Genomic DNA, 112,481 nt, shown 5'->3' on the forward strand with positions numbered 1-112,481 from the left:
AATGCTTCGCCCTTTTGGCTTGAGTAAAAGGGCAGTGGACGTGGCACGCAGCGATGGACACAGGCGCCCGCACGGTGGCGCGATCGACAGCTTCTAAAAAGGGACGGTCATGGTTCGAGTTCAGAAACTGGTGCGGGCAATTGCAGCGGCGAGCGCCTTGATGTCTGGCGCGGCCCAGGCGCTCAGCCTGGGGGAGATCCATCTCAACTCCGCCCTCAATCAGCCCTTCGATGCCACCATCGATCTGTCGGACCTGCGTGACCTCGGCACCGCCGACTTGCGCCCCAATCTGGCGTCCGTCGAAGAGTTCGGCAAGGCCGGCGTCGACCGTGCCTTCTTTCTCAACGACCTCAAGTTCACCCCGGAGGTGCGCAACGGGCGCACCGTCATCCGCGTGACCTCGGCGCGCCCGGTGCGCGAGCCCTATCTCAACTTCCTGCTGGAAGTGAACTGGCCCAGCGGCCGCATCCTGCGCGAGTACACCGTGCTGCTGGATCCGCCGCTCTATACCCCACAGGCCGCCGCCGCGCCTTTCGCACCCCAGGTCCCGGCCACGCCGCGTGCGCGCACCAACCCGCCGAGCGCAGCGCGTCCGGCCACGCCGCCGGCCGCGCCAGCACCGAGCGCGACCCAGACGCCCGGCACCTACACCACCGAGCCGCGCGACACCCTCTGGGAAGTGGCGGCGCGCAATCGCCCGGCCTCCAGCGTCAGCGTCGACCAGACCATGCTGGCGATCCAGGATCTGAATCCCGACGCCTTCATCGATCGCAACATCAATCTGATGAAGAGCGGACAGGTGCTGCGCCTGCCCGATCAGGCCCAGGCCGGTACGCGACCCCAGCGCGAGGCGGTCGCCGAGATCGCTCGCCAGACCCGTGCCTGGAAGCAGGGCGGTACCGGCGCGCCAGCCGGCACGCCGCGCCGTCAGGTGGATGCCTCTGCCCAGCCGAGCGGCAACGAGGCGCCGGCCGCTGCCGCCCCCAGGGACAATCTCAAGCTGCTCTCCGGTCAGCCGGCCGGGCGCGCGGGCGAGTCCGCCGGTGGCAAGGGCGGTGACCAGTCCCTCGCCGATCGCCTGGCGGTGACCCAGGAAAGCCTGGACACCACCCGCCGAGAGAACGAAGAGCTCAAGAGCCGCCTGGGCGATCTGCAGTCGCAACTCGACAAGCTGCAGAAGATCATGCAGCTCAAGGATGCCCAGCTGGCGCGGATGCAGGCCAACATGGCCAATCCGCAGGCTGCGGGCCAGCCGGCCCAGCCGCCGGCGACCCCGGAAGCCGCGGCGCCGGTCGCGCCCGCGCCGACCGAGAACACCGCCACGTCGGCACCCCAGGAACCGGCGGCAGCGACCCCGGCCACGCCGGTCGAGGCCACCCCTGCGCCCGCCACCACGCCGCCCGCCAGCGAGGCGGGTACCGGCTCGGCGCCGCCCGCGGCCAGCGAGCCCAAGGTCATTCCGGTCACGCCGAGCACCCCGGCCACCGAGCCGACCGAGGCCACCAACAGTTTCCTCGACGAGATCCTCAGCAATCCGCTGTGGCTGGGCATCATCGGCGGCAGCGCGTTACTGGCGCTGCTGGTGCTGCTGATGATCAACTCGCGCCGCAATGCCGTGAAGGAGGCCGAGCGTGAGCGCGACGCCGAAGCCGCGCGCAGCGATACGGTGTTCGACGCCGATCCCGAACTCGGTGATCACCACGCGCTCGCCGGCCTGGAATTGAACCAGGGTACCCAGGACGCCGCACGAGACGCCGATGCCCAGGACGATGCCCTCGGTCAGGCCGACATCTACATGGCCTATGGTCGCTTCAGCCAGGCGGCCGAGGTGCTCAAGAAGGCCAGCGACCAGGAGCCCCATCGCGCCGATCTGCGCCTCAAGCTCATGGAAGTCTATGCCGAGATGGGCGACAAGGACGGCTTCCAGCGCGAAGAGCGTGAACTCAAGGAGATCGGCGGCGCCCAGCCGGCGGTCGAGCACCTGAAATCGCGCTATCCGGCCATGGCCACCGTCGCGGTAGCCTCCGCTGCGGTCGGCGCGGCTGCCCTGGCCGCCGCCCACGAACTGAGCGAGGAGCAATCCCGCAACCAGGGCTTCTCGGCCACCGAGGACAGCCAGGACTTCGATCTGTCCCTGGATGACTTCGGCAGCGAGGATACCCAGGGTCATCAGCCTGCCGGTCCGGCCGAGGAGCCGCTGTTCGGCGAGGCCTTCGCCGATGCCCAGGCCAAGGCGGCCGACCCGCGCGACGATTTCGACTTCGATCTCAATTTCGATGCCGAACCCGCGGCCACCCCGGCGGCGACTCCCGCCGCCAAGGACGACGACTTCGCTCTGGACTTCAGCGAATTCGAACGGCAGGGCGACCTGGCGCACGAAGAACCCCTGGCGGATTCCAGTGCCGGCTCGGCCTTCGACGAGCCGCTGGCGCCGCCGGCGACCTCGACAGCCGACGCCGAATTGCCCGCGAGTTTCGATCTGTCCGACTTCGACGACGAGCAGCCGGCGCCCAAGCGCGAAAGCGACGAGGAATTCGCCGCCCGCCTGCAGGAGGCCTCCCGCCAGTTCGATGCGGAGACCACCAGCGGCACCACCGGGGGCGACGGTCTGGACGACTTCGACTTCCTGTCCGGCGAAGACGAGACCGCCACCAAGCTGGACTTGGCGCGTGCCTACATCGACATGGGCGATCCGGAAGGTGCCCGGGACATCCTCGACGAGGTGCTGGCCGAGGGCAACGCCGGGCAACAGCAGGAAGCGCGCGAGATCATCGCCCAGCTCAGCTAGGGCTGGCCGGACTTGGCAGAGAAGGGGAGGCGCTATAAGCTGCCTCCCCTTTTTTTCGCCTGGCCGTCGCCTTGGATTTTCTAGACCCCACCATCATCGTCCCGCCGCAGCGCATCGCGCTCGGCGTCGAGTACAAGGGCGCCCGCTATCGCGGCTGGCAGCGCCAGCAGCCGGGCGTGCGCTCCGTTCAGGAGACCCTGGAAGACGCCCTGTCCGAGGTCGCCGCGGCGCCCATCGCGCTGCATTGCGCCGGGCGTACCGACTGTGGCGTGCACGCCACCGGCCAGGTGGTGCATTTCGAATCCCCGGTCGCGCGGCCACTCAAGGCCTGGGTGATGGGCACCAACGCCAATCTGCCGTCCGACATCAGCGTCACCTGGGTCAAGCCGGTCAGCAACGAATTCCATGCCCGTTTCAGCGCCATGGCGCGGCGTTACCGCTATGTGATCTACAACGATCCGATCCGGCCTGCGCACCTGGCGGAAGAGGTCACCTGGAATCACCGACCACTGCGCATCGAGCCCATGCGCGAGGCAGCCCAGGTGCTGCTCGGTACCCATGATTTCACCTCCTTCCGGGCCAAGGCCTGCCAGGCCAAGTCGGCGATCAAGACCATCCATCACCTGCGCCTCTGGCAGAGCGGGCGGCTGATCGTCCTGGACATCCGCGCCAATGCCTTCCTGCATCACATGGTGCGCAACATCGCCGGGGTGCTGATGGCGGTGGGCTGTGGCGAGCGACCGGTGGAGTGGGTCGCCGAGGTCCTGGCGGCGCGGGAGCGGCGCCTGGGTGGCGTCACCGCCCATCCCTACGGCCTCTACCTGGTAGACGCCGAGTATCCCGAGAGCACGCCCGTGCCCAAGCGGCCGCTGGGTCCGCTGTTCCTGGGGCATATCCCCGAGCTGGATGACCCCCAAGGCTGACGCTGCGCGGGTGGTCTGCTAACATCCATCGATTTGGAACGAGGTCATTCCAGTTTGGCTAACGTTCGAGTGAAGATCTGCGGGGTCACCCGGGTGGAGGATGCGCTGGCCGCCGCGGCCGCTGGCGCCGATGCCATCGGCCTGGTGTTCTATGAGCGCAGCCCGCGGGCGGTGAGCGCTGCCCAGGCGCGCCAGATCGTCGCGGCGCTGCCGCCCTTCGTCACCAGTGTCGGGCTCTTTGTCGATGCCTCGCCCTGCGAGATCGAGGAGACGCTGGACGCCGTGCCCCTGGACCTCCTGCAATTCCACGGCGACGAGACCCCGGCGCAGTGCGCCCGTTATCGCCGTCCCTATATCAAGGCCCTGCGCATGCGCGAGGACATCGACCTCGCCGCCACTGCCCGGGACTATGCCGGCGCCCGCGGGCTGCTGCTCGATACCTACGTCGCCGGCGTACCCGGAGGGACCGGTCAGGCCTTCGACTGGACGCGGGTACCCCGGGATCTGCCGCTGCCGCTGATCGTGGCCGGTGGACTGGATGCTGGTAACGTCGCCACCGCTATCGCTGCGTCCCGCGCCTATGGCGTGGACGTGAGCGGCGGCGTAGAGCAGGCCAAGGGCATCAAGGATGCCGCCGAGATCGCGCGTTTCGTGGCGGCCGTGCGGGGTGCGCCGGTCGCCTGATGTGACCCTCGTCGGGTGGTTGCCGTCCACACCTGCGACATATTCAAGCAGATCCGCCCTGGCGGGCCTGCCGTCCGACTCCCAGGGAGTCGGCATGAGACAACAGCGTAGCGGCCCGGGCAACAGCGGGCGCTGCCGAACCTATTACAGATGCTCAAGGAAGGCGCGGCCGCGGTCGCGCTGGGAGCCCATGCAAGTGGAGAGAGATGCATGAGCAATTGGCTGGTCGACAAACTGATTCCTTCCATCATGCGGTCCGAGGTGAAGCGCAGTTCGGTGCCGGAAGGTCTTTGGCACAAGTGTCCGGCCTGCGAAGCGGTCCTCTACCGTCCGGAGCTGGAAAAGAATCTGGACGTGTGCCTGAAGTGCGGTCACCACATGCGCATCAACGCGCGGCGCCGCCTGGACATCTTCCTCGACGCCGAGGGTCGTGAAGAGCTGGGCACCGAGCTGGAGCCGGTGGACCGCCTGAAATTCCGCGACAGCAAGAAATACAAGGACCGTTTCACCGCGGCGCAAAAGGAAACCGGCGAAAAAGACGCCCTGATCTCCATGCGCGGCACCCTCAAGGGCATGCCGGTAGCGGTCTGCGCCTTCGAATTCTCCTTCATGGGCGGCTCCATGGGCGCCGTGGTCGGCGAGCGCTTCGTGCGCGCGGCCAACGTGGCCCTGGAAGAGCGTTGCCCGCTGATCTGCTTTTCCGCCTCGGGCGGTGCGCGGATGCAGGAAGCCCTGATCTCGCTGATGCAGATGGCCAAGACCTCCGCGGTGCTGGCCCGTCTGCGCGAAGAGGGCATCCCCTTCATCTCGGTGCTGACCGACCCGGTCTATGGTGGCGTCTCCGCCAGTCTGGCGATGCTGGGCGACGTCATCGTCGCCGAGCCCAAGGCGCTGATCGGCTTTGCCGGTCCGCGCGTGATCGAGCAGACCGTGCGCGAAAAGCTGCCGGAAGGCTTCCAGCGCAGCGAATTCCTGCTGGAGCACGGCGCCGTCGACATCATCGTCTCGCGCAAGGAATTGCGTGATCGCCTGGCGCGTCTGCTGGCGACCTTCCAGCACCAGCCGGTACCGGCGGCCTGATGGCTTCGCGCAGCCTCGCGCAGTGGCTGGCCTATCTCGAGCAGCTGCATCCGTCGGCGATCGACATGGGCCTGGACCGGGTGCGCGAGGTCGCGCAGCGGCTGGGGTTGACCCGGCCGGCCCCGCGGGTGGTGACCGTGACCGGCACCAACGGCAAGGGCTCCACCTGCGCCTTTCTCGCCAGCCTGCTGCGCGCCAGCGGACAGCGGGTCGGCGTCTATGCCTCGCCGCATCTGGTGCGCTACAACGAGCGCGTCGATGTGGACGGCACCCTGGCCAGCGATGGCGATCTGTGCACCGCCTTCGCCGCGGTGGAAGCCGCCCGGGGCGAGATCAGCCTGACCTATTTCGAAGTGGGTACCCTGGCGGCCTTCTGGCTGTTCGAGCGTGCCCGGCTGGACGTCGCCGTCCTTGAGGTCGGTCTGGGCGGGCGTCTGGACGCGGTCAATCTGATCGGCGCCGATCTGGCGCTGGTCACCAGCATCGGCCTGGATCATGCCGAATGGCTGGGTGACACCCGCGAAAGCGTGGCCGTGGAAAAGGCCGGTATCTTCCGCGCCGGCAAGCCGGCGCTCTGTGGTGATCTGGAGCCGCCCGCGCCGCTGATCCAAACCGCCGAGCGCCTGGGTGCTCCCTTGCTGCTGCGCGGCGAAGCCTTCGATCTGCAGATCGAGAGCGCCGGCTGGTTCTGGCGTGGGCGCGATGCCCAGGGCAACGCCCTGGCGCTGCCCGGTCTGCCATTGCTCGACCTGCCCATGGAAAATGCCGCCCTGGCCTTGCAGGCCTACGCCTTGCTCGACCAGCCCTGGCTGCCGGAGCAGATCGCCGCGGCCCTGCAGGCGACGCGCATGACCGGACGACTCGATCGCCGCCAGGTCGAGTGGGCAGGGGAGACCCGTAGCGTCCTGCTGGACGTGGCCCATAATCCCCATGCCGCCGAGTACCTGGCCCGGCGCCTGGCCATGAAGCCGATCGCCGGCGTGCGTCGCGCGGTGTTCGGCGTCCTGGCCGACAAGGACCTGGACGGCATCCTGGCGCCCCTGGAGGGCCTGTTCGCCAGCTGGGCTGTCGCGACCCTGCCGACCCCGCGCAGTCGCGACGGTGCCGAGGTGGCCGCACTGCTGGCCGCACGCGGTGTCCAGGCCGAGGCCCATGCCTCCCTGCTGGCCGCCTTCGAGGCGCAACTGGTCGCCAGTGCGGCCGACGACCAGGTGGTCGTGTTCGGCTCCTTCTACAGCGTCGCCGAGGTGCTCGCGCAGCTCTCTTCCCCATCCGAATCCGCGGAGGCATAACCCATGCTCAAGCAAAGAGTCATCGGAGCGCTGGTGCTGCTGGCGCTGATCATCATCTTCGTGCCCATGCTCTTCAATCGCCAGGACGACGCCCGCAAGGTGGCGGTCGAGGCGCCGCCCCAGCCGGCCGCACCCACGGTGCCCGCGACCGAGGTGCAGCCGGTACAGACGCCCGAGGCGCCGCCCGTGGTGGTGGTGCCGGACGAGCCGGCCAAGCCGCTCGGCAAGCCGCAGACCCCCATTGCCGGTACCGCCGGCCAGGCGCCGACGCAGAATGCGCCGGTAAGTCCCGCGCCTGCCCAATCCCAGCCTGCCGCGCCGGTCGCCAAGGCGCCCGCCACCCCTGCACCCGTCGCAAGCGCGCCGGCAGCACCCTCAGCTACACCGGCGCCGGCGGCCAAGCCGGACTCGCGGCTGGGCGCGGCCAATCTGCCCAACAGCTGGTCGGTCCAGCTCGCCAGCCTGTCGTCCCGGCCCAGCGCCGACGCCCTGCAGGCCAAGCTGCGCAGCCAGGGCTACAACGCCTATGTGCGCACCGCCGACGGCATGAATCGCGTCTTCGTCGGGCCGGTGATAGAGCGCAGCGAGGCGGATCGGCTGCGCGACCAGCTCAACAAGCAGAATGGCGTCAAGGGTTTCGTCGTGCGCTTTCAGCCGGAGCGCGGTTAACCCGGTCACAAGGCTCTGCTAGAATGCAGGGCCTTTTTGTAAGTGGACCTTGCCGTGGGCTTCACCTGGGTGGACTGGGCGATCGTCGCCGTTGTCATCGTTTCCAGCCTGATCAGTCTCAGGCGCGGCTTCGTCAAGGAAGCGTTGTCACTGGCCACCTGGATCGTTGCCGGGGGCGTGGCCTGGGTCTTCGGTGGGGCACTGTCCACCTATCTGGTCGACTATATTCAGGTGCCGTCCGGGCGAGTGATCGCCGCCTGTGTCATTCTTTTCGTGCTGACGCTGCTGGTGGGTGCCCTGGTTAGCTTCTTGCTTGGCGAACTGATCCGCGTCACCGGATTGTCGGGCACCGATCGCTTTCTCGGCATGGCCTTTGGCGCCGCCCGCGGTGCCTTGCTGATCACCGTGGCCGTGGGGCTGTTGAGCCTGGGGCCGGTCCAGCAGGATGGCTGGTGGCAGCAGTCGGTGCTGGTTCCACATTTTCTGCTGGTGGCCGATTGGTCGAAGAATCTGCTGTTGGGCTTTGCCGGCCAGTGGCTGGGCGCGACGCCCATGCCCAGTCTGCAACTGCTGCCGCAGCTGGGGCCCAAGGCTCCTTGAACGCTTTTCCAGGCCTCGCCTTGCGGGGTCATCCTGCGATGGTCCGCCGTCGCATCACTTGAAACAGTGGGGTCGCGTCACATGTGTGGCATCGTAGGTATCGTGGGCAAGACGAACGTCAACCAGTCTTTGTACGACGCGCTCACCGTCCTTCAACATCGCGGTCAGGATGCCGCCGGTATCGTCACCAGCCTGGACGGTAAACTCTTCCTGCGCAAAGACAACGGCCTGGTCCGCGACGTCTTCCAGCAGCGGCACATGCAGCACCTGGTCGGCCATATGGGCATCGCCCACGTGCGCTATCCCACCGCCGGCAGCTCCAGCTCCGCCGAGGCGCAGCCGTTCTACGTCAACTCGCCCTATGGCATCACCCTGGCGCACAACGGCAACCTGACCAACGTCGAGCAGCTGTCCCGCGAGATCTACGAATCCGATCTGCGCCACGTCAACACCACCTCCGATTCCGAGGTGCTGCTCAATGTCTTCGCCCACGAGCTGGCGGTGCGCAACAAGCTGCAGCCGACCGAGGACGACGTCTTCGCCGCGGTCTCCGAGGTCCATGAGCGCTGCCGTGGCGGCTATGCCGTGGTGGCCATGGTCACCGGCTACGGCATCGTCGGCTTCCGCGATCCCAACGCCATCCGTCCCATCGTCTTCGGCCAGCGTCACACCGAATACGGCGTGGAATACATGATCGCCTCCGAGAGCGTCGCCCTCGACGTGCTCGGCTTCACCCTGATCCGCGATCTGGAGCCGGGCGAGGCGGTGTACATCACCGAAGACGGTCGTCTCTACACCCGCCAGTGCGCGCAGAATCCGCAATACGCGCCCTGCATCTTCGAGCACGTCTACCTGGCGCGTCCGGATTCCATCATCGATGGCATCTCGGTGTACAAGGCACGCCTGCGCATGGGCGAGAAGCTCGCCGAGAAGATCCAGCGCGAGCGCCCCGAGCACGACATCGACGTGGTCATCCCGATTCCGGACACCAGCCGCACCGCGGCGCTGGAGCTGGCCAACCACCTGGGCGTCAAGTTCCGCGAGGGCTTCGTCAAGAACCGTTACATCGGCCGGACCTTCATCATGCCCGGCCAGGCCGCGCGCAAGAAGTCGGTGCGCCAGAAGCTCAACGCCATCGAACTTGAGTTCCGCGGCAAGAACGTGATGCTGGTGGACGATTCCATCGTCCGCGGCACCACCTGCAAGCAGATCATCCAGATGGCCCGCGAAGCCGGCGCCAAGAAGGTCTATTTCTGCTCGGCGGCCCCGGCGGTGCGCTTCCCCAACGTCTACGGCATCGACATGCCCAGCGTGCACGAGCTGATCGCCCACGGCCGCACCACCGAGGAAGTCGGCGAGCTGATCGGCGCCGACTGGCTGATCTATCAGGATCTGCAGGACCTGCAGGAAGCCGTGCGCACCCGCAAGGCACCCAAGGTCGAGCAGTTCGACTGCGCGGTGTTCGATGGCGAGTACATCACCGGCGACGTCGATGCCGCCTATCTGAATCGGATCGAGCAGGCGCGCAACGACGCGGCCAAGGTCAAGCACAAGGCGGTCAGCGCCATCATCGATCTCTACAACGACTAAGGAGCTGCACATGAGCCAAGACTGGGATGCCGGACGCCTGGACAGTGATCTCGAGGGCGCGGCCTTCGAGACCTTGGCGGTGCGGGCAGGGCAGCAGCGCTCGCCGGAAGGCGAGCATGGCGAAGCCCTGTTCCTGACCAGCAGCTACGTGTTCCGCACCGCCGCGGATGCCGCGGCGCGCTTCGCCGGCGAGGTGCCGGGCAACGTCTATTCGCGCTACACCAACCCCACCGTCCGTACCTTCGAGACCCGCATCGCGGCCCTGGAAGGCGCGGAGCAGGCGGTGGCCACCGCCTCGGGCATGTCGGCCATCCTGGCCATGGTCATGAGCCTGTGCAGCGCCGGCGACCACGTGCTGGTCTCGCGCAGCGTGTTCGGCTCGACCATCAGCCTGTTCGAGAAGTACTTCAAGCGCTTCGGCATCGAGGTGGACTATCCGCCGCTGGCCGAGCTGGACGCCTGGCAGGCCGCCTGCAAGCCCAACACCCGGCTGTTCTTCGTCGAGTCGCCGTCCAACCCCCTGGCCGAGCTGGTGGACATCGCCGCCCTGGCCGAGATCGCCCATGCCCAGGGCGCGCTGCTGGCGGTCGACAACTGCTTCTGCACCCCGGCGCTGCAGAAACCGCTGGCGCTGGGTGCCGACATCGTCATCCATTCGGCGACCAAGTACATCGACGGTCAGGGTCGTGGCATGGGCGGCGTGGTCGCCGGTCATGCCGAGCAGATGAAGGAGGTGGTGGGTTTCCTGCGTACCGCCGGTCCGACCCTGAGTCCCTTCAACGCCTGGCTGTTCCTCAAGGGTCTGGAGACGCTGAAGATCCGCATGCAGGCGCACAGCCAGACCGCGCTGGAGCTGGCGCGCTGGCTGGAAGGCCAGCCCGGCGTCGAGCGGGTCCATTACGCCGGCCTGGAAAGCCATCCGCAGCATGAACTGGCGTGCCGCCAGCAGTCGGCCTTTGGCGCCGTGGTGAGCTTCGAGGTGGCCGGTGGGCGCGACGCCGCCTGGCGCTTCATCGACGCCACCCGGATGATCTCCATCACCACCAACCTGGGCGATACCAAGACCACCATCGCCCACCCGGCGACGACCTCGCACGGGCGGCTGTCGCCGGCCGAGCGCGCCAATGCCGGGATCAGCGACAGCCTGATCCGCATCGCCGTGGGTCTCGAAGACCTGGGCGATCTGCGCCAGGACCTGGCCCGCGGACTGGCGGCGCTATGAGTCTGACGTTCGCACCGGTAGAGCTGCGCGTCGCCCTGGTCACCGGCGCGGCGCGTGGGATCGGGCTGGGTATCGCCGCCTGGCTGGTAGCCGAAGGCTGGCGGGTGGTGGTGGCCGACATCGAGCAGGAGCGCGGCGCCAAGGTGGCCGCCGCTCTGGGTGAGCGCGCCTGGTTCGTGGCCCTGGACGTGGCCGACGAGGCGCAGGTGGAAGCCGCCGTGGCCCAGGTGATCGGCCAGTTCGGTCGGCTGGACGCCCTGGTCAACAACGCCGGTCTCGCCACCGCTCAGGGTCAGCCGCTGGAAAGCCTGGCGCTGGCCGAATGGCGCAAGGTGCTCGGGGTGAATCTGGACGGCCCCATGCTGCTGGCCAAGCATTGCGCGCCCTATCTGCGCGAGCAGCAGGGCGCCATCGTCAACATCGCCTCGACCCGGGCACAGCAGTCCGAGCCCCACAGCGAGGCCTATGCCGCGAGCAAGGGCGGATTGCTGGCCCTGACCCATGCCCTGGCCATCAGCCTGGGCCCGGAAGTGCGGGTGAATGCCCTCTGCCCGGGCTGGATCGACGCGCGCGATGCCCATGTCCGTGAGGCCGAACCGCTGTCCGCCGCCGACCACGAGCAGCATCCGGTCGGACGGGTAGGGACAGTGGAAGACGTGGCGGCCTGCGTGGCCTGGCTGCTCGGCGGCAACGCCGGTTTCATCACCGGCGAGGCCATCACCCTGGACGGCGGCATGACCCGCAAGATGATCTACCTGGAATAGCGCCCGTAGAAAATAAAATTGGAAAAATCCTTGACGGATCAAGGGGCTACGAGGAGAATGCGCGTCACCCGAAGGGGATGGCTGATTAGCTCAGCTGGGAGAGCACCTGCATCACACGCAGGGGGTCGGCGGTTCGATCCCGTCATCAGCCACCAAACTCTTCGGGAAGTGTTCCGCAAGGTGCACGCAATGCGCGGCGGTAGTTCAGTCGGTTAGAATACCGGCCTGTCACGCCGGGGGTCGCGGGTTCGAGTCCCGTCCGCCGCGCCATACGAGTCGTTCCGGGTCCTCTGAACTGCCCGAACGACGCAAGAGAAGCTGCCCCAGGGCAGCTTTTTTTGTGCCTGGAGAAAAGGCTGGCCGATCCTTCGCGGACTGGCGCCGCTCTGGGGGCCAGCGCCGGCCCCGTTCAGATCACGAATTCCGCCACCACCTGGCGGAGACCGGCCGCCAGGCGCGATACTTCGTTGCTGGCGCTGGAGGTCTGGCTGGCGCCCGCGGCGGTCTGGTCGGAGAGGTCCTTGATGCTGATCAGCCCCCGGTCGATGTCCTTGGCCACCAGGGCCTGCTCTTCGGCGGCCGTGGCGATCAGCGCCGTGCGCTCGTCGATGCCGTTCATGGCCCCGGCGATGGCCAGCAGGGCACCATTGGCTTCCCGGGCAACCGCCAGGGATTGCTCGGCGGTCTGGCTGCTCTGCTGCATGGCCTTCACCGCGTCCGTCGAATCGTGCTGGATGGTGCCGATCATGGCTTCGATCTCCCGCGTCGACTGCTGGGTGCGGTGGGCGAGGGCGCGGACCTCATCCGCGACCACGGCGAAGCCGCGACCCTGATCGCCGGCGCGCGCCGCTTCGATGGCGGCATTGAGCGCCAGCAGATTGGTCTGCTCGGCGATGGCGCGAATGACGTCGACCACGTTGCTGATGGCCTGGGCGCGCCCCGACAGCGTCTGGATCTGGCCGCTGCTCTGATCGACCTGGCTGGCAAGTCGTTCGATGGCGGTCAGGGTCGCGGCCACGTGCTGCAGACCGGCCCGGGTGAGGGCGCTGCCTCGTTGCGAGGCGCCGGCGCTTTCCTCCGCATGGCGGGCCACCTCGTCCACCGCGGCGCTCATTTCCGTCACCGCGGTGGCCACCTGGCCGATCTCGTCGTTTTGCCTGAGCAGGCCGCGATTGCCAGCGTCGATCACCGCGGTCATCTCCTCGGCGGCGGCGGCCAGCTGACTGGAGCTGTCCGCCAGATGGGCCACGGTGTCCCGCAGATTGGCCTGCATGCCGGCCAGGGCGGTCAGCAGGCCGGCGGCCTCGTCGCGACCCGTGACCTGAATGTCTTCGGCAAGATCCTTGTTGGCGATCCGCTGGGCGATGCGCAGGGCTTCGCCGATGGGCAGGGTGATGCTGCGCGTCAGCAGGAAGGCCAGGGCGATGGTGGCCAGCAGGGTGGCGAGGATCAGTCCCACGACCCAGGCCAGGCCGTGGTCGTAGATCCGTCCCGCTTCGATGCCCGAGGCGACGGCGCCCCGGTCATTCAGCGCGGCCAGGTTTTCGATCTGCGTCTGCAACTGGTCGGCGGCCGCGCGCATGCCACCGTTGGCCAGGGCCTCGGCACCGGGCAGATCCCCCATCCGGTAAAGGGTCTCGAAGCTGTCCAGCAGGCCCAGATAAGCCGTGGCCCCGTCCTGTACCGCCTGGTACAGCCGCTGCTCCGCATCGCTGGACACCAGGGGTGCATAGTCCTTTACCCCGGTGGCGAAGCGGCTGCGCAGATCGACCAGGGCCGTGGCCATTTCCGGCTGGCGCGCGGGGTCCCGGGTGCCCAGGGCTCTCAGGCTTTCGAGGCGCAACCTGAGCAGCGCCGCGGTCATCTGGCCGGCCTGGCGAACGCTGGGCATCCAGTCCGTTTCCACCTCGATTTCCGACTGCCTAAGTTGCCGCATCTGGATCAGGGCGATAGCCCCGAGCGCGATGACGATTGCTACGATAACCGAGAAGGCCAAGGCCGACCGGCGACCCACCTTGAGTGTGCGCATCATCATGACAGTCACCGTGAGGGTAGCCCCGGCGGGACACCGGGTTGGAGTTGTGATGTGCATCACACGCTATAGGGGGTGGCTTAGCGGCGGCTTAAGGCCGAGCCGGCCATAGGACCATTGGTCTGACTATGGCTGGACGCCCGAATCAGTGCCCTCGTGGGAGCGACGATCCCGGCTGGCGCTAGCCGGCCGGGGCACCCATCTGCGCCGAGATGCGCGCCGTGGTGGCGAGCATCTGCTCGACGTACTCGGCCTTGAGGTCTTCGCGAAAGCGGAAGCAGGGAAAGGACACGCTCAGGCCGGCGATGACCTGGCCGAAGCGATCGCGGATCGGCGCCGCCAGGCATCTCATGTTGGCCTCGAATTCCTCGTGGTCTTCGGCGAAGCCCAGCTCACGAACCCGCGCCAGTTCCGCGAGGTAGGCGGCCAGGCTGTCGAGGGTGTTGGGCGTGCGACGGACAAAGGTTTCCTGGGCGAGGATCTGCCGCACCTCGGCTTCAGGGCGCCAGGCCATCAACACCTTGCCGATCCCGGTGCAATACAGCGGGGCCCGCCGACCGATACGCGAATACATGCGCAGGGTGTAGCGTGAATCGAGCTTGTGCACATAGACGATGGCGCCCTCGTCGAAGATGCCGAGGTGGACGGTCTCGCCGGTGAGGTCGTTGAGCAGGCGCATGCCCGGTTCGGCTTCGCGGACCAGCTCCAGCTGGGGCAGGGCGCGGGCGCCCAGTTCGAACAGCTTGACGCTGAGGCGGTAGCGGTCCTCGGCGTCCTGGACCACATAGCCCAGCGCCTTGAGCGTCTGCAGGAAGCGGTGGACGGTGCTCTTCGACAGGTCCAGTTGCTGCGCCAGCTCCGAGACGCCGCAGTCGTCCTCGCGCTCGCCGAGGGCTTCGAGCACCGCCAGGGTGCGCCCGACGGCGCTGACCATGTCATTGCCGAGTTGCTGATTCTTTTCCATGGGACCGCCGGTCGCCTGGTTGCCGGAACACTGTTCCATTCTGATTGACGGATGCGGGAAAGGCCAGCAACACTGTTAGCCAGCGAATGGAACAACGTTCCAAAGCATTTCGCGCGTAAGGGTCTTCTCTCACCGCTGGCGGTCGCCGGCGGTGCGAACAAAAACAACAACGGAACCCGCGACGATGAAATCCATGACCAAGGCCCCGGGCGCAGTGGCGCCTGCCGCTCATACTCCCCGCTGGCTGCCCCGCGCCCATCCGGTGTCCTGGCAGATGCTGGGCATCACCACCCTGGCGATGCTGATGATTTCGGTGGATCGCCAGCTGTTGCCGACCGTGCTGCCGGCGATCATGCAGGAATTCGGACTGGACGCCGCCCAGGGTGGCTGGCTCAGTTCGCTGAGTTTCGTCGGCACTCTGGTCGGCGCCCTGGTGGTGGGGGTGCTGGCCGACAGCGTCGGTACCGGCCACCGCCGTGCCTGGAGCTGGGTGGGAGCCTGCGCCCTGACCATAGGCTCGGCCTTCGCCACCGTGTACGCGCGCTCGCTGGGCGCCCTGCAGGTGCTGAGATTCACCATGGGCCTGGGCACCGGCGCCATGGAGCCGGTCAACATCGCCGTGGCCAGCGAATTCTGGCAAAAGGAAAATCGCGGCTTCGCCCTGGGCGTCCACCATACCGGCATGCCCCTGGGGCAATTCGTCGGCCCGGTCCTGATGGGGCTGATCCTGGCCAATGGCGACTGGCGCGCCACCTTTCTCTGGATTCCCCTGATCGGTCTGCCGATCATCCTGCTGCAGCTCTACCTCGGCCGCCGCCGCAACGAGGAACAGGTCTATGCCTGGATCCGCGAGCAACGGCTGACCGTGCCGGTCGACACCGCCGCGCCGGTCTCGCGCAATCCGCTGAGCAACCTGCGCCAGGCCTTCGCCGAGCGCAACGTGCGCCTCTGCCTGGTGATGAACTTCCTGTTTCTCTGGACCGAGATGGGCGTGGCCACCTTTCTGACCTACCAGCTCACCAGCCAGCTGGGGCTGAGCCTGGCCGAGGCCGCGGTGATCTCCGGCGCCTCGGGGCTGGTGGGCTGGGCGGGGCAGATCTTCTGGGGGACGCTGAGCGATCACCGCGGCCGCAAGTTCGCCCTGGGCATCCTGACCGTCGGCTTCTCGATCTGCGTGGCCCTGTGCATGTTCATCGACAGCCGCGCCATGGCCTGGACCCTGCTGCTGGCCTGGGGCCTGTTCCGCAACTCGCCCTATGTGGTGCTCTATTCGCTGGCGGTGGATTCCTCGCCCCGCGCGGCCGGCAGCGGCCTGGGTCTGCTGATTGGCGTGGGCCTGGGCCTGGCGGGCTTTCTGGTGGGGCCGGTGGCCGGCTACGTGATCGAGCATTTCGGCTGGCACTGGAGCTACGCCATGCTCGCCCTGAGCTGCCTGCTGGTGCTGATACCGCTGCGCTTCGTGGAGGAGACCCAGCATGGCGCCACCTGAATGCCTGTTCGATCATGGCGATGAACTGGGCGAAGGCCCGGTCTGGGATACCCGACAGCAGCGCCTGCTGTGGGTGGATATCCTGGCCGGTCGCCTGTTGCGCGCGGCGCCGCAGCCGGCGGCTCCGGTCGAGGTGCTGGAGTTCGGCCGACCGCTGGGCTGCGCCGTGCCCCATGTCGACGGCTCCACCTGGCTGGCCCTGAGCGACGGCGTCTGGCGCCTGGCCGCCGGCGCCGCCCAGCCGACGCCCATTGCGCAGCCGCCCCGGGCGGTCCATGGGCCTCAGCACCGTTTCAATGACGGCAAGTGCGATGCGCTCGGCCGCTTCTGGCTGGGCACCACGCTGCTCGACGAGGCGCCCGGCGGTGGCCGGCTGTATTGCCTGGACCTGGACGGCCAACTGCATCAGGTGCTCGACGGCATCACCGTGTCCAACGGCCTGGGCTGGAGCCCGGACAACCGGACCTTCTACTACATAGATTCGCCCACCCGCCGGGTGCAGGCCTTCGACTTCGATCTCGCCAGTGGCCAGCTCGGTCGCGGACGCACCCTCATCGACTTCGGCGAGCAGCCCGGCGTGCCCGATGGCCTGGCCGTGGACAGCGAGGGCGCGCTGTGGATCGCCCACTGGGACGGCTATCGCCTGAGTCGCTGGAGCGCCGAGGGCGTATTGCTCGCCTGGGTGGAGCTGCCGGTGGCGCGGGTCACCTCCTGCGCCTTCTATGGCGCGCGCCTGGAGCAGTTGCTGATCACCACCGCCCGGGTGGGTCTCGATGATTCCGCCCGCCAGGCGCAACCCCTGGCCGGGCGCAGCTTTCGCCTCGATCCCGGCGTGACCGGCCTGGCAGTGTCCGCCTGCCGCGTCCGGGTTCCGGACCATCCTCAGGAGTCTGCATGACGCTACCCCTCGTTTCGTCCCCCCTGACCCGCATCGGCCTCATCGGCGAATGCATGGTCGAGTTGCGCAGTCAGGAAGATGGCCAGCTGGGCCAGGCCTTTGGCGGCGATACCCTGAATGCGGCGGTCTATCTGCGGCGGCTGCTCGGCGACGACCCGGTGCAGGTGGATTACCTTACCGCGGTGGGCGACGACAGCCTGAGCCAGGCCATGCGCGCACGCTGGCGGGAGGAGGGGGTGAGTGACGCGCGGGTGCGGGTATTGCCCGGGCGTCTGCCGGGACTCTATCTGATCCAGACCGATGCCGACGGCGAGCGGCGCTTTCTCTACTGGCGCGGCGAGGCGGCGGCGCGGGAGTGTTTCGACGGCGCCGAGGCCCAGCCGCTGCTGGCGGCCCTGGCCGAGTATCAGTTGCTCTATCTCAGCGGCATCAGCCTGGCGGTGCTGACCGATACCGGTCGCGAGCGGCTGCTGGAAGCCCTGCGCCAGGCGCGCGCTGCCGGCACCCGCATCGTCTTCGACAACAACTACCGGCCGCGGCTATGGCCGAATCTGCAGGCGGCGCGCACGGCCTATCACCGGTTGCTGCAGCTCGCCGACCTGGCGCTGGTGACCTGGGAGGACGACGCCGCGCTGTTCGGCTTCGCCGACGAGGCGGCGCTGCTTGCCCAGTACGCCGAGTGGGGCGTGGCCGAGGTGGCGCTCAAGCGCGGCGCGCGCAGCTGCCTGCTGCAGCATCGCCAGGGGCGCCAGGAGGTGGCCGGCGAAGCCGTGGCCCGAGTGGTGGACACCACCGCCGCCGGGGATTCCTTCAGCGCCGCCTACCTGGCCTGCCGCCTCCAGGGCGGGGCGCCCGAGGTGGCCGCCGCCTGGGGGCATCGCCTCGCCGCCACGGTCATCCAGCATCCCGGTGCACTCATCCCGCGCGCCGCCATGCCGGCGCTGCCGCCCCTGATTCCCGCGCTCACTGCCCAGGCCTGAAGCCATGAAGATCACCGAAGCCCGCGTCATCGTCACCTGTCCCGGTCGCAACCTGGTCACCCTCAAGATCGTCACCGACGAAGGCCTCTATGGCCTCGGCGACGCCACCCTCAACGGCCGCGAACTGGCGGTGGTGGCCTACCTGGAAGAGCACGTGCTGCCGGCGCTGATCGGTCGCGACGCCCATCGCATCGAAGACATCTGGCAGTACCTCTATCGCGGCGCCTACTGGCGGCGCGGACCGGTCACCATGACCGCCATCGCCGCGGTGGACGTGGCGCTCTGGGATCTCAAGGCCAAAGCCGCCGGTATGCCGCTGTACCAGCTGCTCGGCGGCAAGAGTCGCGAGCGGGTGATGGTCTATGGCCACGCCACCGGCAAGGACATCGAGAGCTGCCTGGACGAGGTGGCCCGCCATGTGGAGCAGGGCTATCGCGCGGTGCGGGTGCAGTGCGGGGTGCCGGGCATTCCCACCACCTATGGCGTGGCCAAGCGCGAAGGTGAGCGCTACGAGCCGGCCGACAGCGACTTGCCGGCCGAGCACGTCTGGGACACCGCCAAGTACCTCAATCACGTGCCCAAGCTGTTCGCCGCGGTGCGCGAGCGTTTCGGCGACGACCTGCACCTGCTGCACGACGTGCACCACCGGCTGACGCCCATCGAGGCGGGACGGCTGGGCAAGCGGGTCGAGGAATACAACCTGTTCTGGCTGGAGGACTGCACCCCGGCGGAAAACCAGGAGGCCTTCCGCCTGATCCGCCAGCACACCACCACGCCGCTGGCGGTGGGCGAGGTGTTCAATTCCATCCACGACTGCCGCGAGCTGATCCAGGAGCAGCTGATCGACTATATCCGCGCCACCCTGGTGCATGCCGGCGGCATCACCCACATGAGGCGCATCGCCGATCTGGCGGCGCTCTACCAGGTGCGTACCGGCTTCCACGGCGCCACCGACCTGTCGCCGGTGTGCATGGGCGCGGCGCTGCACTTCGACACCTGGGTGCCCAACTTCGGCATCCAGGAGCACATGCCCCACGAGGCGCGCATCGAGGAGGTCTTTCCCCATGCCTATCGCTTCGCGGACGGCCATTTCACCCCGGGCGAGGCGCCCGGCCACGGCGTGGACATCGATGAAGACCTCGCCGCCCGTTATCCCTACCAACGCGCCAGCCTGCCGGTGAACCGGCTGGTGGACGGCACCCTGTGGCACTGGTGAAGGAGGAGTCCAGGATGAAAGCCTTTCAGGTCAGAGCGCCCCACGAATTCAGCATCGAAGAGGTCGCGGTGCCCACGCTGGCGCCCGGCGAGGTCCGCGTCGGGGTGGCCTATGCCGGCATCTGCGGCTCGGACATGCACATCATCCACGGGCAGAACGCCTTCGTGCGCTTTCCCCGCGTCACCGGCCACGAATTCGCCGGCGTGGTGCGCGAGGTGGGCGAGGGCGTGAGCGGCCTGGCGGTGGGCGATCCGGTCTGCGTCGATCCGGTGATCGCCTGCAGCAGCTGCTATCCCTGCCGCATCGGTCGGCCCAATGTCTGCAGTCGCCTGCAGGTGCTGGGAGTGCACCGCGATGGCGGCTTCAGCGAAGAGGTCTGCGTGCCCGCGGCCAATGCCCATCGCCTGCCGCCCGGTCTGCCACTGGCCCAGGCCGCGCTGGTCGAGCCCTACAGCATCGCCCTCAATGTGCTGGAGCGGATGCAGTTCCTGCCCGGCGATGCCCTGCTGATCTACGGCGCCGGCGTGATCGGCCTGACCCTGGTGCAGATGGCCAGGGCGCTGGGCATCGCCGACATCACGGTGACCGATGTGCTGGACGATCGCCTGGCCACCGCCCGGACCCTGGGCGCGACCCGCACCCTCAATGGCCGCGAGACCAGCGTCGAGGCGGCCATGCGCGAAGCCACCGGCGGCGAGGGCGTGCCGCTGATCGTCGACGCCGCCTGCCATCCGGCCTTGCTGCCGGAGATCGTCCGGCTGGCGTCGCCGGCCGGGCGCATCGGCCTGCTGGGCTTCAGCGCCACGCCCAGCGAGCTGGTGCAGCTGGAGATCATCAAGAAGGAATTGACGCTGGTGGGTTCGCGGCTCAACAACGGCCGCTTTCCGCGGGTCATCGAGCTGCTGGCGGCGGGCCGGCTGGATGCCGCGGCTTTGATCAGCCACCAGGTGGCCAGCCAGGAGATGCCGGGCGCCATCGAGCTGATCGAAAGGCACCCCGAGCAGACCCGCAAGGTGCTGGTGCAATGGGGTGGCAGTGCCTGACAACACGGGCTCCCCAAGGGGCGCCGCTGCGATGCCTTACCGAATAACGACAATGAGCGGGAGGTAACAAATGGCTGGACAAGGTCGTGGACTGGTACTCGTCATGCTGTTCCTGGCGGGGGTCGTCAACTATCTGGATCGCTCGGCGCTGTCGGTGGCGGCGCCGCTGATCCAGAAGGACTTCGCGCTCAGCGCCGGCGAGATGGGGCTGCTGTTCAGCGCCTTCTTCGTCGGCTACGCGGCGTTCAACTTCATCGGTGGCTGGGCCGCCGACCGCTATGGCGCCAAGACCACGCTGCTGCTGGCCATGGTGCTCTGGTCGGCGTTCAGCGGCCTGACGGTGCTGGCCTCGGGCTTTGCCGCGCTGATCGTGATCCGGGTGCTGTTCGGCATGGCCGAGGGGCCCCTGAGCGTCTCCACCAGCAAGATGGTCAACAACTGGTACGCGCCGCACAACCGCGGCCGCACCCTGGGCCTGTCGATGTCGGGCACCCCCCTGGGCGGCGCCATCTCCGGCCCCATCGTCGGGGTGATTGCGGTGACCTACGGCTGGAAGGTGTCCTTTGTCGTCATCATGCTGATCGGCTTCGTCTGGGCGGTGGTCTGGTACCTCTGGATCAAGGACAAGCCCAGTGGCCAGCTGGCCGCCGACATCGCCGCCGAGGAGCGCGCCGTGGCCGTGGTGGACACCGAGGTCAGGCCGCTCAAGTACTACCTGCGCCAGCCCACGGTGCTGTTCACCGCCCTGGCGTTCTTCGCCTACAACTACACCCTGTTCTTTTTCCTCACCTGGTTCCCCAGCTACCTGATCCAGGCCTATGGCCTCAACGTGAAGGACATGAGCATCGCCACGGTGATCCCCTGGGTGCTGGGCTTCATCGGTCTGGCGGTGGGTGGCTATCTGTCTGACTGGGTGTTCCGCAAGACCGGCCGGCTGATGTTCTCGCGCAAGGTGGTGCTGGTGACCTGCCTGCTGGCCTGCGCCCTGTGCATCGCCGTGGCCGGCCTGGTCAGCACCCTCTATGCCGCGGTGGCCCTGGTGGCGCTCTCGGTGTTCTTCCTCTATCTGACCGGCGCCATCTACTGGGCCATCATCCAGGACACGGTACCGGCGGCGCGGGTGGGCGGGGTGAGCGGTTTCATGCACTTCCTGGCCAACACCTCGGGCATCATCGGCCCGGCGGTGACCGGCTACCTGGTGCAATTCACCGGGGCCTTCACCAGCGCCTTCCTGCTGGCTGGCGCCCTGACCGTGATCGGTTCGCTGTGCGTGGCGCGCTTCGTCAAGCCGCTGGCCGAGCGGCCGGCCGATGCGCCCGCGGTGCTGGCCACCGGAGGCGCCCGATGAGCGATTTTGAACGCATACCCTCGCGCTATCCGGCGCCGGCCATCGGCATCGTCCACCTGGGCCTGGGCGCCTTCCATCGCGCCCACCAGGCGGTCTACCTGGAGCGCAATCTGGCCCGCCATGGCGGCGGCGCCTGGGGCCTCTGCAGCGCTAACCTCAGATCGGGGCGGGCGCTGGTGGAGACCCTCAGCGCCCAGGAGGGTCGCTATCACGTGGCCGAATACCGCAACCGGCGCGAAGGGGTGCTGCGCGAGATCGGCGTCCTGCGCGAGGTGCTCTACGCTGGCGACGGCGGGGCCGGGCGCGAGGCCCTGCTGGCCCGGCTGGCCGATCCCGGGGTGCGCATCGTCACTCTGACGGTGACGGAAAAGGGCTATTGCCTGAGTCCGGCCAGCGGCGCGCTGCGCCGCGACGATCCCGGCATCGTCCACGACCTGGCCGAGCCGCGGGCGCCGCGTACCGCGCCGGGGCTGCTGGTGGAAGGCCTGCGCCGGCGTCGCGCGGCCGGCATCGCGCCCTTTACCGTGCTCTGCTGCGACAACATGCCGGACAACGGCCAGCGGACCCGCCAGGCGGTGGTGTCCCTGGCCGAGGCCCAGGACGCCGGGCTGGCGGCCTGGATCGCCACCACCGTGGCCTTTCCCTGCAGCATGGTGGATCGCATTGTCCCGGCCATGGACGAAGCCGCCTTCGCGCGGTTGCGCGATCTGGGTTGCGATGACCCGGCCGCCGTGGTCGGCGAGGCCTTCAGCCAGTGGGTGGTCGAGGATCGCTTTCCGCAAGGGCGCCCGGACTGGGAACGGGAAGGGGTGCAGATGGTGGCGGACGTCCGCCCCTTCGAGACCATGAAGCTGCGCCTGCTCAATGGCAGCCATTCGCTGCTGGCCTATGTCGGCAGCCTGGCCGGTCACGGCACCGTGGCCGAGGCCATGGCCGATGAACGCCTGGCGGCCCTGGTGCACCGCTATATGAGTCGCGAGGCGGCGCCGACCCTGGACATGCCGGAAGGCGTGGATCTGCCGGGCTATGCCCAGGCGCTGGTCGCTCGCTTCCGCAACGATGCCCTGCAGCACCGCCTGCGGCAGATCGCCATGGACGGCTCGCAGAAGCTGCCGCAACGCTGGCTGCTGGGCGCCCGGCAGCTGCTGGAGCAGGGCGGTGATCCGGCCTGCACCGCCCTCGGCGTGGCGGCCTGGATCCACTATGGTGAAGGCGAGGGCGCGGCGCTGGACGATCCCCTGCGCGCCACCCTGGCCGCCTTGCCTACGGGCGCGGCGCGGGTGGACGCCGTGCTGGCGCTGGCCGAGGTCTTTCCCCCCGACCTGGCCGCGCACCCCGTCTTTCGCGCCGCGGTGCAACGGGCCCACGCGCGCATCGCCGCGGCGGGTATCGAAGCGGCCATCGCCGATCTGACCGAGCAAGGAGTCTGACATGGAACACACCTGGCGCTGGTTCGGCCCGCGCGATCCCATCTCTCTCGCCGACATCCGCCAGACCGGGGCCACCGGCATCGTCACGGCGCTGCACGAGATCGCCAATGGCGAGGTCTGGCCGGTGGCCGCCATCGCCGAGCGCAAGGCGCTGATCGAAGCGGCGGGGCTGTCCTGGTCGGTGGTGGAGAGCATCCCGGTCCACGAAGACATCAAGCGCGGCCTGCCGGGTCGCGAGCGCTACCTGGAGAACTACTGCCAGAGTCTGCGCAACCTCGCCCAGTGCGGCATCGACGTGGTCTGCTACAACTTCATGCCGGTGCTCGACTGGACCCGCACCCAGCTGGCCCATCGGTTGCCCGACGGCGGCTGGGCGCTGAGATTCGATCAGGACGCCTTCGCTGCCTTCGATCTCTGCATCCTGCAGCGTGACGGCGCCGAGGCCGAGTACACCGCCGCGGAGATCGAACGGGCGCGCCGCCATCACGCCGGGCTCGACGACGCCGGTCGCGACGAACTGGTGCGCACCCTCATCGCCGGTCTGCCGGGCGCCGAGGAGGGCTATACGGTGGCCGACCTGCGCGCCCTGCTGGCCACCTATGCCGGTATCGACGCCGCGCGACTGCGCGAGCACCTGGCGGTCTTTCTCCAGGCCGTGGTGCCGGTGGCGGAAGAAGTGGGCATCCGCCTGGGGGTGCATCCGGACGATCCGCCGCGACCGCTGCTGGGTCTGCCCCGGGTGGTCTCCACCGCCGCCGATGCCCAGTGGCTGCTGGATGCTGTGCCGAGCCCGGCCAACGGCCTCACCTTCTGCACCGGCTCCTATGGCGTGCGCGCCGACAACGACCTGGTGGCCATGGCCCGCCAGTTCGCGCCGCGCATCCATTTCGTCCACCTGCGGGCGACCCGGCGCGAGGCGGATCCGCGCAGCTTCCACGAGGCCCATCATCTGGATGGCGACGTCGACATGGTCGGGGTGATCCGCGAACTGGTGCGCGAGGAGCATCGCCGCGCACGCGACGGCGGAGCGCGCCTGCCCATGAGGCCGGACCATGGTCATCAGCTGCTGGATGACCAGGGGCGGCGGACCAATCCGGGCTATTCGCTGATCGGCCGGCTCAAGGGCCTGGCGGAATTGCGCGGTGTGGAACAGGCCGTGCGGCAACTGGAAGAGGAGCGGGGCTGATGTGGATCGGCAGCTATCAGGCACCCCTCAGGCGTGGTCCAGACCAAATTCGAAGGCTGACATGGAGACCCCTATGGAATTGATCACCCGCAGCGGCGCCGCGGCCGCTGCCCGCGCCACCCTGCGTCTGCACCCGCTAGACGATGTGCTCATCGCCCGCCAGGCGCTGGTGCCCGGCCTGGAATTGCCGGAGGAGGGCGTGCAGGTCCGCGAACCGGTGCCCGCTGGGCACAAGGTCGCCGTGCGCGCCATCGCCGCAGGTGCGCCGGTACGCCGCTATGGCCAGATCATCGGCTTCGCCCGCGCGGCCATCGCCGCCGGCAGCCATGTGCACGTGCACAACCTGGCCATGGGCGACTTCACCCGCGAACACGCCTTCGGCATCGAGGCGCGTGGCGCCCCGGCGCCCATCGAGCGCAGCTTTCTCGGCATCGTCCGCCCGGATGGCAGGGTGGCGACCCGCAACTACATCGGCATCCTCACCTCGGTGAATTGCTCGGCCACGGTGGCCCGGGCGGTGGCCGACCATTTCCGCCGCGACGTCCGTCCCGCGGCGCTGGAGCCCTATCCCAACGTCGACGGCGTGGTCGCCCTGACCCATGGCGTCGGCTGCGGCATCGACACCCAGGGCGAGGGCATGGCGGTGCTGCGCCGCACCCTGGGCGGCTATGCGGCCCACCCCAACTTCGCCGCCGTGCTGTTCATCGGCCTCGGCTGCGAAGCCAACCAGATCCCCTCACTGCTGGCCGACCAGGGCCTCGCCGAGCATGCGGGACTGCAGACCCTCAATATCCAGGACAGCGGCGGCACCACCGCCACCGTGGCCCGTGGCATCGCCGCGGTCGAGGCGTTGCTGCCCGCGGCCAATGCGGTGCAGCGCGAACCGGTCAGTGCGCGGCATCTGATCCTCGGCCTGCAATGCGGCGGCTCGGACGGCTACTCCGGCATCAGCGCCAATCCGGCCCTGGGCCGGGCGGTGGACCTGCTGGTGGCCGCCGGGGGCACTGCCATCCTCTCGGAGACGCCGGAGATCTATGGCGCCGAACACCTGCTCACCCGGCGCGCTGCCAGCCCGGCGGTGGGCGAGCGCCTGGTGGAACGCATCCGCTGGTGGGAGGACTACTGCGCCCGCTTCGGCGCCAGCCTGGACAACAACCCCTCGGCGGGCAACAAGGCCGGCGGCCTGACCACCATCCTGGAAAAATCCCTGGGCGCGGTGATCAAGGCCGGCTCCACCGATCTGATGGCGGTCTATGGCTACGCCGAGCCGGTGCGCACCCCGGGCCTGGTGTTCATGGACACCCCCGGCTACGACCCGGTCTCGGCCACCGGCCAGGTGGCGGGCGGTGCCAACCTGATCGCCTTCACCACCGGCCGGGGTTCGGCCTATGGCTGCGCACCGACGCCGTCGCTGAAGATCGCCACCAACACCCGGCTGTGGGAGAGCCAGCGCGACGACATGGACGTGGACTGCGGGGGCCTGGTGGACGGCAGCACCACCCTGGAAGAGCGGGGCGCCTTCATCTTCGAGCGCCTGCTGGCGCTGGCTTCGGGGGAGCGCAGCCGCAGCGAGTTGCACGGCTACGGGCAGAACGAATTCGTCCCCTGGCAACTGGGCGCCACCACCTGAGTCGTCACCTCTGACGGCTATGCAGCAACCCATAGAGCACCGGGATCAGTCCCAGGGTCACCAGGGTGCCCAAGGCCAGGCCGCCGATCATGCTGATGGCCATGCCCGTCCACAGGGGGCCGGCAAAGAGCATCAGCGGGATGAGACCGAGGATGCAGGTCAGCTTGGTCATGATGATCGGCCGCAGGCGCTCGCCGGCGGCGTCGAGCAGCGCCGGGACCAGGGGCTTGCCGGCCTGGCGTTCGGCTTCGATGCGTTCGAGCAGCAAGACCGCGTTGTTGACGATGATGCCGGCCAGGGACAGCAGGCCGAAGGTGGCCATGAAGCCGAAGGGGTGGCCGCTCAGCCAGAGCGCCAGGGCCACGCCGATAAGGATGAAGGGAATGCTGGCGACGATGATCAGCACCTTGCGCCAGGAATCGAATTGCCAGAGGAACAGCAGCAGCATGGCCACGGCGGCCAGCGGCAGATAGCGCAGCAGGGCGTCGTTGGCGGCGGCGGAATCCTCGCTCTCGCCGCCCAGTTCCAGGCGATAGCCGGGCGGCACCTGCAGGGTGGGCAACTGGGGCGCGAGGGTGGCGACCAGGGTGGCGGCGGTCATGCCGGGATTGCGCGCGCTGACCGTGAGGGTGCGCTGCAGATTGCGCCTGACCTTGACCCCGGCCTCGCTGGCCAGCTCGATCCGGGCTACCGCCGCCAGCGGCAGCGGCGCGCCGCCGCCCTGGGGATAGACCAGCAGGCTGCCGGGATCGCCGTCTGGGGCAAGGCTGCGTGCGGCGATCTCGACCGGATACTGGCCATCGCGCAACTGGGCGCCACTCAGGCCATCGCCGGCCAGTTGCAGCGCCTGGGCCAGGTCGCGCCGGTCGAGTCCGGCGGCGCGGGCCCGGGCCGGGTCGACCTCGACCTGGTAGCGCAGCAGGCGCGGACCCCAGTCGTCCTGGATGTCGCGGGTCCCGGGGACGGCGGCGAGCAGGTCGGCGAGGTCGGCGCCCAGCTGACGCAGGACCGCCTCGTCCGGACCGCTCAGGCGATAGACCGCCACGCCGCTCTCGGTGGTACCCAGGGAAAAGCGCTTGGGCTGGGCGCGCACCTCGGGATAGGCGCGCGTCAGCTGCTCGCCGACCCGCGCCATGACCTGGGCGAGATCGGCCTCCGGGCGGGTGGTCACGGTAAAATAGGCGACATTGGGACCGGGCAGCGGCGGATTGAGCCCCAGCACGATGCGCGGTCCGCCCTCGGCGACGTAGCCGATGCTCTCGACGACATCGGCATCCGCGCCCAGCCAGCGGCTGAAGCCCTGCATGAGTTCCAAAGTGCGCTGAGCGGAGGTCCCTGGTTCCAGCTGGACGGGGATCTGGAACTGGTTGCGATCCGAGGGCGGCAGGAAGTCGTAGGGTAGGCTGAGCACCTTGAGGGTGGCCAGAGCCAGCAGCCCGAGCATGGCCAGCAGATAGGCCAGCCGGTGCCGCAGCAGGGCTTCCAGCAGGCGGCGATAGCCCCGGTGCAGGGCGCTGTCGGTGCTGGCGCCGGTATGGGTGGGATCCGGCACCAGGCGCAGGCAGAGCAGGGGCGTCACGGTCAGGCTGAGCGCCCAGGAGCCCAGCAGGGTCAGCGCCAGCACCACGGCCAGGGACCTCAGGTATTCATTGGTGCTGGTCTGGCCGAGAAAGAACGGCGAGAAGGCCAGGATGATCACCAGCGAAGAGGTCAGCAGCGGGATGGCCAGGGTCCGGCCGGCGGCCTCGCAGGCGGCGCGGCGGTCCTCGCCGGCGCGCAGGCGCCGTTCGATGTCCTCGGCGATGACGATGCCGTTGTCCACCAGCAGCCCCAGCGCCAGGATCAGCGCGGCGATGGATACCGTCTGCAATTCGATGCCCAGGGCGCGCATGACCAGCAGGGTCGCCAGCACCGTGAGCGGCACGATGGCGCCGACGATCAGCCCCAGGCGCCAACCCAGGAACAGCATGACCACGGCCATGACGATCACCATGGTCTCCATCAGCACGTGCTGCATGCGCGCCATGGCGTGATGGACCACCTCGGCCTGGAAGGTCACCCGGTGCAGCGCGAAGCCGGCGGGCAGGCTGGCCTCCAGGGCCTTGAGTCGATCGTGCAGCGCGGCGCCGAAGGCTTCCACGTTGCGTCCCGGGGTCATGGCGATGCCCAGCACCAGGGCGCGTTCGCCGCGATAGAAGGCGGCGCTGCGCAGCGGCTGTTCGGGTTCGACCCGCACCCGGGCCAGCTCGGCCAGGGGCACGGCGCGGCCGTCGGCCAGCCGGATCGGCACGGCGCGCAGCGCGGCGGGATCGGCCAGTTCGCCGCCGATGGCCAGGCTCAGCGCTCGGTCGCCCTGACGGAGGCTGCCGCCGCTGACCAGTTCGTTGCGCGTCCGCAGCTGCGCCAGCAGGGCCTGGGGCGAAAGACCGGTCCGCGCCAGGGCGTTGGCGTCCAGGTCGAGGGTGACGCGGTCTTCCTGCAGGCCATAGAGGGCGATGCGATCCACCCCGGGCAGGTCATAGAGCGCCCGGCGCAGCCGTTCGGCTTCACTGCGCAGTTCGCTCGGGCTGAAGCCGGGCGCGGTCACGGCGATGGAGGCCACCGCCACCCGCCCGAAGTCGTCGTCCACCACCGGCCCCTGGGTGCCTTCGGGCAGCGCTTGCGCCACCTCGGCGACCTTGTTGCGCACCCGTTGCCAGAGCGCCGGCAGGTCCTTGATCTCGTCCCGCGCGGTGAGCTGGACGATGGCCTGGCCGGGTCTCAGGGTGGTCACCAGGGTCTTGAGTTCGGGCAATTCGCGCAGTCGGTCTTCCAGCGGCTTGGCCAGCAGCTCTTCCACCCGGTCGCTGGGCAGGCCGGGCAGGGCGACGCTGACCAGGGCGTCGCGCACCGTGACGCTGGGTTCCTCCTGGGAGGGAAAGCCGAGAAAGGCATAGAGTCCACCCAGTAACAGGGCCATGGCGACAAAGAGCACCAGGCGACCCCGGCGCAGGGCGAAAGCGGTCAGCGACATGGCCTACTCCCCCGTGAGCACGGTGCTGGGCCTATAGGGCAGCACATGCTCGCCCGCGCGCAGGAAGGCGGCGCCGGCCACCACGATCTGCTCGCCCTCGGCAAGCCCGCTGGCGATCAGCGCCTGGCCCTGCTGCAGGGCCGCCACCGTGACCGGGCGCGGCTTCACCTGCTGGGTCTCCGGCTGGTAGACAAAGACCTGACCCGCGCTGCCGCTCTGACCGGGCAGCAGCGCGCCCAGGGGCACCGCCAGCTGCGCCTGGACTGGCAGCGGCAGGCGCACCTCCAGCAGGCTGCCGCTGGGCAGGGCCGGCGCCTGCTGGTCGAGGGCGAAGACCGCTTCCTGCAGCAGACCCTGCTCGGCACGTGGCGAAAGACCGACCAGCCGGAGTGCCAGGGGCGCGCCGTCGCGGGTTGCATAGGCCTGGGCCTGGGCGCCCGCCACCAGCCCCTGGGCCAGGGCGGCCGGCACCTGCACCACCACCTGGCGCTCGCCGTCGGCCTGCAGCCCGAACAAGGTCTCGCCCGCACCCACCAGCCGCAGCGGCTCCGGCGCGCGCAGGACGATCTGGCCGGCGAAGGGCGCCACCAGTCGGGTCTGGGCCAGGTCGCGGCGTGCCAGGGCCAGTTCCGCCTCGGCGCCTCCTTGCTGGGCCTGGGCCGCACCCAGGGCGGCGTCGGCGGCTTCCCGCTCGGCCTTGGCCAGGTTGCCCTCGGCGAACAGCTGCCGGGCACGCCGCTGCCCGGCGCGGCGCTGGTCCAGCTCCACCCGGGCAGCCTGCACCCGGGCGCTGGCCTGGGCCAGGCGCAGACGCGCCGGTTCGGCATCCTGCTCGGCGAGCAGTTGCCCGGCCGCCACCCGGTCGCCCACGTCCACCGCCACCCGCAGCACCCGCCCGCCATTCTCGAAGGCCAGCGCCGCGCTGCGCGGCTGGCGCACCAGGCCGGGCAGCAGCGGCGCCTGGGCCGCAAGCCGGGCGACCGGCGCGAGCTTGACGGTGCGCAGGGGCACCGGACCGGGACGTTCATCCGGTGAACAGCCGCCCAGCAGGGGCAGCAGCAGGAAGAGGGCGAAGGCGGAGGTCAGGCGCGGGCCGGGCATGGCGGGCTCCAGGATCAGAAGCTGTAGGTCAGGGCGACTTGGGCAGTGGTGGCGGTGGCGCGCTGCCGCAGCGGGCTGTCGCGTGCCTGGTCGCCGTAGTAGGTGGTGGTCAGGGTCGCCACCGAACTCCAGTGCGGATCGAAGGCGTGCAACCAGTTCAGCGCGGCGGAATAGGCATAGATCCCCCGGTCCAGCCGCGCCGGGGCGAAGCCGCTGGCGGCGCTCTGGGCGGCGGTGACGCCGAAATAGGTCTGGTTGAAGCGGCGGTCGCCGGCGTGGGCGTCGAGATCCAGCGCCAGGGTGTCCTGATCGGTGTGTAGACCGATGGCTTCCACCCCCAGGCGATAGCGATTGCCGCGCTGGGCCCCGGCCAGTCGCCATTCGCCCTCGGCGTTGAGGCTGAGCCAGGGCGCCAGGGCCTGGCTCAGATTGAGGTCCAGCACCGTGGCGCCGTCGACCTCGCCCATACCCTTCAAGCGGTCGGCGCCTGGCCGCGAGGCGTTGTCGCGGTCATCGCGGCCGAAGTCGTAGTTGAGGGCGCCGCTGAGGGTCAGTCCCTGGGCCGACTGCCATTGCAGCCCGAGGCCGCGACTGGTGTCGGCAAAGAAGGGCCCACGCTGCACCACTACCAGCGGCAGCAACTGCGGCCGGTAGGCAGCCGAACCCCTGTAGCGACTGACCGCGCCGGCCACCAGGCCGAGGCTGACGTCGGTGTGGTCGCCCCAGGGCGAGGCGTCGGCCGCCTGGCCGGCCAGGGGCGTCAGGCAGAGCAGCAGCGGCAGCAGGGTGGTGCGGGTCATGGCGAGTCCTCTCAGGGGGCGGAAGGGTGGTCGAGGCCGTGCAGGGCGCGGTACAGGCGCAGGCGATTGAGGCGCAGGGCCTGCTCGGTCTGGCGCAGCGCCTCGCTGGCGCGCAACCCGTCGAGACCGGCCTGCAGACTGGCGCCGGGATCGCCGGCCCCGGCCTGCCACTGGCGCGCCAGACGCTGGCGGCGCGCCTGGCTCAACTGCAGCTGGGCGTCCAGGGTCTGCCGCTGCACGAGCAGCAGGCGGCGCTCTTCCAGGCCGTCGGCCAGTTCGCGAAAGGCGTCCTGCAGGGTGCGTTCGTAGGCGGCCAGGGCCAGGTCGCGAGCGGTCCTGGCGGCGTCCAGGTTGGCCTGGTTGCGCCCGCCGTCGAACAGCGGCAGGGACAGCGACGGTGTCAGCAGGCGCAGCCCCTGGCCGGCGCTGAACAGGTCCTGCAATTGCGGACTGGCCAGGCCCACCGCGGTGCTCAGGCGGATGCTCGGGAAAAAGGCGGCGCGGGCCGCGCCGATACTGGCGTTGGCCGCCTGCAGGCGCTCCTCGGCGGCGCGCACGTCGAGCCGCTCCAGCAGGCGGCTGGAGGGCAGGTCGGCCAGCTCGCCCGGCAGCTCCGGCGGTGGACCGGCCGGGGCAGGCGCAGCGCTGGGCGAGGGCGCCAGCCGGTAGCCGGTGACCCAGGCCAGCGCCCCATAGGCCTGGCTGCGCTGGCTCAGGCGCTGCTGCTTCTGCTGGCGCGCCTCGAGAGCGGCCTGGGTCAGGGGCTCCAGCGCGGCCGGGGCCAGGTCGCCGGCGGCGATGCGCGCCTGGGTGCGCTGCACCAGCTCGTCGCTGAGCGCCGCCATGGCCTGGGCGCCGGCGACCTGGGCATCGCTCTCGCGGGCCACGAGGAAGAGGCGCGCCACCTCGGCCACCAGGGCGCCGCGCGCGGCCTGCTGGCCGAGGTCGCTGGCCAGCAGCTGGTGGCGAGCCTCTTCGTCCAGGCTGGCCACCCGCCCGAAGAAGTCCAGTTCGAAGGCGTCCACGCCGAGGCTGGCGGTGGCCAGGTCCTGCTGGTAGCGCTCGTCCAGCGCCTGGTCGGCGAAGCGCTGGCGTGGCCGCTGCACCGCCAGGCCCAGGGTGGGCCAGCGTTCGGCCTGGCGCGCGCCCAGTTGCGCCCGTGCCTGCTCGACCCTGAGCTGGGTTATCCGGTAGTCTCGATTGCCCGCCAGCGCCTGGCCCACCAGCGCTGGCAGCAGGGCTTCAGCGCTGACCGCGGCCAGCAGCTGGCGCTCGTCAGGGCTGAGATCGACGGCCGCCGCGGGCGTGGCGTCCTGCCGCTGCCACAGCCCCTGGTGCGCTGGCACCGGCAGCGCGGGTCGCGGGTAGTCGGGAATCAGCGAGCAACCGCTGAGGCCCAGCAGGCTGATCAGCAGCAACTGGCAGGTGGCGGAAGCGGCGAGTGAAGGCATGGCAGGCAGACCCGGTGCAAGGCATGGGTCGCAGCCTAGGGACGCCGAATCAAGATTCCTTCGGCGAATTGTCGAGATTCGATCAAGAGAGCGGACGTGGGCGACAAACTCATACTCATCGTCGAAGACGACGCCGACAGCGCCAGCGTGCTGGAGGCCTATCTGCTGCGCGACGGCTTCGCGGTCATCCTTGCCGAAGACGGCCGCCATGGGCTGGACCTGTTCCAGCGCGAGCGACCCGATCTGGTGCTGCTCGACATGATGCTGCCGCGCCTCGGTGGCACCGAGGTGCTGGCGCAGATCCGCCGCGCCGGGGACACCCCGGTGATCATGGTGACCGCCATCGGCGACGAGCCGGAAAAGCTCGGCGCCCTGCGCTATGGCGCCGACGACTATGTGGTCAAGCCCTACAACCCCAAGGAGGTGGTGGCGCGGGTGCACGCGGTGCTGCGTCGCTGCCACCAGGCGCCGCGCGATGATCGCTGGCTGCGCCATGGCGCCCTGACGGTGGATCTGGAGCGTTTCAGCGCCACCGTCGAGGCGCGCGCCCTGGAGCTGACGCCCACCGAATTCGGCTTGCTCGCCACCCTGATGCGCACCCCGCACAAGGCCTTTACCCGCGAGGAATTGCTGGAGCGCTGCCTGCCGGAGAGCGAAGCCCTGGCGCGGGTGGTGGACACCCACCTGCACAACCTCAGGCGCAAGCTGGAGGCGGCGGGTCTTCCCGGCGTGCCGGTGACGGTGCGCGCCATCGGCTATCGCTTTTCATGAAGCGCCAGGCCCCGCTGGGGCGCTGGGTCGGTTGGCGCATGAGCCTGCTGGCCCTGGGCGCGGTGCTGCTGATCGCCGCCGGCATGTACCTCTGGTTTCTCTTTGGCGACTGGTGGGTGCTGCGCCAGGTGCCCCAGGCGGCCCGCGCGGAGATCCTCCAGCTGCGCGCCGATCCGCAGGAAAACGAGGCGCGGCTCTGGGCGCTGTTCAGTCACTACTATCCGGTGCGCTATTTCCTGCCCGGCATCGCCAGCCGCGACTGGTGGGTGCTGGCGGGGCTACTGCTGGCGGCCGTGCCGCTGATCCTGCTGGCCGGCTTTCGGCTATCACGCCCGCTGTCGAGCCAGTTCTCCGCCATCGCCGCGGCGGCGCGGCGGGTGGCCTCCGGTGATCTGGAGACCCGCCTGGAGGTGGCCGAGACGGCGCCGGCGGAATTGCGCCGCCTGGCGCTGGACTTCAACAGCCTCACCGCGCGGCTGCAGCAATATGAGCGCGACGTGCGGGATTCCAGCGCCATCCTCGCCCATGAGCTGCGCACCCCGCTCAACGCCGCCTCGGTGCGGGTGCAGGGCATCCTCGACGAGGTCTTTCCCGCCGATGCCCGCCAGTTGCAGATGGTCAAGCGCCAGCTCGATCTGCTCAACACCCTGGTGGGCGATCTGCACACCCTGTCGCTGGCCGAGGCCGGCCAACTGGCGCTGGATCAGCGGCCCTTCGCCCTGGCGGCATTGGTGGAAGAGCGACTGGCCTGGTTCGCGCCCCAGCTGCAGGCCGAGGCCATCCAGCTGCGCCTGGAACTGGATCCCCGCCAACGGCTGTACGCCGACCGCGATCGCATCGGCCAGCTGCTCAACATCCTGCTGGAAAATTTCCTGCGCTATGGCGCGAGCGGCGGCGAACTGGAGATCGTCCAGCTGGCCCTGGCCGAAAGCCTGGTGCTGGAATTCCGGGATCGCGGCCTGGGCATCGCCGAAGCCGATCGCGAGCGAGTGTTTCACCGCTTCTGGCGTGCCGACAGCTCCCGCGCGCGACACCTGGGCGGCAGCGGCCTGGGGCTGTCCATCGCCCGCGCCATCTGCGCGGCGCATCAGGGCCGCATCGTCGCCCTGGGGCGCGAGGGTGGGGGCACGGTCATGCGCATCGAGTTGCCGGGACGGCTGTCCTAGCGGGGCGGGCGTCTGGAATGACTGCCCCTGTCAGGACGACAGGGGCACTATGGCTCAGGGCGTGCTGGCACGTCCGTGGTCGGCCTGCAGGGTCTTGAGCATGGCCGCGGCCGCCAGGGCATGCGCCTTGCGGGTGGGATGCCATTCGTCCCAGTAGTAGTAGGCGTCCGGGTTCGCGCAGGCGGGCTTGGCTTCCGGGTAGGTCGGTTGACAGGGCGTATCCAATTGTTCCAGGCCGGCGTGGTCCGCGGCCACACGGATCCCGTCGCTGAAGCCCTGGTGATCAAAGTAGTGGATGTCGACCTGGAAGCGCTTGGCCAGGTCGTCGAGCATGCCAGGCATCGCCCGCGCCAGCGCCTGCTGGAATTCGGCCGCATGGGCCTCCTGCCGGGCCTGAACCACGGCGGGTACATGGACCAGATCCACGGAGCCGACCACCATGAAGTGTTTCGCCCCGGCGGCCGCGAGACGTTCCACAGCCTGACGAATGTTCGTCAGGCTGGTTTGACTCAGCTGATCGAGGGCTTCCGTATGGGCGAAGTCGGCCCATTCGAAAAAGTCATTGGCCGAGATGAAGATGAAGTAGAGGGCGTTCGGATCGGCCTTGTGCGCCTTGGCGGCTGCCAGATGGTCGGTGACCTGCCCCAGCGCACTGGTATCCCGCGCCGCGCTCATCCAGCCGTAGTAGTTGCCGTTGCCACTCTTGGCACCGCCTACTGCGTAATCGGTCAGTGGGGTCTTCAAGGCCTCGGCAAGCGATTCGACGGCCGTGGGACCGTTGCTCCAACGGCCTTGCCAATACAGCGGACCTGGCAGTTCCTGGGCGTCCTTGATCTTTCGTGCGACCAACGAGCGGGTCAGGGCCTCACTGGCGCCATTGTCCGAGTAGCTGTCACCAAAGGCATAAAGGTGATCGTAGCGGGGTGCTCCCAGAGCGCTTGCCATGCTCCCCACCAGCAGCAGTGCAGCGAAACCAGTACGCCAAATCATGGGGCGACTCCACGTCGAAGGTTGGAGAAGGTAGCCCTTGCACCCTATCAGCCGGCGCCCGGTCAGCCATGACCGCTACGACGCGCCTGTGCCTCTGAGCGTCGAGTCTGTTCCCTTTGCGACACGCGGCGGGCCGCGAAGGGCCGTATCCGCATCCCCGACTTTGATGGAGCGGTCAGGCGTGTGCATCCGGAAACCGGGAAGCAGGCGTCGCAGGTGTCAGCGGCCAACAAACTGAGGATGGCTGGTCGCCGATGGATTGCTTGGTGGCGCTAAGCCGAGTGACTGCCGGTTGGCCAGGCAGCAGGCAGTACGCGGCCTGGACTGGACATCCAGTGCTACCCACTGCTGAAAAGAGCGACCGGGATGGCCTGCCCGGCGCAGCCGGCAGGTCAGACCATCCCAGCCGTGCTGGAGCTTAGGAAGGCTGGGCGGCTTCGCCATCCACGGCGGCCGCACCTTCAACCGGCGCGGCGGATTCCGCCTTGGCCTTGGCCTGCTCACGACGGGCCTGGGCGCGCTGGCGGCGTGCCTGCTGCTTGGCATAGACCGCCTGGGAGGCGGTCACGGTGCCAGCCGGCTGGCCATCCAGATCCAGGCGCGGAGCGTTTTCGGTCATGGCCGCCCAGTAGCGGGTGCCACGGCACCAGGTGGCGATCGACTGCTTGAGCTGATCACCGGTGATGCCCAGGCGCTCCAGGTGCTGCTCGGCGTCCTTCAGGATGCCTTCCTTGAGCGGCACCTTGGGTGCCGGATTGACCGGGAAGGCCAGCGGGAAGTGCTTTTGCAGACGGCGGATGCCTTCGACCACCGGATCCTGCTCGCGGGGCTTCTGCTCGCGGGGCTTGGCTTTCGGTGAAGGTCTCCGCGCCGGCCGCTCGTTGCTCTCGGTCTTTACCTGCGCTTTTTCGGCCCGCAGGCGGTCGCGTAGTTCAGCTAGTTGCTCAAAGCCCATCGTTCAGCTCACCGCTCCAAATAGAATTCACGTGCAAGGGTAACCCATGCCGGGCTTGGACCGCGCCGATTGCAGATCGGCACGCCCAAGGCTGGCGGCCCGTCATTCTAAAGGCTGGTTTGCCGCTCGTGCATCCTTGGCGGCGTCATTCCCGGCGGATGGTGTGCCCTGCTGGGCGTTTTCCAGGTCCGGTACGAAAGTCGCCGAGCGAAGGTGAGGCGAGTTGGAACGACCAGGGGAGTAACAGCCCAAGCCCGTTCGAAGGGTGAACGCTCACTAATCAAAAAGCAGAGGAAGCGCAGTGTACGTGCGGTAAAGGAGCATTTCGACCGGGCTGGCGATCCAGGGGGTTTTCAACGAAGCATCGCCGATGCGCAGGCACTTCTCGTACTGGACCTAGCCGCCGCCGGTCAGGCGCGACACCCACTGCGCCAGCCGCAGCTTGAACGGCGAATAGGGCGGCAGCAGCAGACGAACGGCCAGCAGCGGACCGGCGGCGAGCACGCTGCGCTCGTGGGAAAAGGTGCGAAAGCCGGCCTGGCCATGGGCGCTGCCGCTGCCGGAGTGATTGATGCCGCCAAAGGGCAGGTGCAACTGGGTGTACTGCTGCATGCACAGATTGAGGCCGACGCTGCCAGAGCTGGTGCGGGCGATGACTCGCTGCTGGATGTCGCGATCGCGACTCCAGAGATAGAGCGCCAGGGGCTTGGGCCCGGCGTCGATGCGCTGCAGTACCTCCTCCAGGTCGTCGTAGGCGATCACCGGCAGGAGCGGGCCGAACAGCTCCTGGCTGTCCAGGGGGCTGTCGATGGCCGAGCAATCCAGCAGGGTCGGTGCGAGATAGCGCCCGGCCGCGTCGTGCGCGCCGCCGTGGATCAGCTGGGCACCGGCGGCCCGGGCCTGTTCCAGCAGACCGATCAGCTGGCTGGCGTGGCGTTGGTGAATCAGCCGGGTGTAGTCCGGACTGGCGGCGGCATCGCTGCCGTAGCGCTGCACCAGCAGGGCGCGACAGCGCTCCTTGAAGGCCGGCAGCAGGCGGCGGGCGACGAAGACATGATCGGGCGCCACGCAGGACTGGCCGGCATTGAGGAATTTGCCCCAGAGCAGCAACTCGGCGGCGGCGTCCAGGTCGGCGCTGGCGTCGATGATCGCCGGCGACTTGCCGCCCAGTTCCAGGGTCACCGAGGCCAGGTGCCGGGCGGCGGCCTGCATCACCAGGCGGCCCACGGCCGTGGAGCCGGTAAAGAAGAAGTGGTCGAAGGGCAGCGCCAGCAGCGCCTGGGCGGTGGAGACGTCGCCTTCGCAAAAGGCCACGGTGTCCGCGGTGAAGGCCTCGGCCAGCAGCTCGCGCAGCACCGCGTTGACCGCCGGGGTGAATTCCGAGGGCTTGAGCATCACGCTGTTGCCGGCCGCCAGCGCCGACACCAGCGGCCCGAGCAGGGTGGAGACTGGATAGTTCCAGGGGCCGATGATCAGGCAGCGGCCGCGCGGCTGGCTGTGGATGTGCGCCGGGCAGCCGAGGGAGGTGAGGGTCGGGCGCACCCGCCGTGGCTTCATCCAGCGGCGCAGGTGGCGGCGCGCGTGCTGGATCTCTTCCAGCACCGGCATGATCTCCGACAGTTCCACCTCCACCTCGGGTTTACCGAAGTCCTGGCGAAAGGCCGCATAGAGCGGCCCACGCCGGGCCACCAGGGCGCCATGCAGGCGCTGCAGCAGGCCCAGGCGCTCGGCGGCGCTGGAACCGCGCAGGGCCAGGGCGCGCGGGCCCTGGGCGGCGAACAGCCGCTGCAAGGTCTCGGGGTCGACCAGGACGGGAGCGGGATCGGGCAGGGAGGCATTCATGGCAGCAGTCCGCAAGGGGGCAGGAAGGATCGATTCGGCGACGACGGCAGTATTCAGCCTGGGCGCTGCCAGCGCCAGCGCGGTACCGGCCGGGGGCCGGGGGCACAGAGGGCGAGCAGGGCCGCCAGCCCCAGGGCCAGCAGGGCGAGCAGGGCGCTGGTGAGGGCGGCGGGTCGGACCGCGGCGCCCTGCAACCAGAGCGAGACCAGCGCCGGGCCGGCGGCGCAGCCGAGCAGTTGCAACGAGGGCACCAGGGTGGCGACGCGGCCACTGGCGTCCAGTCGCAGGGCCAGGCTGATCTGGAAGGGGGTGAGGGTCTGCCAGAGAAAGGTGAAGGTCAGGCACAGCAGCACGAAGGTCAGGTGCGCCCCCGCCGCCAGGCCATAGATCAGCGCGGCCAGGCTGCCCAGCAGCAGGGTCGCCAGGGTCAGGGTGGTGGCGGCCGGCAGCCAGGCCACCAGGACCGCGCCAGCCAGGCCGCCGAGCAGCTGGGCGGCGAAGCTGGCGGCGATCAGGGTCTGGGCCTGGCTGGCGTCCAGTCCGAGGGCTTCGCCATAGGGTTCCAGATAGGCCCAGAGCGCGCCGATGGCGGCCAGCTGGCAACCGACGAAGGCCAGCAGCAGCGCCTGTGGCAGTCGCCAGCTATGGCGGACCGGCGCGCTGCCAGCGACGTCCACTGCTGCCAGGCGGCGTGGCAGGGCGACGGTCAGCGGCAGGGCCAGGGCGGTGACGCCGGCCAGCAGCCGGAAGCCGCCGGCGCTGCCCAGCCGGGGCAGGATCCACAGCGCCAGCAGGGCTGCCAGCAGGCCCTGGCAAAAGGTCTGCAGTGCCATGAACAGGCCGGACAGCCGCTCGGCGGTGGGTTGACGGACGATCAGCGCCACCGCCGCCCAGAGCAGCAGGCCTTCCCCAAGGCCGGCGAGGGCGCGCAGGCCGAGCAGCGGCAGGTCACCGCTGGCCTGAGCGCTGGCCAGGTCGGCGGCGACCGCCAACAGCGTCGCCGGCCAGAGTACCGCCGGCAGCCCCAGGCGCGGGCCCAGGGCCTCACCGGCGATCACGCCCAGGCCTAGAGCGACGATCTCGCCCATGGCCACCAGGCCGAGGCCGTCGAGGCTGGCCCGGCCACTGGTGAACAGCTCGCCGAGCAGCAGCGGCTGCAGGCCGAGGATGAGCAGCACCAGGGAGCCCAGCAGCAGCGCGGCTTGGACCTGGCGGGGCGAAGAAGGCGAGGTGACGTTCATGGGCGCTACCTTCGAAGAGTGGCTAGTAACCGCGGCTTTCCGCCGGCAGCCGGCCCTGGCGGAAGGCCTCGGCGGCGGCGCGCTGGTCGCGCTGGAGTCGGCGGGTGGCGATCAGCACCACCCACCAGGGCAGGCGGGTGAGCACCGCGCCGGTGGCCTGCGCCAGGGTGTAGGCCTTGGCGCATTTCTCGAACAACTCGGCATTGAGCGCGGCGCGGCTGGCGGTGGTCCCCAGGCACAGCGGCTGGCCGCCGAGCAGCTGAACGTTGCCGCGCGCGGCCAGGGCCTCCGCCAGGGCATCGCCCCGGGCCACCGCGGGCGCCATCCGCCCCAGGTGGCGGGCCTGCTCGTCGAACAGCTGCGGCAACTGGCCGCCGAAGTCCGCCACATGCTGCCCGTAGCGCCCCGCGCCCTGGAGGATGGCGCCGACATCCGGTCGCGCCCGGTAGACGAGCGCGTGATCCAGAGCGCCGCCGCTGCGGTGGGTCAGCTCGATCTCGCAGGGGGCGGCATCGCCCAGGGTGCCGTACCAGAGACTCGCCGCCCCCGGTATGCGCACCGACAGGGCCACGGCCGAGCGCTCGCCCTGGCGGGCCAGGCGTTGCTGCAGATCCAGCCATTGCTGGCGCGATTCGGCTTTCATGGGCGGCCTCATACCAGTTGGAAGACCCGGTCGAAACGCTCCAGGGCGTCGTCGATCACGGCGTCGGTGTCGGCCAGGCTGGTGTAGATGCGGCTGCCGGCCAGGGTGATGAGGCCATGGGCGGTATAGGCCGCGCCCATCTCTTCCATCATGTGCTTGCGCGCCTTGGCCTCGTTGCGCACCCGCAGCAGCTTGAGCGGATTGCCGGTGTCGAGCAGCAGCACGCCGGAGGTCTGCAGGTGGACGATGGAGCCCAGGTTGTAGGCGACATAGGGCAGGTTGCGGCGCTGGATGATTTCCTCCAGGCCCTGGCGCAGTCGATCGCCGGCGCGGCCGGCCTGGCCGGCGGCGTCGAGGCGCTGGATCTCCTTGAGGGCGTAGTAGCCGGCCACGCAGCACAGCGGATTGGCCGACAGGGTGCCGCCGACGAAGGCGCGTTTCGACGAGGTGCCGATGCCGCCCACCAGCAACTGCATGACCTCGGCCTTGCCGCCCAGGGCCCCGGCCATGGGATAGCCGCCGGTCAGGCATTTGCCGAGCACGGTGAGGTCCGGCAGCACCTTGAAGTAGCCCTGGGCGCCGCCCATGCCGGCGCGGAACCCGGTCACCACCTCGTCGAAGATCAGCAGGGCGCCGAATTCGTCGCAGAGGGTGCGCACCTCTCGGTTGAAGTGCGGATGCACCGGGCGGGTGCCGCTCTCCGGGCCGAAGGGTTCCACCAGCACCGCCGCGGTGCCGCCGCGCAGGCGATTGAATTGCAACCGCCGGCGCAGGGCCTCGAGGTCGTTGGGCGGGCTTTCCTGGGTGTGGGCGGTGGCGCCGCGGGGAATGCCGAGGGCCTCCATGCGCCCGGTGCCGGGCAGGCGCATGCCGTACACCAGCTGATCGCTCCAGCCGTGATAGGCCCCGCCGATCTTGATGATCCAGCGGCGCCCGGTATAGGCCCGTGCCAGGCGTACCGCGGCCATGGCCGCCTCGGTGCCCGAGCCCAGCAGCCGCACCTGGTCGATGCCGGGTACGCTCTGGCAGACCAGTTCGGCCAGCTTGACCTCGTATTCGTGCAGCAGGCCGGTGACCGGGCCGCACTCGGCGAGGATGCGCTGCACCTGGTCGCGCACGCCGGGATGATTGGAGCCGAGCAGGGTGGGACCGCCGGCCTGGAGAAAGTCGATGTACCTGTTGCCGTCCACGTCGGTGAGGTGGGCGCCCTCCGCCCGGGCGATGGCCAGGGGGAAGGGGTGGTTGAACGCCAGGTTGTGCTGGATGCCCCCGGGAATGAACCGCTTGGCTTCTTCGGCGAGCCGCCGCGAACCCTGGCAGCGCTCGTCGAAATAGCCCATGACCTTGGCCAGCGCCTCGCGGCGCAGCGGGCGCATGGGTTGTTTGACCAGGGCGTCGAAACGGCGATAGAGCGTCTCGGTATCCGGCCAGGCAGAAATCGCCGGCGGCGTGGGTACCAGGAGCGGCGGGGTGGTCAGGGGCTGATTCATGGCGGACCTCAGGACGGGAGGGAGGCGGTGAGGGTGGTCAGCAGGCGCTGGCGCGCCAGGCTGTCGGCGGCGGAGACCCCGGGGCGGCTGGCGATACGGCCGACCAGGTAGTGCTCGCAGAAGGCTTCCAGCTGCTCCAGCACCGCCAGGGTCTGGCGCGCGCTGGCGCCGTAGCAGAGCACCCCGTGGTTGCGCAGCAGATAGGCGGGACTTTCGGCGCTGAGGGCGCGATCCAGGCGCCTGGCCAGCCAGCCGGTGCCGGAGGGGGCATAGCCCACCAGCGGTAGGCGGCGGCCCAGTTCGGGCCAGCGCTCGGGATCGTCGACGGTCAGGGCCTCGCCCAGCAGGGTGCAGGCGCTGGCCAGCGGCTGGTGGGTGTGCAGGCTGCAGCCCGCCGCCGGAAAGCGCCGCAGCACCCGGGCGTGCAATCCGGTTTCCACCGAGGGCGCGCGATCGCCTTCGAGCTGGTGCAGATCGGCCAGGCGCAGGATGCAGACGTCCTCGGGACCCATCTGGTAGTAGTCGAGGGCGGAGGGGGTCACCGCGATGCGCTCCGCGTCCAGGCGCAGGGCCAGGTTGCCGCCGGTGGCGGCGAAGAAGCCGCGGCGTACCAGGTGCAGGCAGAGATCGACCACCTGTTCGCGCGCTTCGAGGGTATCGCTCATGGTCGGGCTCCCTGGTTGGGGTTGAGGCGGCGATAGAGCGGCGCCAGGCGCCGGCGGACTTCGAGAAAGGTGGCGTAGCTGTCGTCGTAGCGCGCCCGCGCCTGGGGGCAGGGCTGGTAGAGCCGCGGCGGTCGCTGCAGCGCCGGCACGTCGCTGAAGGTCAGGGCGCCGATACCGGCGGCGGCGATATAGGCCGAGCCCCGGGCATTGGCCTGGATCGGCGCAACGGGCTGGGCGATCACGTGGCCGGTGACGTCGGCCATGATCTGGCACCAGAGATTGGACTGGGCGCCGCCGCCCACCGCCGTGATCCGCTCCGGTCGGCGGCCGAGGAAGCGGCCGAAGGGTTCCAGCATCCAGCGGGTGTTGAGTGCCACCCCTTCGAGAAAGGCGCGGATGATGTCTTCCCGCGTGTGCTCCAGCGACAGGTTGATCAGGGCCGCGCGCAGGCTGGGATCGTCCACCGGGCTGCGCTCGCCATACAGCCAGGGGGTGTAGAGCAGCCCGCGGGCGCCGGCCGGCACCCGGGCCGCGATGCGGTCGAGCAGGGCATAGAGATCCGGGTGCTGTTCGTCGCTGAGGAGTTCGTCCGGGTGGTAGAGCACCTTGTCGCGCAGGAACGACAGGTTGGCGCCCGCCGCGGTCTGCAGCGCCATGGCCAGGTAGCGGCCCTTGACCGCGCTGGGCACGGCGGCCATGTGGCGCAAGACATCGGACTTCTTGAAGGGCACATGGGCGCCCAGCCAGGAAGAGGTGCCCAGGTAGAGGTGCGGCGCGAAGTCTGCCACCGCCGAGCCCACCGCCACCGCCGAGGTGTCCACCGAGCCGGCCACCACCGGGGTGCTGCGCGGCAGGCCGAGCCGGTCGGCCACCGCGCCGGTCAGGGTGCCGATCACCTCCGCCGAATCCACCAGGTCGGGCAGCTTGTCGCGATCGAAGCCCAGGGTGCGGATCAGCCCGGCGTCGTACTTCACCTGGCGCGAATCGCGGTTGTCGGTGATCCAGGTGGTACAGATGGAATCGGCGGTGGCGCAGCAGCGACCGGTAAGGCGCAGATTCATGAAGTCGAGGACATTGAGAAACTTCACCGTGCGCGCATAGCGCTCCGGCTGGTGGTCCTGCAGATAGGCGATATGGCCGGCGGAATCCTTGCCCGACAGCGAGGGCGCGCCGCCGGTGAGACGAATCCAGCGCCACAGCTTGAACGGCGAATAGCCGGCCACCTTCAGCCGGCCGCCGCCGACCCGCCGCGCCACCGATTCGGCGCCGCGCATGTCCAGCCAGAGCAGCGCCCGGCCCAGGGCCTGGCCATTGGCGTCCACGCACACCGTGCCCTCGGTCTGGGTCGAGCAGCACACCGCCACCACCCGCCGCCGCCGCGCCGGATCCGCCGCCAGCAATTCGCCGGCGCCGCGCAGGAAGGCCTGCCACCAGTCTTCCGGCTCCTGTTCGGCGCTGTGGCCTTCGACGTGCAGGGTGACGCCGTGGAAGGTCCAGGCGACCACCTCGCCGCCAAGGGTGACCAGCGCGCTCTTGCAGCCGGAGGTGCCGAGGTCCACCACCAGCACCAGGCCGTCGAGGGCGGTGGCCTGGACCGGTGCGGGCGGCGTGGCGAAGACGTGAGGTTTCATGGCGCCGGCTCAGAAGGGACGGGCCACGGACAGCACCCAGCGGGCCTCGTCCGTCGCGCGCTGATGGTCGCCGTCTTCGGCGATATAGAGTTCGCGCGCCCGGGTGTGGGGGCTCAGGTAGTCCAGGCCGAAGTCGAAGCCCCAGTGGCGATGCACCAGGCCGACGCCGTAGTCGCTGAAGTTGGCCTCGGAGAAATTGCGGATCTGCTGGTAGCCGGCGTGCAGCTTGAGGCTGGTGCGCGGGGTCAGCTCGTAGCGATAGTCCAGGTCGTAGAGCAGGCTGCCGCGGGAGTTGTGCTCGCCCTTGGCATAGCACTCCAGGCCCTTGGTGGGATCGGGGTTGAATTGCAGTTGGGCGCCGCAGACGCCGGCGGTGTTGGCGCCGCGATAGTTTTCCGAGAGCACGTTGAGGATGCGCCCCTGCAGTGCGCCGTAGCCGATCTCCAGCACGGCGAACTGGCTGTTGTAGTTGGTGCTCCGAAAGCCATCGGGGGCGCCGGTCTCCGGATCGATGCGGCTGGGCGCCTTGAAGTGGGCACCGGGAAAGAATTCCCCGGCCAGACCGACGCCGAAGTGCCAGGCCTCCGGATCGCCGAAGCGGTAGCCGCCGGCCAGCAGGACGTTGGCGCCATCGCCGTCGAGGAACTGCTTCTTGCTCACGCTGCCGATTTCCGCCAGGCCGATCAGGCCGCTTTCATGGGCGAATTCCACGGTGACCTTGGCCCCCGGCCGATTGAGCGAATCCGAGATGCTGCGGTTGCGCACGTCCGAGAGTAGGCGCGGGGTGATGGTCAGGGCATAGCTGGCCAGGTCGTCGTCGGCCTGGACCGCGCTGCCGAGAACGCTCAGGCACAGCAGGGCCGCCGCCTGGGTGCGGTGAAGAATCCGGTTCATGGGGTCGCTCCTTGCGGTGGCTTAGCTGCAGTGCGGGGTGGCGGGGAGGGTGCTCAGGGGGGTGAGCTGTTCGGTCTTGCCGAGCACCTCGGTGCCGACATAGGCGCGGATGTTGAGGTCGTCGCCCTTGCGGCGGACGTAGCCCTTGTACTTCTTGCCATCGCGCGGATCGAACACCCAGCCGTCGCGCCAGGTGCCGCCGTCGTCGCGACTCATCTGGAAGATGCGGGTGCCGCAGGTGTCATGGGCATTGCCGGCGTCCTTGTCCCAGACGATGGTGCCGCACAGGGCACCGGCGTTGTCGGCGCAGGGCATGACCCTGACCGCGGCGCCCTGGTCGGCGGTCAGCCAGAGGCCCTGGACCGGCGCCGCGTCGGCGGCCAGCGCGGGGGCGAGGGGGAGCGCCAACAGGGCGGCGGCGAGCGCGAGGGGTGTTTTCATGGAGGAGACTCCTGCTGATTGTTGTGGTTGTGGCTGGAGGCAGTAAGGCAACGCTGTTGCTGATATGATAGTTATCGCTACACGATAGTTATAACTATCATTTTACTGCCCATCAAGGGTTTTTTCGTCTAGCCGAGAGCTTTTTCATGGTCGCCAAAGAGTCCGCTCCATCCTCCCGCGCCACGCCCAAGGCCCGCCCCAGCCAGCAGCGGGCGGCGGAAACCTATGAACGCATCCTGGCGGCGGCGGCGGAGGTGCTCTGTCAGGTCGGCATCGAGCGGCTGTCGACCAATCTGGTCTGCGACTGCGCCGGGCTGACCCCGCCGGCGCTCTACCGCTACTTTCCCAACAAGTACGCCCTGCTGGAGGAACTGGGTCGGCGTCTGCTGGAAAAGCAGAATGCGCAGATAGACGGGCGGATCAATGCCGAGCTGCTGGCCGGTCCTTTGGAGCGGGTGGAAGACGTCTTGACCGGGCTTTTGCTGGATACCTACCGGGTCACGGCCGAGACCGCCGGTGGCATGTGGATCCTCAAGGCGCTGCGCGCGGTGCCCTCGCTGGAGCACGTGCGCCTCGATTCGCACCGCCGGGTGGCGGCGCAGCAGACCGAGCTGCTGGTGCTGCTGCTACCCGGCGTGCCACCGGCCGCCGTCTCCCACGTCGCGCGGATCGTGGTCGAGCTGATCCACTCCACCGTGGAGCTGCTGTTCGATGAAGAGCTGCCGACGGAAAGCACCTGCCGCACCGTCGCAGCCATGCTCAGCGGTCATCTGGGGCGCCTGCGCGACGGCTGAAGGGGGAAGCGCTCCGGCGCACGGTTGCCGGAGCGTTCAGCGGCTAATGCCCTGGCGGCTGCCCGCGGCCGCCAGGGCTGGTGCGTCAGCCGGCGAGATAGGCGTCGGTGGCTTCCAGGCTCGCATAGGCGAAGGCCAGCGCCGCCATCAGCGCGGCGTGCACCTGGGCCGCCGGCACCCGGACCCCGTTGAATTCCAGATCCAGGGTGGCGCAGGCGTCATGGATCACGGTCACGGCATAGCCCAGATCGGCCGCGGCGCGAACGCCGGCATCGATGCACATATGGCTCATGGCCCCCACCACCACCAGTGACTCGATACCGCGCTGGTCCAGCAGTTGTTTCAGGTTGGTTTCGCGAAAGGCGTTGGGATAGTGCTTCACCACCACCGGCTCGCCGGCTTGGGGCACAACGGCGGCCTGGATCGCGACGCCGTCGCTGCCGGGCACGAAGATCGGCGCCTCGGTGCTCAGCGATTGATGCTGCACATGGATCACCGGGACGCCCTGGTCACGGGCGTGGGCGATGATCCGCGCGGCATTGGCGACGGCGGCTTCGATGCCCGTCAGCGGCAGTTTGCCGGTGGGCAGGTATTCGTTCTGCAGATCGATGACGACGACGGCGTGCTTGCTCATATCCAGCCTCTCGGAAGATGCTTCGGGTTTTGGGTCCGGCCATGATTGGCCAACCGCGCCTGCCGGCGAAGGGGCGTGACCGACAACTTCAGGGGCGCCAGCGACACATGCACGATCAACCACCGATCGAACTCGGCCTGCTGCTCTATCCCGGCGTGCAACAGGCGACGGTGCACGGCCTCACCGATCTGTTCGAGATCGCCGGGCGCCTTACCGGGACCGCGGAGGATGGCGAGCGCCCGCGGCTGCGGGTCAGCCACTGGCGACTGGAGGAGGGCGAGGCGCTGCCCAGGCGGGTCTACGATTCCCTGCCTGGAGCAGATGGCGCGCCCCAGGTGCTGATCCTGCCGCCCAGTCTGGCCGAGCCGATTTCACCCGCCGCCGCCGCGCCCTATCGTGACTGGTTGCGCCAGCAGCATGGCGAGGGCGTGCGCCTGGCCTCGATCTGCGCCGGTGCCTTCCTGCTGGCGGAAACCGGTCTGCTCGACGGCCGCACCGCCACCACCCACTGGCTGCATGTTGAGCGCTTCGCCACCCGTTTCCCCCGCGTGAGTCTGGACGCCGACCAGTTGCTCATCGATGGCGAGGACGTGGTCACCGCCGGTGGTCTCATGGCTTGGACCGATCTCGGTTTGCGCCTGGTCGATCGCTACCTGGGCGCCAAGCGCATGCTCGACACTGCGCGGACCTTGGTCATCGACCCGCCTGGCCGACAGCAGCGCTACTACAGCGCCTTCTCGCCGCGTCTGAACCACGGCGACAGCGCCATCCTCGCCGTGCAGGAATGGCTGCAGGCGACCGGCGCCCAGGACCTCGCTCTGGACACCCTGGCCCAACGCGCCGGACTGGAACCGCGCACCTTTCTGCGCCGCTTTCGCCAGGCCACCGGCATGACCACCACCGCCTACGGCCAGCAACTGCGCGTCGGCCGTGCCCGGGAGTTGCTGCAGGCCAGCCGCCTGCCCCTGGAACGGGTCGCCTGGGAGGTCGGCTACAGCGATCCGGGCGCCTTCCGCAAGGTCTTTACCCGCTTGGTGGGGCTGAGTCCGGGGGATTACCGGCGGCGGTTCGGGGGGGGATCGCCAGGTCGCTGAAGCCCAACTCGGCGCGTCAGTGCCCGGCGGAAAGCCCCCGTCGATCCGCTACACCAGCGGCTCGGCGATCCGCTCCAGCAATTCGGGTCCATCGTTCTTCACGCTGCCCACGGCCTTGCCCACCGGGTACCAGTCGAAGGCGTCCACGGGCGTGCCCTCGACCGCGCCGATCTCGCTGGCGCGTTCCAGGGACAGTTCGGGGTCCAGCCATTCGCGGGCTGCGGCTGGGGGCAGGACCAGCGGGCGGCGGTCGTGGATGTCGACCATGCCGGCGTCGGAGGCAGCCGTGATGATGACGAAGCCGTCATCGTCCTGGGGTGCCTGGTCGGCCGGGCGGAAGTGGCCGATGGCGGCGAAGAACAGCGGCTCGCCGGATTTCAGCCTGATGAAGTAGGGCTGCTTGAGCTTGGGATCGGCGGGATCCTTCTGCCATTCGTACCAGCCATCGGCGATCACCAGAGCACGGCCTCTCTGCCAGAGGCCGCGAAACATCCGGCTGGTAGCCGCCGTCTCGACACGCGCGTTGATCACCGGCGGCCGCTTGGCCTGGCGGGCCCAGGCGGGCTGGTAGCCCCAGCGCACCGGATCCAGGTGCAGGCCATCGGCCTGCTGGTGGAGCAGGTGAACCCGGGTGCCGGGCGCCACGTTGTAGCGACCCAGGGCGCGGGGTTCCAGGCCGGTGCGAACGTCCGAGACGCCGGCGCCCAGGGCGTCCAGGTAGTCGAGGGCATAGCGGTACTGGGCGAAACGGCCACACATGGGATGCTCCTGGGCGAGGGAGACGCAGGTTGAAATGCCCCCGCATCTCTATCTTGGACCACGCCCCACGCCCGAAGTACCTGGCGCTCAGGCCTTGGGCGCCGCCGTCTCGCGTCGGGCCAGCCCTCGGTCATGTAGCACCATACCCACGACCATGGCCGTGACGAAGCCATAGACCTTGGCGATACCTAGCCCCAGGCCTGCTAGTGCGGGCCCGGGGCATAGCCCGGCCAGCCCCCAGCCGAGGCCGAAGAGCGCGGCGCCCAGTATCAGGCGGTGATCAACGGGCGTGGTCGCTGGCAGGTGGAACTGGCGGTCGAGCAGGGGGCGCGCCAGTCGACGCTGCAACTGGACCGCCGGCATGGCCACCAGCAGGGCGCCGCCCAGGACGAACAGCAGGCTGGCGTCCCAGTGGCCGCTGGCGAGATCGAGAAAGCCCAGGACCCGGGCGGGATCGAGCATGCCGGACAGGGCCAGGCCGCTGCCGAAGAGCAGCCCGGCCAGCAGGGTGATGACCAGCCGCCAGGAGCTCATCGCAGCAGCCCCAGCAGGGTGGCCGTGGCCAGGCCACAGGCCAGGAAGACGGCGGTGGCGGCCAGTGAACGGCGTGAGCCTCTGGCCACGCCGAGGATGCCGTGGCCAGAGGTACAGCCCGAGCCGAGGCGTGTGCCGAAACCTACCAACAGCCCGGCCAGCAGCACTGTCGGCCAGGTCGCGTTCACGGTCGGCTGGGGGAGGTCGTGCAGACCGCGCACCAGCAGCGGACCCAGGGCCAGGCCCAGCACGAAGACCAAGGCAGTAGGCACCTGCTGCGCGCCCAGTAGCCGACCGAAGATTCCGCTGATGCCGGCGATCCGGCCATTGACCAGCAACAGCAGGCTGACCGCCACACCCAGCAGCAGGCCGCCCGCCAGGGCAGGGAGATAGACGGTGAAGGTCATGCTGGTGCGTCCTCCGCTTGGCAGAAGATCTGGTAGAGCGCCTGCAGCAGCTGAGCGGCCTTGTCTTCGGTGAGGCGGTAGAAGATCTGCTTGGCCTCGCGCCGCGTGGTGACCAGGCCGGCTTCGCGCAACACGCCGAGTTGCTGGGATAGGGTGGGCTGGTGGATGTCCAGGCGGGCTTCCAGTTCGCCGACCGCGTACTCGCCTTCAGCGAGGGCGCAGGCCAGCAGCAGGCGAACCGGATGGGCCAGGGTCTTGAGCAGGGCGGCCACCTCTCGGGCGCGGACCTGCATGTCCTGGGGAGATAAGGTTGGCGAAGTGGAGATGGTGGTCATGGCTGCACCAGAGGTTTTAATATGTAATTAAATATAATGTATATTGATGGAGGCGCAAGACTTTTCGATGGACAGCGGAGGCGGATACCACACGCATGGCCAATCCCCATGCCCGGGAGCCGGGCGCCTCGTCGTGAACACTGCTGCAGACCACCTAGCGACTACGAATCAGACACAGGACGACAGCCTGCGTATCACCCATGGCCCTTTGTCCGGATAATGGCGGCCACTCTGTCTCCAAACCGGAATGCTGTGCATGGAAATCAAGGTCAATTTTCTCGACAACCTGAGGCTCGAGGCCAAGTTCGACGACTTCTCGGTGATCGCCGATCAGCCCATCCGCTACAAGGGTGACGGCTCGGCCCCCGGGCCCTTCGACTATTTCCTGGCGTCCTCGGCGCTCTGCGCGGCCTATTTCGTCAAGCTCTATTGCCAGACCCGCGACATCCCCACCGACAACATCCGCCTGGCCCAAAGCAACATCGTCGACCCGGAGAATCGCTACAAGCAGACCTTCAAGATCCAGGTGGAGCTGCCCGCCGACCTGTCCGACAAGGACCGCCAGGGCATCCTCAGATCCATCGATCGCTGCACGGTGAAGAAGGCGGTGCAGGCCGGTCCAGACTTCATCATCGAGGCGGTGGAAAGCCTCGACGCCGATGCCCAGGCCCTGCTGCTGCCCAGCGATACCACCCGCCAGACCTACATTCCCGGCAAGGACCGGCCGCTGGAAGAGACCATCGCCAAGCTCTCCGGCATCCTCGCCGAGCTGGGCATGAAGGTGGAGATCGCCTCCTGGCGCAACATCGTGCCCAACGTCTGGTCGCTGCACCTGCGCGATGTCCAGTCGGCGCTGTGCTTCACCAATGGCAAGGGCGCGACCAAGGAAGCGGCCCTGGCCTCGGCGCTGGGCGAATTCATCGAACGCCTCAACTGCAACTTCTTCTACAACGACCAGTACTGGGGCGAGGCCATCGGCAACGCCGCCTTCGTCCATCATCCCGCCGAGCGCTGGTTCCAGCCGGGGCCCAAGGACGCGCTGCCCCGGGAGATCCTCGACCGCTACTGCCGCAAGCTCTACGACCCGGAAGGCGAATTGCGCGCCTCGCACCTGCACGACACCAACTCCGGCAACGTGGCGCGCGGCATCTGCGCGCTGCCCTTCGTGCGCCAGTCCGACGGCGAGGTGGTGTATTTCCCCTCCAATCTGATCGAGAACCTCTACCTCAGCAACGGCATGAGCGCGGGCAACACCCTGGCCGAAGCCCAGGTGCAGTGCCTGTCGGAAATCTTCGAGCGGGCGGTGAAGCGCGAGATCCTCGAAGGAGAGCTGGCGCTGCCGGATGTGCCTGACGAGGTATTGGCCCGCTATCCCGCCATCGTCGAGGGCATCCGCGGCCTGGAAGCCCAGGGCTTTCCGGTGCTGGTCAAGGACGCCTCCCTGGGTGGCGAATTCCCGGTGATGTGCGTGACCCTGATGAATCCGCGCACCGGCGGGGTGTTCGCCTCCTTCGGCGCCCACCCGCGCCTGGAGATCGCCCTGGAGCGCAGCCTCACCGAGTTGCTGCAGGGTCGCAGCTTCGAAGGCCTCAACGACCTGCCGCAGCCGACCTTCGAAAGCCAGGCGCTAATGGAGCCGAACAACTTCGTCGAGCACTTCATCGACTCCAGCGGCCTGGTCTCCTGGCGCTTCTTCAGCGCCAAGGCCGACCACGAGTTCGTCGACTGGGACTTCTCCAGCGAGGGCGAAGACGCCACCGCCCAGGAGGCCGCCACCCTGTTCGGCATCCTCGCCGAGCGGGACCTGGAAGCCTACATGGCGGTGTACGAGGAACTGGGCGCGCCGGCCTGTCGCATCCTGGTGCCGGGCTATTCGGAGATCTATCCGGTCGAGGACCTGATCTGGGACAACACCAACAAGGCCCTGCCGGTGCGCGCGGACATCCTCAATCTGCACCGCCTGGACGATGCGGCCCTGGAATCCCTGCTCGAACGCCTGGACGACACCCAGGTGGACGACTACACCCGCATCGCCACCCTGATCGGCGTCGAATTCGACGAGAACACCGTCTGGGGCCAGTTGACCCTGCTGGAACTCAAGCTGCTCATCCACCTGGCCCTGCAGCAATTCGAAGAGGCCAAGGAAGAGGTCGAGACCTTCCTGCAGTTCAACGACAACACCCTGGAGCGCGGTCTGTTCTACCAGGCGCTCAATGCGGTGCTGGAAGTCGAGCTGGACGACGAACTGGAGCTGGCCGACTTCGAGGTCAACTTCCGGCGCATGTTCGGCAACGAACGGCTGGACGCCGCCCTCGGTTCAGTCTCGGGTGAGGTGCGCTTCCACGGCCTGACGCCCACCAGCCTCAAGCTGGAAGGCATCGACAAGCACCTGCGGCTGATCGACAGCTATCGCAAGCTGCACGCGGCGCGGGCCCGGGCGGCCAGCATCGCGCTCTGAGGTAGCGCCCCGCCCCTAGCGGGGCGGGGCCTTCCCGGCGGTCAGCAGACCGCGATATGGGAATCCGCGCGCGGCTCGGTGCCGCCGCAGAGCACGCCGGTCTGCGGATCGCGGACGATGATCTGGCCGCGACCGAAGTCGGTGGAGTCGTGGGCGATCTCGATCTGGTGACCGCGCCGCGCCAGGCCACTGGCCAGGGCGCGGGAAGCCGCCTGCTCGATGCCGACCTTCATCTCCCCCAGCCATTGCCAGCGCGGCGCATCCAGCGCCGCCTGGGGATTCAGGCCGAAGTCCACCAGATTCATCACCATCTGCACATGGCCCTGGGGCTGCATGTAGCCGCCCATGACGCCGAAGGGCCCGATGGGTACGTCGCCCCGGGTCAGGAAGCCCGGGATGATGGTGTGGAAGGTCTGCTTGCCCGGCGCTAGGGCGTTGGAATGCGCGGCATCCAGGCTGAATTCCGAACCGCGATTCTGCAGGCCGATGCCGCTGTCGGGCAGCACCACGCCGGAGCCGAAGCCGTGGTAGGCGCTCTGGATGAAGGACACCATGTTGCCCTCGCCATCGGCGGTGGCGATGTAGACGGTGCCGCTGGCCTGGGGATCGCCGTGCAGCGGCGGCTGGGCCTGGTCGGTGATCTCGGCGCGACGGCGCTCGGCATAGGCGTCGTCCAGCAGGACGCTGGCGGCGACCCTCATGTGCTCGGGATCGGTGATGTAGTGCAGGCCGTCGGCATAGGCCTTCTTCATGGCCTCCAGCTGGCGGTGCCAGGTGAGCTGGCTGTCGCGCTGGTCGAAGTCATAGCCCTTGAGGATGTTCAGGGTCATGAGGGCGATCAGGCCCTGGCCGCTCGGCGGGATCTCCCACACCTGGTAACCCCGGTAGTCGACCTTGATCGGCTCGACCCAGCGCGGTTGGTAGCCGGCCAGGTCCGCTGCGGTCAGGTGGCCGCCACTGGCGGCGGCATGCGCGGCCAGCCGCTGGGCGAGGGCGCCGCGGTAGAAACTTTCGCACTGGGTCTGGGCCAGTTCCTCCAGGGTGCGCGCCTGGGCCGGATTGCGAAACAGCTGGCCGGCGACGGGGGCTTTACCGTCGATGAGAAAGGTGTCGAACCAGGCGGCAAGCTCAGGCGCCTGGTCCCGGCTGGCCTGGTACTCGGCCTGGGCGATGCGCCACTGGTGGGCGACCACCGGCGAGACCGGAAAGCCATCGCGGGCCAGGGCGATGGCGGGTTCGAACAGGGTGGCGAAGGGCAGCTTGCCGAAGCGCCGCGACAACTCGGCCCAGGCCGCCGGACAGCCCGGCACCGTGACCGGCAGCCAGCCGTGCACCGGCATGCGTTGGTGGCCGGCGGCCTTGACCGTGGCGATGTCGAGGCTGGCCGGGGCATGACCACTGGCATCCAGGCCGTGCAGCCGGTCCTTGACCCAGACCAGGGCGAAGGCGTCGCCGCCGATGGCATTGCCGGTGGGTTCCACCACGGTCAGGGCCGCGGCGGTGGCGATGGCCGCGTCGATGGCGTTGCCGCCCTGGCGCAGCATGGCGATGCCGGCCTCGGCGGCCAGCGGCTGGGAGGTGGCGACCATGCCATTGCGCGCGAAGACGCTCTGGCGTTGCGAGGCATAGGGGTAGTCGTGGGCGGAGAAATTCAGCATGGCAGGCTCTTCGGGGTCATTGTCCGGTCTTGATGCGGGTCCACTCGCGCGTCATCAGCCGCTGAATCTGCGGGGGCAGATCGGCGGAGACGTAGAGGCGCTCGGCGATGGCCTCGCTCGGGTAGATGCCCGGGTTGTCGCGCACCTTGGCATCGAGCAGGGCGGTGGCGTCGCGGTTGGGATTGGCGTAGCCGACATAGTCGCTGACCGGGGCGATCACTTCGGGGCGCAGCAGGTAGTCGATCAGCGCCAGGGCGCCTTGGGGATTCTTGGCGTCCTTGGGAATGGCCAGCATGTCGAACCAGAGGTTGGCGCCTTCCCTGGGGATCACGTAGCGCACGTCGCTGGCCTTGCCCGCTTCCCTTGCGCGGCTCTGGGCCTGCATGACATCGCCCGAATAGCCCATGGCCACGCAGACGTCGCCGTTGGCCAGGTCGGTGATGTACTTGCTGGAGCTGAAATAGGTCACCGATGGCTTGAGCTGCTGCAGCAGCGCGGAGGTCTTGTGGTAGTCCTCGGGATTCTGGCTATTGGGGTCCAGGCCCAGGTAGTGCAAGGTTTGGGCGAAGACCTTTTGCGGCGCATCGAGCAGCGCCACGCCGCAGCCCTTGAGCTTGGCCAAATTCTCCGGCTTGAACAGCAGATCCCAGGAATCCACCGGGGCGGCATCGCCCAGGGCGGCGCGAACCTTGGCCGCGTTGTAGCCGATACCCACGGTGCCCCAGAGGTAGGGCACAGCGTAGCGATTGCCGGGATCGGCCGCTTCCAGGCGCTGCATGAGCCGTGGATTCAAATGCTGCCAGTTGGGCAGCCGGCTGCGATCCAGCGGCTGGTAGGCGCCCGCCTTGATCTGCTTGGTGAGGAACTGGTTGGACGGCACCACCAGGTCATAGCCGGAGTGGCCGGACAGCAGCTTGGCTTCGAGCATCTCGTTGGTGTCGAAAACGTCGTAGCGCACCTGGACGCCGCTGGTCTGGGTGAACTGCTTGAGGGTGTCCGGACCGATGTAGTCCGACCAGTTGTAGAAGCGCACCTCGGACTCGGCGGCCTGGGCCAGGGGCGCCAGGCAGAGGGCGAGGGCGGCCAGCAGGGGGCGAACGGCCATTGGGGTCTCCAATCTAGAGCACGCGACTGAGGAATTCGCGGGTGCGCGGATGGGTGGGATTGCCGAACACCTGGGCGGGCGGGCCTTCCTCGATCAGTTCGCCCTGGTGCAGCACCACCACGCGATCGGCCACCTCGCGGGCGAAGCCCATCTCGTGGGTCACCACCACCATGGTCATGCCGTCCTCGGCCAGTTCCTTCATCACCTGCAGCACCTCGCCGACGGTTTCCGGGTCGAGGGCGCTGGTGGGCTCGTCGAACAGCATGGCCTGGGGCTTCATGGCCAGGGCGCGGGCGATGGCCACGCGCTGCTGCTGGCCGCCGGAGAGTTGCGCCGGATAGTGGTCGGCCTTGTCGGACAGTCGCACCCGGGCGAGCAGGGCGCGGGCCTGCTCCACGGCGGCGGCGCGCGCCACGCCGAGCACCTGGATGGGCGCCTCGATGATGTTTTCCAGCACTGTCATGTGCGGGAACAGATTGAACCTCTGGAACACCATGCCGATGTCGCGGCGGCGACGGGCGATGTTGCGCTCGGAGTCCCTGACCCTCGATCCATCGGGACGCTCGCGAAAGCCCATCAGCTCGCCGTTGACGCGGATGGTGCCGCCCTGGATGTCTTCCAGGTGGTTGAGGCAGCGGATGAAGGTGGTCTTGCCGGAGCCGGAGGCGCCGATCAGCACCACCACCTCGCCACGGCGGACCTCCAGGGACACGCCCTTGAGGATGTCCAGCTCGCCGAAGGCCTTGTGCACCTCCAGCGCCTGGATCACGGGTTCTTGCGTGGTCGTCATGGCTAGCGTCCCCGTAGCTTGAAGCCCTGCAGGCTGAACAGCCGGCCGGTGGCGGTGGGTCGGTGACCGTCGGCCTTGCCGAAGCGCCGCTCCAGCCAGGCCTGGAAGAAGCCCCAGAGGGTGGTCAGGACCAGGAAATAGATGGCCACCACCAGGTACAGCTCGAAGACGCGAAAGGTCGCCGAGGTGATCATCTGGGTACTGAGCAGCAGCTCCTGCACCCCGATGACGCTGACCAGGGTGGTGTTCTTGAGCATCACGTTGAACTCGTTGCCGAGCGGCGGAATGATCACCCGCAGCGCCTGGGGCAGCACGATGCGCCGCATCAGCTTGGCCGGCGTCATGCCCAGGGAGCGCGCCGCCTCGTACTGGCCGCGATCCACCGCACCGATGCCGGCGCGGATGATCTCGGCCATGTAGGCGCCTTCGTTGAGACCCAGGGCGATGATGGCCGCCTGGATGTTGCCCGGGATCACCAGGAAGCCCAGGTCCAGGTCCTCGAAGCGGAAGATGCCGCCGGCCGCCAGGGCGGTGTAGAGGAAGACGATCTGCACCAGCAGCGGCGTGCCGCGCATCAGCCAGACATAGCAGCGCACCGGGTATTGCAGCGCCCGGTAGCGCGACAGTCGTGCCAGCGCCGCCAGGAGGCCGAGCGCGCAGCCCAGCAGCATGGCGCCGACGGCGATGACGCAGGTCAGCCCGAGGCCGTAGAGGTAGACGTCGCTCGGGTGCAGCAGGTACTGCCAGAACACATCCCAGCTGAAGTTCATCGTGACCGTCCCTTAATCGAGCTTGTCGCCTTCCAGGTGCCACTTGGCCATGAGGGTGGCGTAGCTGCCATCGGCCTTCATGTCGGCGAGGATCTGGGTGAGGGCGGTGCTGAGCTGGCTGTCGTCCTTGCGCACGCCGATCCCGGTGAGGATGCGGGCGAAGGCCGGCACGCCGGTCTCGAACTGGCCGGGCGCCACGCCCTGGTAGTAGGCGGCGGTTTCCACCGTGGTGCCGTAGGCGTCGGTCTGGCCCAGGCGCAGGGCCTGGAAGGCGTCGGTGTCGCTGTTGTAGGCCACCAGCTTCATGGGCGCCTTGCCGGCCTTCTTCAATTCCTCGTTGTGGGCGTCGAGCAGGGTGCGGATGGTGGAGCCATTGAGCACCGCCACCTTCTTGCCGGCGAGGTCGTCCAGGGTATGGATGCCGGCCTTGTTGCCGGCCGGCACCACCACCGCCTGGCTGGAGTACATGTAGTTGACGATGTCGATCACCTGGCGGCGCTCGGGCTTGTCGAACAGCTGGTCGATCAGCAGGTCGCACTGGCCGGCCAGCAGCGCCGGGATCAGGCCCGAGAAGGGCACCACGCGCCAGTCGACCTTCTTGTCGCCGAGGCGCTTGGCGATCTCGGCGCCGAGGTCGACGGTGAGGCCCTTGGGCTTCTGGGCTTCGTCGAAGAAGCCGATCGGCGGGGTATCGAGGGCGCCGCAATAGGTGATCTTGGAGGCCTTGGCCAGGCGCTCGGGGATCTGGGGAGCGGCCTGGGTGAAGCCGGCAGCGAGGGTCAGGGCGAGCAGACTGCAGGAAAGCCGGTGGCGGGTCATGGTCTTCTCCGGAAGGACGGGGGTGGGCAGGGCGGATGGCTCAGCGCGGGGGCGCAGGTCGGGTCTGGTCGCCCGATCGTTCGATGAAGGTCAGCAGGTCGGGCACCGTGCCCTCGATGTGCTCGCGCAGCACCCGCTCGGCCTCGGCGGCATCGCCGGCGCGCAGGGCGGCGAGGATGGGCGCGTGCTCGTCGCGGGCCGACTGGGGCCGGTCGGCGTGCAGCCAGAGCTGCATGTGCGGCTCGATCAGGGCATAGAGGCCGTTGATCTGGCGCAGCAGCCGCGGCCGGCCGGCCAGGCTGCACAGGTATTCGTGGAAGGCGCGGTGCTGGGCGACCCAGGCGCCGGGCTCCTGCTCGTCGTCCAGGTCTTCCAGCAGGCGTTCCAGGCGCGTCATCTCGCGGGGACCGACATGGGGCGTGGCCAGGCGGATGGCCAGGCCTTCGAGGGCGCTGCGCATCTCGAACACCTCGCGCATGTCGTCCAGGTCCAGGCCGCTGACCACCGCGCCGCGGTGCGGCCGGAGGATCACCAGGCCTTCGGCGGCGAGGCGTTGGAAGGCGCTGCGCACCGGCATGCGACTCATGCCCAGGGTGGTGGCGATGTCCTCGGCGATCAGCCGCTCGCCATTGCGATAGTGCCCGGCGCAGATGGCCTGCAGCAGATGGCGATAGGCCTCTTCTTCGGCGCTCAGGGCGGTGGGGCGGGACAGGGCGGAGAGCGGCATGGACTGGCTTCCTGGATTTTTGTATCCAATCTGCCAAGGCAAAGCCCATGCCAGGGAGTCCAATGCCCGCCAGCGCTGGGCTGCGGCGCAGAGCGGCCCGGCGCCGGCGTTACCTTTTGCACCAGCCTGGGTCGCAGCAGTGGCCGCTCTGCTACCTCAGGACCCGAAACGGGGCGGTGTCAGTCCAGCAACTGGCCATCGGCGGCGAAGAAGGGGTAGGGCCCCGGATAGTTGCCCAGCGGCAGATGGTGGGTCACCAGGGCCTCGTCCGCCCAGCGATGCAGCAGCAGGCCCGGCGGCTCTAGGCGGAAGCGCGATGGCGCCGCCGCGCGCAGGTCCAGGTCGACCTGGTGCGACACGCCGGGACAGACGCAGGCCAGGGTGCCGCCGAAACGGCGCTGGATCAGCCGGTGCAGATGACCGCAAAGCAGCCGCTCCACCTGGGGATGGCGGCGGATCACGGCTTCCAGCTCGGCGCCGCCGTCCAGGCCGATGCGATCCATATGGCCGATGCCGACCGGGAACGGCGGATGATGCAGGAGCACCAGAGTCGGCTGGTCGGGTGCCCGGCCGAGCTGGTCGTCGAGCCAGGCCAGTTGCGCCGCGTCGAGCCGGCCACCGTGCTCGCCGGGGATATGGGTATCCAGGCCGATCAGCCGCAGCGGGCCGCAGTCCTGCTGCCAGTCCAGGGTGCCCTGGGCCGGCAGATAGGGGTGATCGGCGAAGGCGGCGCGCAGGGCGGCGCGGTCGTCGTGATTGCCGGGGATGACGAAGAAGGGCATGGCAAGTTCAGCCAGGACCTCGCGCAGGGTGGCGTATTCCTCCGGGGTGCCGAAGTCCACCAGGTCGCCGGTGATGACCAGGGCATCCGGGCGCGGTTGCAGGGCGTTGAGGCGGTCCACCGCCAGGCGCAGGGCGCCGAGGGTATCGACCACCCCGTAGGACAGCCGGCCGCCGGCCTTGATGTGCAGGTCGCTGAGCTGGGCCAGCAGGAAGGGCGCGTGCATGGGGTCTCCTAGGAAGCCAGGGTGAAGAGGGCGTCGGGTCGCACGTTCAGGTGCAGCAGGTCGCCCGGTTGCGCCTGCAGGGGCTGGGCGGTGTCGACCAGCAGCGGCTGGCCGGTGCCCACCTCCACCAGCAGCCGCGAATGGGCGCCCTGGAAGAATTGCCCGACCAGGATGCCGGTGAGGTGCGCGGGCGTCGTGCTCGGCTCCAGGTGCTCCGGGCGACAGAACAGGGTGCTGGCTGCGCCGGTCCAGGGCAGCCGCCCGCCAGCCACCGCCACCTCGGCGCCGCTCTGGCCGCGCACCTCGAAGCGGTTGAGCTGGCCGACGAAACCGGCGACGAAGCGACTGGCCGGGCGCTGGTAGATCTGCGTCGGGGTGCCGATCTGGGCGATGCGGCCTTCGCCCATCACCACGATGCGATCGCCTAGGGCCAGGGCTTCCTGCTGGTCGTGGGTGACGTAGACGGCGGTAGTGCCGAGTTCGCGCAGCAGCGCGCCGATGTCGGCCCGCAACTGCTCGCGCAGCTGGGCGTCCAGCGCCGCCAGGGGTTCGTCGAACAGCAGCACCCGGGGGCGCGGCGCCAGGGCCCGGGCCAGGGCCACGCGCTGGCGCTGGCCGCCGGACAGCTGCTGGATGCGCCGCTCGGCCAGGGGCTCCAGGTGCATCATGGCCAGCAGCTCGGCGACCCGGGCATCGCGCTCGGCGCGCGGCAGGCCACGGATCTTCAGGCCGTAGGCGATGTTGCCGGCCACGTCCAGGTTGGGAAACAGGGCGTAGTTCTGGAACACCATGCCGACGTCGCGCCGCTCGATGGGCAGGCCGGTGACGTCGCGGTCGTCGAACAGCACCTGGCCACCGGCATCGGGCTGCTCCAGGCCGGCGATCAGCCGCAGGGTGGTGGTCTTGCCACAGCCGGACGGTCCGAGAAACACCAGGGTCTCGCCCGGGTGGATGTCGAGGTCCAGGGGCTGCAGTACCTGGCGGCCTCCGGCAAAGGTCTTGGCGCAGTGGCGCAGGCGGACGGCGGTACCTTGGGTCATCGCAGGGCTCCACGGGAGAGGCGGGCGCTGAGGGCCTGGAGGGCGACCAGCAGCGGCACGATTAGCAAGAGGAAGATCAGGGTGTAGGCGGAACCCACCTCCAGCCGCGCCGAGGCGTAGCTGTCGGCCAGGCCCACCGGCAGGGTCTTGGTCAGGGGCGTGTGCAGCATCCAGGTGAGGTTGAATTCACCCAGCGACAGGGTGATCACCATGAGGCTGCCGGCGAGGATGCCGGCGCGGGCATTGGGCACCACCACGCCGAAGAAGCGTCGCCAGGGACCGGCGCCGAGACTGGCGGCGGCTTCCTCCAGCAGCGGCAGTTGGCTGCGTCTGAGCACCGCCATCACCGGGCGGATCAGGAAGGGCAGGGTGAACAGCAGGTGACCCACTAGGATGATCGCCGGGCTGCGGCGAAAGCCGCCGAGATGGCCGTAGGTCAGCAGCAGCGCCAGCGCCGAGGCGAAGCCGGGCATGGCCACCGGCAACACCAGCAATTCCTCGAAGGCGCGGGCGAAGCGGTTGTCCAGCCGGACCAGGGCATAGGCCGCCGGGACGCCGAGTACGACTGCGAGCACCGCCGTGCCCAGCGCCAGTTGCAGCGACAGCCAGACGGTGGGCGCATAGGCCTGCCAGACCTGCAGCACCCAGTCGAGGGTGAGGCCGCTGGCGAGGCCCTGGAAGTAGTTGCGGGTGAGGCCGGCCAGTACCGAGAGCAGCACCGGCACCAGCAGGAAGGCCGCCACCAGCAGAGTGAACAGCAGTTGCAGCCAGAAGCGCAGGGGTCGATTCATCGCAGGTCTCCCTGGACGCCGCCGAGGCGCCGCGCCAGCAGCAGGACCAGCCAGGTGACGAGGCCGAGCACCACCGAGAGCGCCGCGGCCACGCCGAAGTTGGCGAAGTTGGTGAAGGTGTCGTAGATGGCGATGGGCGTCACCGCCAGCCGCGTGCCGAGGGTGAAGGCGGTGCCGAAGGCGCCCATGGCGGTGGCGAAGCACAGGGCGCCGCTGGACAGCAGCGCCGGGGTCAGGCCCGGGATCAGCACGTCGCGTACCACGGCGAAGAGGCCGGCGCCCAGGGAGCGGGCGGCTTCTTCCAGGCTGGTGTCTAGGGTCTCGCAGGCCGCCATCACCGTGAGGATCACCCGCGGGATGGAGAAATAGAGATAGCCGAGAAACAGCCCGAACAGCGAATAGGCGAACACCCAGGGCTCGCCGAACAGGCTGCGGCCGAGACCGGCGAACAGGCCCTGACGGCCACCCAGCAGGATGATCAGAAAGCCCACCACCACGCCCGGAAAGGCCAGCGGAAAGGTCAGCAGGGCCACCAGCAGGCTGCGTCCGACAAAGGCATGCCGCGCCAGGAAGCAGCCGGCGATGCCGGCCACCAGCAGGGTGGCCAGGGTGGTGACGGCGGCCAGGGCCACCGTCTGGGCGAGTCCGGACAGATAGCCGGCGCTGGTCAGCACCTGCCAGTAACCGGAGCTGCCGGCGGCGTCCGGGCGGGCGCCGAGCACCAGCAGCTGCGCCAGTGGCAGCAGCCAGAAGGCCAGCAGGAAGGCGCTCGCCGGTGCCAGGGCGACGAGCACCGGCCAGGGCAGCCGACGCGGCACCCGGCAGCGCCCAAGGGAAACGGCGAGGCCCTGCATCTCAGCGCACCTCGGCCTGATAACGCTTGGCGAAGGCTTCCTGGACCGCCGCCATGTGACCGTAGTCGACGGTGCCGGCGCGGGCATAGTCGGCGTCGGGCAGGAAGCGCGCCTTCACCTCGGCCGGCAGCGGCACGTCCCGCACCGGGCGCAGATAGGCCTGGGCCCAGAGCGCCTGGCCCTTGTCCGACAGCACGTAGTCCAGCACCTTCTCGCCATTGGCGCGGTGCGGTGCGCCCTTCACCAGGCTCATGGTGTAGGGCACCGTCAGGCTGCCTTCCTGGGGAATGACGAAGGCCACCGGGGCGTTGTCCTTGTAGCGGGCGCGGTAGGCGTTGAAGTCGTAGTCGACCAGGATCGGGATCTCGCCGGAGAGCAGGCGCGCATAGGCGGTCTGCTTGGGCACGATGGGATCGTTGGCGGCCAGCTTCTTGAAGAAGGCCATGGCCGGGCCGAAGTCGTCGAGGTTGCCGCCCAGGGCCTGGTTGAGCGCCACCGCGGTGACGTAGCCGACAAAGGCGCTGGACGGATCCAGGTAGCCCACCAGGCCGCGGTACTCGGGCTTGAGCAGATCGGCCCAGCGCTGCGGCACCGGCTTGCCGCCCAGGGCCTGGGTGTTGACCATGAAGCCGAGGGTGCCGGAATGGATGGCGGTCCATTCACCCTTGGGGTCCTTGAGGCCGGCCGGGACCTGGTCCCAGTGCTTGGGCTGGTAGGGCTGCAGCACCCCGGCCTTGTCGGCCTGGATGCCAAAGGTCACCCCGTAGTAGACGACGTCGGCTACCGGGGCTTCGCGTTCGGCCACCAGCTGGGCCAGCGACTGGCCGGAATTCTTGTTGTCCTGAGGCACCTGGATACCGGTGTCGGCGGCGATGGCCTTGAGCTGGTCACCCCAGTCCGCCCATTCCAGCGGGCAGTTGTAGCAGATGGCGGTTTCGGCGGCCTGGGCGCTGGCCAGGCCACAGGCCAGGACCACGCCGGCCAGGAGGCGACGCACGGGGAAGAGTGATTTCATCGGTAGGGCTCCTTCAAGGGGCCGGCACTGGTGCCGGGACGGACGAGGCAGGGCAGACACTGCTGGTGGGTGGCACTGCCGGCGATCAGCGCCAGCAATTCGGTGACGAGCACGGCGCCCAGGCTCTGCAAGGGCTGCATGACGCTGCACAGGCTGGGTTCCAGGCGGGCGCCCATGGCGATGCCGTCGAAGCCCACCACCGAAAGGTCGGCGGGCACGGGCACCCCGTGGCGCTGCAGTTCGGCGATGACGCTGATGGCCAGCAGATCGTTGGTGCAGAGCAGGGCGGTCGGGGCGTGGCGCTCCAGCAGCGGCGCCAGCTCCGCCCAGTCGGCGTCGGTGTGGCTGGCCAGTTCCAGGCGCGGCAGCGTCGGCAGGGCGGCGGCGGCCATGGCCTGGCAATAGCCGGCGAACCGGCGCTCGCTGCGATCCGATTGCTGGGCCGGCCCCGAGACCAGGGCGATGCGGCGGTGTCCCAGGCCGAGCAGGTGCTCCGTGGCCATGGCCATGCCCTGGCGGTTGTCCACCGCCACCGCCGCATAGGGGCGCTGGGGTTCGTGATAGGCCAGGATGAAAGGCGTCTGCTCCTGGCTCAGCTCGGCCAGCACCTCGCTGCGGTCGGCATCGGCCACCGTCAGCACCAGGCCGGCGACGCGCTGGCGCAGCAGTTCCTCCACCACCGCCGCCTCGCGCTCGGGCTGGTAGTCGGTGGTGGCGATCACCAGCGAATAGCCCTGGCTGCGCGCGGTGCGCTCCATGGCGTGCAACTGTTCGGCGAACACCGGGTTGAGCAGGCTGGGCACCACCACGCCGATCAGCCGGGTGCTCTGCTGGCGCAGCTGGCGGCCCAGCAGGTTGGGGCGGAAATTGAGACTGCGCGCGGCGTCCAGCACCCGCTGCCGGGTGCTCTCGCGCACCTGTTCGGGGGTGGCGAAGGCGCGGGCCGCGGTGGCCCGGGAGACTCCCGCCTGTTGCGCTACCTGTTTCAGATCGGTCATGCCGGCCTCGTTTGAGATCGATCTCATTGGGGGCAGACAATGCCGACGGCAGATGTCGGGACGATGACAGCGAGATGAAGCTTCTGCTCTGGCGCCGGGGCGCCGGTAGGTCCTCCGGCGCGCAGGGCAGCAGGCGAGGGCGGGGCCGGGGCGGGATATACCTTGGTATAGCCAAACGTCCATCGTTTCGATGGCTGGGACGGGGTGGCGCGCCTAGATTAGCCCGGTGTCCGAATCCTGCGCGGCAGGGCTGGCCACTCTCCCAAGGTCCCCATTCAAAGAGGTACGCCATGAAGACCCTTCCTGGCCTCTACACCCCCGCCGTGGCGCCGCGCTCGCTGCGGCAACGTCCCACCTCCCTGTGGGCCGATGCCCTTTGCCTCGCCCTCGGGCTGATCGCCCTGGCATTGATCTGGCATGGCGTCGCCGAGATGCGCGCGCCCCTGGCCGTGCTCGACGCCGATCCCATGACCCTGGACCTGGCGCGGCTGCCCGAGTACGCCCTGCGTACCACCCTGCGCATGTTCATCGCCCTGGGCGCCTCGCTGCTGTTCACCTTTGTCTTCGCCACCCTGGCGGCCAAGAGTCGCAAGGCGGAGCTGCTGATCCTGCCGGCCATCGACATCCTGCAGTCGGTGCCCATTCTCGGCTTCCTGACCTTTACCGTCAGTTTCTTCCTGGGGCTCTTTCCCGGTCGCCAGCTGGGCGCCGAGTGCGCGGCCATCTTCGCCATCTTCACCAGCCAGGCCTGGAACATGGCGTTCGGCTTCTACCAGTCGCTGCGCACCGTGCCCGAGGACCTGCAGCAGGTGAGTCGCCAGTTCGGCCTGTCGCCCTGGCGGCGGTTCTTTCGTCTCGAGCTGCCGTTCGCCATTCCCGGCCTGGTGTGGAACACCATGATGTCCATGTCCGGCGGCTGGTTCTTCGTGGTGGCCTCGGAAGCCATCACCGTGGGCGACAACACCATCAACCTGCCCGGCATCGGCTCCTGGCTGGCGCTGGCCATAGCCCGGCAGGACATCGCCGCCATCGGCTGGGCGGTGCTGGCCATGGGGCTGGTGATCCTGGTCTACGACCAGCTGTTCTTCCGCCCGGTGGTGGCCTGGGCCGATCGCTTCCGCGTCGAGCAGACCGCCAGCCAGCAGGTGCCGCGCTCCTGGGTCTACGACCTGGTCCGGCGCGCGCGCCTGGGGCGCATGCTGGGCGGCTTCGGCAGCTTCTGCACCCAGCTCGCCACCCCGCGGATCCGCCGCGCCTGGCCGCACTGGCACCTGGCGCCGCAAAGCCGCGCCTGGCTGCAGCGCGGGCTGGACGTGCTCTGGTACGGCGCGCTGCTGGTGGTGCTGCCCTATGGCGTCTATGCGCTGTACCGCTTCATCGCCGCCGACGTCTACTGGGTGGAAGCGGTCGCGGTGCTCGGGCTGGGGCTGTTGACCATGGCCCGGGTGCTGCTGCTGATCGCCGTCGCCAGCCTGATCTGGGTGCCCATCGGCGTCTGGATCGGCCTGCGCCCGGGCTGGTCGCAGCGCCTGCAGGCGGTGGCCCAGTTCCTCGCCGCCTTTCCGGCCAACGTGCTGTTCCCGGTGGCGGTGGTGGGCATCGTCAGCTTCCACCTCGATCCGGACATCTGGCTGTCGCCGCTGATGGTGCTGGGCACCCAGTGGTACATCCTGTTCAACGTCATCGCCGGCGCCAGCGTGCTGCCCAACGATCTGCGCGAAGCGGCCCGGCTGTTCGGTCTCAAGCGCTGGCAGTGGTGGCGGCAGCTGGCCCTGCCGGCGATCTTTCCCTACTACGTCACCGGCGCCCTGACCGCCGCGGGCGGCTCCTGGAACGCCAGCATCGTCGCCGAGGTGGTGAGCTGGGGCAACGAACGCCTGCAGGCCCATGGCCTGGGTGCCTACATCGCGCAGATGACCACCGCCGGCGACTTCCCCCGGGTCGCTCTGGGCATCGTGGTGATGTCGATCTTCGTACTTGGTTTCAACCGGCTGCTCTGGCGGCCCCTGTATGCCTATGCCGAACGGCGCCTACGGCTCGACTAAGAGCCTGTTCAAAGGCTGCTGCGCGTCGGCCGAACTGCGTTGGAAATGGCTTCGGAATGCTCATTTACCGCTCGTAAACTCCGCTTCCTCAGCCATTTCCGCCTTGTCTGTCTCTAGCTCGCTAGCCTTTAAACAGGCTCCAGAGGAGAACCGCCATGAACCTGACCACCCTGAACCAGCGTCCCCTCATCGACGTCCAGAACGTCCGCCAGCTGTACGGCAACGCCGGTGGCCCGGCCCGGGTCGTGCTGGACGAAGTCTCCCTGACCCTGCACGAAAACGAGATCGTCGGCCTGCTGGGGCGCTCCGGCTCCGGCAAGTCGACCCTGCTCAGGTCCATCGCCGGCCTGCTCACCCCCAGTGGCGGCAGCGTCGATTTTCCGCCCAAGGACGACGGCCAGCGCGCCCGGGTCAGCATGGTGTTCCAGAGCTTCGCGCTGTTTCCCTGGCTGACCGTGCTGCAGAACGTCGAGATCGGCCTGGAGGCCCTGCACGTACCGCTGGACGAGCGCCGTCGCCGCGCCCTGGCCGCCATCGACCTGATCGGCCTGGACGGCTTCGAGAGCGCCTATCCCAAGGAACTCTCCGGCGGCATGCGCCAGCGCGTCGGCCTGGCCCGTGCCCTTGTGGTGCACCCGGACGTGCTGCTGATGGACGAACCCTTCTCGGCGCTGGACGTGCTCACCGCCGAGACCCTGCGCACCGACCTGCTCGACCTCTGGGTCGAGGGGCGCATGCCGATCCGCTCGATCCTCATGGTCACCCACAACATCGCTGAGGCGGTGCTGCTCTGCGACCGGGTGCTGATCTTTTCCAGCAATCCCGGGCGCGTCGCCAGCGAGATCCGCATCGACCTGCCGCAGCCGCGCAATCGCCACGATCCGGCCTTTCGCGAATTGGTGGAGGAGATCTATGTGCGCATGACCGGCGAGACCACCCCGGCGCCCCACGACGCAGGGGTGCCTGGCAATGGCCTGGGCATGCGGCTGCCGACGGTATCGACCAACGCCCTGGCCGGCCTGCTGGAGGCGGTCCAGGCCGCACCCTACGACGGTCGCGCCGACCTGCCGGAACTGGCCGGCGGGCTGGGCTATGCGCTGGACGAGCTGTTTCCCCTGGCCGAGGTGCTGCAGCTGCTGCGCCTGGCGGTTCTCGAAGGCGGCGATCTGCGCCTGCTGCCGGCCGGGCGCGCCTACGTCGAGGCGGGGGTGGACGTGCGCAAGCAGTTGTTCGCCCGCCAGTTGCTCAACTTCGTGCCGCTGGTGGCCCATATCCGCCGGGTGCTGGACGATCGCCAGGGCCACACGGCGCCGGCGCGGCGCTTCCGCGACGAGCTGGAGGACTTCATGGACGAAGCCGACGCCGCCCGTACCCTCGGCAGCGCCATCCAGTGGGGGCGCTATGGTGAGCTCTTCGCCTATGATCAAGCCGCCGATATGTTCAGCCTGGAAAATCCAGGTTAAACACTTCCCGCTCTAGGACGTCTACGCGACTACGAAAGAGAAACTGGCCATGGATCGACGACCCTTCGCCACCACCACCCACTGGCTGCGGCTAGGGGGCCTCTGCGCCCTGGCGCTGGGCATCGCCCTGCTGGACACCTTCACCGACCGGGAGATCGCCATCGGCGTCTTCCAGGTGGTGGTGGTGCTCCTGGCGGCCGGCTTCCTGTCGGCGCGCGGGGTCACGATCACCGCGCTGGGCTGCACGCTGCTGGTGCTCTGCAGCTATGTCGCCACCCGCAGCGGCGACCAGGAGGCCGGGCTGGTCAACTGCATCATCAGCCTGCTGGCCATCGTCGCGGTGGCCGCCCTGTCGCTGCGCCTGGAGGCCGCCAAGCGCGCCGCCGATGCGGCCCGGACGCGCCTGGTCCAGGCCGGGCGCCTGAGCCAGCTGGGTGAACTGGCCGCGTCCATCGCCCATGAAGTGAACCAGCCGCTCACCGCCATCGCCGCCAGTGGCAACGCCTGCCAGCGCTGGTTGAGCAATGAGCCGCCGCAGGTGGAGCGTGCCGTGCAGGCGGCGCAACGGGTCATCGACGACGCCCACCGCGCCAGCGCGGTGATCGCCCGGGTGCGCAGCCTGGTGCGCCAGGCGCAGGTGGCCAAGGATTGGCTCAATGTCGCCGATACCGTGGAGAAGGTGCTGGATTTCGTCCGCGCCGAATTGAACCAGCGCCAGGTCGCCGTGGAGGTGCGCCTGCAGGAGGGCCTGCCGCCGCTGCTGGCCGACGAAAGCCAGCTGCAGCAGGTCATCCTCAATCTGCTGCTCAACGCCCTGGATGCCCTCGAAGGGATACCGCCCGAGCACCGGCGGGTGGTCATCCAGGTGGGGCAGGACACCGCCGGCGCCATCCGCCTCGGCGTGGAAGACAGTGGTCGCGGCTTGACGCCCATGGCGCGCGAGCAGATGTTCGAGGCCTTCTACACCACCAAGGAGCAGGGCATGGGCCTGGGCCTCGCGCTGAGTCGCTCCATCGTCGAAGCCCATGGCGGGCGGATCTGGGCCACCTCGCTGCCGGACGGCGGCACCGGGGTCTACTGCAGCCTGCCCAAGGATCCACAACCATGACCTCAGCGAGCATGACCGACCAAACTCAGCCCACTCTGGTCCACCTGGTGGACGACGACGCCTCGGTGCGCGCCGCCGTGGAAGACCTGCTGGCGTCCGTGGGGCTCGATACCCGCAGCTATGTCTCGGCCGCCGACTTTCTCGAGCGGGCCCGGCTGGACGCACCGGGCTGCCTGGTGCTGGACGTGCGCATGCCCGGCATGAACGGCCTGGATCTACAACAGGAGTTGCAGCGGCGTGGCCTGGCGCTGCCGATCATTTTCATCACCGGTCATGGCGACATCCCCATGTCGGTCCGGGCGATGAAGCAGGGTGCCCTGGAATTCCTCACCAAGCCGTTTCGTGACCAGGACCTGCTCGATGCCATCGACCAGGCCCTGCGCAATGCGCAGGAGGCCCATGCCCAGCGCCGCCAGCTGCACGAGTTGCAGACCCGACTCGATACCCTCAACGACGGCGAACGAGCGGTGCTGGCGCGGGTGGTGACCGGGCTGCTCAACAAGCAGATCGCCGTCCAGCTGGGGGTCAGCGAGATCACCGTCAAGGTGCGTCGCGCCGCTCTGATGCGCAAGCTGCAGGCCGGTTCCCTGGCGGAACTGGTCAAGATGGTCGAGCGGCTGGAAGCGTCGCGCGGCTAGGCCTTTCCTGTCGGGCGTACAGCCGCTTGACAGACTCCGTAGCCTGGTTGTCGCGCCAATCACTTGCGCGCTAAAGAAAGGTAATAGTCAGTCGATATGCGCTCTAGAGGATCGCCTTTCGCCGATCCAAGGAGCCCGTCTTGAACCTTCGTCAGCTACGCATCGCCCCCCGCGCCACCCTCTGCTTCGGTGCGGTCACCCTGTTCGTGATGCTGCTGGGGGCCTTCGCCCTGGTCCAGCTCAAGGCCCTGCGCGCCACCGAGCAGGCGATGGAAGCCGAGTGGCTGGCGAGCGTCCAGACCACCGATGACATCCAGATCGCCCTGCTGCACACCCGCCTGGAAAGCATCCGCCTGCTGGCCAGCGAAGACAGCGCCGCCATGGCCCTCGCCACCCGGCAGATCCAGGTGAATCGCGATCTGATGAATGCCCGCACCGCCTATTACCGCGACCACCTGATCTCCACCGCGGAAGAGCGCGCCAATTTCGACCAGGCCGCGCTGCAAATGAAGGGCTACCTGGACGAGCTGGATCGCGTCGTCACCCTGGCCGCCAGCGACCGCGCCGAGGCGCTCAAGCTGGCCAATGGCGAGCAGCGCCAGCGCGCCGAAGGCTACCAGGAGCAACTGACGCGCCTGCGCGAATTCAACAGCGAAGGCGCCCGCCACGCCGGGGAGGCGGCCACTGGCATCTATGACCGCAGCGTCAGCATCGTGGTCGGCATCATGCTGCTGGCGGTGCTGGTGACCCTGCTGCTGGCCTGGCGCCTGACCCGCAGCCTGGCCCAGCCGATCGGCGACTCCCTGGCCGTGGCCAACGCCATCGCCGAGGGCGAGCTGACCGGCAGGATAGATCCCACCGGCAAGGACGAGGCCGCCGGCCTGATGCGCGCCCTGGCGCAGATGCAGGACAACCTCAAGGACACCCTGCATGGCATCTCCCGTTCCTCCGGCCGCCTGAGCGAGACCGCGCGCACCATGCACGCCGTCACCGACCAGGCCAGTCGCGCCCTGGCCAGCCAGAATGCCGAGATCGACCAGGCCGCCACCGCGGTCACCGAGATGAGCGCCGCCGTGGAAGAGGTGGCCCGCAATGCCTCGTCCACCTCCCAGGCCGCGCGGGACTCCAGCGTCGCCGCGGAAAGCGGCAATGCCAAGGTCGGCCAGGCCCTGGACGCCATGCAGCGCCTTACCGAGCAGGTGCAGTCGACCTCGGTGCAGGTGGGCGGTCTGGCCGGGCAGGCGCAGGACATCAGCCAGGTGCTGAACGTGATCGGCGCCATCGCCGAGCAGACCAACCTGCTGGCGCTCAACGCCGCCATCGAGGCCGCCCGCGCCGGCGAGCAGGGCCGCGGGTTCGCCGTGGTCGCCGACGAGGTCCGCGCCCTGGCGCATCGCACCCAGACCTCGACCCGCGAGATCGAGCAGATGATCCAGGCGATCCAGAAGGGCTCCACCGAGGCCCTGGATTCCATGCAGCTCAGCACCACCCAGGCCCAGGCTACCTATGTGATCGCCCAGGAAGCCGGCGCGGCGCTGAGCGACATCCTCCAGGCGGTACGGCTGATCGACGAGCGCAATCTGCAGATCGCCACCGCCTCCGAAGAGCAGGCCCACGTCTCCCGCGAGGTGGACCGCAACCTCATCAGCATCCGCGATCTGTCGGTGCAGACCAGCGATGGCAACCGTGAAACCGTGGGCGCCAGCGAGCAACTGTCGGAACTGGCCGGTGAACTGCAAACGCTGGTGCGCCGCTTCAAACTGGCCTGAAGGGCAGGGCGCGCTGACGGCGGTCGCGCGCCCGCTCTTTTTACATTCGGTTACCTTTGGCCGCCCTTTTTTGCCGGCTCATCGGCGTGAGCCCGCCGGGCGCTTCCCCGAGTAGTGGCTTTTTGGTATCAATAGTTATTGCAATACCTATTTAATTCCGTCCATCGACGCGCTCGCAGAGAAACCATGGCGCTGCCCCAATACAGCCTCAAAGTACCTGTCTCCCAATTGCAGCTGGGGATGTACGTCTGTGAACTGGATCGACCCTGGGAGGGCACACCCTTTCTGTTCCAGGGCTTTCCTATCCAGAACGCGCACGACCTGCGCACCCTGCAGGAGACCTGCGAATTCGTCTGGGTGGATCGCCGCCAGAGCCATACGGTGACACCGCTGTCCGCCAGCCTGTCGGCAGGCGCTCAGGCCAAGACCTATGCCGTCGACTACCGGGATGAGGTCAAGACCACCGAACCGGTGTGGCGCGAAGCCCGCGCCGTGTCGATGCGCATGCTCGACGCCGTCAAGTTCGGCAAGGAACTCGACGTCGGTGAAGTGCGCCGCGCGGTCGGCGAGTGCGTCGAGAGCGTGCTCAAGCACCCTGCGGCCACCCTCTGGCTGGCGCGCATCAAGCAGCGCGACCACTACACCGCCGAGCACTGCCTGCGCGTATCCCTCTATGCCATCGCCCTGGGCAAGGCGCTGGGCCTGCTGCCTCTCGAACTGGAAGAGCTCGGGGTGTGCGGCATGCTGCACGACGTCGGCAAGATCAAGGTGCCCGACGAGATCCTCAACAAGCCAGGCCGCCTGACCGACGAAGAATTTCGCCTCATGCAGGCCCATACCACCTACGGCTATCAGTTGCTGATGGCCAACAGCGAGGTGCCGCCGGCCGCCGTCGACGTCGCCCATACCCACCACGAGCGCATGGATGGCAAGGGCTACCCTCGCCAGCTGCCGGCGCACCGCATCCCCTTCAAAGCCAGGATCATCGCCGTGGTGGATGCCTACGACGCCATCACCAGCGATCGGCCCTACAGCGAAGGCCGTTCCAGCCTGGAAGCCCTGCGCGTGCTGTTCGAAGCCCGGGGCACGCAATTCGACGAAGTCGTCGTCCTGGCCTTCATCCAACTAATCGGCGTCTATCCGCCGGGCGAGATCGTCGAGCTGAGCACCGGCGAGGTGGGCATCATTATCGGCTTCGACGCCGGCAGCAAACTGAAGCCGCGCGTGCTGATCGTGCTGGACGCCAGCAAACAGCCGCGACCGGAGCGGGTGCTCGACCTGGCGCGCAATCCGCTCGATGAGCAGGGCCGCCTGGTCAGCGTCCGCGAGGTGAAACCCTCGGGCGCCTATGGCATCGACATCGACGCCTACCGCGCCAAGGGACTGGTGGTACCGGGCTGAGAGCGAGTCTGGCGCACCGAAGTAGTGCTCGACTCGCTGTCCAGCCTCGGACGGGGCTGGCCGATGCCGGGCGGCTTCCGTCAGGGGGTAGTCGGAGTAGCTACAGCATCCACGAGCACGCCTTTGATCCGGTCGCGGTGCGCGACCCGACCCAGCACTCCAGTCAGCAGCGTGGCCAGGCACAGCATGCAGCCCATGCCCAGCAAGCCGGCGGTAAAGGAGCCGGTTGCGTCCTTTAGCCAGCCTACCGCGTAGGGGCCGACCAAACCACCGAGGCTGCCGGTCGCGTTGATGAAAGCGATGCCACCCGCTGCGGCCTGCTTGCTGAGAAAGGTGGCAGGAATGCTGTAGAAGCAGGTACGTACCGAGCACAGGCCGATCAGCGCAACGGTGAGCCCGATCAGGGCCGGCAGCAGCTCGTTGAACATCACCGAAAACAGGAAGCCTGCCGCGCCGGTACCACAGGTGAGGGCGAGGTGCAGAATGTAGCGGCGTTTGCGCGCCAGGACCTTCGCCCAGATCAGCATGGCGCCGCTGGCGATGATGTAGGGCACAGCGGAAATCCAGCCGATCTGCAGGGTGCTGAGGTGGTGACTCTTGAGGATTTGCGGCAACCAGACACCAATGCCCAGGATGCCGATGATGTAGCTGAAGAGAATGGCGGCCAGCAACCAGACGCGGCCATCCTTGAGTGACTGCCGAAAGCTGTGGGTGCCTTTGGTGGCTTGCTCGGTATCCAGTGCCCGTTGCAGGGTCTGGCGTTCTTCCAGGCTCAGCCAAGAGGCCTCGGACGGCTGATCCGCCAGCAGCTTGAGGCAGAGTAGGCCGAGGAAGCAGGCAGGTAGTCCTTGCAGTACCAGTAGCCACTGCCAACCGGCATAGTCCCAGAGACCATCGAGCTGAAGCATCGCGGCAGACAACGGGCCGCCGAGCACCGACGACAGCGGAATGGCGAAGAGAAACCAGGCCATTACCCGAGTGCGGTACTGCACCGGAAACCACAGTGACAAAAAGAAGATCACGCCGGGGAAAAAACCTGCCTCGGCGATGCCGGCCAGAAGGCGAATTACGGCGTAGCTGGTCGGCCCCTGTGCCAAGGCGGTAGCTGCCGCGCACAGCCCCCAGGTGATCATGATCCGCGCCAGCCAGCGTCGCGCGCCGAACCGGTAGAGTGCCAGGTTGCTGGGGACTTCGAACAGGCAGTAGCCGAGGTAGAAGATCCCGGCGGCGAATCCGAACTGAGCACCGGTGAGCCCCAGATCGTCGTTCATGGTTAGGGAGGCGAAACCGACATTGGTCCGGTCGAGGTAATTGAAAAAGTAGGCGAGGGCCAGCAGCGGTACCAGGCGCAAGGCCGCTTTTCGGCACGCTCGCTGTACGACCGGATCGAGACAGGGTTCTGTGTGAAGGGATGGGGTTGGCATGGGGGCGGCCCTTGTTCTTGTAGGAGTCGCGCCAGCTTAGGACGGCCCTTCGAGCACCCGCCAAAACCTTTTCAACATGGCTCTTCATAGCGTTTCGGCATATGCATGCTCATGCCGAAACGCTATGGAAATCCATCCGGATAAAGCATTTGTTCCACCTGAGGCTTTGCACCACCGTCGGGGATCACGCCCAAGGGCGTGACGTCGAATAACAACAAGGAACAGGTGCAATGATCAAACAGCGTTTTACGACCGGCTGCCTCGCCCTCAGCGCCCTCACTTTGACCCTCGCCACCCTGGCTGCAGAACCCGTGCGTACGTTTCAGAGTGTGAAGGGTGAAGTCAGTATCCAGGTGCTCGACCAAGGCAAGGGCAAGGTCATCGTCATCTTGCCGTCGTTGGGCCGCGGCGCCCACGACTACGATGCGGTTGCCGCACGGCTCGCCGACGATGGTTATCGGGTCCTGCGGCCTGAACCACGAGGCGTCAATGGCAGCAAGGCGCCGATGGCCAATCTGACACTCCATGACTTCGCCGGTGACGTAGCTCAGGTGCTCGACGAGGTGAAGAGTGGGCCGGCAGTGGTGGTGGGGCATGCCTGGGGTAGCCAGCCAGCGCGCGTGCTGGCAGTAGATCGCCCGGATCTGGTCAAGGGCATCGTCTTGGCGGCTGCCTCGATCGGCAAGCTGCCGCCGGATTCCAAGGAAAAACCCTATGGGCGCCTCAAGGAAGCCATCAATGGCTCCGGCAACTATGCCCTGCCTGAGGCGCAGCGGCTGACCTACCTCAAGCAGGCGTTTTTCGCGCCGGGTAATGATCCTCGCTCGTGGCTGACCGGCTGGTATGAGGCTACCCACGACGCCGAAGGTTATGCCCGCGACCACACGCCAGTAGAGAGTTACTGGTCGGCTGGCTCCCAGGTTCCGATCTTGGACCTGCAAGGTGAGCATGACGCCGTGGTCATCCCGAACATCCTAAAAGGCATGTTGGGCGCGCGGGTGGAACACCAGGTTATCGCCGATGCGGGGCATGCCATGGCGCCTGAACAACCTAAGGCCATGGCCGATGCCATCGCGGGTTTTGCTAAGCGGGTGTATGGGCTGTAAGCCAAAGCTGAGCGACTTGGCAGGATGGCCCTGCCAAGTCGTAAGAGAAGAAGCTAGCAGCGGATAAGGCTGCGCCTAGCCTTATTCGCTACAGCACCTCAGGTGCGCGACGGCTCCTTGTAGCAGTCCCTGGCAAAGGCACCAATGGCGTCGGCCATGGCCTTGGGCTGTTCCGGGGCCATGGCGTGGCCAGCGTTCTTCAACACCACCACCTGTACCCGATCGCCCAGCATGCTCTTGAGCACGCCCGAGAAGCGTAACCGTCCGGGCAACACACCTTCCTGATGTCATCGCTTAAGGCGATGGTGTCCACCTAAATTTAAGTGGACACCATTTTTAGCCTTTTTAAGCGGACGCCCATGCCACAAGAACGCCGTTCCTATTCCAAGTCATTTAAGGCCCAGATCATCGCCGAGTGTGCGCAGGCTGACACCTCAATTGCCAATGTCGCCTTGACCCACAACCTCAATGCCAACCTCGTTCATAAATGGATTCGGGTGCATGGGCAGAAAAACCTGGCACTGCAAACTGCCTTTATTCCGGTCAAGGCAGGGCCGTCGATAGCGACGCATCAGGTTCTTCCTGCGGCGATTCGAATCGAAGTGCCTCATTCAAAAGGCGTAGTCGTGGTGAGCTGGCCAGCAGAAAATGCGGCGGCATGCTCTGCTTTTTTACGAGACCTACTGCGATGATTCGCATCGACGCCATCTGGCTCGCCACCGACCACATGGACATGCGCGCCGGAACTGAAACCGCGCTGGCGCGGGTCGTGGCCGTATTCGGTGCGGCGAAGCCGCACTGTGCTTATTTGTTCGCCAACCGCCGCGCCAATCGCATGAAGGTTTTGGTGCATGACGGTGTAGGGATTTGGCTGGCCGCTCGGCGCTTGAATCAAGGGCGGTTCTTTTGGCCGGGCGTGCGGCACGGCTCTGAAGTCGAGTTAGATGCAGAGCAACTTCAAGCCTTAGTGCTCGGTTTACCTTGGCAACGCGTTGGTTCCGGCGGAGCCATCACGTTGCTCTAACTCTTCTGCAATGGCGCGCTTGCAAGCGCAATTAGCCCATCAGTCTATCGCCGCCACTAGCCCTCTCTGGCAAAATCGGCGGCATGACTACACATCCGAATCTCGATCAATTGAACCATGAAGAACTGCGTGCCTTGGCGGCGCAGTTGATCCAGCGCGTCGAGACGATGGACAAGCAAATCACTCATCACAAGTCGGTCAACGAGAAACTGGCCCACGAGATCGCGCTGCTCAAGCGCTTCAAGTTTGCCAAGCGCAGCGAGCAGTTGAGCCCGGATCAAGCCAGCCTGCTCGACGACTTGATCGATACGGATATCGCCGCTATCGAAGCCGAACTTGAGGCGCTGCAACCGGCACCTGTCGAAGCCAAAGTGCGCCTGCAACCCAAGCGCACGTAGCTGCCGCCGCAGTTTCCTCGCACGCTGATCCATCACGAACCGGACAACAGCCACTGCCAGTGCGGCTGCGCCCTCAAGCGCATCGGCGAAGATGTCAGCGAAAAGCTCGACTACACGCCCGGCGTGTTCACCGTCGAGCGCCACATCCGTGGGAAGTGGGCCTGCGAACAGTGCGAAACGTTGATACAGGCACCGGTACCGGCGCACGTCATCGACAAAGGCATCCCGATAGCGGGCCTGCTGGCCCACGTCATGGTGGCTAAGTTCGCCGACCATCTGCCGCTGTATCGCCAAGAGAAAATCTTTGGCCGCGCCGGGCTGCCCATCGCCCGTTCGACCTTGGCACAGTGGGTGGGCAACTGCGGCGTGCAATTACAGCCGCTGGTTGATGCGCTTCGCGAAGCCGTACTGACGCACAGCGTCGTCCACGCCGACGAGACCCCGGTACCAATGCTGACGCCTGGCGCGAAGAAAACTCATCGCGCTTATGTCTGGGCCTATGCCACCAGCCAGTTCTCCGATCTGGCGGCGGTCGTTTATGACTTCAGTCCGAGCCGTGCTGGCGAACATGCCCGAGCCTTCCTTGGCCACTGGAACGGCAAGCTGGTCTGCGACGACTTCGCTGGCTACAAGGCAGGCTTTGAACTGGGCGTCACGGAGATCGGCTGCATGGCCCATGCACGCCGCAAGTTCTTCGACTTGCACGCGACCAACAAAAGCCAGATCGCCGAAAAAGCGCTGCACTACATTGCCGCTTTGTACGAAGTGGAGCGAGAAGTTCGCGAACTGGAACCAGGTGACCGGCAGCGAATACGGCGAGAAAAAGCATCCCCAATCATTGACGTACTTCATGCTTGGATGATCGCCCAGAGGCACCTTGTGCCTGAGGGGTCGGCCATCGCCAAGGCCCTTGATTACAGCCTCAAACGCTGGATAGCGCTAACGCGCTATCTCGATGACAGTGCTGTGCCCATCGATAACAATTGGTGCGAGAATCAGATTCGGCCGTGGGCTCTTGGCCGCTCGAATTGGTTGTTCGCAGGCTCGCTACGCAGTGGTAAACGTGCCGCAGCGATCATGAGTTTGATCCAGTCTGCGCGGCTCAATGGGCATGATCCGTACGCTTACTTGAAGGATGTTCTCACATGCCTGCCGACGCAGCGGGCGAGTGGCATCGGGGAGCTGCTACCGCACAAATGGACGTCCGTTTAGCTATCCAGCCCCTGTTTGGCGGACAGTCACGGAATTAGGCCAGCTCGTTGCGTAATAGCGGTATTGCTGCTTGAGTGGCGACCGTCAAGAGCGCTGGCAACGTCTCCTTACAGAACCAGCCCATAGCTAAATGTTTGTCTGGCTCGACCAGATAGGGATCTCCGTCGTACCTCGACACCTTATAGACAGGCGCTACCCAATGGACTTTTTCATCTGAATCAATTTGATCAACTACACAAAGGAGGGTCAGCCCATGAAGCTGGATCCCCAACTCTTCAGAGATTTCTCTAATGACAGCTTGTTCAACCTCCTCAAGGAAATCCACTTTCCCACCAGGTAAGCCCCAATATCCTGCTTCAGGTTCTTTCGCACGCTGGATTAGAAGAATGCGGCCATTGTGCACGATCGCGGCACCGCATCCCAGCCGAGGCATCTCAGACACTATGTGTTCTCCCGATTTATCCATTTAGCCACTTTAGGCGGATGGTAACTGAGCACTGCGCTTAGCAATTTATCTACATCGCGCGCGACAATGAGCATTTCCCGGTGCTCAATTTTAAGAAAGGCTTCGTTTACGATGTGGTCAAGGAAGGAGGTAAGACCATCGTAGAAGCCATTAATACTAAGCAAGGCACAAGGCTTTGCATGCTGGCCTAGCTGCGCCCACGTCCACACTTCAAAAAGCTCTTCTAATGTGCCTATGCCCCCTGGCAAGGCGATGAAGCCATCAGATAACTCAGCCATCAGGGCTTTGCGATCATGCATTGAGTTGACAATTCTGAGATCGCTCAAGCCAGTGTGCGCCAGCTCCTTCTCGGCTAAAAAACCAGGCAAAACGCCAATCACTTCTCCACCATTTGCTAGCGACGCGTCAGCGACCGCTCCCATCAAACCTACGGAGGCGCCGCCATAAACCAGGCCAATACCTGATTTCGCGAGCATTTGCCCCAAGCGGTTAGCCGCCTCCGAGTACAACGGCGATCGCCCAGGGCTTGAGCCCGAGAAAACACAAAGTCGCATTTGCTCTCCAAATTTCTGATCAGCTAATACTCAAGGTGCTCAGCATATTAAGTCAGCCGGTTATTAGCAAAGAGTAGGCTCATAGAATGACCTTTTCAGCATCCAAGCTGGTACCCAAAAATTGCTGCTAAGTGCATCCATGATGCAGGTCAAGGTGACTTGGCAGAGCGCTTACCGAGAAGCGGCGAGGAGCGACTGCATCGGCTTCGCCCTGCAGATCGAGAATCGGTACCTTGCCAGCGGCGAAATAGTCGTCCACGGGAGTGGTGTTGCGAGCATGGGATTCGGCTTCGTGGGTGGCCTCATGCCAGCCGTTCAGCCAGACACGCGGATCGTTGCCCGGTGCGAAGAAGGCCTTGCGCAGATAAACCAGGCGCTGCTCCTCGGACAGCGAGGGATCGCCGGCGCCGTCGATGGCCTGCCGCATTTCGGCATTGATCGGTTTTTCCGTCGAACCGGGCGGGACCTTGCCAGCTGAAGCCGCTGCCAGGACCACGCCGCGCACCAGATCCGGACGATCCACGGCGAGTTGTCGTGCCGGAAAGTTGCCCCAGGCATGACCAACGACTACCACCGGACCCTGGTGTTCGTGCTCCACCACCGCGGCGACATCGCGCGCGAAGTCATGAATTGACAGATTGTCCATAGGTCCCTGGCTATGGCCTATGCCACGCGGCTCGGGCCGTACGACACGAAAACCCTGCTCGACCAGATAGGCGGCCACCTGATCGTAGTCGCGACCCGAACGGCCGAGAGAGGGCAGCATCACGATCACGGGGCCTTTACCCTGGGCATTGACTTCGATCTGAACGTTGTCGTGCTTTACCAGCGTCTGGGGTCAGAGGCGGCGTTACCGGTGCCGCATAGGCCAGGGCACTGGCCAGTGTCAGCGAGCCTGCCAGCAGCAGGATGGCGGGGATCTTCATGGGTGCGCTCCAGCGATAGGTTCGAGGCCGCTCTCTACCAGCAAGTGCCGAGCGGCGGGACTGCCCAGGAAGGTCACGAATTCGCTGGCGACCTGAGTGTGGGGAGTGTTGCTGGCCACTGCAGCGCAGAAGCGGCTGATCTTCTGCACCTCTTCCGGCAATGGGCCGAGGTAGTCGACACCGGGGGTAACCTTGAGCTCGCTGACCTGCTGCATGCCGATGTCGGCGTCACCGCGGGCCAGCGCGGTACCCACCAGCTCCTTACCCTGGATCTCGATCGTCTTGCCCTTGACCTGCTCGCTGATGCCCAGGCGCTGGAACAGCTCGTTTCGTACGAAGACGCCGCTGGCGCCCTGGGAATAGGCGATTCGCGGCGCCTGCAAGAGCGCCGTACGCAATGCCGCCACCGTGCTCACATCAGGGTGAGCATGGCCTTTGGGCACGCCTACGCCAATACGGGATTCGGCGATCTCGCGACGACTCGCCATGTCGAAAACGCCCGTGGAGCCGAGCAGGGCGAGGGTCTCGTCGGCCATGATGGCCAGGTCCATCGGCTCCTGGTGCTTGATGCGTTCAGGAATGGATTCCGGTGAGGTACCCATCGAAGGGCCCCAGGAGATGATGAGGGTGTTGCCCGTGGCCTTCTCATAGGCCGGCTGCAACTGCGCCATGGCGCCTTTGAGCGCGCCGCTGGCGATGATCTTGAGTTCGGCCGCGTCGACAGCGGGGGCAAGGCTGACCAAGCCGGCCAGGCCGGTGGTTACGAGGAGCGAAGCGGATCTTGTTTTTTTCATGGTGGCTTCCAGGCAGACGCGGCCGCTACAGGCCGCGGGTATTGACGAACAGGGCATACAGCGAGGTGGTAGACGCCATCAGCAGCCGGTTGCGACGGGGGCCACCAAAGCAGAGGTTGGCGCAGCGTTCGGGTAGGTCGATGTGGCCAATGGCGGTGCCGTCCGGAGCAAAGACACGGACACCATCCAGTCCTGGCTCGGCAGCGCCCCAGCCACACCAGAGATTGCCGTCCACGTCCACGCGTAGGCCGTCGGGTAGCCCACTGCCGGCATCGATGAGTTCGCGCCGACCGGTCAGATGGTTCTGGTCATCGACGTCATAGGCCACGATCCGACGCGGACGTGCGCGAGACTCCACCAGGTAGAGGGTGCGGTCATCCGGCGAGAAGGCCAGGCCATTGGGGCCTTCGAGGTCTTCGGCGACGCAGTGCAGCTGGCCGTCCGGATCCAGGCGATACAGATTGGCGGGTAACTCCGCCGTGCCCTGGCGACCCATGTAGTCGCTGACCAGACCGAACGGTGGATCGGTGAACCAGATGCTGTCGTCGCTCTTGACCACGATGTCATTGGGCGAGTTGAGCGGCTTTCCAGCGAAGCTGTCAGCCAGCACCGTCAGGCTGCCGTCGTATTCGGTCCGGGTGATGCGGCGGCCACCATGCTCGCAGGCCAGAAGCCGACCCTGACGATCACGGGTCAGGCCGTTGGCCTGGTGGGCGGGCTGGCGATAGACGCCGAGGGTCTCGGTGGCTTCGTCCCAGCGCAGGATCCGGTCATTGGGCAGATCGGTGAACAGCAGGTAACGGCCATCGCCGAACCAGACCGGACCTTCTGCCCAGCGCAGTCCGGTCGCCAAGCGCTCCACCTTGGCATGGGCGAGGCGGTAATGGGCAAAGCGTGGATCCAGTTCGCGTACGGCCGGATCGGGCACTCGACGACTCGGTTGCCATTCGAAAGCGTCCATAGGCTCTCCTTGGGTGAGCAGGGCGTCTAGCCGTAAAGCCGGCTGGGATTGTCGACCAGTACGGCCTGTTGCAAGGCGCGGCTGTCGCAGACCTGCAGGACAAAATCCAACAGCTGGCGATCATCAGGGACGGGTCCCTTGATGTTTGGGTGCGGCCAATCGCTACCCCAGAGGGCCCGTTCCGGTGCGCATTCGAGGAGTTGCCGAACGCGATCTAAGGCGTGGGGCCAGGGACCGGGTTGGCCTTGCATGGCGCGATCGATGCCGGACAGCTTGATCCAGCGATCAGGGCGCTGCAGCTCCTTGCGCAGCGCGGCGAAAGCTGGCTCATCCAGCGGCTGGGTGAGGTCGGGCCGTGCCATGTGATCGATCACCAGCGGCACCTGCAGGGTGCGCCACTGTTCCAGGAAGGGCAGCAGGGTTGGTAGTTCGCCATGGATGAGCACGTGCCAGCCCAACGGGGCGACGCGTTCGGCCAGACGGCGAAGTTGCTGCGGGTCGCGGGCGCCGGGCAGGTGCCCCATCAGATTGAAGCGGATGCCTCGCAGACCGCCGTCATGCAGTGCCTGCAGCTCCGTATCGCTTGTGTCCTGGTTGATCAGGCCAACGCCGCGATAGTGGCCACCGCTTTGCGCAATGGCGGCGAGGATGGCGCTGTGATCGGTCCCATAGGGCGCTGCCTGGACCAGTACGCCGTGGCTGATGCCCAGGCGTTGATGCAGGGCAAGCAGCTCGCTGAAGGGGGCCGGTGCCGGGGTGTAAGCGGCGTTTGCCGGTAGGGGAAAGCGCGCCCAGGGACCATAGATGTGGGTGTGGCAGTCCCAGGAACCGGTCAGGGCAGGCGAAGAATACATGGTGGCTCCATGGGTCTTGAGGAGAGGGCCGGCGCCCAGCCCCAAGGTGGCTGCGGCGAGGGTTGCCTGCTTCAGGAAGCGACGGCGCGTAGGGGTGACGTAGGCGTCGTCCATCGGGCGCTCCGGGGCAGAAAAGGAGAAATCAGGGCGAGCAGCGCCGCCCTGGATGCGTTAGTCGCAGCGCGCGGTCATGCCGCCATCGACGACGATCTCGGTCCCGGTGACGAAGCGCGCCTCGTCGCTGGCCAGGTACAGCGCAGCGAAGGCGGTATCGCGGCCGTCGCCCATGAAGCCCAGGGGAATGCGCGCCAGGCGCGTGTCGAGCAGCTTGCTGACGTCACCACCAGTACGCTGGCCAGCCAGGCGTGCTTCGACCATGGGCGTGTGCAACTGGCCGGGGACCACGGTGTTCACCCGGATACCCTTGGGTGCGTACTCCACGGCTGTTACCCGCGACAGCTGGATCACCCCGGCCTTGCTGGCGGCATAGGCGACCTGGGCCGAGCCCGTCCAGCGGATACCCGACGTGGAGGCGGTGTTGACGATGGCGCCGCTGCCCTGGGCTTCCATCAGTGGCAGGGCGTGCTTGCAGGTCAGGTAGACGCTCTTGAGATTAAGGGCGATCTGGGCATCGAAGCGCTCCTCGGCCAGGGCGACGGCGCCGCCGGCGGCCGAACCGCCGACGTTGTTGACCAGGATGTCGACCTGGCCATAGGTGGCTTGACAGGCCTGCACCATGGCCGCCACGGCATCGCTGTCAGTCACGTCGCAGGCATGAGGGGTCACCTCGCCACCGGCCTCGCGAATGCGCGCCAGGGTTTCTTCGAGCGCGCCGAGGTCGCGGTCCACGGCAAACACCTTGGCGCCGGCCAGGGCGAACAGGGTAGCCACCGCGCGGCCGTTGCCCCAGCCGGCGGCGACGCAACCGGCACCGGTGACGATGGCGACCTTGCCCTGGAGGCGGTCACTACGGGGAAGTTGGTCGGTCATAAAAGGTTCCTCAGGCAAGGGTGGCGGGCAATTCGGGGGCGACACCGGCGGGTGGCGGAACCTCGAACACCTTGATGGTCATGGAAATCAGCGTGTAGTAGCCGGCGATGCCGACCAGGTCGACCGCCGCGTCGTTGCCCAGCTCGGCAACAAAGGCTTGGTAGAGGGCATCGCTGACCTGACGCTGCTCGTGCAACTCCCGGATGAAGCGGTAAACGAGCTGCTCGTCTTGACGCTGAAAATCGGGTTCTCGGCCAAGCCGGATGGCCTCGATGAGTGCGGGATCCAGCCCGGCCTCAAGGGCGAAGGGTTTGTGTGCGGCCCACTCGTATTCAGCGAGCCAATGGCGGCCCAGCAACAGGATGGCGAGTTCAGAAAGCCGCGGCTCAAGGCAGCTGTCGTAGCGGCAGTAGCGCCCAAGCGCCTGGGCACAGGCTGCCAGTTCGGGGCGGTGCAGCCAGATGGCGAGAGGGCCGCGGACACCCTTACGGGGACCACTGGCGATCCGGTCGTAGATCTCTTGTTGCGCCGCGCTGAGGTGCTGCGGGTCGACGGGGTCGAGACGATGCATGGTGATGTCCTGTCAAGAACGCAGGGTGGAAGAGGAAGAGGTATCGACGGCTTCGGCCTTGGCTTCCGTCCGGGCCTCTCGGATGGCCGCGGCGGAGGGGCGCAGCAGGCTGCGCCCGGGCTGTTTGCCGGTGGCCTGGACGAAGGCATTGCTGTCGAAGCTGCCCTCCCAGCGTGCAATGGCAAACACGGCGACGGTGTTGCCGACGATATTGGTCAAGGCGGTGGCGGTGGCCATGATGCGGTCGATACCGAACAGCAGACCCAGGCCGCTCAGCGGCAGAACATGTACCGACTGCAGGGTAGCGGCCAGCTTGATGAAGGCGCCGCCCGCCACGGTGGTGCCGCCCTTGGAGGTGATGCTCAGGACCGCGAGCAAACCCAGCTGCTGCCAGAGCGAGAAGGGGGTATCAGTGGCCTGGGCGATGAAGCCGACGGCGATAGCCATGTAGATGGCGGTGCCATCCAGGTTGAAGCTGTAACCGGCCGGCAGCACGAAGCCCACCACCACCTCGTTACAGCCACTGCGCTTGAGCTTCTCGATCAGGCGCGGGAAGGCCACCTCGCCGGACGCCGTGCCGAACACCAGCAGGATTTCGTCACGGATCAGACGCAGCACGGCCATGAACGGCAGACCGATCGACCAGCTGATGCTGCCCAGCACACCGAAGACGAAGAACAGGGAGGCCGCGTAGTAGACGGCGATCAGCTTGAGCAGATAAAGCAACGTGTCGCCACCGTAGCTGCCGATGGCGGCGGCCATGGCGCCGAAGGCCCCCAACGGCGCAAGCTTCATGATGAAGCCAAGCATTTTGAACAGGATGGTCTGGGCTTCATCCAGGGCGCGTACCGCGATGGACTCAGGGCCGCAGGTGCGATTGATGGCTATGCCTGCCAGCAGCGAGATGAGCAGCACCTGGATGATGTCACCCTTGGCGAAGGCATCGACGAGGGTATGGGGAATGAGGCTGAGTAGATAGCTCGTTACCGAGATCTCGCCCGCGCTCGATGTTGCCTTGATGGCGGCACTGGATTCAGTGAGGTTGGTGGCGTGCAGGCCGTCGCCGGGCTGCACGAGATTGACCAGCACGAAACCGACCAACATGGCGACGGTGCTGACCACTTCGAAATAGGCCAGCGACTTCACTCCCAGCCGACCTAGCTTGCGCATGTCCTGCACATGGGTGAGGCCGTGGACCAGGGTCACGAAGACAATGGGCGCGAGCATCATCTTGAGGAGTGCGATGAAGGCTTGGCCAAGAGGTTTCATCGCCACGGCCCAGCCTGGGGCGGCGAAGCCAATGATGATGGCAGCGACCAGGGCGATCAGCACCTGCACGTGCAATTTCTTCAACAGAGTCATGGCGTGTCCTAGCCCTGGGGGCGTCGTTGTTCTTGTGATTGGCTTGTAGGGATAGCCAATTCCCCCTACAAGCTATTTGATGCGAGCATAGATAAGTCGCTATGAGCCGACAAAAACCTTATTTTCATCATAAGCTATGCTTTTAAAGCATGGGGTTGCCATGGATATCCGCGAGCTTAGGTCCTTCGTCAAGGTTGCCCAGTGCGGTGGTTTCAGCCGCGCGGCGCGAGAACTTTATGTCGCTCAGCCGGCGCTCAGCCGACAGATCGCCAAGCTTGAAGAACAACTGGGGGTGGAGCTGTTCATCCGCCATGGCAAGGGCGTGGAGCTGACTGCCGCTGGGGCGCGATTGGTGGAGCGGGCCGAAGTGATGCTGCGGTATCTGGAGGAAACCGCCGACCATGTGCGCAGCAGTGCCGAGGAGGAGCGGGGCCACCTGGCAGTAGGCCTGCCGCCCGCGATCGGCTCGCTGGTCGGTCCCCAGCTGATTCAGAAATTTCGCCAGCGCTGGCCCAAGGCATCACTGCATGCCCTGGAGGGTCTGAGTACCTCGCTTCAAGAGTGGCTGCTGCAGGGCCGTATCGAGGTAGCGGTGGTCTACAACCAGCCGCTACTGGAGGCCTTCGAGGTACGGCCACTGTTCAGCGAACGCATGGTGCTGGTAGGGCCGCCAGGCGAAGCCAGTCGCTCGCAGCGGCTGTCCGCGCTAGGCGAGGTGCCACTGATTCTGCCCGGGCTGCCACACAGCAATAGACGTCTGGTTGAGCAGGTGGCGGCGCAAAACACGGTCCGCCTGAACGTAATCCTGGAAGTGGACAGCGTCGGCCTGACCAAGAAGCTGGTCGCCGCGGGGCAGGGCTATTCGATCCTCGCCCACGCCGCCGTGCAGCAGGACATCGACCGCGGCGAGCTGGTCGGTCACGAGATCGAGCGGCCTGGCATTCGCTCGACAGTGGCGCTGGCACGGCTCAAGGAGCGTCGTAGCAGTCGCCTGGCCCTGAGCTGGGAGAAGATCGTGCTTGAGACGCTGGAAGAGCTGGTAACTGTTGGCGCTTGGAAAGAAGCCACTCATTGGCTAGGCCATTGAGAAGATCAGGCCTGTAAGGCTCTGTGCGCTTCTTTGATCGCAGCTGCCAACTCCATCAATACACCTGAGTAGCACTCCTCGATCTCCGCCAGCGATAGCGGCGTGGCCAGGCTGATATTGAGGGCATGACTGCGATAGCCGGGTAGACCCAGGGGCGTCGCAATGGCTACCACTTCAGGTTGCCAGGCGGCCAGGCAGTAACCCTTGCCGTGCACGCTGGCGAGGGCGGTGCGTATCTCCTGTTCCAGTTGTACGCGACGAGCATCGCAGCGGCGCGCGCAAAGGGTGGCGATCAGGGTTTCGCGCTGGGCTTCGCCCAGGCCGGCAAGCGAGGCGCGGCCAAGGGAGGTGATGTCCATCGGCAGGCGCTGGCCGACCAGGACGTTGCGCGGCGTCTTGCGCTGACTCAGGCGGATCGATTCCAGGTAGATCATCTCGTCGCGGTCTGCCGCCGCCAGGCTGACGTTGACCTGGTGTTCCCGCGCCACCTTGATCATCAATGGTGAAGCGGCCTGCAGAAGGCTGCTGCCCTGGTACATGGCATGGGCCAGGCCGAGAAAGGTCGGGGCCAGGCGGTAGGCGCTGCGGCCGCCGTCGTAGTCAAGGAAGCCGGTGCGTACCAGGGTCTGGGTCAGGCGGCTGAGGGTGGACTTGGGCAAGCCGAGGAGATCGCTGAGTTCGCCATTGGTGAGGTATTCGGTTCCCGGGCGAAAGGCACGCAGCACGTCCAGGCCGCGCTCCAGCGAACGATTGGCGGGCGCCTTGCCTTGACCAGGGAGGTCGGCGGCGTTCGGCTCGGCGACAGCGTGTTCCACCTGGTGGAATGCATCCGTTGTCATGACAGGTCTCCTCGCGCAGATTGATTTCAAGCCTGGCGCAGATCCGGGCAGCCAATCAACCCAAGAATAAGAGAGAGAGGCCCCCATGACGACAACCCCCGAATCCTCGACCCACATCGAGCTGTCGGTGACGCAGGGCATCGCCACCCTGACGCTCAACCGTCCCGAGGCGCGCAACGCCATCAGCGACGATATGCGCACCCTGCTGATCGAGCACCTGGAGCGTATCGCCGCCGACAACGAGATCAAGGCGCTGATCCTGACCGGTACCGGCAAGGGCTTTTGCGCCGGTGGCGACATCAAAGGCATGCAGGCGCGCATGAGTGCGCCGGCCGGCGCGGTGGCCTTCAACGGCTGGAAGCGCCAGCAACGGGTTCACCACGCCGTGTCGCTGTTGCACAACCTGCCCAAGCCGACCCTCGCCGCGGTCAACGGTGCGGCGACCGGCCTGGGCTGCGACATGGCGTTGAGCTGCGACTTCATCATCGCCTCGGAGCAGGCATCCTTCGCCATGAGCTACATCGCCCGCGGCCTCATCCCCGATGGTGGCGGACTCTACTTCCTGCCACGGCGGGTCGGCCTGAGCCGGGCGAAGGAGCTGATCTTCAGCGGTCGCACCGTCTCGCCGAGCGAAGCCGAGCGCATCAGCATGATCGACCGGGTAGTACCCCATGACGATCTGCTCCCGGCGGCCCAGGACTGGGCGCTGCAATTGTCGGCCGGTTCGGCCACGGCGCTAGGCCTGAGCAAGTCGATCCTCAACAACACCTTCGAGCTGACCCAGGGCCAGATTTCGGCTATGGGCAGCCAGGCTCAGGGCATCTGCTACACCTCCAGCGAACACCAGGAGTCGGTCGCCGCCTTCCTGGCGCGCAAGAGCAAGGGTGGCCAACGATGAGCGCTCTCGACCGTCTGCTCAGTCCGGCCAGCGTCGCCGTCATCGGCGCCTCGGGCGATGCCCGCAAGACCTCTGGCCGGCCCATTGCTTTCCTACGCAAGCATGGTTTCCAGGGCCGGCTCTATCCGGTCAATCCGCGCTACGAGGACATCGATGGCCTGCGCTGCTATCCCTCCATCGCCGAACTGCCCGAGGTGCCGGACGTGGCGGTCATCCTGCTCGGCGCCGAACGTGCCAACCAGGCGGTGGCCGAACTGGCGGCCTTGGGCTGCGCCGCGGCCATCGTGCTGGCGGGCGGCTATGGCGAAACGGGGGAGAGCGGCATCCGCCGCCAGGCCGAGTTGCAGGCGGCGCGCGGCAGCATGCGGATCCTCGGTCCCAATACCATCGGCCTGGTCAATGTCAGCGAGCGCATCACCCTGTCCGCCAGCGGCGCCCTGGACATGGACGCCCTGCTGCCGGGCAAGGTAGCCCTGGTGTCCCAGAGCGGTGGCATCCTCGGCGCCTTGCTCTCCCGCGGCGTGGCGGCCGGCATCGGCTTTTCCAAACTGATCTCCACCAGCAACGAGGTGGATCTGGACGTCGCCGATTTCGTCGACCATCTGGCCGACGATCCGGCCACTGCAGTGATCGCCCTCTACCTTGAAGGCCTGCGCGACACTGCCAAATTCACCCGCGCCGTGGGTCGCGCCCGTGCTGCCGGTAAACCGGTGGTGGTGTTCAAGGTCGGTCGTTCGGAAGCCGGCGCCAGCGCCGCCGCCTCCCATACCGGCGCCCTGGCCGGCTCGGATGATCTCTATTCGGCCTATTTCCGCCAGCTCGGGGTGATCCGCGCCGAGACCTTCGCCGACCTGCTGGATATTCCCTTCGCGCTGGCCAGCGGCCGAGTCATGCAGGGCACCCGGGTGGCCATCCTCACCTCCACCGGAGGGGCTGGCACCCTGATCGCCGATAACCTCGGCGTCAACGGCTTCCAGACTCCACCGCCAGGCGCGGAGACGGCTGCCCGGTTGCGTGCCCTGGACGTCGGTGACCAGGCGGTGCTCGACCGCAACCCCATCGACCTGACCCTGGCAGGGCTGCAGCCCGAGGTCATGCGCGGCGCCATCAGCATCCTGCTGGACAGTCCCGATTACGATGCGGTGATCAGCGTAGTGGGCTCCTCCGGCGTGGCCCAGCCGCACCTGATGGCCGATGCCATCCGCGACAGCCTGGCCAGTTCGCAGAAGCCGGTGCTGGCCTATATCAGTCCCCATGCGCCGGCAGCGGCGCAGCGCATCAACGGCTCGGGTGGAGTGGCCTTCAGTGCGCCCGAGAGTTGCGCCGGCGCGCTCAAGGCGCTGGCCTTGCAAGGCAGCTTTGCAAGGCAGCAGCAGGGGCAGATTGGTGCAGCCCCGTCGGCCGAGCCGGTGGCTCTGGCGGACCTGCAACCCGGTCCGCTGGACGAGGCGCGCAGCAAGCAATTGTACGAGACCTTCGGCATTCCAGTGACCCGTGAGCGGGTAGTGGCGAACGCGCGCGACGCCGAGGTGGCCGCCCGCGAACTGGGCGGGGAGGTGGTGCTCAAGGTGCTTTCCGCCCGCATCCCGCACAAGAGCGAGGTGGGTGGCGTGGCCCTGCGTCAGCGACCCGCGGACATCGGCGGACGCCTGGAACGGATGCGCGACGAGGTGACCGCCCGGGTCGGCTTCAATCCTGAAGCTTTCTTGGTGCAGGAAATGGTCAGCGGCGGAGAGGAGCTGATCCTTGGCTTCATCCGCGATCCGCAACTGGGTCCGGCCGTGCTGCTGGGTATGGGCGGGGTGACCGCCGAGCTGTTCCAGGACACCACCCTGCGCCTGCTGCCGGTGACCCTGGATGACGCCCGGGCGATGCTGGCCGAGCTGCGCACCTATCCCTTGCTGGATGGCTTTCGCGGCCGTCCCAAGGCCGATGTCGAGGCCGCCGCGCGCTGCATTGTCGCCTTCTCCGACATGGCCCAGCGCCTGGGCGAGCGGCTGCAGGAAGCCGAGATCAATCCGCTGTTGGTCAGGCCGCAAGGACAGGGGGTGGTCGCCCTCGATGGCCTCACCGTTCTGAGCTGAGCAGACGCTGTTCCACAGGGTGGAACAGCGCCATTGCCGCCCCGACTCACCCTTGCATAATCCAAGAACGCTTCATTTCTGACTCATAACAATAAGTAGGTCACTATGAACAGCTTCCAGATCAACCTCCCATGGTGTGCATTCCTACCGTCAGGCGCCGTCGCGTCGTTCATGAGTCCTGAACCCGACGCCACGTCCTCGAACCGGGAGTAACGCCATGTCCGCCGTACTGAAGAACGCCACCCCTCGCGAGCCGATCGGCAGCATCGCCCCGGCGCCCACCGTGATTTCCTTTCGCAACGTCGCCAAGGCGTTTACCGTCAAGGGCGTGGCGAAACAGGCTTCCCACAGCATCAACGTCGACATCCAGCAGGGCCAGGTGGTGACCATCGTCGGTCCCTCCGGCTGCGGCAAGTCGACCATGCTCAACATGGTAGCCGGTCTGTTCGCTCCCACCGAAGGCCAGGTGCTCTACAGCGGCCAGCCGGTCAAGGGCATCAATGGCCGCACCGGCTACATGACCCAGAGCGATCACCTGCTGCCCTGGCGCGACGTGGCCGGCAACATCGCCGTGCCGCTGGAGATTCGCGGCGTGGGCAAAGCCGAGCGCCAGGCGCGCATCCGCGACCTGCTGGCCCTGGTCGGCCTGGAAGGCCACGAGAAGGCCTATCCCAGTCAACTCTCCGGTGGCATGCGCAAGCGCGCCGCCCTGGCCCGGCTGCTGGCCTACGATCCCGAGACCCTGCTGATGGACGAGCCCTTCGCGGCGCTCGACGCCCAGTTGCGCATGCGCATGCAGACCGAGTTGTTCAAGCTCAGTCGGCAGCTGAAGAAGACCGTGCTGTTCGTCACCCACGACCTCGACGAGGCGGTGGCCCTGGGCGATCGCTGCCTGATCTTCTCCGGCCGTCCCGGCACCATCGTGCGCGACGTGACCATCCCCCTGGGTGACGACCGAAACATCCTGCAGCTGCGCAAGGACCCGCGCTACCACCAGCTCTGCGGTGATCTGTGGGAATTCATCACCCCGAGCCAAGACGCCTGAGCGGCCCACCCCTGGAGATTACTGCTATGAACATCTTTCTCGGCCGCGTCGCCATCTTCGCCTTCATCCTGCTGTCCTGGCAGTTCGCCTCGGGACCGCTGGTGGATCCTTTCTTCGTCAGCTCGCCCAGCGAGATCGGCGGCCGTTTCGTCGAGCTGGTCTCCAGCGGGCGGCTGTTCGCCCACGGCTGGATCACCGTCGTCGAGACCCTGGCCGGCTTCTTCTTCGGCGCCTGCGCCGGCATCAGCGTCGGCCTGCTGCTGGGTCGCAACGAGACCCTGGCCAAGCTGCTCGACCCCATCCTCATCTCCATCTACAGCCTGCCCAAGGTGGCGCTGGCGCCGTTGTTCATCATGTGGTTCGGCATCGGCATCGAGATGAAGATCATCCTCACCGCCACCATCGTGTTCTTCCTGGTGTTCCTCAATACCTACAGCGGCGTGCGCGCCGTGGAGCGCGAGCAGCTGGAGATCCTGCGGCTGATGGGTGCCAAGGAGCATCACCTGATCGGCAAGGTGGTGCTGCCCTCGGCCATCCAGTGGGTGTTCACCGGTCTCAAGCTGTCGGTGCCTTATGCGCTGATCGGCGCCATCGTCGGCGAGATCATGGCGGCCAACCGCGGCCTGGGCTACCTGCTGCAGGACGCCGCCGGCCAGCTGGACACCGCCGGAGTGTTCGCCGCGTTGCTGGCGATCATCTTCCTGGCGCTGCTGCTACAGGCCGCGGTACGCAAACTGGAAACCGCGCTGATGCCCTGGAAAAAGGAACAGGACGCCCGCGAACTCTCGATCTGATCGCCCTGTATCCACTCATTACAACAAGAAGAGAGGTCTCAACCATGTTCCTGAAGCGTCTGTTTTCCGCCCTCGGCCTGAGCGCCGCGCTGCTGGCCGCGACCCCTGCCGTGCAGGCCGACGAAGCGGTCAAGGTGGCCATAGGTACCGAAGGCTTCGTGCACATGCCGCTGTTCGTGGCGCTGGATGCCGGGCTGTTCAAGAAGCACGGACTGGACGTCAGTCTGGTCAAGTTCAAGGGCGGCGGCGCCGCGGCCTCCGGCCTGGTCAGTCGCTCGGTGGAGTTCTGCTCCTGCGCCATCCAGAACGCCATCAACGCCAAGGTGAAGGGCGCCGACGTGACCCTGCTGGGGCGCATGGTCGGCCAGTACGCCAGCAACGTGGTGATCCGCCAAGAGGTGGCCGACCGCCTGGGGCTGAACGCCAATTCCACCGTGGAGGAGCGCCTGGCCGCCTTCAAGGGCCTGCGCCTGGCGGTCAGCGGCACCGGCGGCAGCGCCGACTTCCTGGTGCGCTTCCTCGGCCAGGAAGCCAAGCTGCAGTCGGAAAAGGACTTCACCCTGCTGTACCTGAACAACGGCGGCGCCATGCTGGCCGCCTTCGCCCAGGGCCGCATCGATGGCTTCGCGCTGTCGTCGCCGGCGTCGGACAGCGCGGTGATCGAGCAGAAGGGCTTTACCCTGCTGGACATGTCGGAGGGCCAGGTGAAAGCTCTGGACGGCTATCCCTCCATCGCCCTGAGTGCTCGCCGCGAGTGGTCGCAACAGCACCCGGACACGGTCAAGGCCTTCCTCGCTGCGCTGAGCGACGCCACCCAGCTGATCAACCAGCATCCGGATGAAGCGGCCAAGGCGGTACGCACCCGCTTCGAAGGGGTCAACGACGAGGTCTACGCCGCCGCCTGGAAGAACAACCGCAAGTCCTTCCCGGCGACCCCCTATCTCACCGACGAAGAAGTCCAGCGCGCCATCACCTTCCTGGGCCGTATTCAGGACAGCCAGATCCCTGGCACCGCCGCTGACTACCTGACCCAGGTGCGCTGAGCCGCGCTTCCTTCCATCGCCCTGGCACGCCACCGGTAGGGCCAGGGCCCGGTAGAGATCTCCTATGCACAGGTATCATGACAAGCCGATCCTGGCGGCAGGGTTGGGTGTTGCCCTGCTATCGCCCTTCAGCTATGCCGAAGGCTTCCTCGACGACAGCAAAGCCTCGCTGGAGCTGCGCAACTTCTACATGAATCGCGACTTTCGCGACGGCAGTGGCCAGTCAAAGCGGGAGGAGTGGGGGCAGGGCTTCATCCTCAAGTATGAGTCCGGCTTTACCCAGGGCCCCATCGGCTTTGGCCTGGATGCCCTGGGCCTGGTGGGGTTGAAGCTCGATTCGGGCCGCGGTCGGACCGGCACCGGTCTGTTGCCGGTCGACGACGAGGGCCGCGCACCCGACGAATACGCCAAGGCCGGGGCGACCCTCAAGGCGCGACTCTCCAAGAGCGAATTGCGCGTCGGCACCTTGCTGCCACGCTGGCCGACCCTGGTCACCAACAATGGCCGCCTGCTGCCCCAGACCTTCGAGGGCAGCCAGTTCGAATTCAAGGAAATCAAGGGCCTGACCCTGACTGGCGCCAATATCCAGCGCACGGTCTATCGCGACAGCTCCGGCGCCGATGGCCTTTCGCTGAACAACAAGAATCGCCGCTTCAGCGGTTCTCTGGAGGGGGGCGACTTCAACGTCGTCGGCGCACTCTATCGCTTCGGCACCACCACCGATGTGAGCGCCCAGTACGCCGTGCTGGAAGACGTCTATCGCCAGCGCTTTCTCGGCCTGACCGACCGGCGCAAAGGCGACTGGGGCACCTTCCTCACCGAGGTGCGGCTATTCGACAGCGACGACGAGGGCCGCGCCCGCGGAGGGCGGATCGACAACCGCGCCTTCAGCGCCTTGGGTACCTACAAGCGCGCCGGCCATTCCTTTGGCCTGGGCTATCAGAAGATGTCGGGCTCAACGGCCTTTCCCTACATCAATGGCACCGATCCCTATCTGGTCAACTTCGTCCAGGTGGGCGACTTCGCCGAGACCAATGAGCGCTCCTGGCAGGCGCGCTACGACTACGACCTGGGCCAGCTCGGCATTCCTGGCCTGAACTTCATGACGCGCTTCGTGCGTGGCAGCCAGGCAGAACTGCGCGGTGGCCAGTCAGGCGGGGAACGGGAACTGGATGTGGAGCTGCAATACGTGCTGCAGGGTGGCTCGCTAAAGGGCCTCAACCTACGTCTGCGCAGCGCCACCTACCGCTCCGACTTCTCACGCGACGCCAATGACGTCCGCGTCATCGCCAGCTATCCGCTGTCGCTGCTTTGACCTTTCGGGAGACCCTATGACGACCGTAACCCTCCACCGCAGCGACGCCCTGGGCGTCATCACCCTGGACAATCCCCCGGTCAATGCCCTATCTCGCGAGGTACGCGCGGGGCTCCTGGCTCGGCTGCAGGAGGCCCTGGCGGACAACGGGATCCAGGCCCTGGTGATCACCTGTGCCGGGCGGACCTTCATCGCCGGTGCCGACATTCGCGAATTCGACCTGCCGCTGCAGGAGCCCCATCTGCCCGAGGTACTGGCGGCAGTCGAGGCTTCGCCCAAACCAGTAATCGCCGCACTGCACGGCACGGTTCTCGGTGGTGGCCTGGAGCTGGCGTTGGCCTGTCATCACCGCATCGCGTTGACCGGTACCACCTTCGCCTTGCCGGAAGTCAGCCTGGGCCTGATACCGGGTGCGGGCGGCACCCAGCGGCTGCCGCGGCTGGTGGGCGCGCCGCTGGCACTGGATATGATCGTGGGCGGTACCCGCCTGGATGCCGGCGCAGCGCTCGCCGCCGGGCTGATCGATGGACTGGGGCAGGGTGAGCCCTTGGCGCTGGCTCAGGCCTTCTTGTTTGAGCATCCGGGGCTTGCAGTAAGGCCAACCGCCGAACGTCACCTGGCGCCTTTCGATCTTGAGGCGTTCGAGGCCCAGGCCCGTGCGCTGCTGCGCAAGCTACCTGGGCAGGAAGCACCGGTGCAGGCGTTGGAAGCCCTGCGGGGTGCCTGGCAGCTGTCCTTCAGCGAAGCGCTGCAGCGCGAGCGCGAGCTGTTCGTTGCGCTCCGTGAGTCCGCTCAGGCACGCGCCCTGCGCCATGTGTTCTTTGCCGAACGTGCCCTGGCCGGGCGCAATCGGGCCCTGGCCAAGGCAGCGCCACCCGTGGAATTACGGCAGGTGGCGGTCATCGGTGCGGGTCTGATGGGTAGCGGTATTGCCCTTTGCCTCGCCAATGCCGGTATACCGACCGTTCTGATCGATACCCAGCCTCAGGCGCTGGAGCGCGGACGGGCGACGATCGACAGCTATTTTTCCGGCGCCCTGGCCAAGGGGCGGCTCACGGCGGAGCAGGCCGGTGCCCGCGCCGCCCTGATCCGCTGTGAAGCGACCTTGGACGCGGTAGCAGATGCTGATCTGATCATCGAGGCGGTGTTCGAGGATCTGGCGGTCAAGCAGGAGGTCTTTCGCCAGCTCGATCGGCTGGCCAAGCCCGGTGCCATCCTGGCCACCAATACCTCCTATCTCGACATCGATGCCATCGCCGCGGTGACCGGGCGGCCCGAGGCGGTGATCGGCATGCACTTCTTCAGCCCGGCGCAAGTGATGAGGCTGCTGGAGGTGGTCCGCACCCGCACGGTCGCGCCGGCGGTGCTGGCGGCTGCCGTGCAACTGGGCGAGCGCCTGGGCAAGACCACGGTGGCGGTGGGCAACTGCCATGGCTTCGTCGGCAATCGCCTGCTGGCGGTGCGCGAGCGCGAGGCGACCCTGCTGGTGGAGGAGGGCGCTGCCCCGGAACAGGTCGACCGGGTACTGCGTGACTTCGGCTTTCCCATGGGCCCCTTCGAACTGCGTGACCTGGCGGGCATCGACATCGCCTGGCGCAATCGCCAGGGGCGGGGTGAATCCCTCAGCCCTGCCGAGCGGGCCTGTGACCTCATCGAGCAACTGCACGCCGCCGGCCGGCTCGGGCAGAAGTCCGGCGCCGGCTATTACCGGTATGAGCCAGGTCAACGCCAAGGGCAGGCGGATCCGGGGGTAGCGGAATTGCTCGCCGCCCACCGTCAACGCCGGGGCATCGCCCCACGCAGCCACAGTGATACGGAGATCCTCGAACGCTGCCTGTTCGTGATGATCAACGAGGCGGCCTGGCTGCTGGAGGAGGGCATCGTCGAGCAGGCAGTGGACATCGATCTGATCTGGCTGCACGGCTACGGCTTTCCGCGCTATCGCGGCGGCCTACTGTACTACGCCGATGACTGCGGGCTGGCGCGCATCGTCAGCACCCTGGAGGGCTGGTCGGCCGCCATGGCCGAGCGCGGCACCGAGATCTGCCCCAGGCTGCGGCGACTGGCGGACGAGGGGCGCAGATTGCTGGACGCCTGAGTCGCGCCGGCACCCTGAACGACGACACATATCCGAGAGCGCCCGGTTCTTTGACCTTTCCTTCGCAGGCACCTAGGGTCAGGTAGAGCGCATTCGTCTTACGATTTCGCTCGATCGGAATACCAATTCAGGCAATGGGAGTGTCAGATGTCTTTTGCTCGTTCGGCCTTGGCCAACCGCTTTTCCGCTCTAGTGCTCACCGCTGCGACCGCCACCCTCGCGCTGCCCCTGGCTGCCGCGCCGGGGGGCGAGGGTTCCCTGTCCGCCGTCCAGGGCGATGCCCGGGTCGCCAAGGCCCTGGAAGCGCTACGCGCCGACGATGGCCGCACCTTCACGGAACAGAAGCACATCGCCCAGATTCCCGCGCCGCCGTTCAAGGAAAAGGTGCGCGCCGAGTATTACCTCAAGCGCTTCCAGGAGCTGGGTCTCAAGGACGCCAGCATCGCCCCGGAAGGCTATGTGATCGCCACCCGCAAGGGCACTGGCCAGGGTCCGCAGCTGGTGGTGTCGGCGCACCTGGACACGGTGTTTCCCGAGGGCACCGACCTGACCCTCAAGGAAAAGGACGGCAAGACTTACGGCCCCGGGATCGGCGATGACGCCCGGGGCCTGGCGGCGCTGCTGTCGGTGATCGATGCCCTGAACAAGAGCGGCATCGAGACCGTGGGCGATCTGGTCTTCGTCGGCACCGTGGGCGAGGAAGAGCTGGGCAACCTGCGCGGGGTGAAGGCGCTGTTCAAGGATCGCCAGGGCATCGACGGCTTCATCTCGGTGGACGGCATCGACGTGCGCCGCATCGTCAATCGCGGTACCGGCAGCCACAGATACGAGATGACCTTCAAGGGACCGGGTGGCCACAGCTTCGCCGAATTCGGCCGACCCAGCGCCATCCACGCCATGGGTCGCGCCATCGCCAAGATCGCCGAGGTCCGTCCGCCCAAGGAGCCCAAGACCACCTTCACCGTGGGCACGGTGCAGGGCGGCACCTCGGTCAACGCCATCGCCGGCGAGGCGCGCCTGACCCTGGACATGAGATCCAACGAAGAGACCGCGCTGCTGGCCGAAGAGAAGGAGATCCTGGCCCTGGTGCAGGACGCGGTGAAGGAAGAGAACCAGCGCTGGGAGACCGACCAGATCTCGGTGGACATCAAGCTGATCGGCGATCGTCCGGCCGGGGGCACTCCGGAGGATTCGCCCATGGTGCAGACGGCGCAGCGCGCCATCGCGGCGGTCACCGGCGGCGCCAAGGTCACCCTCAGTGGCGGCAGCACCGACTCCAACACCGCCATGTCGCTGGGCATTCCGGCCATGACCATCAGCGGTGGCGGGGAGGGCGGCAGTGCCCACTCGCTGGCGGAATGGTACAAGCCGGTGGACGCCTACCAGGGCCCGCAGAACGTGCTGCTGACCAGCCTGACCCTGGTCGGCGTCAAGGGCGTCAGCGAGCCGGTGCTACAGGCCAAAGGCAAGTAGCCCACGGCCAGCCCTGGCACCCCTCCGCACGGAAGCGGTGCCAGGGCTGGCGGCCTCATTCGCTCGCCGGCTTCAATCTCAGGCAGGCCAGGGAGCTGGCCAGGATCGCCAGGCCGGACAGCGGATACAGCAGGGTCGAAGGCACCAGCGGAATGAGCACTCCGGCCAGCAGCGGGCCGACGCTGGCACCCACGTCGCGCCACATAGCGTTGGAGGCCAGCGCCGGCAGCCGGGCCTGACCGGGATGGCGTGTGGCGACCAGGGTCACCACCAGGGGGATCTGCAGGGCGCGCAGGATCAGCACCCCGCCCGCGCCGAGGATCAGCCAGTGAAAGCCGAAGGCGATCAGCGACAGGGCCGTCAGCGTCGAGCAGACCACCAGCATGGGCGCCGCGCCATAGCGATCCGCCGCTCGGCCGCCGAGCGGGCTGAGCAGCATGTCGGACAGATAGCGCAGCGCCATCAGCAGTCCGGCGACCAGCACCGCATTGCCTCCGAGTACCGCCTGGGAAAAGGCCGACAGGCCAAAGATGAACAGGCCGTCCAGGGTCACCCCTTCGATGAAGGACCAGGTGACGATGCGATCCGGCCAGCGCAGGCGGCGTCCGGGCGCCGGCAATTCGTGCCCGGCGCGGGGCAGGCCGAGGGCCAGCAGCAGGCCGATAAGGCAAAGCCCGCTGCTCAGCAGCAGCACCGCGCGCGGTCCGTACTGCAGGGTCAGCCAGGCGCCTACGGAGAGCGCCAGCATGGGGCCGATGGCGATCAGCGACCGGGAAGTACCGGTGCGCCGGGCGGCACCGGCCGGGTCGGCGGTAGCCAGCACCTGGGTGGACAGGTTGAAGGTGGCGAAGCTCAGGCCCCAGGCCAGACGCAGCCCCAGCAGGGCCCAGAAGCCGGAGAGATGGGCGTTGCCCAGGGCACAGAGGGCGGCCACTGCGGAGGCCACGACAAGACTGCGGCGATCGCCAAAGCGGGCATAGAGTTGCACCACATAGCCATAGCCGACGATGCGGATCACCCGGTTGGCGGCCAGCAGGATGCCGGCCTCGATCAGGCTGATGCCAAAGACCGGGGCGTACATGGGCAGGACGAGATAGAGCAGCACGTCGCTGGGCAGGCAGCAGGCCAGGACGATGGCCGCGCGCCGGGAGGCCTGGTCGACGGACCGGGAGGAGGTCATGCGCAAGAGATTCCTATGGACGAAGTGACGTCCAGCCCGTCGGTCGGCGGCTGGACAACGGATTGCAGTGACGGCCCGGCCCTACAGGCGCCAGGCAGAGGCCGTGGCTGCAATGGGACTGTCATTATCTCTTCTTTTGCAAGAGGTGTCCGCCAGGCGAAACGGCTGAACTAACCCTGGGCGCGCGCAATCCTTTTCAGTGCGTCTCGCGCTGCGCAGTGGCTGCCCGGCCCTGCCACGTCCCGTCATGAAAAGGAGTCGTCAGTGACCGTAGCTGCCCACCATTACCACCCTGTCCGGCCCGGCCCGCTGCACGCGCTGCTGCTGGCCGGCTCCGTCCCGCTGTTCATCGGCGGCCTGCTCAGCGACATCGCCTACTACCAGACGATGCAGATCCAGTGGGCCAACTTCGCCGCCTGGCTGATCGCCGGCGCGCTGTTGCTGTCCGGGCTGGCCCTGCTGTTCGCCCTCGGCAATCTGTTCGGCGCGCGCTTCCGCGGGCGCCGGCCGGCGGCCTATTTCCTCCTGCTGCTGCTGGCCTGGGTGCTGGGGCTGGTCAATGCCTTCGAACACGCCAAGGACGCCTGGGCGGTGATGCCCGCCGGGCTGATCCTCTCGGTGGTGGTCTCGGTGCTGAGCCTGGTGGCGGCCTGGATCGCGCTCTCCAATCTGCGTTCGGAGGTTGTCCGATGAGCACTCCAAGAGCCTTGAGCGTCCTGGGTCTGGCCGTGCTGCTGGCCGCCTGCGGCAACGAGGGTGGCGCCGACACCCAGGCCCGCGGTCCCGATCCCAAGCTGCCCGAACCCCAGCGCGGCCTGCTGCCGAGCATGAAGATCGCCCAGCCGGCGCCCTGGGGTGATCGCGTCCCCACGGTGCCCCAGGGCTACACCATCACCGCCATCGCCACCGATCTGCGCATTCCGCGGCAGATGCTGGTGCTGCCCAATGGCGACATCCTGGTGGCCGAGGGCCGCGGCGGCAATGCGCCCAAGCTCAAGCCCAAGGACGTCATCGCCGGCTACATCAAGGCCCAGGGCAACACCCAGGTGAAGGGCGGCAATCGCCTGACCCTGCTGCGCGACGCCGATGGCGACGGCAAGTACGAACTCAAGACGGTGTTCGCCGAGAATCTCAACGCGCCCTATGGCCTGGCCTTCGCCAACGGCCGGATCTACGTGGCCAACCAGGACGCCCTGGTCAGCTTCCCCTATCAGGACGGCCAGACCCAGGCCAGCGGCGCGCCGGACAAGCTGGTCGAGCTGCCGGCGGCGATCAATCACCACTGGACCAAGTCACTCGTCGCCAGCGCCGATGGTCGCTACCTCTATGTGGGGATCGGCTCCAACAGCAACGTTGGCGAGCGCGGCATGGACGTCGAGGTGGATCGTGCGGTGATCTGGCAGATCGATGCCCAGAGCGGTGCGCACAAGAACTATGCCACCGGGGTGCGCAATCCCACCGCCCTGGCCATACAGCCCGACAGCGGCCAGCTCTGGGCGGTGGCCAACGAGCGCGACGAGATCGGCCCGGACCTGGTGCCGGACTACCTGACCTCCATCCGCGAAGGCGGCTTCTATGGCTGGCCCTACAGCTACTGGGGGCAGAACGTCGACACCCGCGCCCAGCCGCAGGATCCGGCCAAGGTGGCCGCCGCCATCAAGCCCGACTACAGCCTGGGCTCCCACGTTGCCGCCCTGGGGGTGACCTTTTCCACCGCGGCGGTGGGTGGGCAATTCACCGATGGCGTCTTCGTCGGCGAGCATGGCAGCTGGAACCGCGACAAGCCGGTGGGCTACCGCGTGGTCTTCGTGCCCTTCCAGCAGGGCCGTCCGGCCGGCGAGCCCATCGACTTCGCTACCGGGTTCTTTGGCGACGACGGCAAGACCCGCGGCCGCCCGGTCGGGGTGGCAGTGGATCAGCGCGGTGGCGTCCTCATCGCCGACGACCTGGCCAACACCGTCTGGCGGGTGACGCGCACCCAGTGAGTTAACCGGTAGCGGTACGACCGAGGCCGTCGCCCTGAGGGGGACGGCCTTTTTCATGGCGGGTGGCTAGGCGGTCAGCTCGCCTCGGTCTTCCACTGCCCCAGCAGGATGGCGACGAATTTTTCCGCGGCGGGCGATAGCGAGGCACCACGGCGCGAGACCAGGCCCAGGGTCCGGGTCACCTCCGGATCGCTGAGGGGCACGCTGACGAGGGTCGGGTGGTCGGCATCCGGCATCGCCAGGCTGGGCATGGCCGAGACGCCGAGGCCGGCTTCCACCATGCCCAGGGAGGTGGACAGGTGCTGCACCTCATAGAACCACTTGGGGCGAATGCCGCGGGCGGAGAGGGCATGGTCGAGCAGCACCCGGTTGCCGCTGAGGCGCCCCACGCCGATCAGCCGGTGCTCGACCAGCTCGGCCCAGCTGATCGACGGGCGCCCGGCCAGTTCGTGGTCGCGCCGGCAGGCCAGCACGAATTGCTCCTGCACCAGGGGCACGAATTCGATGTCCGGGTGCTGACCGCTGAGCATGTTGATGCCGAAGTCGGCTTCGCCGCGCAGCACGGCCTCCAGGCCGTCGTTGGCGCTGAGGTCCAGCAGGCGGATGCGGATCTTGGGGTATTGCTCGTTGTACTGGCGGATCACCGAGGGCAGGAAGTAGAAGGCCGCGGTGGGGATGCAGGCCAGGGTGACCTGGCCGGTCTGGCGCTCGGCCAGTTCGCGGATGCTGAGGATGGAGTCTTCGAAGTCGTCCAGCAGCCGCCGCGCCTTGGGCAGAAAATCGCGCCCGACGCTGGTGAGGCCGACGCGACGAGTGGTGCGTTCGAGCAGGGGCGTGCCCAGGCCGTCTTCCAGCTTCTTGATGCGCCTGCTCAGGGCCGGCTGCGACAGGTGCAGGGCATCGGCGGCCTCGTGGAAGCTGCCTAGTTCGGCGATTTTCACGAAAGATCGAATGTCTTGCAGCTCGTAGTCCATGAAAAGCCTCTGCCCGAACGTTTCGGTTATTGATTATCCAGGTGGAATAATAGCGACGATATTTGCATTGGATAGATTTATCCGGGACTGCCAATCTTGTTCCCAGAACATCAATAACCGCTATTGATCAACAAGAGTCAGCAGTCATGCAACGTATTCCCTGCGTTCTCATGCGAGGCGGCACCTCCAAGGGCCCCTTCTTCCATGCCAGCGACCTGCCCAGTGATCCCGTCCAGCGCGACGAGATGCTGATCGACCTCATGGGCGCCGGCCACGAGCTGGAAATCGATGGCATCGGTGGCGGCAGCCCCCAGACCAGCAAGGTCGCCATCATCAGTCCGTCCAGCCATCCCGATGCCGACGTGGACTATCTCTTCGTCCAGGTGATGGTCGCCGAGCGCCGCGTCGATACCGCGCCCAACTGCGGCAACATGCTCTGCGCCGTGGGGCCCTTCGCGGTGGAGCAGGGGCTGGTCGCCGCCAGAGACGGCAAGACCCTGGTGCGTATCCGCAACCTCAATACCAACAGCTTCGTCGACTCTCTGGTGCATACGCCCGGCGGCCTGGTGCGCTATGAGGGCGACACCGCCATCGACGGCGTGCCCGGCACCGCCGCGCCGGTGCAGCTGACCTTTCTCGACGCCGTGGGCAGCAAGACCGGCAAGCTCTTCCCCACCGGCCAGGCCACCGACGTCTTCGATGGCGTGCCCGTGACCTGCATCGACATGGCCATGCCGATGATGATCGTCGAGGCCCGCCACCTGGGCGTGACCGGCAGCGAGCGGCCGGCCGAACTGGACGCCAACGCGGCGCTGCTGGCGCGGCTGGAAGACCTGCGTCTGCAGGCGGGTCGGGCCATGGGCCTGGGCGATGTCAGCGGCAAGGTGATCCCCAAGCCGGTACTCATCTCCGCGCCCCAGCACGGCGGCACCCTGCAGGTGCGCTACTTCATGCCGCACAGCTGCCACCGGGCGCTGGCCATCACCGGCTCCATCGGCCTGGCCACCGCCTGCGTCACCCCGGACACGGTGGTGATGGAGCTGCTGGGTGAGTCGGCGCGTGACCTAACCCACGTCCGCCTGGAGCATCCCAGCGGCGGGATCGACGTGGTGCTGTCGCGCGGCGGCGCGGACGGCACTACCATCCAGGCCTCGGTCGTCCGGACCGCGCGCCGACTGTTCGCCGGCCACGTGTACGCGCCCACCGCGCGGAGGCTCGCCGGCTAGCAGACTCCACACCCCACCCAACAGCGCATCCGCACAACTTCAATAAAGGGTGATGCCTCATGAAACTCGCCAAATCGCTATACTTCCAGATCCTCTGCGCCGTGGTCCTCGGGGTGCTGGTCGGTCACTTCTGGGCGCAACAGGCCGTCGCGCTCAAGCCCCTGGGTGACGCCTTCATCAAGCTGATCAAGATGATGATCGCCCCGGTGGTGTTCTGCACCATCGTCACCGGCATCGCCGGCATGACCGACAAGAGCACCCTGGGTCGGCTGATGGGCAAGACCCTGCTGCTGTTCCTGGTGCTCACCGTCATCAGCCTGTTCATCGGCCTCGGCGCGGTCTATCTGTTCCAGCCTGGCGTGGGCATGAACATCGACCCGGCGACCCTGAGCACCGCCAGCATCGCCCAGTACACGGCGTCAGCGGCCAAGCTCAGCGTGGTCGATTTCTTCATGCACATCATCCCGGACACCTTCATGGGGGCGTTCAACAAGGGTGAGGTGCTGCCGGTGCTGTTCATCGCCGTGCTCTGCGGCTTCGCCCTGTCCGCCATGGGCGAGCGCGGCCGGCCGGTGCTGGAGGTGCTGGAGTCGGCCTCGCAGATGGTCTTTCGCATCTTCGGCTACCTGATGCGCTTCGCCCCGGTGGGTGCCTTTGGCGCCCTGGCCTTTACGGTGGGCCAGTACGGCATCACCTCGCTGGGCTCCCTGGCCAAGCTGATCGCCACCCTCTACATCGCCTGCGCCTTCTTCGTCTTCGTGGTGCTCGGCGCGCTGTGCCGCTCGCGCGGCTTCAGCCTGTGGCAGCTGTTGCGCTACTTCCGCGAGGAATTCCTGGTGGTGCTCGGTACCTCGTCCACCGAGCCGGTGCTGCCGCGCATGCTGCAGAAGCTCGAAGGCCTGGGCTGCAAGAAGGGCGTGGTCGGTCTGGTGCTGCCCACCGGCTACTCCTTCAACCTGGACGGCACCGCCATCTACCTGTCGCTGGCCGCGGTCTTTATCGCCCAGGCCTGCAACATCGAGCTCAGCGTTGGCCAGACCCTGACCATGCTGGCGATCATGCTGCTGTCCTCCAAGGGCGCGGCCGGGGTGACCGGCAGCGGCTTCGTCGCCCTGGCCTCGACCCTCACCGTGATCCATGACATCCCCCTGGCCGGACTGGCGCTGCTGATCGGCATCGACCGCTTCATGTCCGAGGCCCGCGCCCTGACCAGCCTGGCCAGCAACGCCGTGGCCACCGTGGTGATCGCGCTGGGCGAGGGCGCCTGCGACCGCGACAGGCTGATGCGCGCCCTGGCCAGCGGCAAGGCCGAACCCGTGGCGCTGCCCGAGGCCGCCGAGTGGACGGCACCGGACGTTCGTCCCCACGCCTGATCGTTCAAACCCCGCTACCGCTGCAATCCCACCTCCGCGCCGTCAGCTGGCCGGAGGCGGGGAGCGGCTGGCCCGCGTCCGGCCAGACCCACAACAAGAACAAGGGATATGCCTATGCTCGCGCTTCTCGGTCTGATCATGGTGGTGACCTTCACCTACCTGATCATGAGCAAACGTCTGTCGCCCATCGTGGCGCTCACCGTAGTGCCCATCGTGTTCGCCCTCATCGGTGGCTTCGCCCCCACCACCGGCAAGATGATGCTCGACGGCCTGAAGATGGTGGCGCCCTCGGCGGCGCTGCTGCTGTTCGCCATCCTCTTCTTCGGCCTTATGATCGATGCCGGGCTGTTCGATCCGCTGATCCGCAAGATCCTCAAGCGCGTCAACGGCGACCCGGTCAAGATCGCCATCGGCACCGCGCTGCTCTCGCTGCTGGTGGCCCTGGACGGCGACGGCACCACCACCTACATGATCACCTGCGCGGCCATGCTGCCGCTGTACAAACGCATCGGCATGAATCCCATGGTGCTGGCGACCGTCTCCATGCTCTCGCTGAGCATCATGAGCGGCATGAGTCCCTGGGGCGGTCCGGCCACCCGCGCCATCGCCGCGCTGGGGCTGGACGCCACCGCCTACTTCATTCCCATGCTGCCCACGGTGATCGGCGGGGGCGCCTGGGTGGTCTTCACCGCCTACCTGCTTGGTCGCCGCGAGCGCGCACGCATCGGCAACGTCGCCCTGGAGAGCGGCGGGGCGGCCGGCGGCAAGTGCTACATCGAAGAGATCCTCGGTGATTCGCCGACCAAGCGGCCGCGCCTGGCCTACGTCAACCTGGTGCTGGTGATCGCGGTGATGACCGCCCTGGTCATGGGCGTGATGCACGCCGCCATCCTGTTCATGATTGGCTTCGTGCTGGCGCTGATGATCAACTATCCGCAGCTGGAGCTGCAGAAGGAGCGCATCCTGGCGCATTCCGGCAACGCCATGACCGTGGTGCTGCTGGTGTTCGCCGCAGGCATCTTCGCCGGCATCTTTTCCGGCACCAAGATGGTCGACGCCCTGGCCCAGACCCTGGTCGACTGGATTCCGCCGGCCTGGGGTCACTGGTTCCCGCTGGTGGTGGCCATCACCAGCATGCCGCTGACCTTCGTGCTGTCCAACGACGCCTACTACTTCGGCGTGGTGCCCATCCTGGCCAACGCCGCCGCGGCCTACGGCATCGATCCGGTGGAGATCGCCCGCGCCTCGGTGCTGGGCCAGCCCGTGCACCTGATGAGTCCGCTGGTGGCCTCGACGCTGCTGCTGGTGGGCATGGTCGACCGCGACATCGGTGACTTCCAGAAGGCCACCGTCAAATGGGCGGTGCTGACCTCCCTGGTCATCACCGCCATCGCCCTGCTCACCGGCGCCATCTCCTTCTTCGTCTGATCCTCCTGGCGGGCGGGCATGGTCGTGCCCGCCCGCTGCAGCCCCACTCCAAAAACAACAAGAGACTCCCTCATGTCCCAACTCCTCAAGAGTGGCGCCGGTTGCGCCGCCCTGTGCGCCTGTATGCCTTTCGCCGACGCCGCCGGTTTCCTGGAAGACAGCAAGCTCAAGCTGCAACTGCGTAACGTCTACTTCAACGAGAACTTCCGCGATGAACAGGGGTTGAGCGCTCGCGCTGCCGCCACGGCCAAGAGCGAGCGCACCGAATGGGCCCAGGGTTTCCTGCTGGATTACCGCTCGGGCTTCACCCAGGGCACCGTCGGTTTCGGCCTGGATGCCCTCGGCCTGCTCGGGCTGCGCCTGGATTCGGGGCGCGGGCGCAGCGGCACCGGCTTGCTGCCGGTGCACAGCGACGGGCGGGCCGCGGCGGAGGCCAGTTCCTTCGGCGCCACCGCCAGGGCCCGGCTGGGCAAGACGGTGGTCAAGCACGGCACCCTGCTGCCCAAGACCCCGGTGCTGGTCTACAACGATGCCCGCCTGCTGCCCCAGACCTACCAGGGCACCCAGGTCACCAGCGACGACATCCAGGGCCTGACGCTGACCCTGACCCACCTCGATCGCTTCAAGCTGCGCGATTCCACCGACAGCAACGGCCTCTTTCCCGACGGCTACAGCGGCAGCCAGTCCGGCAATTTCAGCTACGGTGGTGCCGAGTACCAGGTGAGCAAGAGCCTGAGGCTCAGTTACTTCCATGGTGAGCTGAACAACTTCTATCGCCAGGATTTCGCCGGTATCCAGCATGACTTGCCGCTAGCCGGCGGGGTGCTGACGGGCGACCTGCGCTACTTCAGGAGTCGCGACGCCGGCGCGGCGTATTCGGGAAAGATCGACAACGACATGCTCAGTGGCCAGCTGACCTATGCCCACAGCGGCCATACGATCGGCGCGGGGTTGCAAAGGCTCAGTGGTGATGCCGGTCTGCCGTACATCAGCGGCGCCACCGTCTATTCCTTCAGCAACGTCGGCATCGGCAAATTCATCGAGGAAGACGAGCAGAGCTGGCTGGTCAGCTACGCCTATGATTTCAAGGCGGTAGGGCTGCCCGGCCTGACCTTCATGACGCGCTACATCAGCGGCGACAACGGCCGCTCCGGCACGGAAGGATTGCACGAGTGGGAGCGCGACGTGGAGCTGGCCTACGTGGTGCCCAAGGGCGCGTTCAAGGGCTTCGGCGCCAAGCTGCGCAACTACGTCTATCGCTCGGATTTCGCACGGGGCCGCGACAGCAACCGCCTATACCTGACCTACGACCTGGCGCTCTGGTAGCTCACGGGGAGGGAAGGAGTCGCCGCTCGGGCGACTCCAAAGGGCTCACCGCGCCGGAATGGGCTTGAGACCGCTGTCTTCGATGGCTTTGGCGGCGTCCTTCGAGGCCAGGTACTGCAGCAGGGCGCGGGCGGCATCCGGGTGCGTGCTCTTGGCGACCACGGCGCCGGAATAGAGGGTCATCTTCTGCGCCTGGTCGGGGATCAGGCCGACGATGTCGATGCCCTGCACCGGCCTCAACTCGCTCAGTTGCTGGAAGCCCAGCTGCGCCTCGCCGCGGGCGACGACTTCGCCCACCGGCTCGGCGGGGATCATGCGCGCCTTGCCCTTGAAGGCATCGCTCAGCTGCATGCGCGGGAAGAGGATGTGCGCCAGGTAGACGCCGCTGGCGCTGTCGGAATAGGCCACCGACTGGGCGCTTTCCAGGCTCTGCTTGAAGGCCTCCATGGTGGAGATGTCCGGCTTGGGCGCGCCCTTGCGCACCGCCATGGCGATGAAGGACTGCCCCAGGTCGACGCGGCTGTCCTTGACCGCCTGGCCGTTGGCGACCAGCTTGTCCAGCGCCGAACCCACCATCAGCACCACGTCGGCCGGCTCGTTGCGGGCCAGGCGCTGGGGGATGGCCTGGGGCGTGTCGCCCATGGACGGCGCGGCGGCGATGTCCAGTTTCACGCCGGTGGCCTTTTCGTAGGCGGGGGCGACTTCGCGGATGGCGCCCATGATGCCGCCCGAACTCAGCACCGTGAGGGTGGTGACGGGTTGCGCGGCCAGCAGCGGCGTGGAGGCCAGCAGCAGGGCGCCAAGGGCGAGGGTGGGCAGACGTCGAAACATGGTGAAGACTCCAGGGTGAAAAGACCGACGATAGACCGCGAGCGAGACGGAAGCGCGTTAGTCCGAATGAAGAAAAATTTAATTTACCGGCCTGGCCGTTTTCCCTAGGGTGTCCGGTCCGCCAGACCGGGCGCCAGATCCAGAGGCCATCATGACCCAGGCTTTGGTCATCGAAGACGACGAGGTGACCGCCCACGCCATCGCCAGCGAATTGCAGGCGCAAGACTATCAGGTACGTTGGGAAAGCACCGGCCGCGAGGGCCTGGCCGCGGCCATCGCCGGCGGCCACGACATCATCACCCTCGACCGCATGCTGCCGGATTTCGATGGCCTGACCATCGTCAGCACCCTGCGTGGCCTCGGCATCGCCACCCCGGTGCTGATGCTCAGCGCCCTGTCCGATGTCGACGAGCGCGTGCGCGGCCTGAGATGCGGCGGTGACGACTACCTGACCAAGCCCTTTTCCCTGGTGGAGATGATGGCCCGCCTGGAGGCGCTGCTCAGGCGGCCGGGCGCGCAGTCCGCCAGTCACCAGTTGCGGGTGGGCGAACTGACCCTGGACCTGATCGAGAACACCCTGACCCGCGCCGGCGAGGCCATCGCCCTGCTGCCCACCGAATTCAAGATCCTCACCTACCTGATGCGCAACGCCGGGCAACTGGTGACCCGCACCATGCTCTTCGAGCAGGTCTGGGGCTATCACTTCGATCCAGGCACCAACATCATCGACGTGCACATGGGCCGGCTCAGACGCAAGATCGAGCGGGCGGGGCGGCCGCTGGTGCATACCGTTCGCGGAGCCGGCTATGTCCTCGTCGTCCCGGACTAGGCGCTGGCGCTCCGGCAGCAGCCGCCTGCTGGCGCTCTATGCGCTGCTCTTCGTGGCCTGGGGCGCGGTCTTCACCGGGGTGCTCTACTGGCAGATCTCCGGCTACCTGGGCGCCGTGGCGGAGCGCACCCTGCTGCAGCGGGCGCACTACTACGGCAAGGTGGCCGACGCCGATCTGCTGGGCGAGCTGCAGGCCAGCGAGGTCTATTCAATGCCCGGCATCGACGCCTACGGCCTGTTCGAGGCCGATGGCCGCCTTGTGGCCGGCAATCTGGTCAAGCTCTTGCGCAACCTGCCGGACGACGGTCGAGTGCACTACCTGCAGCGTGGCCTCAGGACCACCGACGCCCTGGACGAGACCCGCAGCAGCCAAGCCTTTCTGCAGCGCCGCGCCGACGGCCGCATCCTGGTGCTGGCCCGCGATGGCGGCTCCATCTCGGCGGTGGGCGGCATCATCGGCCAGGCGCTGTTCTGGGGCCTGTCGCTGACCCTGATCCCCGGGCTGGTTGGCTGGCACCTGCTGCGGCGGCGACCGCTGCGGCGCGTCGAACGCCTGCAACGCAGCCTGGAGCGGATCGTCGCCGGTCACCTGGAGGAACGCCTGCCGCTGTCGCCGCGCCATGACGAGCTGGACATGCTGGCCGATGCGGTCAATACCACCCTGGCGCAGCTGGAGCGCTCGATGCACGAGGTGAAGGGCGTCTGCGACGGCATCGCCCATGACCTGCGCACCCCGCTGACGCGGCTGCGGGCGCGCCTGCACCAGCTGCAGCAACTGCCGCTGGCCGAACCCCAAGCCGAGAGCCTCGGCGAGGCGCTGGCCGAGACCGAGGCCATCATGTCGCGCTTCCAGGGCCTGCTGCGCATCTCCGAGCTGGAAGACACCCGGCGGCGCATGGCCTTCGCGCCCCTGGACCTGGCCGCGCTGCTGCGCCAGGCCCATGACTTCTATGAACCCCTCGCCCAGGAAAAGGCCCAGACCCTGAGTCTGGAACTGGGCGAGGGGTTGCCGGAGGTGCAGGGCGACGCCGAGTTGCTGTTCGAGGCGCTGGTCAATCTGCTCGACAACGCCCTCAAGTTCGCTCCCGAGGGGGGCCAGGTGCGGCTGGTGGCGCGTGGCGTCGGCCCGGCGGTGCGCATCGAGGTGATCGACGACGGTCCCGGTATTCCCGAGGCCGAGCGCGAGAGTGTGCTGCGGCGGCTCTATCGCGGCGATGCCAGTCGCCAGCAACCGGGCTATGGCCTGGGCCTGTCGCTGGTGGCGGCCATCGTGCGGTTGCATGGTTTCAGCCTGAGCATCGAGGCGGCTGAACCAGTGGGCGCGCGGGTGATCATCACCAGCGCTGGCTGAGACGCGCCTTCCTAAATTTTTCTTCATTTTGCTTCATTTGAGACCGGGGCAGGGCTCTCCCAGGATGGCGGGCCCCTCCTGCCACACCGGATCTGCCGCTCGTGAAACACCCCTTGCTCTGCCTAGGCCTCGCCGCCCTGGGTCTCGCCTGGCTCGGCCAGGTCGAGGCCGCGCCCGCCGCTGCGCCCGCCGCCACTGTGCTGATTCCTTCGCCGCCCCAGCTCTCGGCCAAGGCCTGGGTGCTGATGGATGCCACCACCGGTCAGGTGATCGCCGAAGAGGATTCCCACGAACACCTGCCGCCGGCCAGCCTGACCAAGCTGATGACCGTCTATGTGGCGACCCGCGACATCCAGGCCGGCCAGCTCAAGGCCGACGACCCGGTCACCGTCAGCGAGCACGCCTGGCGCACCGAGGGCTCGCGGATGTTTCTCGATCCGCGCAGCCAGGTGTCGGTGCACGATCTCCTGCAGGGCATCGTCATCGACTCGGGCAACGATGCCAGCGTGGCCCTGGCCGAGCACATCGCCGGCAGCAACGAGAGCTTCGCCAGTCTGATGAACGCCACCGCGCAGCGCCTCGGCCTGCACGACAGCCACTTCATGAATCCCACCGGGCTGCCCGACCCCGAGCACTTTTCCTCGCCCTACGACATGGCGCTGCTGGCCCGCGCCATCATCCAGGACGAGTCGGCCTACTATGAGCTCTATGCCAAGAAGTACTTCACCTGGAACGGCATCCGCCAACCCAATCGCAATCTGCTGCTGTGGCGCGATCACACCGTGGACGGCCTCAAGACCGGGCATACCGAGGCCGCCGGCTACTGCATGGTCACCTCGGCGCTGCGCGACGGGCGCCGGCTGATCACCGCGGTGTTCGGTTCCAACTCGATCAACAACCGCGCGGCGGACACCCAGAAGCTGCTGACCTATGGCTATCGCTTCTTCGACAACCTGAGCCTCGACAAGGCCGGCGTCGCCCTGGGCACCCCGGCGATCTGGGAGGGCGAGCAGGCGACCCTGCCGGTGGGCGTGACCGAGGACGTGGTGCTGACCCGCCCCAAGGGCCAGCAACCGCCCGAGCGCCGACTGGTACTGAACGAGCCGCTGGTGGCGCCCATCGCCCAGGGCGCGGTGGTCGGCCGCCTGGAGCTGGTGGAGGGCGACCGCGTCCTGCAGACCCGCCCGCTGGTGGCCCTGGAGGCGGCGGCGCAGGGCGGCTGGTGGTCGCGCTGGCCCGAACATCTCTACCGGCTGGTGCTGCACTGGTTCGGCCGGATCTGACCCGCGCGGGCGGCTTCAGGCCGCCTGCTGCAGATGCTCGCGCAGAAAGGCGTTCGTCCTTTCCAGGGTCCAGCGCACGCCTGGCAGCACCCCGAGCATCTCGATGAAGCCATGGATCATGCCCGGCAACTCGTGGTACTCCACGGCGTTGCCGGCGCCGATCAGCGCCTGGGCGTAGAGGCGGGCGTCATCGCGCAGGGCGTCGCATTCGGCGCCAAAGATCAGCGCCGGCGGCAGGTTGGCGTGGGAGGGGGCATAGAGGGGCGAGACGCGCGGATCGCGGGTATCCACGCCCTGCAGATACATCCCGGAGAAGTAATCCATCATCGGCCGGGTCAGCGGCGGGACCTCGGCGTTCTCGATCCGCGAGGGGTGATCCCAGGCGTCGGGCGTGTTGTCGACGCCAGGGTAGATCAGCACCTGGGCCTTGAGCCGGAGCGGTCCTTCGCGCAGGTGCAGGGCAGCCATGGCCGCCAGACCACCGCCGGCGCTGTCGCCGGCCACGGCGACGCGGTCGAGATCGAGATTCAGGGCGCTGCCGGCCTGGGCCAGCCAGTGCAGGGCGGCCAGCACATCGTCGGGGCTCGCTGGTGCCGGATGCTCGGGGGCGAGGGCATAGTGCACCGCCAGCACCGCGAAGCCGGTGCCCAGGGCGATCTGGCGGCAGAGCGAATCATGGCTGTCCAGGTCGCCGATCACCCAGCCACCGCCGTGCAGATAGACCACCAGCGGGCGCGGTTGATCGTCTTCCGCATAGGGGCGGTAGAGGCGCAGCGGGATGGGGCCGAGCGGACCGGGAGCGCTGAGTTCGTCCACCCGCGTCACCGGCGCCGGCGGCAGGCCAAGGGCGCGATTCAGCTGCACATAGGCGGCGCGCGCCTGCTCCGGAGTGAGGCTGTCCAGCGGCGGCTGCGGGTGGGCGGCCAGCTGCGCCAGCAGGCCGGCAACCTCGGGAGTGAGGCGCGCGAAGACGTCGGGCATGGGGCTTCTCCTGTGGTCCCGGGCGCCAGGATGGACGCCGGGTCGCCGCCAGCCTCGCCGTAGGCTTGCGGCGGGTCTATCGATCAGATGAACGATGGCGGCGGGCGTTGGACCTCGGCTAGCCCGCGGCCGTTGCGCGGACGCGCCCGTGACTGAGGGCGGCCTATCCTGCATCTGAACGATAGGCGCGCCGCTGCGGTACGGTAGACTCGGACCCAAGCCAGGCCCCGTCAGGGGGCCGGCATCCTACCCAGACAATCAAAACAATGGGGGTAGCATGGATCAGTCAGCCGTCGTTTCCTGCAGTGTGCCCAGCGACGTGGTCGCACGCTTCAGCCAGGTCGTCCTGGCGCTGCAAGCCCGCCTGCGGGGAGGGGCCATCACCGAATTCCATGCCCAGGCCCTGGCGCAGCTGCAGCGCCTGGTCGCCTTCGACAAGGCCTGGTGGGGCAACTCCGCCT

Annotated in this window: 101 protein-coding genes, 2 tRNA genes and 2 pseudogenes (1 of these 105 only partly in view); 55 read left to right on the forward strand and 50 right to left on the reverse strand. The window is 67.5% G+C overall.

From position 1 onward, the window contains the following. Positions 1-109: 109 nt before the first annotated feature. The 12 genes from CFE50_RS04400 (at position 110) to CFE50_RS04455 (ending at position 11,882) form a co-directional block, all read left to right on the forward strand. Positions 110-2,788 (forward strand): motility hub landmark protein FimV, encoded by a 2,679-nt coding sequence (locus CFE50_RS04400; RefSeq protein WP_286731553.1) that lies wholly within the window; start codon positions 110-112, stop codon positions 2,786-2,788. A gap of 71 nt (positions 2,789-2,859) precedes the next feature. After that, positions 2,860-3,711, forward strand: a complete 852-nt coding sequence (gene truA, locus CFE50_RS04405; protein WP_007158660.1) for a tRNA pseudouridine(38-40) synthase TruA — start codon at positions 2,860-2,862, stop codon at positions 3,709-3,711. A 54-nt stretch (positions 3,712-3,765) separates the two neighbouring features. Continuing rightward, a complete protein-coding gene (locus CFE50_RS04410) occupies positions 3,766-4,395 on the forward strand; it encodes a phosphoribosylanthranilate isomerase (protein WP_241810020.1) in 630 nt (209 codons plus the stop codon). 210 nt (positions 4,396-4,605) lie between these two features. Further along, positions 4,606-5,475: an acetyl-CoA carboxylase, carboxyltransferase subunit beta gene (gene accD, locus CFE50_RS04415; protein ID WP_007158658.1), complete on the forward strand. Its 870-nt coding sequence runs from the start codon at positions 4,606-4,608 to the stop codon at positions 5,473-5,475. Continuing rightward, positions 5,475-6,767: a bifunctional tetrahydrofolate synthase/dihydrofolate synthase gene (gene folC, locus CFE50_RS04420; protein WP_286731558.1), complete on the forward strand. Its 1,293-nt coding sequence runs from the start codon at positions 5,475-5,477 to the stop codon at positions 6,765-6,767. The genes accD and folC overlap by 1 nt, the downstream gene beginning before the upstream one ends. Positions 6,768-6,770: 3 nt before the next feature. Continuing rightward, positions 6,771-7,436 carry an SPOR domain-containing protein gene (locus tag CFE50_RS04425; RefSeq protein ID WP_144958996.1) on the forward strand — a complete coding sequence of 222 codons (666 nt, stop codon included), beginning with the start codon at positions 6,771-6,773 and terminating at the stop codon, positions 7,434-7,436. A gap of 54 nt (positions 7,437-7,490) precedes the next feature. Next, positions 7,491-8,036 carry a CvpA family protein gene (locus CFE50_RS04430; protein ID WP_007158655.1) on the forward strand — a complete coding sequence of 182 codons (546 nt, stop codon included), beginning with the start codon at positions 7,491-7,493 and terminating at the stop codon, positions 8,034-8,036. 81 nt (positions 8,037-8,117) lie between these two features. After that, positions 8,118-9,626: an amidophosphoribosyltransferase gene (purF, locus tag CFE50_RS04435; RefSeq protein WP_286731562.1), complete on the forward strand. Its 1,509-nt coding sequence runs from the start codon at positions 8,118-8,120 to the stop codon at positions 9,624-9,626. Positions 9,627-9,636: 10 nt separating this feature from the next. After that, positions 9,637-10,848 (forward strand): O-succinylhomoserine sulfhydrylase, encoded by a 1,212-nt coding sequence (locus CFE50_RS04440; RefSeq protein ID WP_286731565.1) that lies wholly within the window; start codon positions 9,637-9,639, stop codon positions 10,846-10,848. Further along, positions 10,845-11,612 (forward strand): SDR family oxidoreductase, encoded by a 768-nt coding sequence (locus tag CFE50_RS04445; RefSeq protein ID WP_286731568.1) that lies wholly within the window; start codon positions 10,845-10,847, stop codon positions 11,610-11,612. Before CFE50_RS04440 ends, CFE50_RS04445 begins: the two co-directional genes overlap by 4 nt. Positions 11,613-11,691: 79 nt before the next feature. After that, positions 11,692-11,767: transfer RNA gene (locus CFE50_RS04450), tRNA-Val, on the forward strand. Between the two features lie 38 nt (positions 11,768-11,805). Then, positions 11,806-11,882 (forward strand) — tRNA-Asp (locus CFE50_RS04455). A gap of 139 nt (positions 11,883-12,021) precedes the next feature. Here the strand turns inward: CFE50_RS04455 and CFE50_RS22720 are convergent. The 3 genes and pseudogenes from CFE50_RS22720 to kdgR form a co-directional block, all read right to left on the reverse strand. After that, entirely contained in the window at positions 12,022-12,885 is an 864-nt protein-coding gene (locus CFE50_RS22720; protein WP_502694679.1) for a methyl-accepting chemotaxis protein, read from the reverse strand. After that, a pseudogene (locus CFE50_RS22725) lies at positions 12,877-13,704 on the reverse strand (MCP four helix bundle domain-containing protein); the annotation flags it as partial. The pseudogene CFE50_RS22725 and the gene CFE50_RS22720, both read right to left, overlap by 9 nt. A 121-nt stretch (positions 13,705-13,825) precedes the next feature. Then, the gene (gene kdgR, locus CFE50_RS04465; RefSeq protein WP_027599650.1) at positions 13,826-14,608 is read right to left on the reverse strand and encodes a DNA-binding transcriptional regulator KdgR; all 783 of its coding nucleotides are present in this window, start codon (positions 14,606-14,608) and stop codon (positions 13,826-13,828) included. A gap of 193 nt (positions 14,609-14,801) precedes the next feature. Between kdgR and CFE50_RS04470 the strand changes: the two genes are divergently transcribed. The 9 genes from CFE50_RS04470 (at position 14,802) to CFE50_RS04510 (ending at position 25,828) form a co-directional block, all read left to right on the forward strand. Beyond that, entirely contained in the window at positions 14,802-16,097 is a 1,296-nt protein-coding gene (locus CFE50_RS04470) for an MFS transporter (RefSeq protein WP_286731574.1), read from the forward strand. Beyond that, a complete protein-coding gene (locus CFE50_RS04475) occupies positions 16,084-16,995 on the forward strand; it encodes an SMP-30/gluconolactonase/LRE family protein (protein ID WP_115945479.1) in 912 nt (303 codons plus the stop codon). The genes CFE50_RS04470 and CFE50_RS04475 overlap by 14 nt, the downstream gene beginning before the upstream one ends. Then, on the forward strand, positions 16,992-17,975 hold the full coding sequence (locus tag CFE50_RS04480) for a sugar kinase (protein WP_074582790.1): 984 nt from the start codon (positions 16,992-16,994) through the stop codon (positions 17,973-17,975). The genes CFE50_RS04475 and CFE50_RS04480 overlap by 4 nt, the downstream gene beginning before the upstream one ends. 4 nt (positions 17,976-17,979) lie before the next feature. Then, entirely contained in the window at positions 17,980-19,191 is a 1,212-nt protein-coding gene (gene manD / locus CFE50_RS04485) for a D-mannonate dehydratase ManD (protein ID WP_286731580.1), read from the forward strand. A gap of 14 nt (positions 19,192-19,205) precedes the next feature. Beyond that, entirely contained in the window at positions 19,206-20,234 is a 1,029-nt protein-coding gene (locus tag CFE50_RS04490; RefSeq protein ID WP_286731582.1) for a Zn-dependent oxidoreductase, read from the forward strand. Positions 20,235-20,304: 70 nt separating this feature from the next. Next, on the forward strand, positions 20,305-21,582 hold the full coding sequence (locus tag CFE50_RS04495; protein WP_286731585.1) for an MFS transporter: 1,278 nt from the start codon (positions 20,305-20,307) through the stop codon (positions 21,580-21,582). After that, entirely contained in the window at positions 21,579-23,012 is a 1,434-nt protein-coding gene (locus CFE50_RS04500; protein WP_286731588.1) for a mannitol dehydrogenase family protein, read from the forward strand. Before CFE50_RS04495 ends, CFE50_RS04500 begins: the two co-directional genes overlap by 4 nt. A 1-nt stretch (position 23,013) precedes the next feature. Then, positions 23,014-24,198 carry a mannonate dehydratase gene (gene uxuA, locus CFE50_RS04505; protein WP_286731590.1) on the forward strand — a complete coding sequence of 395 codons (1,185 nt, stop codon included), beginning with the start codon at positions 23,014-23,016 and terminating at the stop codon, positions 24,196-24,198. Positions 24,199-24,271: 73 nt separating this feature from the next. Then, positions 24,272-25,828, forward strand: coding sequence for a UxaA family hydrolase (locus CFE50_RS04510; protein ID WP_286731592.1), 1,557 nt, complete (start codon positions 24,272-24,274; stop codon positions 25,826-25,828). A gap of 4 nt (positions 25,829-25,832) precedes the next feature. On the opposite strand, the gene CFE50_RS04515 is transcribed toward CFE50_RS04510, so the two are convergent. Genes CFE50_RS04515 through CFE50_RS04530 form a run of 4 tightly spaced genes read right to left on the reverse strand, consistent with a single transcriptional unit; the run spans position 25,833 to position 32,193 of the window. After that, the gene (locus tag CFE50_RS04515; protein ID WP_286731594.1) at positions 25,833-28,841 is read right to left on the reverse strand and encodes an efflux RND transporter permease subunit; all 3,009 of its coding nucleotides are present in this window, start codon (positions 28,839-28,841) and stop codon (positions 25,833-25,835) included. Between the two features lie 3 nt (positions 28,842-28,844). Next, positions 28,845-29,942 (reverse strand): efflux RND transporter periplasmic adaptor subunit, encoded by a 1,098-nt coding sequence (locus tag CFE50_RS04520; RefSeq protein ID WP_286731595.1) that lies wholly within the window; start codon positions 29,940-29,942, stop codon positions 28,845-28,847. 14 nt (positions 29,943-29,956) lie between these two features. Then, the gene (locus CFE50_RS04525) at positions 29,957-30,742 is read right to left on the reverse strand and encodes a MipA/OmpV family protein (RefSeq protein WP_286731597.1); all 786 of its coding nucleotides are present in this window, start codon (positions 30,740-30,742) and stop codon (positions 29,957-29,959) included. 11 nt (positions 30,743-30,753) lie between these two features. Then, a complete protein-coding gene (locus tag CFE50_RS04530) occupies positions 30,754-32,193 on the reverse strand; it encodes an efflux transporter outer membrane subunit (protein WP_286731599.1) in 1,440 nt (479 codons plus the stop codon). Between the two features lie 96 nt (positions 32,194-32,289). On the opposite strand from CFE50_RS04530, the gene CFE50_RS04535 reads away from it, so the two are divergent. Together CFE50_RS04535 and CFE50_RS04540 are read left to right on the forward strand one after the other, a co-directional pair. Then, entirely contained in the window at positions 32,290-32,964 is a 675-nt protein-coding gene (locus CFE50_RS04535; RefSeq protein ID WP_286731600.1) for a response regulator, read from the forward strand. Then, the gene (locus tag CFE50_RS04540; protein WP_286731602.1) at positions 32,961-34,130 is read left to right on the forward strand and encodes a sensor histidine kinase; all 1,170 of its coding nucleotides are present in this window, start codon (positions 32,961-32,963) and stop codon (positions 34,128-34,130) included. The genes CFE50_RS04535 and CFE50_RS04540 overlap by 4 nt, the downstream gene beginning before the upstream one ends. A 54-nt stretch (positions 34,131-34,184) precedes the next feature. Here CFE50_RS04540 and CFE50_RS04545 read toward each other — a convergent pair whose 3' ends face one another. The 10 genes from CFE50_RS04545 to CFE50_RS04590 all read right to left on the reverse strand — a co-directional run bounded on the left by CFE50_RS04545 (position 34,185) and on the right by CFE50_RS04590 (position 44,922). Continuing rightward, complete coding sequence (locus CFE50_RS04545) at positions 34,185-35,120, reverse strand: SGNH/GDSL hydrolase family protein (protein ID WP_241809102.1); 936 nt, start codon at positions 35,118-35,120, stop codon at positions 34,185-34,187. Between the two features lie 418 nt (positions 35,121-35,538). Then, positions 35,539-36,075, reverse strand: coding sequence for a ProQ/FinO family protein (locus tag CFE50_RS04550; RefSeq protein WP_241809103.1), 537 nt, complete (start codon positions 36,073-36,075; stop codon positions 35,539-35,541). Between the two features lie 396 nt (positions 36,076-36,471). Beyond that, positions 36,472-37,917, reverse strand: coding sequence for an aldehyde dehydrogenase family protein (locus CFE50_RS04555; RefSeq protein WP_286731606.1), 1,446 nt, complete (start codon positions 37,915-37,917; stop codon positions 36,472-36,474). Positions 37,918-37,970: 53 nt separating this feature from the next. After that, the gene (locus CFE50_RS04560; RefSeq protein WP_286731608.1) at positions 37,971-39,158 is read right to left on the reverse strand and encodes a hypothetical protein; all 1,188 of its coding nucleotides are present in this window, start codon (positions 39,156-39,158) and stop codon (positions 37,971-37,973) included. A 22-nt stretch (positions 39,159-39,180) separates the two neighbouring features. Next, entirely contained in the window at positions 39,181-39,801 is a 621-nt protein-coding gene (locus CFE50_RS04565) for a class II aldolase/adducin family protein (RefSeq protein ID WP_241809107.1), read from the reverse strand. Positions 39,802-39,809: 8 nt separating this feature from the next. Beyond that, positions 39,810-41,291 carry an aspartate aminotransferase family protein gene (locus tag CFE50_RS04570; protein WP_286731610.1) on the reverse strand — a complete coding sequence of 494 codons (1,482 nt, stop codon included), beginning with the start codon at positions 41,289-41,291 and terminating at the stop codon, positions 39,810-39,812. An 8-nt stretch (positions 41,292-41,299) separates the two neighbouring features. Beyond that, positions 41,300-41,956 (reverse strand): class II aldolase/adducin family protein, encoded by a 657-nt coding sequence (locus tag CFE50_RS04575; RefSeq protein ID WP_286731612.1) that lies wholly within the window; start codon positions 41,954-41,956, stop codon positions 41,300-41,302. Next, on the reverse strand, positions 41,953-43,587 hold the full coding sequence (locus tag CFE50_RS04580) for a xylulokinase (protein WP_286731614.1): 1,635 nt from the start codon (positions 43,585-43,587) through the stop codon (positions 41,953-41,955). Before CFE50_RS04580 ends, CFE50_RS04575 begins: the two co-directional genes overlap by 4 nt. Before the next feature lie 9 nt (positions 43,588-43,596). Further along, positions 43,597-44,481, reverse strand: coding sequence for a TorF family putative porin (locus tag CFE50_RS04585; protein ID WP_027599631.1), 885 nt, complete (start codon positions 44,479-44,481; stop codon positions 43,597-43,599). Positions 44,482-44,502: 21 nt separating this feature from the next. Beyond that, positions 44,503-44,922, reverse strand: coding sequence for a DUF2147 domain-containing protein (locus CFE50_RS04590; RefSeq protein WP_241809114.1), 420 nt, complete (start codon positions 44,920-44,922; stop codon positions 44,503-44,505). Positions 44,923-45,068: 146 nt separating this feature from the next. On the opposite strand from CFE50_RS04590, the gene CFE50_RS04595 reads away from it, so the two are divergent. Continuing rightward, positions 45,069-45,716 (forward strand): TetR/AcrR family transcriptional regulator, encoded by a 648-nt coding sequence (locus CFE50_RS04595; protein WP_286731617.1) that lies wholly within the window; start codon positions 45,069-45,071, stop codon positions 45,714-45,716. An 85-nt stretch (positions 45,717-45,801) separates the two neighbouring features. Here CFE50_RS04595 and CFE50_RS04600 read toward each other — a convergent pair whose 3' ends face one another. Continuing rightward, positions 45,802-46,350 (reverse strand): cysteine hydrolase family protein, encoded by a 549-nt coding sequence (locus CFE50_RS04600; protein ID WP_286731619.1) that lies wholly within the window; start codon positions 46,348-46,350, stop codon positions 45,802-45,804. A 107-nt stretch (positions 46,351-46,457) separates the two neighbouring features. On the opposite strand from CFE50_RS04600, the gene CFE50_RS04605 reads away from it, so the two are divergent. Beyond that, entirely contained in the window at positions 46,458-47,444 is a 987-nt protein-coding gene (locus CFE50_RS04605; protein WP_241809119.1) for a GlxA family transcriptional regulator, read from the forward strand. A gap of 48 nt (positions 47,445-47,492) precedes the next feature. Here CFE50_RS04605 and CFE50_RS04610 read toward each other — a convergent pair whose 3' ends face one another. From CFE50_RS04610 to bigR, 4 genes are all read right to left on the reverse strand, one after another. Further along, positions 47,493-48,203 carry an SOS response-associated peptidase family protein gene (locus CFE50_RS04610; protein WP_241809120.1) on the reverse strand — a complete coding sequence of 237 codons (711 nt, stop codon included), beginning with the start codon at positions 48,201-48,203 and terminating at the stop codon, positions 47,493-47,495. A gap of 87 nt (positions 48,204-48,290) precedes the next feature. After that, positions 48,291-48,737: a YeeE/YedE family protein gene (locus tag CFE50_RS04615; protein ID WP_286731622.1), complete on the reverse strand. Its 447-nt coding sequence runs from the start codon at positions 48,735-48,737 to the stop codon at positions 48,291-48,293. After that, complete coding sequence (locus CFE50_RS04620; RefSeq protein ID WP_241809122.1) at positions 48,734-49,144, reverse strand: YeeE/YedE family protein; 411 nt, start codon at positions 49,142-49,144, stop codon at positions 48,734-48,736. Before CFE50_RS04620 ends, CFE50_RS04615 begins: the two co-directional genes overlap by 4 nt. Further along, positions 49,141-49,479, reverse strand: coding sequence for a sulfite-sensing transcriptional repressor BigR (gene bigR, locus CFE50_RS04625; RefSeq protein ID WP_502694676.1), 339 nt, complete (start codon positions 49,477-49,479; stop codon positions 49,141-49,143). The genes CFE50_RS04620 and bigR overlap by 4 nt, the downstream gene beginning before the upstream one ends. Before the next feature lie 256 nt (positions 49,480-49,735). On the opposite strand from bigR, the gene CFE50_RS04630 reads away from it, so the two are divergent. Next, a complete protein-coding gene (locus CFE50_RS04630) occupies positions 49,736-51,937 on the forward strand; it encodes an OsmC domain/YcaO domain-containing protein (RefSeq protein ID WP_286731624.1) in 2,202 nt (733 codons plus the stop codon). A 41-nt stretch (positions 51,938-51,978) separates the two neighbouring features. Here CFE50_RS04630 and CFE50_RS04635 read toward each other — a convergent pair whose 3' ends face one another. From CFE50_RS04635 to CFE50_RS04690, 12 genes are all read right to left on the reverse strand, one after another. Beyond that, on the reverse strand, positions 51,979-53,595 hold the full coding sequence (locus tag CFE50_RS04635; RefSeq protein WP_286731626.1) for a gamma-glutamyltransferase family protein: 1,617 nt from the start codon (positions 53,593-53,595) through the stop codon (positions 51,979-51,981). 16 nt (positions 53,596-53,611) lie between these two features. Next, positions 53,612-54,700 carry a polyamine ABC transporter substrate-binding protein gene (locus tag CFE50_RS04640; RefSeq protein ID WP_286731628.1) on the reverse strand — a complete coding sequence of 363 codons (1,089 nt, stop codon included), beginning with the start codon at positions 54,698-54,700 and terminating at the stop codon, positions 53,612-53,614. A gap of 13 nt (positions 54,701-54,713) precedes the next feature. Then, positions 54,714-55,490 (reverse strand): amino acid ABC transporter ATP-binding protein, encoded by a 777-nt coding sequence (locus CFE50_RS04645; protein WP_058790723.1) that lies wholly within the window; start codon positions 55,488-55,490, stop codon positions 54,714-54,716. A gap of 2 nt (positions 55,491-55,492) precedes the next feature. Next, positions 55,493-56,260, reverse strand: coding sequence for an amino acid ABC transporter permease (locus tag CFE50_RS04650; RefSeq protein WP_133860810.1), 768 nt, complete (start codon positions 56,258-56,260; stop codon positions 55,493-55,495). A gap of 12 nt (positions 56,261-56,272) precedes the next feature. Then, positions 56,273-57,079, reverse strand: a complete 807-nt coding sequence (locus CFE50_RS04655; RefSeq protein ID WP_286731632.1) for an ABC transporter substrate-binding protein — start codon at positions 57,077-57,079, stop codon at positions 56,273-56,275. A gap of 40 nt (positions 57,080-57,119) precedes the next feature. Beyond that, complete coding sequence (locus CFE50_RS04660; RefSeq protein ID WP_286731635.1) at positions 57,120-57,806, reverse strand: GntR family transcriptional regulator; 687 nt, start codon at positions 57,804-57,806, stop codon at positions 57,120-57,122. Positions 57,807-57,985: 179 nt separating this feature from the next. Next, on the reverse strand, positions 57,986-58,813 hold the full coding sequence (locus CFE50_RS04665; protein WP_286731637.1) for a phosphodiesterase: 828 nt from the start codon (positions 58,811-58,813) through the stop codon (positions 57,986-57,988). 8 nt (positions 58,814-58,821) lie between these two features. Then, the gene (locus tag CFE50_RS04670; protein ID WP_286731640.1) at positions 58,822-59,853 is read right to left on the reverse strand and encodes an ABC transporter ATP-binding protein; all 1,032 of its coding nucleotides are present in this window, start codon (positions 59,851-59,853) and stop codon (positions 58,822-58,824) included. Next, on the reverse strand, positions 59,850-60,644 hold the full coding sequence (locus tag CFE50_RS04675; RefSeq protein ID WP_108582672.1) for an ABC transporter permease: 795 nt from the start codon (positions 60,642-60,644) through the stop codon (positions 59,850-59,852). The genes CFE50_RS04670 and CFE50_RS04675 overlap by 4 nt, the downstream gene beginning before the upstream one ends. Then, entirely contained in the window at positions 60,641-61,498 is an 858-nt protein-coding gene (locus tag CFE50_RS04680; protein WP_286731647.1) for an ABC transporter permease, read from the reverse strand. The genes CFE50_RS04675 and CFE50_RS04680 overlap by 4 nt, the downstream gene beginning before the upstream one ends. A 1-nt stretch (position 61,499) precedes the next feature. Then, positions 61,500-62,513 carry an ABC transporter substrate-binding protein gene (locus CFE50_RS04685; protein ID WP_286731650.1) on the reverse strand — a complete coding sequence of 338 codons (1,014 nt, stop codon included), beginning with the start codon at positions 62,511-62,513 and terminating at the stop codon, positions 61,500-61,502. Then, complete coding sequence (locus tag CFE50_RS04690; protein WP_286731652.1) at positions 62,510-63,511, reverse strand: substrate-binding domain-containing protein; 1,002 nt, start codon at positions 63,509-63,511, stop codon at positions 62,510-62,512. The genes CFE50_RS04685 and CFE50_RS04690 overlap by 4 nt, the downstream gene beginning before the upstream one ends. A 290-nt stretch (positions 63,512-63,801) precedes the next feature. Here CFE50_RS04690 and CFE50_RS04695 point away from each other — a divergent pair, with 290 nt between their 5' ends. From CFE50_RS04695 to CFE50_RS04720, 6 genes are all read left to right on the forward strand, one after another. Next, entirely contained in the window at positions 63,802-65,556 is a 1,755-nt protein-coding gene (locus CFE50_RS04695; RefSeq protein ID WP_286731654.1) for an ABC transporter permease, read from the forward strand. Between the two features lie 155 nt (positions 65,557-65,711). Beyond that, complete coding sequence (locus CFE50_RS04700) at positions 65,712-67,019, forward strand: ABC transporter ATP-binding protein (RefSeq protein ID WP_241810335.1); 1,308 nt, start codon at positions 65,712-65,714, stop codon at positions 67,017-67,019. A gap of 49 nt (positions 67,020-67,068) precedes the next feature. After that, on the forward strand, positions 67,069-68,127 hold the full coding sequence (locus CFE50_RS04705; protein WP_286731656.1) for a sensor histidine kinase: 1,059 nt from the start codon (positions 67,069-67,071) through the stop codon (positions 68,125-68,127). Continuing rightward, positions 68,124-68,765 (forward strand): response regulator transcription factor, encoded by a 642-nt coding sequence (locus CFE50_RS04710; RefSeq protein WP_286731657.1) that lies wholly within the window; start codon positions 68,124-68,126, stop codon positions 68,763-68,765. The genes CFE50_RS04705 and CFE50_RS04710 overlap by 4 nt, the downstream gene beginning before the upstream one ends. 140 nt (positions 68,766-68,905) lie before the next feature. Beyond that, positions 68,906-70,534 (forward strand): methyl-accepting chemotaxis protein, encoded by a 1,629-nt coding sequence (locus tag CFE50_RS04715; RefSeq protein WP_286731659.1) that lies wholly within the window; start codon positions 68,906-68,908, stop codon positions 70,532-70,534. A 186-nt stretch (positions 70,535-70,720) separates the two neighbouring features. Then, the gene (locus CFE50_RS04720; protein WP_286731660.1) at positions 70,721-71,935 is read left to right on the forward strand and encodes a cyclic di-GMP phosphodiesterase; all 1,215 of its coding nucleotides are present in this window, start codon (positions 70,721-70,723) and stop codon (positions 71,933-71,935) included. An 80-nt stretch (positions 71,936-72,015) separates the two neighbouring features. On the opposite strand, the gene CFE50_RS04725 is transcribed toward CFE50_RS04720, so the two are convergent. Continuing rightward, positions 72,016-73,287 (reverse strand): MFS transporter, encoded by a 1,272-nt coding sequence (locus CFE50_RS04725; RefSeq protein WP_286731661.1) that lies wholly within the window; start codon positions 73,285-73,287, stop codon positions 72,016-72,018. Between the two features lie 302 nt (positions 73,288-73,589). On the opposite strand from CFE50_RS04725, the gene CFE50_RS04730 reads away from it, so the two are divergent. Next, the gene (locus CFE50_RS04730; protein WP_241809535.1) at positions 73,590-74,465 is read left to right on the forward strand and encodes an alpha/beta fold hydrolase; all 876 of its coding nucleotides are present in this window, start codon (positions 73,590-73,592) and stop codon (positions 74,463-74,465) included. Positions 74,466-74,563: 98 nt separating this feature from the next. On the opposite strand, the gene CFE50_RS04735 is transcribed toward CFE50_RS04730, so the two are convergent. Then, positions 74,564-74,737 carry a hypothetical protein gene (locus CFE50_RS04735; RefSeq protein WP_241809533.1) on the reverse strand — a complete coding sequence of 58 codons (174 nt, stop codon included), beginning with the start codon at positions 74,735-74,737 and terminating at the stop codon, positions 74,564-74,566. 87 nt (positions 74,738-74,824) lie between these two features. On the opposite strand from CFE50_RS04735, the gene tnpA reads away from it, so the two are divergent. From tnpA to tnpC, 3 genes and pseudogenes are all read left to right on the forward strand, one after another. After that, positions 74,825-75,157 carry an IS66-like element accessory protein TnpA gene (gene tnpA / locus CFE50_RS04740; protein ID WP_241809532.1) on the forward strand — a complete coding sequence of 111 codons (333 nt, stop codon included), beginning with the start codon at positions 74,825-74,827 and terminating at the stop codon, positions 75,155-75,157. Next, a complete protein-coding gene (gene tnpB / locus CFE50_RS04745; protein WP_286731666.1) occupies positions 75,154-75,489 on the forward strand; it encodes an IS66 family insertion sequence element accessory protein TnpB in 336 nt (111 codons plus the stop codon). Before tnpA ends, tnpB begins: the two co-directional genes overlap by 4 nt. Before the next feature lie 83 nt (positions 75,490-75,572). Beyond that, a pseudogene (tnpC, locus tag CFE50_RS04750) lies at positions 75,573-77,099 on the forward strand (IS66 family transposase). A 34-nt stretch (positions 77,100-77,133) separates the two neighbouring features. Here tnpC and CFE50_RS04755 read toward each other — a convergent pair. The 9 genes from CFE50_RS04755 to CFE50_RS04795 all read right to left on the reverse strand — a co-directional run bounded on the left by CFE50_RS04755 (position 77,134) and on the right by CFE50_RS04795 (position 84,577). Then, positions 77,134-77,532: an NUDIX domain-containing protein gene (locus tag CFE50_RS04755; protein WP_241809541.1), complete on the reverse strand. Its 399-nt coding sequence runs from the start codon at positions 77,530-77,532 to the stop codon at positions 77,134-77,136. An 8-nt stretch (positions 77,533-77,540) separates the two neighbouring features. Next, complete coding sequence (locus CFE50_RS04760) at positions 77,541-78,119, reverse strand: LOG family protein (protein WP_241809528.1); 579 nt, start codon at positions 78,117-78,119, stop codon at positions 77,541-77,543. A gap of 127 nt (positions 78,120-78,246) precedes the next feature. Then, entirely contained in the window at positions 78,247-78,885 is a 639-nt protein-coding gene (locus CFE50_RS04765) for an alpha/beta fold hydrolase (RefSeq protein WP_286731959.1), read from the reverse strand. A gap of 156 nt (positions 78,886-79,041) precedes the next feature. Further along, positions 79,042-79,839: a substrate-binding domain-containing protein gene (locus tag CFE50_RS04770; RefSeq protein ID WP_286731670.1), complete on the reverse strand. Its 798-nt coding sequence runs from the start codon at positions 79,837-79,839 to the stop codon at positions 79,042-79,044. A 25-nt stretch (positions 79,840-79,864) separates the two neighbouring features. Next, positions 79,865-80,800: an SMP-30/gluconolactonase/LRE family protein gene (locus CFE50_RS04775; protein ID WP_241809524.1), complete on the reverse strand. Its 936-nt coding sequence runs from the start codon at positions 80,798-80,800 to the stop codon at positions 79,865-79,867. A gap of 26 nt (positions 80,801-80,826) precedes the next feature. Then, positions 80,827-81,768 (reverse strand): amidohydrolase family protein, encoded by a 942-nt coding sequence (locus tag CFE50_RS04780; protein WP_241809522.1) that lies wholly within the window; start codon positions 81,766-81,768, stop codon positions 80,827-80,829. 57 nt (positions 81,769-81,825) lie between these two features. After that, positions 81,826-82,644, reverse strand: coding sequence for an SDR family NAD(P)-dependent oxidoreductase (locus CFE50_RS04785; RefSeq protein WP_286731676.1), 819 nt, complete (start codon positions 82,642-82,644; stop codon positions 81,826-81,828). 10 nt (positions 82,645-82,654) lie between these two features. After that, on the reverse strand, positions 82,655-83,215 hold the full coding sequence (locus CFE50_RS04790) for a carboxymuconolactone decarboxylase family protein (protein ID WP_286731679.1): 561 nt from the start codon (positions 83,213-83,215) through the stop codon (positions 82,655-82,657). A gap of 12 nt (positions 83,216-83,227) precedes the next feature. Next, positions 83,228-84,577, reverse strand: a complete 1,350-nt coding sequence (locus CFE50_RS04795) for a cation:dicarboxylate symporter family transporter (RefSeq protein ID WP_286731680.1) — start codon at positions 84,575-84,577, stop codon at positions 83,228-83,230. 160 nt (positions 84,578-84,737) lie between these two features. Between CFE50_RS04795 and CFE50_RS04800 the strand changes: the two genes are divergently transcribed. Continuing rightward, positions 84,738-85,664 (forward strand): LysR family transcriptional regulator, encoded by a 927-nt coding sequence (locus CFE50_RS04800; protein ID WP_241809516.1) that lies wholly within the window; start codon positions 84,738-84,740, stop codon positions 85,662-85,664. A gap of 5 nt (positions 85,665-85,669) precedes the next feature. On the opposite strand, the gene CFE50_RS04805 is transcribed toward CFE50_RS04800, so the two are convergent. Continuing rightward, positions 85,670-86,503, reverse strand: coding sequence for an IclR family transcriptional regulator (locus tag CFE50_RS04805; RefSeq protein WP_286731683.1), 834 nt, complete (start codon positions 86,501-86,503; stop codon positions 85,670-85,672). Between the two features lie 85 nt (positions 86,504-86,588). Here CFE50_RS04805 and CFE50_RS04810 point away from each other — a divergent pair, with 85 nt between their 5' ends. From CFE50_RS04810 to CFE50_RS04845, 8 genes are all read left to right on the forward strand, one after another. Next, on the forward strand, positions 86,589-87,401 hold the full coding sequence (locus CFE50_RS04810; protein WP_241809513.1) for an enoyl-CoA hydratase/isomerase family protein: 813 nt from the start codon (positions 86,589-86,591) through the stop codon (positions 87,399-87,401). Further along, positions 87,398-89,485: an acetate--CoA ligase family protein gene (locus CFE50_RS04815; protein WP_286731687.1), complete on the forward strand. Its 2,088-nt coding sequence runs from the start codon at positions 87,398-87,400 to the stop codon at positions 89,483-89,485. Before CFE50_RS04810 ends, CFE50_RS04815 begins: the two co-directional genes overlap by 4 nt. Before the next feature lie 217 nt (positions 89,486-89,702). Beyond that, positions 89,703-90,530, forward strand: coding sequence for an ABC transporter ATP-binding protein (locus CFE50_RS04820; RefSeq protein WP_286731691.1), 828 nt, complete (start codon positions 89,703-89,705; stop codon positions 90,528-90,530). A 26-nt stretch (positions 90,531-90,556) separates the two neighbouring features. Further along, positions 90,557-91,324, forward strand: a complete 768-nt coding sequence (locus tag CFE50_RS04825) for an ABC transporter permease (RefSeq protein WP_241809509.1) — start codon at positions 90,557-90,559, stop codon at positions 91,322-91,324. Between the two features lie 44 nt (positions 91,325-91,368). Beyond that, on the forward strand, positions 91,369-92,367 hold the full coding sequence (locus tag CFE50_RS04830) for an ABC transporter substrate-binding protein (protein WP_241809508.1): 999 nt from the start codon (positions 91,369-91,371) through the stop codon (positions 92,365-92,367). Positions 92,368-92,431: 64 nt separating this feature from the next. Next, positions 92,432-93,682 carry an OprD family porin gene (locus CFE50_RS04835; RefSeq protein ID WP_286731694.1) on the forward strand — a complete coding sequence of 417 codons (1,251 nt, stop codon included), beginning with the start codon at positions 92,432-92,434 and terminating at the stop codon, positions 93,680-93,682. Between the two features lie 16 nt (positions 93,683-93,698). Further along, positions 93,699-95,780, forward strand: coding sequence for a 3-hydroxyacyl-CoA dehydrogenase NAD-binding domain-containing protein (locus CFE50_RS04840; RefSeq protein ID WP_286731696.1), 2,082 nt, complete (start codon positions 93,699-93,701; stop codon positions 95,778-95,780). A 147-nt stretch (positions 95,781-95,927) separates the two neighbouring features. Beyond that, complete coding sequence (locus CFE50_RS04845; protein ID WP_286731699.1) at positions 95,928-97,253, forward strand: M20/M25/M40 family metallo-hydrolase; 1,326 nt, start codon at positions 95,928-95,930, stop codon at positions 97,251-97,253. Between the two features lie 55 nt (positions 97,254-97,308). On the opposite strand, the gene CFE50_RS04850 is transcribed toward CFE50_RS04845, so the two are convergent. Then, positions 97,309-98,433: an MFS transporter gene (locus tag CFE50_RS04850; protein ID WP_241809499.1), complete on the reverse strand. Its 1,125-nt coding sequence runs from the start codon at positions 98,431-98,433 to the stop codon at positions 97,309-97,311. 264 nt (positions 98,434-98,697) lie between these two features. Here CFE50_RS04850 and CFE50_RS04855 point away from each other — a divergent pair, with 264 nt between their 5' ends. Together CFE50_RS04855 and CFE50_RS04860 are read left to right on the forward strand one after the other, a co-directional pair. Then, a complete protein-coding gene (locus tag CFE50_RS04855; RefSeq protein ID WP_158894380.1) occupies positions 98,698-99,126 on the forward strand; it encodes a DUF2231 domain-containing protein in 429 nt (142 codons plus the stop codon). Beyond that, positions 99,123-100,418, forward strand: coding sequence for a PQQ-dependent sugar dehydrogenase (locus tag CFE50_RS04860; RefSeq protein ID WP_286731704.1), 1,296 nt, complete (start codon positions 99,123-99,125; stop codon positions 100,416-100,418). Before CFE50_RS04855 ends, CFE50_RS04860 begins: the two co-directional genes overlap by 4 nt. 74 nt (positions 100,419-100,492) lie before the next feature. Here CFE50_RS04860 and CFE50_RS04865 read toward each other — a convergent pair whose 3' ends face one another. Then, positions 100,493-101,392 carry a LysR family transcriptional regulator gene (locus CFE50_RS04865; protein ID WP_241809496.1) on the reverse strand — a complete coding sequence of 300 codons (900 nt, stop codon included), beginning with the start codon at positions 101,390-101,392 and terminating at the stop codon, positions 100,493-100,495. A gap of 146 nt (positions 101,393-101,538) precedes the next feature. On the opposite strand from CFE50_RS04865, the gene CFE50_RS04870 reads away from it, so the two are divergent. From CFE50_RS04870 to CFE50_RS04885, 4 genes are all read left to right on the forward strand, one after another. Further along, positions 101,539-102,618 carry a 4-oxalomesaconate tautomerase gene (locus CFE50_RS04870; RefSeq protein WP_286731707.1) on the forward strand — a complete coding sequence of 360 codons (1,080 nt, stop codon included), beginning with the start codon at positions 101,539-101,541 and terminating at the stop codon, positions 102,616-102,618. A gap of 59 nt (positions 102,619-102,677) precedes the next feature. After that, positions 102,678-103,991: a C4-dicarboxylate transporter DctA gene (gene dctA, locus CFE50_RS04875; RefSeq protein ID WP_286731709.1), complete on the forward strand. Its 1,314-nt coding sequence runs from the start codon at positions 102,678-102,680 to the stop codon at positions 103,989-103,991. Positions 103,992-104,105: 114 nt separating this feature from the next. After that, positions 104,106-105,419: a CitMHS family transporter gene (locus CFE50_RS04880; protein ID WP_241809488.1), complete on the forward strand. Its 1,314-nt coding sequence runs from the start codon at positions 104,106-104,108 to the stop codon at positions 105,417-105,419. A gap of 72 nt (positions 105,420-105,491) precedes the next feature. Further along, positions 105,492-106,745: an OprD family porin gene (locus CFE50_RS04885; protein WP_241809487.1), complete on the forward strand. Its 1,254-nt coding sequence runs from the start codon at positions 105,492-105,494 to the stop codon at positions 106,743-106,745. 45 nt (positions 106,746-106,790) lie between these two features. Here CFE50_RS04885 and CFE50_RS04890 read toward each other — a convergent pair whose 3' ends face one another. Beyond that, positions 106,791-107,576 (reverse strand): substrate-binding domain-containing protein, encoded by a 786-nt coding sequence (locus CFE50_RS04890; protein WP_286731712.1) that lies wholly within the window; start codon positions 107,574-107,576, stop codon positions 106,791-106,793. A 151-nt stretch (positions 107,577-107,727) separates the two neighbouring features. Between CFE50_RS04890 and CFE50_RS04895 the strand changes: the two genes are divergently transcribed. The 3 genes from CFE50_RS04895 to CFE50_RS04905 all read left to right on the forward strand — a co-directional run bounded on the left by CFE50_RS04895 (position 107,728) and on the right by CFE50_RS04905 (position 111,039). Further along, positions 107,728-108,405: a response regulator transcription factor gene (locus CFE50_RS04895; protein WP_027602122.1), complete on the forward strand. Its 678-nt coding sequence runs from the start codon at positions 107,728-107,730 to the stop codon at positions 108,403-108,405. Continuing rightward, positions 108,383-109,756, forward strand: coding sequence for a sensor histidine kinase (locus CFE50_RS04900; protein ID WP_286731714.1), 1,374 nt, complete (start codon positions 108,383-108,385; stop codon positions 109,754-109,756). The genes CFE50_RS04895 and CFE50_RS04900 overlap by 23 nt, the downstream gene beginning before the upstream one ends. 113 nt (positions 109,757-109,869) lie before the next feature. After that, a complete protein-coding gene (locus tag CFE50_RS04905; protein WP_286731960.1) occupies positions 109,870-111,039 on the forward strand; it encodes a D-alanyl-D-alanine carboxypeptidase family protein in 1,170 nt (389 codons plus the stop codon). A 15-nt stretch (positions 111,040-111,054) separates the two neighbouring features. Here the strand turns inward: CFE50_RS04905 and CFE50_RS04910 are convergent, their stop codons facing one another. Next, complete coding sequence (locus tag CFE50_RS04910) at positions 111,055-112,020, reverse strand: alpha/beta hydrolase (RefSeq protein ID WP_241809759.1); 966 nt, start codon at positions 112,018-112,020, stop codon at positions 111,055-111,057. 277 nt (positions 112,021-112,297) lie between these two features. Between CFE50_RS04910 and CFE50_RS04915 the strand changes: the two genes are divergently transcribed. Further along, positions 112,298-112,481, forward strand: partial view of a helix-turn-helix transcriptional regulator gene (locus tag CFE50_RS04915; RefSeq protein ID WP_286731718.1) — the start only. The gene runs 809 nt beyond the window's last position; only the first 184 of its 993 coding nucleotides appear in the window; it begins with the start codon at positions 112,298-112,300; its stop codon lies off the right edge, out of view.

The sequence above is a fragment of the Pseudomonas sp. PGPPP4 genome (genome assembly GCF_002256045.1).
GTDB classification, from domain to species: domain Bacteria; phylum Pseudomonadota; class Gammaproteobacteria; order Pseudomonadales; family Pseudomonadaceae; genus Chryseomonas; species Chryseomonas oryzihabitans.

Coding starts and splice junctions, on each gene's coding strand:
- CFE50_RS04400 (WP_286731553.1), top strand. CDS start 110: ATGGTTCGAGTTCAGAAACTGGTGCGGGCAATTGCAGCGGCGAGCGCC.
- accD (WP_007158658.1), top strand. CDS start 4,606: ATGAGCAATTGGCTGGTCGACAAACTGATTCCTTCCATCATGCGGTCC.
- folC (WP_286731558.1), top strand. CDS start 5,475: ATGGCTTCGCGCAGCCTCGCGCAGTGGCTGGCCTATCTCGAGCAGCTG.
- CFE50_RS04425 (WP_144958996.1), top strand. CDS start 6,771: ATGCTCAAGCAAAGAGTCATCGGAGCGCTGGTGCTGCTGGCGCTGATC.
- purF (WP_286731562.1), top strand. CDS start 8,118: ATGTGTGGCATCGTAGGTATCGTGGGCAAGACGAACGTCAACCAGTCT.
- CFE50_RS04440 (WP_286731565.1), top strand. CDS start 9,637: ATGAGCCAAGACTGGGATGCCGGACGCCTGGACAGTGATCTCGAGGGC.
- CFE50_RS04445 (WP_286731568.1), top strand. CDS start 10,845: ATGAGTCTGACGTTCGCACCGGTAGAGCTGCGCGTCGCCCTGGTCACC.
- CFE50_RS22720 (WP_502694679.1), bottom strand. CDS start 12,885: ATGCAGGCCAATCTGCGGGACACCGTGGCCCATCTGGCGGACAGCTCC.
- kdgR (WP_027599650.1), bottom strand. CDS start 14,608: ATGGAAAAGAATCAGCAACTCGGCAATGACATGGTCAGCGCCGTCGGG.
- CFE50_RS04470 (WP_286731574.1), top strand. CDS start 14,802: ATGACCAAGGCCCCGGGCGCAGTGGCGCCTGCCGCTCATACTCCCCGC.
- CFE50_RS04475 (WP_115945479.1), top strand. CDS start 16,084: ATGGCGCCACCTGAATGCCTGTTCGATCATGGCGATGAACTGGGCGAA.
- CFE50_RS04480 (WP_074582790.1), top strand. CDS start 16,992: ATGACGCTACCCCTCGTTTCGTCCCCCCTGACCCGCATCGGCCTCATC.
- manD (WP_286731580.1), top strand. CDS start 17,980: ATGAAGATCACCGAAGCCCGCGTCATCGTCACCTGTCCCGGTCGCAAC.
- CFE50_RS04490 (WP_286731582.1), top strand. CDS start 19,206: ATGAAAGCCTTTCAGGTCAGAGCGCCCCACGAATTCAGCATCGAAGAG.
- CFE50_RS04495 (WP_286731585.1), top strand. CDS start 20,305: ATGGCTGGACAAGGTCGTGGACTGGTACTCGTCATGCTGTTCCTGGCG.
- CFE50_RS04500 (WP_286731588.1), top strand. CDS start 21,579: ATGAGCGATTTTGAACGCATACCCTCGCGCTATCCGGCGCCGGCCATC.
- uxuA (WP_286731590.1), top strand. CDS start 23,014: ATGGAACACACCTGGCGCTGGTTCGGCCCGCGCGATCCCATCTCTCTC.
- CFE50_RS04510 (WP_286731592.1), top strand. CDS start 24,272: ATGGAATTGATCACCCGCAGCGGCGCCGCGGCCGCTGCCCGCGCCACC.
- CFE50_RS04515 (WP_286731594.1), bottom strand. CDS start 28,841: ATGTCGCTGACCGCTTTCGCCCTGCGCCGGGGTCGCCTGGTGCTCTTT.
- CFE50_RS04520 (WP_286731595.1), bottom strand. CDS start 29,942: ATGCCCGGCCCGCGCCTGACCTCCGCCTTCGCCCTCTTCCTGCTGCTG.
- CFE50_RS04525 (WP_286731597.1), bottom strand. CDS start 30,742: ATGACCCGCACCACCCTGCTGCCGCTGCTGCTCTGCCTGACGCCCCTG.
- CFE50_RS04530 (WP_286731599.1), bottom strand. CDS start 32,193: ATGCCTTCACTCGCCGCTTCCGCCACCTGCCAGTTGCTGCTGATCAGC.
- CFE50_RS04540 (WP_286731602.1), top strand. CDS start 32,961: ATGAAGCGCCAGGCCCCGCTGGGGCGCTGGGTCGGTTGGCGCATGAGC.
- CFE50_RS04545 (WP_241809102.1), bottom strand. CDS start 35,120: ATGATTTGGCGTACTGGTTTCGCTGCACTGCTGCTGGTGGGGAGCATG.
- CFE50_RS04550 (WP_241809103.1), bottom strand. CDS start 36,075: ATGGGCTTTGAGCAACTAGCTGAACTACGCGACCGCCTGCGGGCCGAA.
- CFE50_RS04555 (WP_286731606.1), bottom strand. CDS start 37,917: ATGAATGCCTCCCTGCCCGATCCCGCTCCCGTCCTGGTCGACCCCGAG.
- CFE50_RS04560 (WP_286731608.1), bottom strand. CDS start 39,158: ATGAACGTCACCTCGCCTTCTTCGCCCCGCCAGGTCCAAGCCGCGCTG.
- CFE50_RS04565 (WP_241809107.1), bottom strand. CDS start 39,801: ATGAAAGCCGAATCGCGCCAGCAATGGCTGGATCTGCAGCAACGCCTG.
- CFE50_RS04570 (WP_286731610.1), bottom strand. CDS start 41,291: ATGAATCAGCCCCTGACCACCCCGCCGCTCCTGGTACCCACGCCGCCG.
- CFE50_RS04575 (WP_286731612.1), bottom strand. CDS start 41,956: ATGAGCGATACCCTCGAAGCGCGCGAACAGGTGGTCGATCTCTGCCTG.
- CFE50_RS04580 (WP_286731614.1), bottom strand. CDS start 43,587: ATGAAACCTCACGTCTTCGCCACGCCGCCCGCACCGGTCCAGGCCACC.
- CFE50_RS04585 (WP_027599631.1), bottom strand. CDS start 44,481: ATGAACCGGATTCTTCACCGCACCCAGGCGGCGGCCCTGCTGTGCCTG.
- CFE50_RS04590 (WP_241809114.1), bottom strand. CDS start 44,922: ATGAAAACACCCCTCGCGCTCGCCGCCGCCCTGTTGGCGCTCCCCCTC.
- CFE50_RS04595 (WP_286731617.1), top strand. CDS start 45,069: ATGGTCGCCAAAGAGTCCGCTCCATCCTCCCGCGCCACGCCCAAGGCC.
- CFE50_RS04600 (WP_286731619.1), bottom strand. CDS start 46,350: ATGAGCAAGCACGCCGTCGTCGTCATCGATCTGCAGAACGAATACCTG.
- CFE50_RS04605 (WP_241809119.1), top strand. CDS start 46,458: ATGCACGATCAACCACCGATCGAACTCGGCCTGCTGCTCTATCCCGGC.
- CFE50_RS04610 (WP_241809120.1), bottom strand. CDS start 48,203: ATGTGTGGCCGTTTCGCCCAGTACCGCTATGCCCTCGACTACCTGGAC.
- CFE50_RS04615 (WP_286731622.1), bottom strand. CDS start 48,737: ATGAGCTCCTGGCGGCTGGTCATCACCCTGCTGGCCGGGCTGCTCTTC.
- CFE50_RS04620 (WP_241809122.1), bottom strand. CDS start 49,144: ATGACCTTCACCGTCTATCTCCCTGCCCTGGCGGGCGGCCTGCTGCTG.
- bigR (WP_502694676.1), bottom strand. CDS start 49,479: ATGACCACCATCTCCACTTCGCCAACCTTATCTCCCCAGGACATGCAG.
- CFE50_RS04630 (WP_286731624.1), top strand. CDS start 49,736: ATGGAAATCAAGGTCAATTTTCTCGACAACCTGAGGCTCGAGGCCAAG.
- CFE50_RS04635 (WP_286731626.1), bottom strand. CDS start 53,595: ATGCTGAATTTCTCCGCCCACGACTACCCCTATGCCTCGCAACGCCAG.
- CFE50_RS04640 (WP_286731628.1), bottom strand. CDS start 54,700: ATGGCCGTTCGCCCCCTGCTGGCCGCCCTCGCCCTCTGCCTGGCGCCC.
- CFE50_RS04645 (WP_058790723.1), bottom strand. CDS start 55,490: ATGACGACCACGCAAGAACCCGTGATCCAGGCGCTGGAGGTGCACAAG.
- CFE50_RS04650 (WP_133860810.1), bottom strand. CDS start 56,260: ATGAACTTCAGCTGGGATGTGTTCTGGCAGTACCTGCTGCACCCGAGC.
- CFE50_RS04655 (WP_286731632.1), bottom strand. CDS start 57,079: ATGACCCGCCACCGGCTTTCCTGCAGTCTGCTCGCCCTGACCCTCGCT.
- CFE50_RS04660 (WP_286731635.1), bottom strand. CDS start 57,806: ATGCCGCTCTCCGCCCTGTCCCGCCCCACCGCCCTGAGCGCCGAAGAA.
- CFE50_RS04665 (WP_286731637.1), bottom strand. CDS start 58,813: ATGCACGCGCCCTTCCTGCTGGCCCAGCTCAGCGACCTGCACATCAAG.
- CFE50_RS04670 (WP_286731640.1), bottom strand. CDS start 59,853: ATGACCCAAGGTACCGCCGTCCGCCTGCGCCACTGCGCCAAGACCTTT.
- CFE50_RS04675 (WP_108582672.1), bottom strand. CDS start 60,644: ATGAATCGACCCCTGCGCTTCTGGCTGCAACTGCTGTTCACTCTGCTG.
- CFE50_RS04680 (WP_286731647.1), bottom strand. CDS start 61,498: ATGCAGGGCCTCGCCGTTTCCCTTGGGCGCTGCCGGGTGCCGCGTCGG.
- CFE50_RS04685 (WP_286731650.1), bottom strand. CDS start 62,513: ATGAAATCACTCTTCCCCGTGCGTCGCCTCCTGGCCGGCGTGGTCCTG.
- CFE50_RS04690 (WP_286731652.1), bottom strand. CDS start 63,511: ATGACCGATCTGAAACAGGTAGCGCAACAGGCGGGAGTCTCCCGGGCC.
- CFE50_RS04695 (WP_286731654.1), top strand. CDS start 63,802: ATGAAGACCCTTCCTGGCCTCTACACCCCCGCCGTGGCGCCGCGCTCG.
- CFE50_RS04700 (WP_241810335.1), top strand. CDS start 65,712: ATGAACCTGACCACCCTGAACCAGCGTCCCCTCATCGACGTCCAGAAC.
- CFE50_RS04705 (WP_286731656.1), top strand. CDS start 67,069: ATGGATCGACGACCCTTCGCCACCACCACCCACTGGCTGCGGCTAGGG.
- CFE50_RS04710 (WP_286731657.1), top strand. CDS start 68,124: ATGACCTCAGCGAGCATGACCGACCAAACTCAGCCCACTCTGGTCCAC.
- CFE50_RS04720 (WP_286731660.1), top strand. CDS start 70,721: ATGGCGCTGCCCCAATACAGCCTCAAAGTACCTGTCTCCCAATTGCAG.
- CFE50_RS04730 (WP_241809535.1), top strand. CDS start 73,590: ATGATCAAACAGCGTTTTACGACCGGCTGCCTCGCCCTCAGCGCCCTC.
- tnpA (WP_241809532.1), top strand. CDS start 74,825: ATGCCACAAGAACGCCGTTCCTATTCCAAGTCATTTAAGGCCCAGATC.
- tnpB (WP_286731666.1), top strand. CDS start 75,154: ATGATTCGCATCGACGCCATCTGGCTCGCCACCGACCACATGGACATG.
- CFE50_RS04755 (WP_241809541.1), bottom strand. CDS start 77,532: ATGCCTCGGCTGGGATGCGGTGCCGCGATCGTGCACAATGGCCGCATT.
- CFE50_RS04760 (WP_241809528.1), bottom strand. CDS start 78,119: ATGCGACTTTGTGTTTTCTCGGGCTCAAGCCCTGGGCGATCGCCGTTG.
- CFE50_RS04765 (WP_286731959.1), bottom strand. CDS start 78,885: ATGCTGCCCTCTCTCGGCCGTTCGGGTCGCGACTACGATCAGGTGGCC.
- CFE50_RS04770 (WP_286731670.1), bottom strand. CDS start 79,839: ATGAAAAAAACAAGATCCGCTTCGCTCCTCGTAACCACCGGCCTGGCC.
- CFE50_RS04775 (WP_241809524.1), bottom strand. CDS start 80,800: ATGGACGCTTTCGAATGGCAACCGAGTCGTCGAGTGCCCGATCCGGCC.
- CFE50_RS04780 (WP_241809522.1), bottom strand. CDS start 81,768: ATGGACGACGCCTACGTCACCCCTACGCGCCGTCGCTTCCTGAAGCAG.
- CFE50_RS04785 (WP_286731676.1), bottom strand. CDS start 82,644: ATGACCGACCAACTTCCCCGTAGTGACCGCCTCCAGGGCAAGGTCGCC.
- CFE50_RS04790 (WP_286731679.1), bottom strand. CDS start 83,215: ATGCATCGTCTCGACCCCGTCGACCCGCAGCACCTCAGCGCGGCGCAA.
- CFE50_RS04795 (WP_286731680.1), bottom strand. CDS start 84,577: ATGACTCTGTTGAAGAAATTGCACGTGCAGGTGCTGATCGCCCTGGTC.
- CFE50_RS04800 (WP_241809516.1), top strand. CDS start 84,738: ATGGATATCCGCGAGCTTAGGTCCTTCGTCAAGGTTGCCCAGTGCGGT.
- CFE50_RS04805 (WP_286731683.1), bottom strand. CDS start 86,503: ATGACAACGGATGCATTCCACCAGGTGGAACACGCTGTCGCCGAGCCG.
- CFE50_RS04810 (WP_241809513.1), top strand. CDS start 86,589: ATGACGACAACCCCCGAATCCTCGACCCACATCGAGCTGTCGGTGACG.
- CFE50_RS04815 (WP_286731687.1), top strand. CDS start 87,398: ATGAGCGCTCTCGACCGTCTGCTCAGTCCGGCCAGCGTCGCCGTCATC.
- CFE50_RS04820 (WP_286731691.1), top strand. CDS start 89,703: ATGTCCGCCGTACTGAAGAACGCCACCCCTCGCGAGCCGATCGGCAGC.
- CFE50_RS04825 (WP_241809509.1), top strand. CDS start 90,557: ATGAACATCTTTCTCGGCCGCGTCGCCATCTTCGCCTTCATCCTGCTG.
- CFE50_RS04830 (WP_241809508.1), top strand. CDS start 91,369: ATGTTCCTGAAGCGTCTGTTTTCCGCCCTCGGCCTGAGCGCCGCGCTG.
- CFE50_RS04835 (WP_286731694.1), top strand. CDS start 92,432: ATGCACAGGTATCATGACAAGCCGATCCTGGCGGCAGGGTTGGGTGTT.
- CFE50_RS04840 (WP_286731696.1), top strand. CDS start 93,699: ATGACGACCGTAACCCTCCACCGCAGCGACGCCCTGGGCGTCATCACC.
- CFE50_RS04845 (WP_286731699.1), top strand. CDS start 95,928: ATGTCTTTTGCTCGTTCGGCCTTGGCCAACCGCTTTTCCGCTCTAGTG.
- CFE50_RS04850 (WP_241809499.1), bottom strand. CDS start 98,433: ATGACCTCCTCCCGGTCCGTCGACCAGGCCTCCCGGCGCGCGGCCATC.
- CFE50_RS04860 (WP_286731704.1), top strand. CDS start 99,123: ATGAGCACTCCAAGAGCCTTGAGCGTCCTGGGTCTGGCCGTGCTGCTG.
- CFE50_RS04865 (WP_241809496.1), bottom strand. CDS start 101,392: ATGGACTACGAGCTGCAAGACATTCGATCTTTCGTGAAAATCGCCGAA.
- CFE50_RS04870 (WP_286731707.1), top strand. CDS start 101,539: ATGCAACGTATTCCCTGCGTTCTCATGCGAGGCGGCACCTCCAAGGGC.
- dctA (WP_286731709.1), top strand. CDS start 102,678: ATGAAACTCGCCAAATCGCTATACTTCCAGATCCTCTGCGCCGTGGTC.
- CFE50_RS04880 (WP_241809488.1), top strand. CDS start 104,106: ATGCTCGCGCTTCTCGGTCTGATCATGGTGGTGACCTTCACCTACCTG.
- CFE50_RS04885 (WP_241809487.1), top strand. CDS start 105,492: ATGTCCCAACTCCTCAAGAGTGGCGCCGGTTGCGCCGCCCTGTGCGCC.
- CFE50_RS04890 (WP_286731712.1), bottom strand. CDS start 107,576: ATGTTTCGACGTCTGCCCACCCTCGCCCTTGGCGCCCTGCTGCTGGCC.
- CFE50_RS04895 (WP_027602122.1), top strand. CDS start 107,728: ATGACCCAGGCTTTGGTCATCGAAGACGACGAGGTGACCGCCCACGCC.
- CFE50_RS04900 (WP_286731714.1), top strand. CDS start 108,383: ATGTCCTCGTCGTCCCGGACTAGGCGCTGGCGCTCCGGCAGCAGCCGC.
- CFE50_RS04910 (WP_241809759.1), bottom strand. CDS start 112,020: ATGCCCGACGTCTTCGCGCGCCTCACTCCCGAGGTTGCCGGCCTGCTG.